At 68.7% G+C, this 115,343-nt stretch carries 100 protein-coding genes (2 of these 100 cut by a window edge); 31 read left to right on the top strand and 69 right to left on the bottom strand.

Going from position 1 to position 115,343, the window contains the following annotated elements:
* The 5 genes from pks2 to mutA all read right to left on the bottom strand — a co-directional run.
* Positions 1 to 6,134, bottom strand: partial view of a sulfolipid-1 biosynthesis phthioceranic/hydroxyphthioceranic acid synthase gene (gene pks2 / locus A7U43_RS17285; RefSeq protein WP_231963696.1) — the 5' portion only. It extends 112 nt beyond the left edge of the window; the window shows 6,134 of its 6,246 coding nt (coding positions 1–6,134); it begins with the start codon at positions 6,132 to 6,134; the stop codon falls past the left edge of the window.
* Positions 6,135 to 6,946: 812 nt separating this feature from the next.
* On the bottom strand, positions 6,947 to 8,260 hold the full coding sequence (gene lipL / locus A7U43_RS17290; RefSeq protein ID WP_411289530.1) for an esterase/beta-lactamase LipL: 1,314 nt from the start codon (positions 8,258 to 8,260) through the stop codon (positions 6,947 to 6,949).
* Positions 8,261 to 8,356: 96 nt separating this feature from the next.
* Positions 8,357 to 9,334 carry a methylmalonyl Co-A mutase-associated GTPase MeaB gene (gene meaB, locus A7U43_RS17295; protein WP_067997716.1) on the bottom strand — a complete coding sequence of 326 codons (978 nt, stop codon included), beginning with the start codon at positions 9,332 to 9,334 and terminating at the stop codon, positions 8,357 to 8,359.
* Positions 9,335 to 11,602, bottom strand: coding sequence for a methylmalonyl-CoA mutase (gene scpA, locus A7U43_RS17300; protein WP_067997719.1), 2,268 nt, complete (start codon positions 11,600 to 11,602; stop codon positions 9,335 to 9,337).
* Positions 11,603 to 11,604: 2 nt separating this feature from the next.
* Positions 11,605 to 13,425 (bottom strand): methylmalonyl-CoA mutase small subunit, encoded by a 1,821-nt coding sequence (gene mutA / locus A7U43_RS17305; RefSeq protein ID WP_067997722.1) that lies wholly within the window; start codon positions 13,423 to 13,425, stop codon positions 11,605 to 11,607.
* A 173-nt stretch (positions 13,426 to 13,598) separates the two neighbouring features.
* On the opposite strand from mutA, the gene A7U43_RS17310 reads away from it, so the two are divergent.
* Positions 13,599 to 14,330 (top strand): TVP38/TMEM64 family protein, encoded by a 732-nt coding sequence (locus A7U43_RS17310; protein WP_067997725.1) that lies wholly within the window; start codon positions 13,599 to 13,601, stop codon positions 14,328 to 14,330.
* A 4-nt stretch (positions 14,331 to 14,334) separates the two neighbouring features.
* On the opposite strand, the gene A7U43_RS17315 is transcribed toward A7U43_RS17310, so the two are convergent.
* From A7U43_RS17315 to A7U43_RS17325, 3 genes are all read right to left on the bottom strand, one after another.
* The gene (locus A7U43_RS17315) at positions 14,335 to 15,522 is read right to left on the bottom strand and encodes a hypothetical protein (protein ID WP_156525947.1); all 1,188 of its coding nucleotides are present in this window, start codon (positions 15,520 to 15,522) and stop codon (positions 14,335 to 14,337) included.
* A gap of 201 nt (positions 15,523 to 15,723) precedes the next feature.
* Positions 15,724 to 16,935, bottom strand: a complete 1,212-nt coding sequence (locus tag A7U43_RS17320; protein WP_067997730.1) for an SPFH domain-containing protein — start codon at positions 16,933 to 16,935, stop codon at positions 15,724 to 15,726.
* A gap of 37 nt (positions 16,936 to 16,972) precedes the next feature.
* A complete protein-coding gene (locus tag A7U43_RS17325) occupies positions 16,973 to 17,404 on the bottom strand; it encodes an NfeD family protein (RefSeq protein WP_067997732.1) in 432 nt (143 codons plus the stop codon).
* A 58-nt stretch (positions 17,405 to 17,462) separates the two neighbouring features.
* On the opposite strand from A7U43_RS17325, the gene A7U43_RS17330 reads away from it, so the two are divergent.
* Positions 17,463 to 18,311 carry a hypothetical protein gene (locus tag A7U43_RS17330; protein WP_067997735.1) on the top strand — a complete coding sequence of 283 codons (849 nt, stop codon included), beginning with the start codon at positions 17,463 to 17,465 and terminating at the stop codon, positions 18,309 to 18,311.
* On the opposite strand, the gene A7U43_RS17335 is transcribed toward A7U43_RS17330, so the two are convergent.
* From A7U43_RS17335 to A7U43_RS17350, 4 genes are all read right to left on the bottom strand, one after another.
* Positions 18,286 to 19,272, bottom strand: a complete 987-nt coding sequence (locus tag A7U43_RS17335) for a ferrochelatase (RefSeq protein WP_418287696.1) — start codon at positions 19,270 to 19,272, stop codon at positions 18,286 to 18,288. The genes A7U43_RS17330 and A7U43_RS17335 overlap by 26 nt on opposite strands.
* 73 nt (positions 19,273 to 19,345) lie before the next feature.
* Positions 19,346 to 20,155 (bottom strand): NADH-dependent enoyl-ACP reductase InhA, encoded by an 810-nt coding sequence (gene inhA / locus A7U43_RS17340; protein WP_067997741.1) that lies wholly within the window; start codon positions 20,153 to 20,155, stop codon positions 19,346 to 19,348.
* A 19-nt stretch (positions 20,156 to 20,174) separates the two neighbouring features.
* Entirely contained in the window at positions 20,175 to 20,939 is a 765-nt protein-coding gene (fabG1, locus tag A7U43_RS17345) for a 3-oxoacyl-ACP reductase FabG1 (protein ID WP_067997744.1), read from the bottom strand.
* A gap of 65 nt (positions 20,940 to 21,004) precedes the next feature.
* Complete coding sequence (locus A7U43_RS17350) at positions 21,005 to 21,907, bottom strand: AraC family transcriptional regulator (protein WP_231963343.1); 903 nt, start codon at positions 21,905 to 21,907, stop codon at positions 21,005 to 21,007.
* A 120-nt stretch (positions 21,908 to 22,027) separates the two neighbouring features.
* On the opposite strand from A7U43_RS17350, the gene A7U43_RS17355 reads away from it, so the two are divergent.
* Positions 22,028 to 23,110, top strand: a complete 1,083-nt coding sequence (locus A7U43_RS17355) for an aldo/keto reductase (protein WP_067997747.1) — start codon at positions 22,028 to 22,030, stop codon at positions 23,108 to 23,110.
* Here A7U43_RS17355 and A7U43_RS17360 read toward each other — a convergent pair.
* The 6 genes from A7U43_RS17360 to A7U43_RS17385 all read right to left on the bottom strand — a co-directional run bounded on the left by A7U43_RS17360 (position 23,107) and on the right by A7U43_RS17385 (position 29,275).
* Complete coding sequence (locus tag A7U43_RS17360; protein WP_067997750.1) at positions 23,107 to 24,114, bottom strand: VWA domain-containing protein; 1,008 nt, start codon at positions 24,112 to 24,114, stop codon at positions 23,107 to 23,109. The genes A7U43_RS17355 and A7U43_RS17360 overlap by 4 nt on opposite strands.
* 42 nt (positions 24,115 to 24,156) lie before the next feature.
* Positions 24,157 to 25,107: a DUF58 domain-containing protein gene (locus A7U43_RS17365; RefSeq protein ID WP_067997753.1), complete on the bottom strand. Its 951-nt coding sequence runs from the start codon at positions 25,105 to 25,107 to the stop codon at positions 24,157 to 24,159.
* Entirely contained in the window at positions 25,104 to 26,240 is a 1,137-nt protein-coding gene (gene moxR1, locus A7U43_RS17370; protein WP_067997756.1) for a chaperone MoxR1, read from the bottom strand. The genes A7U43_RS17365 and moxR1 overlap by 4 nt, the downstream gene beginning before the upstream one ends.
* Before the next feature lie 136 nt (positions 26,241 to 26,376).
* Positions 26,377 to 27,015: an NlpC/P60 family peptidoglycan endopeptidase RipB gene (gene ripB, locus A7U43_RS17375; protein ID WP_068002988.1), complete on the bottom strand. Its 639-nt coding sequence runs from the start codon at positions 27,013 to 27,015 to the stop codon at positions 26,377 to 26,379.
* A 93-nt stretch (positions 27,016 to 27,108) separates the two neighbouring features.
* The gene (gene ripA / locus A7U43_RS17380) at positions 27,109 to 28,530 is read right to left on the bottom strand and encodes an NlpC/P60 family peptidoglycan endopeptidase RipA (protein WP_067997759.1); all 1,422 of its coding nucleotides are present in this window, start codon (positions 28,528 to 28,530) and stop codon (positions 27,109 to 27,111) included.
* A gap of 211 nt (positions 28,531 to 28,741) precedes the next feature.
* Positions 28,742 to 29,275 carry an Rv1476 family membrane protein gene (locus A7U43_RS17385; protein ID WP_068002991.1) on the bottom strand — a complete coding sequence of 178 codons (534 nt, stop codon included), beginning with the start codon at positions 29,273 to 29,275 and terminating at the stop codon, positions 28,742 to 28,744.
* Positions 29,276 to 29,511: 236 nt separating this feature from the next.
* Here A7U43_RS17385 and acnA point away from each other — a divergent pair, with 236 nt between their 5' ends.
* Both acnA and A7U43_RS17395 read left to right on the top strand, forming a co-directional pair.
* Positions 29,512 to 32,322 carry an aconitate hydratase AcnA gene (gene acnA / locus A7U43_RS17390; protein ID WP_067997764.1) on the top strand — a complete coding sequence of 937 codons (2,811 nt, stop codon included), beginning with the start codon at positions 29,512 to 29,514 and terminating at the stop codon, positions 32,320 to 32,322.
* Positions 32,323 to 32,362: 40 nt separating this feature from the next.
* A complete protein-coding gene (locus A7U43_RS17395) occupies positions 32,363 to 32,935 on the top strand; it encodes a TetR/AcrR family transcriptional regulator (RefSeq protein WP_067997766.1) in 573 nt (190 codons plus the stop codon).
* An 8-nt stretch (positions 32,936 to 32,943) separates the two neighbouring features.
* Here the strand turns inward: A7U43_RS17395 and A7U43_RS17400 are convergent, their stop codons facing one another.
* From A7U43_RS17400 to A7U43_RS17450, 11 genes are all read right to left on the bottom strand, one after another.
* Positions 32,944 to 33,132 carry a helix-turn-helix domain-containing protein gene (locus A7U43_RS17400; RefSeq protein ID WP_068002994.1) on the bottom strand — a complete coding sequence of 63 codons (189 nt, stop codon included), beginning with the start codon at positions 33,130 to 33,132 and terminating at the stop codon, positions 32,944 to 32,946.
* Positions 33,133 to 33,231: 99 nt separating this feature from the next.
* The gene (locus tag A7U43_RS17405) at positions 33,232 to 34,869 is read right to left on the bottom strand and encodes an ABC-F family ATP-binding cassette domain-containing protein (protein ID WP_067997770.1); all 1,638 of its coding nucleotides are present in this window, start codon (positions 34,867 to 34,869) and stop codon (positions 33,232 to 33,234) included.
* Positions 34,870 to 34,894: 25 nt separating this feature from the next.
* Positions 34,895 to 35,758, bottom strand: coding sequence for an enoyl-CoA hydratase (locus A7U43_RS17410; protein WP_067997774.1), 864 nt, complete (start codon positions 35,756 to 35,758; stop codon positions 34,895 to 34,897).
* A 13-nt stretch (positions 35,759 to 35,771) separates the two neighbouring features.
* A complete protein-coding gene (trxA, locus tag A7U43_RS17415; protein ID WP_067997779.1) occupies positions 35,772 to 36,125 on the bottom strand; it encodes a thioredoxin in 354 nt (117 codons plus the stop codon).
* Between the two features lie 64 nt (positions 36,126 to 36,189).
* On the bottom strand, positions 36,190 to 36,537 hold the full coding sequence (locus A7U43_RS17420; RefSeq protein ID WP_067997781.1) for a metal-sulfur cluster assembly factor: 348 nt from the start codon (positions 36,535 to 36,537) through the stop codon (positions 36,190 to 36,192).
* Entirely contained in the window at positions 36,534 to 36,989 is a 456-nt protein-coding gene (gene sufU / locus A7U43_RS17425) for a Fe-S cluster assembly sulfur transfer protein SufU (RefSeq protein ID WP_197500073.1), read from the bottom strand. Before sufU ends, A7U43_RS17420 begins: the two co-directional genes overlap by 4 nt.
* Positions 36,990 to 36,991: 2 nt before the next feature.
* A complete protein-coding gene (locus A7U43_RS17430) occupies positions 36,992 to 38,254 on the bottom strand; it encodes a cysteine desulfurase (RefSeq protein WP_067997786.1) in 1,263 nt (420 codons plus the stop codon).
* Positions 38,255 to 38,265: 11 nt separating this feature from the next.
* Positions 38,266 to 39,036: a Fe-S cluster assembly ATPase SufC gene (gene sufC / locus A7U43_RS17435; RefSeq protein WP_067997790.1), complete on the bottom strand. Its 771-nt coding sequence runs from the start codon at positions 39,034 to 39,036 to the stop codon at positions 38,266 to 38,268.
* Entirely contained in the window at positions 39,033 to 40,253 is a 1,221-nt protein-coding gene (gene sufD, locus A7U43_RS17440; protein ID WP_067997793.1) for a Fe-S cluster assembly protein SufD, read from the bottom strand. The genes sufC and sufD overlap by 4 nt, the downstream gene beginning before the upstream one ends.
* Positions 40,253 to 41,683 (bottom strand): Fe-S cluster assembly protein SufB, encoded by a 1,431-nt coding sequence (gene sufB / locus A7U43_RS17445; RefSeq protein WP_067997796.1) that lies wholly within the window; start codon positions 41,681 to 41,683, stop codon positions 40,253 to 40,255. The genes sufD and sufB overlap by 1 nt, the downstream gene beginning before the upstream one ends.
* The gene (locus A7U43_RS17450) at positions 41,680 to 42,501 is read right to left on the bottom strand and encodes a helix-turn-helix transcriptional regulator (protein ID WP_082902185.1); all 822 of its coding nucleotides are present in this window, start codon (positions 42,499 to 42,501) and stop codon (positions 41,680 to 41,682) included. The genes sufB and A7U43_RS17450 overlap by 4 nt, the downstream gene beginning before the upstream one ends.
* 48 nt (positions 42,502 to 42,549) lie before the next feature.
* Between A7U43_RS17450 and mptB the strand changes: the two genes are divergently transcribed.
* The 6 genes from mptB (at position 42,550) to A7U43_RS17480 (ending at position 48,457) form a co-directional block, all read left to right on the top strand.
* A complete protein-coding gene (gene mptB, locus A7U43_RS17455) occupies positions 42,550 to 44,211 on the top strand; it encodes a polyprenol phosphomannose-dependent alpha 1,6 mannosyltransferase MptB (protein WP_067997798.1) in 1,662 nt (553 codons plus the stop codon).
* Positions 44,208 to 45,140 (top strand): ABC transporter ATP-binding protein, encoded by a 933-nt coding sequence (locus A7U43_RS17460; protein WP_067997801.1) that lies wholly within the window; start codon positions 44,208 to 44,210, stop codon positions 45,138 to 45,140. Before mptB ends, A7U43_RS17460 begins: the two co-directional genes overlap by 4 nt.
* Positions 45,134 to 45,910 carry an ABC transporter permease gene (locus A7U43_RS17465; protein ID WP_197500074.1) on the top strand — a complete coding sequence of 259 codons (777 nt, stop codon included), beginning with the start codon at positions 45,134 to 45,136 and terminating at the stop codon, positions 45,908 to 45,910. The genes A7U43_RS17460 and A7U43_RS17465 overlap by 7 nt, the downstream gene beginning before the upstream one ends.
* Entirely contained in the window at positions 45,907 to 46,587 is a 681-nt protein-coding gene (locus A7U43_RS17470) for a DUF429 domain-containing protein (protein WP_067997808.1), read from the top strand. Before A7U43_RS17465 ends, A7U43_RS17470 begins: the two co-directional genes overlap by 4 nt.
* Positions 46,588 to 46,665: 78 nt before the next feature.
* A complete protein-coding gene (locus tag A7U43_RS17475; protein ID WP_067997811.1) occupies positions 46,666 to 47,613 on the top strand; it encodes a COX15/CtaA family protein in 948 nt (315 codons plus the stop codon).
* A gap of 40 nt (positions 47,614 to 47,653) precedes the next feature.
* Positions 47,654 to 48,457 carry a DeoR/GlpR family DNA-binding transcription regulator gene (locus A7U43_RS17480; RefSeq protein WP_067997814.1) on the top strand — a complete coding sequence of 268 codons (804 nt, stop codon included), beginning with the start codon at positions 47,654 to 47,656 and terminating at the stop codon, positions 48,455 to 48,457.
* Here the strand turns inward: A7U43_RS17480 and A7U43_RS17485 are convergent.
* Both A7U43_RS17485 and A7U43_RS17490 read right to left on the bottom strand, forming a co-directional pair.
* A complete protein-coding gene (locus A7U43_RS17485; RefSeq protein WP_067997816.1) occupies positions 48,440 to 49,171 on the bottom strand; it encodes an inositol monophosphatase family protein in 732 nt (243 codons plus the stop codon). The two genes, A7U43_RS17480 and A7U43_RS17485, sit on opposite strands and share 18 nt — an antisense overlap.
* Positions 49,168 to 49,983: a BtpA/SgcQ family protein gene (locus tag A7U43_RS17490; protein WP_067997820.1), complete on the bottom strand. Its 816-nt coding sequence runs from the start codon at positions 49,981 to 49,983 to the stop codon at positions 49,168 to 49,170. The genes A7U43_RS17485 and A7U43_RS17490 overlap by 4 nt, the downstream gene beginning before the upstream one ends.
* Positions 49,984 to 50,177: 194 nt before the next feature.
* On the opposite strand from A7U43_RS17490, the gene A7U43_RS17495 reads away from it, so the two are divergent.
* From A7U43_RS17495 to A7U43_RS17520, 6 genes are read left to right on the top strand one after another with little or no spacing between them, the layout of a single operon-like run.
* The gene (locus A7U43_RS17495; protein WP_067997824.1) at positions 50,178 to 51,665 is read left to right on the top strand and encodes an FGGY-family carbohydrate kinase; all 1,488 of its coding nucleotides are present in this window, start codon (positions 50,178 to 50,180) and stop codon (positions 51,663 to 51,665) included.
* Positions 51,662 to 52,450, top strand: a complete 789-nt coding sequence (locus A7U43_RS17500) for an SDR family NAD(P)-dependent oxidoreductase (RefSeq protein ID WP_067997827.1) — start codon at positions 51,662 to 51,664, stop codon at positions 52,448 to 52,450. The genes A7U43_RS17495 and A7U43_RS17500 overlap by 4 nt, the downstream gene beginning before the upstream one ends.
* 52 nt (positions 52,451 to 52,502) lie before the next feature.
* Positions 52,503 to 53,801: an ABC transporter substrate-binding protein gene (locus A7U43_RS17505; RefSeq protein WP_067997830.1), complete on the top strand. Its 1,299-nt coding sequence runs from the start codon at positions 52,503 to 52,505 to the stop codon at positions 53,799 to 53,801.
* Positions 53,802 to 53,853: 52 nt separating this feature from the next.
* Positions 53,854 to 54,723: a carbohydrate ABC transporter permease gene (locus A7U43_RS17510; protein WP_068002999.1), complete on the top strand. Its 870-nt coding sequence runs from the start codon at positions 53,854 to 53,856 to the stop codon at positions 54,721 to 54,723.
* A complete protein-coding gene (locus A7U43_RS17515; protein WP_067997833.1) occupies positions 54,720 to 55,538 on the top strand; it encodes a carbohydrate ABC transporter permease in 819 nt (272 codons plus the stop codon). Before A7U43_RS17510 ends, A7U43_RS17515 begins: the two co-directional genes overlap by 4 nt.
* Positions 55,539 to 55,554: 16 nt before the next feature.
* Entirely contained in the window at positions 55,555 to 56,604 is a 1,050-nt protein-coding gene (locus A7U43_RS17520; protein ID WP_067997836.1) for an ABC transporter ATP-binding protein, read from the top strand.
* 6 nt (positions 56,605 to 56,610) lie between these two features.
* On the opposite strand, the gene A7U43_RS17525 is transcribed toward A7U43_RS17520, so the two are convergent.
* Both A7U43_RS17525 and A7U43_RS17530 read right to left on the bottom strand, forming a co-directional pair.
* Positions 56,611 to 56,949: an MmcQ/YjbR family DNA-binding protein gene (locus tag A7U43_RS17525; protein ID WP_068003002.1), complete on the bottom strand. Its 339-nt coding sequence runs from the start codon at positions 56,947 to 56,949 to the stop codon at positions 56,611 to 56,613.
* Between the two features lie 5 nt (positions 56,950 to 56,954).
* Positions 56,955 to 57,893, bottom strand: a complete 939-nt coding sequence (locus A7U43_RS17530) for an ATP-grasp domain-containing protein (RefSeq protein WP_067997839.1) — start codon at positions 57,891 to 57,893, stop codon at positions 56,955 to 56,957.
* A gap of 17 nt (positions 57,894 to 57,910) precedes the next feature.
* Here A7U43_RS17530 and A7U43_RS17535 point away from each other — a divergent pair, with 17 nt between their 5' ends.
* The gene (locus A7U43_RS17535) at positions 57,911 to 58,882 is read left to right on the top strand and encodes a quinone oxidoreductase family protein (protein ID WP_067997842.1); all 972 of its coding nucleotides are present in this window, start codon (positions 57,911 to 57,913) and stop codon (positions 58,880 to 58,882) included.
* Here A7U43_RS17535 and A7U43_RS17540 read toward each other — a convergent pair.
* Both A7U43_RS17540 and A7U43_RS17545 read right to left on the bottom strand, forming a co-directional pair.
* Positions 58,879 to 59,742: a DUF4349 domain-containing protein gene (locus tag A7U43_RS17540; protein ID WP_082902186.1), complete on the bottom strand. Its 864-nt coding sequence runs from the start codon at positions 59,740 to 59,742 to the stop codon at positions 58,879 to 58,881. The genes A7U43_RS17535 and A7U43_RS17540 overlap by 4 nt on opposite strands.
* A 51-nt stretch (positions 59,743 to 59,793) precedes the next feature.
* Positions 59,794 to 60,720: a heme o synthase gene (locus tag A7U43_RS17545; protein WP_067997845.1), complete on the bottom strand. Its 927-nt coding sequence runs from the start codon at positions 60,718 to 60,720 to the stop codon at positions 59,794 to 59,796.
* A gap of 218 nt (positions 60,721 to 60,938) precedes the next feature.
* Between A7U43_RS17545 and tkt the strand changes: the two genes are divergently transcribed.
* The 5 genes from tkt to pgl are packed head-to-tail and all read left to right on the top strand — an operon-like array spanning position 60,939 to position 67,318.
* Positions 60,939 to 63,029 (top strand): transketolase, encoded by a 2,091-nt coding sequence (tkt, locus tag A7U43_RS17550; protein ID WP_068003008.1) that lies wholly within the window; start codon positions 60,939 to 60,941, stop codon positions 63,027 to 63,029.
* 18 nt (positions 63,030 to 63,047) lie between these two features.
* Positions 63,048 to 64,163, top strand: coding sequence for a transaldolase (tal, locus tag A7U43_RS17555; protein ID WP_067997848.1), 1,116 nt, complete (start codon positions 63,048 to 63,050; stop codon positions 64,161 to 64,163).
* On the top strand, positions 64,160 to 65,698 hold the full coding sequence (zwf, locus tag A7U43_RS17560; protein ID WP_067997851.1) for a glucose-6-phosphate dehydrogenase: 1,539 nt from the start codon (positions 64,160 to 64,162) through the stop codon (positions 65,696 to 65,698). The genes tal and zwf overlap by 4 nt, the downstream gene beginning before the upstream one ends.
* A complete protein-coding gene (gene opcA, locus A7U43_RS17565) occupies positions 65,695 to 66,606 on the top strand; it encodes a glucose-6-phosphate dehydrogenase assembly protein OpcA (protein WP_068003011.1) in 912 nt (303 codons plus the stop codon). Before zwf ends, opcA begins: the two co-directional genes overlap by 4 nt.
* On the top strand, positions 66,599 to 67,318 hold the full coding sequence (pgl, locus tag A7U43_RS17570; RefSeq protein ID WP_067997856.1) for a 6-phosphogluconolactonase: 720 nt from the start codon (positions 66,599 to 66,601) through the stop codon (positions 67,316 to 67,318). The genes opcA and pgl overlap by 8 nt, the downstream gene beginning before the upstream one ends.
* 4 nt (positions 67,319 to 67,322) lie before the next feature.
* On the opposite strand, the gene A7U43_RS30555 is transcribed toward pgl, so the two are convergent.
* On the bottom strand, positions 67,323 to 67,454 hold the full coding sequence (locus A7U43_RS30555; RefSeq protein ID WP_257747505.1) for a hypothetical protein: 132 nt from the start codon (positions 67,452 to 67,454) through the stop codon (positions 67,323 to 67,325).
* A gap of 57 nt (positions 67,455 to 67,511) precedes the next feature.
* On the opposite strand from A7U43_RS30555, the gene A7U43_RS17575 reads away from it, so the two are divergent.
* On the top strand, positions 67,512 to 67,883 hold the full coding sequence (locus A7U43_RS17575; protein WP_067997859.1) for an ATPase: 372 nt from the start codon (positions 67,512 to 67,514) through the stop codon (positions 67,881 to 67,883).
* A 56-nt stretch (positions 67,884 to 67,939) separates the two neighbouring features.
* Here A7U43_RS17575 and A7U43_RS17580 read toward each other — a convergent pair whose 3' ends face one another.
* Entirely contained in the window at positions 67,940 to 69,247 is a 1,308-nt protein-coding gene (locus A7U43_RS17580) for an HNH endonuclease signature motif containing protein (protein ID WP_067997862.1), read from the bottom strand.
* A 319-nt stretch (positions 69,248 to 69,566) separates the two neighbouring features.
* Between A7U43_RS17580 and A7U43_RS17585 the strand changes: the two genes are divergently transcribed.
* Positions 69,567 to 70,790 carry an ISL3 family transposase gene (locus A7U43_RS17585; RefSeq protein WP_197499869.1) on the top strand — a complete coding sequence of 408 codons (1,224 nt, stop codon included), beginning with the start codon at positions 69,567 to 69,569 and terminating at the stop codon, positions 70,788 to 70,790.
* Positions 70,791 to 70,845: 55 nt separating this feature from the next.
* On the opposite strand, the gene ppc is transcribed toward A7U43_RS17585, so the two are convergent.
* From ppc to A7U43_RS17650, 13 genes are all read right to left on the bottom strand, one after another.
* Positions 70,846 to 73,641 (bottom strand): phosphoenolpyruvate carboxylase, encoded by a 2,796-nt coding sequence (gene ppc, locus A7U43_RS17590; RefSeq protein ID WP_067997867.1) that lies wholly within the window; start codon positions 73,639 to 73,641, stop codon positions 70,846 to 70,848.
* A gap of 47 nt (positions 73,642 to 73,688) precedes the next feature.
* Positions 73,689 to 74,102, bottom strand: a complete 414-nt coding sequence (locus A7U43_RS17595; protein WP_156525950.1) for a hypothetical protein — start codon at positions 74,100 to 74,102, stop codon at positions 73,689 to 73,691.
* On the bottom strand, positions 74,099 to 74,335 hold the full coding sequence (secG, locus tag A7U43_RS17600; protein WP_057165086.1) for a preprotein translocase subunit SecG: 237 nt from the start codon (positions 74,333 to 74,335) through the stop codon (positions 74,099 to 74,101). The genes A7U43_RS17595 and secG overlap by 4 nt, the downstream gene beginning before the upstream one ends.
* A gap of 30 nt (positions 74,336 to 74,365) precedes the next feature.
* Positions 74,366 to 75,151 (bottom strand): triose-phosphate isomerase, encoded by a 786-nt coding sequence (gene tpiA, locus A7U43_RS30345; RefSeq protein ID WP_067997869.1) that lies wholly within the window; start codon positions 75,149 to 75,151, stop codon positions 74,366 to 74,368.
* 3 nt (positions 75,152 to 75,154) lie between these two features.
* Positions 75,155 to 76,381 (bottom strand): phosphoglycerate kinase, encoded by a 1,227-nt coding sequence (locus A7U43_RS30350; RefSeq protein ID WP_067997872.1) that lies wholly within the window; start codon positions 76,379 to 76,381, stop codon positions 75,155 to 75,157.
* Positions 76,382 to 76,390: 9 nt separating this feature from the next.
* On the bottom strand, positions 76,391 to 77,413 hold the full coding sequence (gene gap, locus A7U43_RS17615) for a type I glyceraldehyde-3-phosphate dehydrogenase (protein WP_067997875.1): 1,023 nt from the start codon (positions 77,411 to 77,413) through the stop codon (positions 76,391 to 76,393).
* 84 nt (positions 77,414 to 77,497) lie between these two features.
* Entirely contained in the window at positions 77,498 to 78,475 is a 978-nt protein-coding gene (gene whiA / locus A7U43_RS17620; protein WP_082902436.1) for a DNA-binding protein WhiA, read from the bottom strand.
* Complete coding sequence (yvcK, locus tag A7U43_RS17625) at positions 78,472 to 79,503, bottom strand: uridine diphosphate-N-acetylglucosamine-binding protein YvcK (RefSeq protein WP_067997880.1); 1,032 nt, start codon at positions 79,501 to 79,503, stop codon at positions 78,472 to 78,474. The genes whiA and yvcK overlap by 4 nt, the downstream gene beginning before the upstream one ends.
* Complete coding sequence (rapZ, locus tag A7U43_RS17630) at positions 79,500 to 80,375, bottom strand: RNase adapter RapZ (protein WP_067997883.1); 876 nt, start codon at positions 80,373 to 80,375, stop codon at positions 79,500 to 79,502. The genes yvcK and rapZ overlap by 4 nt, the downstream gene beginning before the upstream one ends.
* A complete protein-coding gene (gene uvrC / locus A7U43_RS17635) occupies positions 80,372 to 82,465 on the bottom strand; it encodes an excinuclease ABC subunit UvrC (protein ID WP_082902188.1) in 2,094 nt (697 codons plus the stop codon). The genes rapZ and uvrC overlap by 4 nt, the downstream gene beginning before the upstream one ends.
* 9 nt (positions 82,466 to 82,474) lie before the next feature.
* A complete protein-coding gene (locus A7U43_RS17640) occupies positions 82,475 to 83,761 on the bottom strand; it encodes a Mur ligase family protein (RefSeq protein WP_067997886.1) in 1,287 nt (428 codons plus the stop codon).
* Complete coding sequence (locus tag A7U43_RS17645; RefSeq protein WP_067997890.1) at positions 83,754 to 85,085, bottom strand: MurL-like N-terminal domain-containing; 1,332 nt, start codon at positions 85,083 to 85,085, stop codon at positions 83,754 to 83,756. The genes A7U43_RS17640 and A7U43_RS17645 overlap by 8 nt, the downstream gene beginning before the upstream one ends.
* Entirely contained in the window at positions 85,082 to 85,837 is a 756-nt protein-coding gene (locus A7U43_RS17650; RefSeq protein WP_067997893.1) for a hypothetical protein, read from the bottom strand. Before A7U43_RS17650 ends, A7U43_RS17645 begins: the two co-directional genes overlap by 4 nt.
* A gap of 51 nt (positions 85,838 to 85,888) precedes the next feature.
* Between A7U43_RS17650 and A7U43_RS17655 the strand changes: the two genes are divergently transcribed.
* On the top strand, positions 85,889 to 86,359 hold the full coding sequence (locus A7U43_RS17655) for a GNAT family N-acetyltransferase (protein WP_068003017.1): 471 nt from the start codon (positions 85,889 to 85,891) through the stop codon (positions 86,357 to 86,359).
* Here the strand turns inward: A7U43_RS17655 and A7U43_RS17660 are convergent.
* The 7 genes from A7U43_RS17660 to A7U43_RS17690 all read right to left on the bottom strand — a co-directional run bounded on the left by A7U43_RS17660 (position 86,334) and on the right by A7U43_RS17690 (position 96,936).
* The gene (locus A7U43_RS17660; protein WP_067997897.1) at positions 86,334 to 86,804 is read right to left on the bottom strand and encodes a PH domain-containing protein; all 471 of its coding nucleotides are present in this window, start codon (positions 86,802 to 86,804) and stop codon (positions 86,334 to 86,336) included. The two genes, A7U43_RS17655 and A7U43_RS17660, sit on opposite strands and share 26 nt — an antisense overlap.
* The gene (gene ribH, locus A7U43_RS17665; RefSeq protein ID WP_067997902.1) at positions 86,801 to 87,280 is read right to left on the bottom strand and encodes a 6,7-dimethyl-8-ribityllumazine synthase; all 480 of its coding nucleotides are present in this window, start codon (positions 87,278 to 87,280) and stop codon (positions 86,801 to 86,803) included. The genes A7U43_RS17660 and ribH overlap by 4 nt, the downstream gene beginning before the upstream one ends.
* The gene (locus A7U43_RS17670) at positions 87,277 to 88,539 is read right to left on the bottom strand and encodes a bifunctional 3,4-dihydroxy-2-butanone-4-phosphate synthase/GTP cyclohydrolase II (RefSeq protein ID WP_067997905.1); all 1,263 of its coding nucleotides are present in this window, start codon (positions 88,537 to 88,539) and stop codon (positions 87,277 to 87,279) included. The genes ribH and A7U43_RS17670 overlap by 4 nt, the downstream gene beginning before the upstream one ends.
* Positions 88,540 to 88,691: 152 nt before the next feature.
* Complete coding sequence (locus A7U43_RS17675) at positions 88,692 to 90,326, bottom strand: hypothetical protein (RefSeq protein ID WP_067997908.1); 1,635 nt, start codon at positions 90,324 to 90,326, stop codon at positions 88,692 to 88,694.
* 75 nt (positions 90,327 to 90,401) lie between these two features.
* Positions 90,402 to 91,061 carry a hypothetical protein gene (locus tag A7U43_RS17680; RefSeq protein WP_067997910.1) on the bottom strand — a complete coding sequence of 220 codons (660 nt, stop codon included), beginning with the start codon at positions 91,059 to 91,061 and terminating at the stop codon, positions 90,402 to 90,404.
* A gap of 43 nt (positions 91,062 to 91,104) precedes the next feature.
* Positions 91,105 to 95,709 (bottom strand): beta strand repeat-containing protein, encoded by a 4,605-nt coding sequence (locus tag A7U43_RS17685; RefSeq protein ID WP_067997912.1) that lies wholly within the window; start codon positions 95,707 to 95,709, stop codon positions 91,105 to 91,107.
* A gap of 627 nt (positions 95,710 to 96,336) precedes the next feature.
* Positions 96,337 to 96,936, bottom strand: a complete 600-nt coding sequence (locus A7U43_RS17690; protein ID WP_068003020.1) for a riboflavin synthase — start codon at positions 96,934 to 96,936, stop codon at positions 96,337 to 96,339.
* A gap of 66 nt (positions 96,937 to 97,002) precedes the next feature.
* Here A7U43_RS17690 and A7U43_RS17695 point away from each other — a divergent pair, with 66 nt between their 5' ends.
* Both A7U43_RS17695 and A7U43_RS17700 read left to right on the top strand, forming a co-directional pair.
* Complete coding sequence (locus A7U43_RS17695; RefSeq protein ID WP_068003023.1) at positions 97,003 to 97,713, top strand: LppX_LprAFG lipoprotein; 711 nt, start codon at positions 97,003 to 97,005, stop codon at positions 97,711 to 97,713.
* The gene (locus A7U43_RS17700; protein ID WP_067997916.1) at positions 97,713 to 99,281 is read left to right on the top strand and encodes an MFS transporter; all 1,569 of its coding nucleotides are present in this window, start codon (positions 97,713 to 97,715) and stop codon (positions 99,279 to 99,281) included. Before A7U43_RS17695 ends, A7U43_RS17700 begins: the two co-directional genes overlap by 1 nt.
* On the opposite strand, the gene A7U43_RS17705 is transcribed toward A7U43_RS17700, so the two are convergent.
* The 10 genes from A7U43_RS17705 to A7U43_RS17745 form a co-directional block, all read right to left on the bottom strand.
* Positions 99,258 to 100,148, bottom strand: a complete 891-nt coding sequence (locus A7U43_RS17705; RefSeq protein WP_067997919.1) for a sugar phosphate isomerase/epimerase family protein — start codon at positions 100,146 to 100,148, stop codon at positions 99,258 to 99,260. The two genes, A7U43_RS17700 and A7U43_RS17705, sit on opposite strands and share 24 nt — an antisense overlap.
* A gap of 102 nt (positions 100,149 to 100,250) precedes the next feature.
* Positions 100,251 to 100,400 carry a hypothetical protein gene (locus A7U43_RS29760; RefSeq protein WP_156525952.1) on the bottom strand — a complete coding sequence of 50 codons (150 nt, stop codon included), beginning with the start codon at positions 100,398 to 100,400 and terminating at the stop codon, positions 100,251 to 100,253.
* Between the two features lie 168 nt (positions 100,401 to 100,568).
* Positions 100,569 to 101,570 carry a bifunctional diaminohydroxyphosphoribosylaminopyrimidine deaminase/5-amino-6-(5-phosphoribosylamino)uracil reductase RibD gene (gene ribD / locus A7U43_RS17710; RefSeq protein ID WP_082902437.1) on the bottom strand — a complete coding sequence of 334 codons (1,002 nt, stop codon included), beginning with the start codon at positions 101,568 to 101,570 and terminating at the stop codon, positions 100,569 to 100,571.
* Between the two features lie 23 nt (positions 101,571 to 101,593).
* Complete coding sequence (rpe, locus tag A7U43_RS17715) at positions 101,594 to 102,301, bottom strand: ribulose-phosphate 3-epimerase (RefSeq protein WP_067997925.1); 708 nt, start codon at positions 102,299 to 102,301, stop codon at positions 101,594 to 101,596.
* A 5-nt stretch (positions 102,302 to 102,306) separates the two neighbouring features.
* Complete coding sequence (locus A7U43_RS17720) at positions 102,307 to 103,635, bottom strand: RsmB/NOP family class I SAM-dependent RNA methyltransferase (RefSeq protein ID WP_068003027.1); 1,329 nt, start codon at positions 103,633 to 103,635, stop codon at positions 102,307 to 102,309.
* 89 nt (positions 103,636 to 103,724) lie between these two features.
* Positions 103,725 to 104,651, bottom strand: a complete 927-nt coding sequence (gene fmt / locus A7U43_RS17725; RefSeq protein WP_067997928.1) for a methionyl-tRNA formyltransferase — start codon at positions 104,649 to 104,651, stop codon at positions 103,725 to 103,727.
* 9 nt (positions 104,652 to 104,660) lie between these two features.
* Positions 104,661 to 105,203 (bottom strand): LemA family protein, encoded by a 543-nt coding sequence (locus tag A7U43_RS17730; RefSeq protein WP_067997930.1) that lies wholly within the window; start codon positions 105,201 to 105,203, stop codon positions 104,661 to 104,663.
* The gene (locus A7U43_RS17735) at positions 105,197 to 107,005 is read right to left on the bottom strand and encodes a DUF2207 domain-containing protein (protein WP_068003030.1); all 1,809 of its coding nucleotides are present in this window, start codon (positions 107,003 to 107,005) and stop codon (positions 105,197 to 105,199) included. Before A7U43_RS17735 ends, A7U43_RS17730 begins: the two co-directional genes overlap by 7 nt.
* A gap of 26 nt (positions 107,006 to 107,031) precedes the next feature.
* Positions 107,032 to 108,978, bottom strand: coding sequence for a primosomal protein N' (locus A7U43_RS17740; protein WP_082902438.1), 1,947 nt, complete (start codon positions 108,976 to 108,978; stop codon positions 107,032 to 107,034).
* Between the two features lie 64 nt (positions 108,979 to 109,042).
* The gene (locus tag A7U43_RS17745) at positions 109,043 to 109,747 is read right to left on the bottom strand and encodes a lysoplasmalogenase (protein WP_156525953.1); all 705 of its coding nucleotides are present in this window, start codon (positions 109,745 to 109,747) and stop codon (positions 109,043 to 109,045) included.
* Between A7U43_RS17745 and A7U43_RS17750 the strand changes: the two genes are divergently transcribed.
* From A7U43_RS17750 to A7U43_RS17760, 3 genes are all read left to right on the top strand, one after another.
* Complete coding sequence (locus A7U43_RS17750) at positions 109,746 to 110,675, top strand: alpha/beta hydrolase (RefSeq protein ID WP_067997937.1); 930 nt, start codon at positions 109,746 to 109,748, stop codon at positions 110,673 to 110,675. The genes A7U43_RS17745 and A7U43_RS17750 overlap by 2 nt on opposite strands.
* A 3-nt stretch (positions 110,676 to 110,678) precedes the next feature.
* Entirely contained in the window at positions 110,679 to 111,656 is a 978-nt protein-coding gene (locus A7U43_RS17755; protein ID WP_067997940.1) for an alpha/beta hydrolase, read from the top strand.
* 163 nt (positions 111,657 to 111,819) lie between these two features.
* Positions 111,820 to 113,682 (top strand): pyruvate kinase, encoded by a 1,863-nt coding sequence (locus A7U43_RS17760; RefSeq protein ID WP_067997943.1) that lies wholly within the window; start codon positions 111,820 to 111,822, stop codon positions 113,680 to 113,682.
* Here A7U43_RS17760 and metK read toward each other — a convergent pair.
* On the bottom strand, positions 113,679 to 114,878 hold the full coding sequence (gene metK, locus A7U43_RS17765; RefSeq protein ID WP_067997944.1) for a methionine adenosyltransferase: 1,200 nt from the start codon (positions 114,876 to 114,878) through the stop codon (positions 113,679 to 113,681). The two genes, A7U43_RS17760 and metK, sit on opposite strands and share 4 nt — an antisense overlap.
* 99 nt (positions 114,879 to 114,977) lie before the next feature.
* Positions 114,978 to 115,343, bottom strand: partial view of a bifunctional phosphopantothenoylcysteine decarboxylase/phosphopantothenate--cysteine ligase CoaBC gene (gene coaBC, locus A7U43_RS17770; RefSeq protein ID WP_067997947.1) — the end only. 873 nt of this gene lie beyond the right edge of the window; only the last 366 of its 1,239 coding nucleotides appear in the window; its start codon lies beyond the right edge, outside the window — the gene reads right to left on this strand; it ends in the stop codon at positions 114,978 to 114,980.

Genomic DNA, 115,343 nt, shown 5'->3' on the forward strand with positions numbered 1-115,343 from the left:
ATGCGGGTGCGTACCTCCAACGTGCCGAGCGAATCGAGTCCGTACTCGGCGAGCGGGCGATCCGGGTCGACCGACCGGCGCAGGATCATGCTGATCTGCTCGGCGATCATCCGGCGCATCCGCGCCGGCCACTCGTCGCGCGGCAGCTCATGCAACTCGGCGAGGAACGCGCTGCCGGTGTTGCGCTGCCCGGTGGACTGGAACGCCTCGGCGAACTTGCTCGTCTGGGCGAAGGCGGCCAGCCACGGTGTGCCGACCACGGGGGCGTAACCGCTGTAGGCACGATCGTGCCGCAGCAGCGTCTCGAACGCAAAAGCGCCCTCCTCCGGCGCGATCGCGGCCTCGCTGCTCTCGGCCAGTGCGGCACCGGCACCGATCTCCGCCCACGGGCCCCAGGCGATCGACGTGCTGGGCAGGCCCTGGCTGCGGCGCCAGTGCGTGAACGCGTCCAGCCAGCTGTTGGCCGCGGCGTAGGCACCCTGTCCCGGTGAGCCGACCAGCGCGGCCGCCGAGGAGAACACGCAGAACCAGTCCAGGCTCTGCTTGGCGGTCGCCTGGTGCAGGTTCAGCGCACCGTAGACCTTGGGCGCCCAATCCCGCTCGACCAGTTCGTCGGTGATGTTCGGGATCGCGGCATCCTCGATGACCGCGGCGCCGTGCAGCACCCCGCGCAGCGGCAGGCCGGTGGCGCAGGCCGCCACCACCAGCCGGTCCGCGGTATCGGGCTCGGCGATATCGCCGAGTTCGACCTCGACCTCGGTGCCGGTGCGGCGGATCCGCTCGACGACCTCCTTGGCGGCGCCCGACGGCGCGGAGCGGCCGTTGAGGATGATGCGGCCGGCGCCGGCGCCGGCCAGCTTCTCGGCCAGGAACAGACCGAGACCGCCCAGTCCGCCGGTGACGACATAGGCGCCGTCGCCGCGGACCGCTTGGGCCTCCTCCGGCGGGACGACCGCGCTGATCTGGCCCCCGTGCGGGATGTCGAGGACCAACTTGCCGGTGTGCTCGGCGGCACCCATCACGCGGATCGCGGTGGCACCGTCCTCCAGCGGGTAGTGCGTGGTCTCCGGCAGCGGCAGCACGCCGTCGGCGATCTGCTGGTAGCAGACCTCCAGCAGGCGCCGCAGGGTGTCGGAATCGGTCAGCGACAGCAGCGCCAGGTCGACCGCGTAGAACGACAGGTTGCGCCGGAACGGGAACAGCCCCATCCGGGTGTCGCCGTAGATGTCGCGCTTGCCGATCTCGACGAACCTGCCGCCGAAGGACAGCAGCTCCAGCCCCGCCTTCTGGGCCGCACCGGTCAGCGAGTTGAGCACGATGTCCACGCCGTAGCCGTCGGTGTCCCGGCGGATCTCGTCGGCGAACGCGGTGCTACGCGAATCGTAGACGTGTTCGATTCCCATGCCGCGCAACAGTTCTCGTCGCGCCTCGCTGCCCGCGGTGGCGTAGATCTCGGCGCCGGCGGCGCGCGCGATCGCGATCGCCGCCTGTCCGACACCACCGGTGGCCGAGTGGATGAGCACCTTGTCCCCGGCGCTGATGCGGGCCAGGTCGTGCAGGCTGTACCAGGCGGTGGCATGGGCGCTGGGCACCGCGGCGGCCCGGTTGGTCGGCAACCCCGGCGGCAGCGTGACCGCCAGGTTGGCATCGCAGGTCACAAACGTCGCCCAGGCCCCGTCGGCGGAGATGCCGCCGACCCGGTCGCCGACCTTGTGGCCGGTGACACCCGGCCCGACCGCGGTGACGACGCCGGCGAAGTCCGCACCCAGCTTGGGCATCCGACCCTCGAAGCTCGGGTACTTGCCGAACGCCACCAGCACATCGGCGAAGTTCAGGTTCGACGCGGTGACCGAGACCTCGATCTGACCGGGGCCGGGTGCGATGCGCTCGAAGGCGGCCAGCTCCAGCGACTGGATGTCACCGGGCGTGCGGATCTGCAGGCGCATCCCCTCCCGCGCCGGGTTGACCACGGTGGTGCGCCGCTCCTCCGGACGCAGCGGCCCGGGAACCAGACGCGCCACATACCACTTGGAACCGCGCCAGGCGGTCTCGTCCTCGTCGGTGCCCGACACCAGCTGCGCGGCGATCTGCGCGGCGTCGGTGTAGTCGTCGACGTCGACCTGGGTGGTCCTCAACTGCGGGAACTCGGTGCCGATCACGCGCACCAGGCCGCGCAGCCCCGCCTCGTCGAGGTTCGCGGAATCCTCGGCCAGCACGGTCTGCGCGTTGCGGGTCAGCACGTGCAGCCGCGGCGCCTCCCCCGGCGTCTCCGGCAGCTCGCGCACGATCTTGACGAGGTGGCGCACGTTGTCGCCGCCGCGCACACCGGACTGCTCATCGGTGACACCGTGCCGTGGCGGGGTGACCACCAGGACATCGCCGAACTGCTGGGCGGCCAGTTGCTCACGCAACCGGGCGGCGTGCGCATCGTGATCGGAATGCTGCGGCCACACCATCGTGGTGACGTCGACGTCGTGGCTCTTGAGCGCGTCGGCGAGCTTGGTGGCCAGCAGATCGGCCGCATCCGAGGTGCTGATCAGCAGCCAGCGCCCGGCGTCGTGGTAGTCCACCTCGGGCAGGTCCTGCGGACGCCATTCGATGGCCAGCAGCCGGTCGCTGAAGGTGCGGTCCCGCTGGCCGCTGTCGGAGACCCCGGTGCCGACGCGCAGCCCGCCGACGGCCAGCAGCACGGTCCCGTTCTCGTCGAGTAGGTCGAGGTCCACCTCGACGGCCGCCGCGCTGACGCTGACGATGCGGGCGTAGCAGTAATGCGCGTTACGGGTCGAACCGTAGGCCCGCAACCGCCGCACCCCGAGCGGCAGCATCAGCGTGCCGGTGGTGTCGCTGTGCAGCACCGGGTGGGCGCCGACGGCCTGGAAGCAGGCGTCCAGGAGTGCCGGATGGACCCCGTAGGCACCCTGTTGGGAGCGGATCGATCCGGGCAGCGCGACCTCGGCGAGCACCGAATCCGAGGCGCCGCCGGACGCCACCGGCCCGTCGGCGGCGGCGACATTGACCGCGACCAGGCCGGCGAACGCCGGGCCGTACTGCACGCCGCGCTGGTTGTACCAGCCGCGCATCTCGGCGCCGTCGACGCGCACCGGGTGCGCCGCGAACACGGCGTCGATGTCGATGGCGGCGGGTGCGGTCTCGTCCGCACCGGCGCGCAGCGTGGCCGTGGCCCGCTTGACCTGTTCGCCCTGCAGGTAGGTCTCCACCGCGAAGTCGGCGGCGCCGGCCCCGGTGACGGTGGCGGCCGCGGAGACCTCGGTGCTCTCCTCCAGCAGCAGCAGCTGATCGAAGGTGATGTCGTGCACCTCGCCGGCGTCACCGAGCACGGTGCGCGCGGCGGCCAGTGCCATCTCCACGTACGCGGCGCCGGGCAGCGCCGCGACGTTGTGCACCTGATGGTCGCCCAGCCAGGGCTGGGTCTCGGTGCCGACGTCGGCCTGCCAGGCGTGGCGTTCGGGTTCTTCGGGCAACCGGACGTGGGCACCCAGCAGCGGGTGCACGGCGATGGTGGCACCGCCGGGGGCGAGTTCGTGCGGGTCGCGCACCAGCAGCAGTTCGCGGTGCGTCCAGGTCGGCAGCGGGGCGTCGACCAGATTGCCGGACGGGTAGAGCACCGAGAAATCGATCCGGGCTCCGGCGTTGTGCAGGTCGGCGAGCACCCCGAGCAGGCCGTAGGGCAGCTCCTGTTCGCGTCGCACGCTGGCCAGCGCGGCGTGGCTGATGTCGAGGCTGCTCGCCGTCTGGTCGACGGCGTGGGTCAGCAGCGGGTGCGGGGACAGCTCGGTGAACACCCGGTAGCCGTCCTCCAGGGCGGCCTGCACGGCGGCGGCGAAGCGCACCGCGTGGCGCAGGTTGTCGACCCAGTAGTCGGCGTCCCAGTCAGCGATATCGCGCGGGTCGTACAGCGTCGCCGAGTAGTAGTCGACGTTCGGCTCGGACGGATCCAGATCCGCCAGCGCGTCGGCCAGATCGTCGAGGATCGGGTCCACCTGCGGCGAGTGCGAGGCCACGTCCACGGCCACCTCGCGCGCCATCACATCGCGGCTCTCCCAATCCGCCACCAACTCGCGGATCGACTCCTTGGCACCGCCGACGACGGTCGAGCGGGGGGACGCGACCACCGAAAGCACCACGTCGTTGATCCCGCGGGCGGCGAGCTCGGAGAGCACCTGCTGGGCGGGCAGTTCCACCGAGGCCATGGCGCCGGAACCGGCGATGGTGGCCATCAGCTTGGAGCGCCGGCAGATCACCTTGACGCCGTCTTCGAGGCTGAGCACGCCGGACACCACGGCCGCGGCGACCTCACCCATCGAGTGGCCGATCACCGCGCCGGGCAGCACGCCATAGGACTTCAGCGTGGCGGCCAGCGCCACCTGCATGGTGAAGACGGTCGGCTGCACCTTGTTGATGCCGGTCACGGTGACCGAGGAACGCAGCTCTTCGGTGACCGAGAAGCCGGACTCGGCGGCGATCAGCGGTTCGATCTCGGCGACGGCCGCCGCGAAGGCCGGTTCCGCGGCGAGCAGGCCGGCGCCCATGCCCGCCCATTGCGAGCCCTGACCGGAGAACACCATCACCGGGCCGCGATCGTCCTTGGCCACCGCGGCCTGATACGGCGTCTCGCCGTCGGCAACCTCACGCAGCGCCGCGATCAGGGACGCGTGGTCGTGGGCCAGCACCGTGGTGCGCACCGGGCGGTGGGCGCGGCGCCGGGCCAGGGTGTAGGCGAGGTCGTGCAGGTTCAGGGTGTCGGTGCGTGCGGCGACCCAGTCCGCGAGCCGGCCAGCGGTGCTGCGCAGCCCCTCGGCCGAGGTCGACGACAGCGCGAAGATCTGCGGCCCCGCCGGCTCCGTGCCGTCGGCGGGTGCCACCGCCGGGGCTTCCTCCAGTACCGCATGCACATTGGTGCCGGACAGGCCGTAGGCCGAGACCGCGGCGCGGCGCGGCGTCTCGCCGACCGGCCATGGCGAGGCGGCCGTGGGCACGTACAGGTCGGTCTTGATGTTGGCCAGCTCGTCGGGCAGCCGATTGAAGTGGATGTTCGGCGGCACCGTGGCATGCCGCAACGCGAGCACGCTCTTGATCAGCCCGATGGCACCCGAGGCGGACTGGGAGTGGCCGAAGTTGGTCTTGCACGACCCCAGTGCGACCGGGCCGCCACCGCCGTAGACCGCGGCCAGGCTGGAGTACTCGATCGGGTCACCGACCGGGGTGCCGGTGCCGTGTGCCTCGACCATGCCGACGGTCTTCGCGTCGACCGCGCCGACCGCCAGCGCCTCTTGGTAGACGGCCACCTGGGCATCGCGCGACGGGGTGGCGATGTTGACGGTGTGGCCGTCCTGGTTGGCGGCGGTGCCGCGCACGACCGCGAGGATCCGGTCGCCGTCGCGCTCGGCGTCGGCGAGCCGTTTGAGCAGCAGGACACCGACCGCCTCGCCGGGGACGAAGCCGTCCGCGGCGGCGTCGAACGCGTGGCAGTGCCCGGTGGGCGAGAGCATCCCCTGCGCCGAGCCCGAGGACAGTTTGCGGGGCTCCAGCACGATGGTCACGCCACCGGCGAGCACCAGGTCGCTCTCCCCCTCGTGCAGGCTTCTGGCGCCCATGTGCAGTGCCAGCAGGCTCGACGAGCACGCCGAGTCCACCGAGGAGGCCGGGCCACGCAGACCGAGGTGATAGGAGATGCGCCCGGACGCCAGGCTGAAGTTGTTACCGGTGAAGCCGTAGGGCCCCTCGATGGCATGGGCGTCGGCCGCGACCAGTTGGTAGTCGCCATGGGTCAAGCCCATGAACACACCGGTGCGCGAACCCTCCAGGGATGCCGGATCCAGGCCGGCGTGTTCGATCGCCTCCCAGGCCGTCTCCAGCAGCAGCCGGTGCTGCGGGTCGACCGCGGTCGCCTCACGATCGCTGATGCCGAAGAAGTCGGCGTCGAAACCCGCTACATCGTCGAGGAAGGCTCCCCACTTGGACACCGAGCGGCCGGGCACGCCGGGCTCGGGGTCGTAGTACTCGTCGGCATCCCAGCGGCTCTCCGGGATCGTGGTGACGAGGTCCTGCCCGTCGAGCAGCGCCTGCCACATCTGGTCAGGTGAGTCGATTCCGCCAGGCAATCGGCACGCCATCCCGATGACGGCGACCGCTGTGACAGGTGTATCAACCACGTAGTTCAAACCTCTTCCAGGCGGGGTACTGCCAGACCGAGTGAGCCGGGCGGCGGCGTGCGGACTACCGTGGGCGCCTTTGCGGGCGGGCCCCGTTTTCCTTTCCACACCGTGCCGGGACTCGTCCGTGAGTCGGTAGCGTAGTCGTCTCCGTTGACGATGGCGTTAAAAACTGAGCAAATCCACTGAGGACTCTACAGCTTCAAGTGCCGCGACGCGCAGGCTACACCAGCTACATCCTCGACATCCAGCAACTTTCCGATAGTGCCGCAACCTGCGGATCCATTGTCTTATTGACGTTTAAGTAAATGTGATGCGGCTCACCTTGTCAAGTCTGGTATTAGCCAGCACTCAGAACAGCAAACAAGTTCGGCAAACTTATCAACCGGTCCGGCGGCGACCGGTACGGCCTCTCCCTTCCCGGGTCACGCCGCCGTTTCAGGAAGCGTCATGCCAGCTAGCACTGTAAACAGCTGTCACAACTACCCCACAGTAGGTTGCCCCGGAGTGATTGTGAGCGTTTCAGACAACTCCGCCGCCCGCCGGTACCCACCGATTGGCAATCGATAGACGTGTAACGGAAACCGCACGCCGCGGTACGGCCGCCATTGTTCCCGGGGCCGGCCCGAGTTCGGCTCGACAGGCACATCCACAGCATTGCCACAGCCAACGATCCGGGCCCCTAGCAATATGGTGCGACCGGCGGTATCACCTGCATATTTGCGGGGGCAAGCAAAACTTCGGGCAACCGAAATCGGCCTCCGGAAGCGGGTTCAGACGGCGGCCGCGGAGGGCCCGGCGAAGCCCGTTCCCAACCGCGGAACGGCCTGGAAACCGCGGTCGCGCGCCCGCGCCGCACCGCGCCGGATCAGCGCCGCCGTCGCCACGAACCCGGCCTGATCGGCCAGCACGAGCGGTGTGAGCAGCCGGTTGTGCACGTAGCCGAACGCCAGTCCGGTGGCCGGGTCCGCCCAGCCCAGCGAGCCACCGAGACCGACATGCCCGAAGCCCGGCAGAACGCCCGGGAAGGGCAGCGAGTGATAACCCAGGTGGAACGCCATCGGCAGCACGAGGGAGCCGTCCGGGTGCAGACTGCGCGGCCCGCTCAGGCCGGCCACCAGATCGCGGGACAGGAATCGGGTGCCGTCGAGGTCGCCCCCGTTGGCGATCGCGCCGTACATCCGGGCCAGCGCACGCGCGGTGGCCACCCCGTTGGCCGACGCCATCTCGCTGTCCAGCAGGGGCGTGTCCCCCTGCACCATCGATTTCATCCCGGGGAAGTACAGCGCCCCGAGCCCGCCGGACAGCGGCAGCGCGGCCAGGTGCGGGGCCACCGCGTTGAAGAGCGGGTTCTGCAGGTGGCGCTGCGGCCCGATGATCTGCGCCGGCTGGGTGGGGGTGGCCGCCGGCGGTCGGCCCAGGTGCACGCCGTCGACGCCCAGCGGCGCCGCCAGCTCCCTGCGGAACAGCTCGCGCATCCCGAGTCCGGTGACCGAGCGGGCCAGCCCGGAGACCAGCCAGCCGTAGGTCACCGCGTGATAGGCGGGGCGTCCGCGCAGCAGCCCGGCGGGTGCCGCGGCGATGCGTTCCTCCATCTTGACGTGGTCGAGCAGATCCGTGCGGCTGACACCGTTGAGTTGGGACAGCCCGGCCCGATGGCGCAGCACGTCGCGAACCGTGATCCCGGCCTTACCGTTGGCGCCGAACTCCGGCCAGTACTCGGCCATCGGTGCGTCGTAGTCGATGAGCCCACGGTCGACCAGCCGATGGATGACGGTCGAGGCCATACCCTTGGTCGCGGAGAACACCATCGCCCCGGTGTCGGCGTTCCAGCGCTGCCGACCGGCCCGGTCGGCCCATCCGGTCCAGACGTCGACGACCGGCACCCCGTCCAGGTACACCGACAGGGCGCCGCCACCCAACCGCCGGTGCCCGAACAGCCTGGCGAACGCCGCCACCGCGCACGCGAAGCTGGGGTCTGCCGCGCCCTGGACTCCGAGCGGCAACGGGGCTGCATCGGAGATGTCCGCGCTATTGCCGATCACGGTGGGCGCCGCGCTGCGCTCACCATCTATTGCGTAGGTCACAGTCAATCCAATTTACCTCGCGGTTTGGCTAACTAGCGAGGGGCGTTACCTATCCGTAAGACCTGGGCGGTTCCCGAAACGGTAACCAGGCTCAGCTCATCGGTCGGCGGCCTCGAGGATCCGCTGGGCCGCCAGTGCCGGCGTCAGTTCCCCGGCGCGGACCTGCCGTTCCAGCTCGGTACGGATCTGTTTGACCTCGGGATTGCCGAGCACCCGGTCCAGCACGGTGTCGCGGACCATCGCCCACATCCAGTTCACCTGCTGCCTGCGGCGGCGCCCGTCGAACTCACCGGCATCGGTCAACACCTTACGATGCTTCTCGACGGTCTCCCACAGCTGCGCCAAACCGTCTCCGGTCAGCGCGCTCATGGTGAGAACCGGTGGCCGCCAAAGTGTTTCGCGCGGATAAATGAGACGCAGCGCACCGGTCAGTTCGCGCGCGGCGGCGTGCGCCTCGACGGCGTGCTCGCCGTCGGCCTTGTTGACCACCACCACATCGGCGAGTTCGAGCACACCCTTCTTGATGCCCTGCAACTGATCGCCGGTGCGGGCCAGGGTCAGGAAGACGAACGTGTCCACCATGTCGGAGACGGTCACCTCGGACTGCCCCACCCCCACCGTCTCGACGAGGATGACATCGAAGCCGGCCGCCTCCAGCAGCACGATCGTCTCGCGGGTGGCACGGGCCACCCCGCCGAGGGTGCCCGAGGTCGGCGACGGCCGGATATAGGCATCCGGGTGCACGGCCAGCTTCGCCATCCGGGTCTTGTCCCCGAGGATCGACCCGCCGGTGCGGGTCGAGGACGGGTCGACGGCCAGGACGGCGACCCGGTGCCCCGCCTCGATCAGGTGCATACCGAGCGCCTCGATGGTGGTCGACTTGCCGACACCGGGCACGCCGGTGATGCCCACATGGATGGCACCGCCCGCGTCCGGCATGAGCTCCAGCAGCAGTTCCTGGGCCTTCTGCCGGTGATCGGGGCGCGTCGACTCGATGAGGGTGATGGCGCGCGCCAGACCCGAGCGGTCACCGCCGCGGACTGCCGTCGCCAACTCGGCGACCGTGGGGCTCATCTAGCTCAGGGTGTATCCGAGTCGTTCGGCGAGCTTGTGCAGCAGGCCGATGGCGGCATCGGCGATCACGGTGCCCGGCGGGAAGATCGCCGTCGCCCCGGCGGCGTAGAGCTCGTCGAAGTCACCCGGCGGGATGACCCCACCGACGACGACCATGATGTCGGGGCGACCCACCTCGGCGAGCGCATCGCGCAGCGCGGGCACCAGGGTCAGGTGCCCGGCGGCCAGGCTGGAGACACCCACGACATGTACGTCGTTGTCGGCGGCCTGGCGGGCCACCTCGTCCGGGGTGGAGAACAGCGAGCCGACGTCCACGTCGAAGCCGATGTCGGCGAATGCCGTCGCGATGACCTTCTGGCCGCGGTCGTGCCCGTCCTGGCCCATCTTGGCGACCAGGATCCGTGGCCGACGGCCGTCGGCCTCGGCGAACTTCTCGACCAGCTCCGTTGCGGTGGTCACGTTCCCAGCCTTTCCGACCTCGTCGCGGTACACCCCGGCGATGGTGCGGATCTCGGCCTGGTGCCGGCCGTAGACCTTCTCCAGAGCATCGGAGATCTCGCCGAGGGTGGCCATGTGGCGGGCAGCGTCGATGGCCAGCGCCAGCAGATTGTTACCCAGCCCGTCCTCGCCGGCGGGTCCGGAAGCCTGTGCGGCACGGGTCAATTCGGCCAAAGCCGCCTGGGTGGCCGCCTCGTCGCGCTCGGCGCGCAGACGTTCCAGCTTGGCCAGCTGCTCGGCACGGACCCGACTGTTCTCGACCTTGAGGACCTCGATCTCCTGGTCCTCGGCCACCTGATATTTGTTGACGCCGATCAGCGGCTGGGCACCGGAATCGATGCGCGCCTGCGTCCGGGCAGCGGCCTCTTCGATGCGCAGCTTCGGGATGCCCTCCCCGATGGCCTGGGCCATCCCGCCGTACTCGGAGACCTCCTTGATGTGCGCGCGCGCCTTCTCGGCCAACTGATGGGTCAGCCACTCCACGTAGTACGAGCCGCCCCACGGGTCGATCGGCCGGGTGGTGCCGGACTCCTGCTGCAGCAGCAGCTGGGTGTTCCGCGCGATGCGGGCGGAGAAATCCGTCGGCAACGCCAACGCCTCGTCGAGGGCGTTGGTGTGCAGCGACTGGGTGTGCCCCTGGGTGGCGGCCATCGCCTCGATGCAGGTGCGCGCGACGTTGTTGAACGGGTCCTGCGCGGTCAGCGACCAGCCCGAGGTCTGCGAATGGGTGCGCAGGGACAACGATTTGGAGCTCTTCGGATCGAACTGTGCCACCAGCTCGCTCCACAGCAGTCGTCCCGCGCGCAGCTTGGCGACCTCCATGAAGAAGTTCATCCCGATGCCCCAGAAGAAGGACAGCCGGGGCGCGAACTTGTCGATGTCCAGCCCGGCGTCGAGGCCGGCCTTGATGTACTCGACCCCGTCGGCCAGCGTGTAGGCCAGCTCCAGATCGGCGGTCGCACCCGCCTCCTGGATGTGGTACCCCGAAATCGAGATGCTGTTGTACTTCGGCATTTTCGCGCTGGTGTAGGCGAAGATGTCGGAGATGATCCGCATCGAGGGCTTGGGCGGATAAATGTAGGTGTTGCGGACCATGAACTCTTTGAGGATGTCGTTCTGGATGGTGCCGGCCAGCTTCTCCGGTGCCACCCCCTGCTCCTCGGCCGCCGCGACGTAGAGCGCCAGGATCGGCAGCACCGCACCGTTCATCGTCATCGATACTGACACGCTGCCCAGGTCGATCCCGTCGAACAGCTGGCGCATGTCCAGGATCGAATCGATGGCCACCCCGGCCATCCCGACATCCCCGGCCACCCGCGGGTGGTCGGAGTCGTAGCCGCGGTGGGTTGCCAGGTCGAAGGCCACCGACAGACCCTTCTGGCCGGCGGCCAGGTTGCGCCGATAGAACGCATTGGACTCGGCCGCGGTGGAGAAGCCGGCGTACTGCCGGATGGTCCACGGCTGGTTCACATACATCGTCGGGTAGGGCCCGCGGATGAACGGCGCGTCGCCCGGGAAGCTGTCCACCGGGTAGCCGGCGGCGGCCGCGTCATCGCGGTCGGCCTCGATGAACACCGGTTTGACGTCGATCCCTTCCGGCGTCGACCACACCAGCTGTTCGGGGGTGTACCCGTGTGCGGTGGCGGCGGCGGCGACCTGTTCGGTCACCGCCTGCGGGGTGGGTGCCGGGCCGTCGTGCGGGCCGTGCAGCGGAACCTCTGCGAAACTGCCGATCGCGGCGGACGTCTCGGTGATATCGGATGCGGTCATGATCAGGCCCCCAAACGGGTCAGCAGGGTCGCCAGCGCCTCGACGGCGTTGATCTTCGCGGTCAGGTATTCGTCGGGTCGCGCCACCGCGGCACCGACGGCCTTCTCGGGCCCGGCGAGATAGATGTGCGGCACGCCGGCATCGCGCGCGGCGGCGACGACGGCTTCGGCCTCGGTGCCGTACCGCGCGTCGGTACCGCAGATCACCACGGCGCGGTGCCCCTCGACGGCCGCCGCGACCGCGGCCGCATCGACCGTGCCCGGATTGACGGTCTCGATGCCGCCGGAGGCAAGCAGGTTGGCGGCGAACGTGGTTCGGATGTTGTGTTCGGCGAGCGGCCCCAGCGGCAGCAGCACCACCGCGGGCCGCGTCCCGTGCTCGGCCAGGTAGGCATCGGAGCGGTCGCGCAGCGCCTCGAAGCCGGCGCCGTAGCGATACACCCCCGGCTCCTCGGCGGCCCCGGCGAGCGGCTTCTCCGCCAGGTTCGGGAACTCGTTCACCCCGGTCAGCGCGGTCCGGCGATGCGCGATGTCATCGGCGCGCGCCTCGCGGACCGCCGCGATCTGCTCGCTGAGATGTTCGCGGGCCGCCACGAAGCCGCCGCGGGACTCCAGGTCCTGGAAATGCGCCCACGCCTGGTCCGCCAGCTGCGCCGTCAGATCCTCGACGAACCAGGACCCGGCCGACGGGTCGAGCACCCGGCCCAGATGGGACTCCTCGAGCAGCAGCAGCTGCGTGTTACGCGCCATGCGGCGGGTGAAAGTGGTTGCGGTGCCGGGCAAGCCACCGGGGATCGCGGCGTCGAAGGGTGCCACCAGGACGGTGTCGGCGCCGCCGACGCCGGCGGCGAACGCGGCCAGAGTGGTGCGCAGCATGTTCACCCAGGGGTCACGCCGGCTCATCATCGGTGCCGACGAGACCGCATGCACGACGGCGGCGCCGGCGGCGCCGTCACCGGCGACCTCGGCCACCCTGGCCCACAGCCGGCGCGCGGCGCGCAGTTTGGCGATCGTCATGAACTGGTCGTCATCAGCGGCGAACCGGAAGCTGATGTGGCGCAGCGCATCGGAGACCGACAGTCCGGCCTCGGTCAGCAGCCGCAGGTAACTCACTCCGGCGGCGACGGCCCCGGCCAGCTCCCAGGACGCACTGGCGCCCAGGTTGTGCAGCGCCGGACCGTCGACGGTGATGGCCCGCACCCCGGTCTGGCCGGCGGTGCGCCGCGCGATGGCGATGACCTCATCGGTGCCGACCGTCGGCCGCCCGCTCAGCGGCGCGGTGAACGGGTCGGCACCCAGATCCAGCGACAGCCGGCCACGCTGCTCGTCGTCGAGATCGGCGACCAGGGCCAGGACCGCGTCGGCGGCGGCGACGTACTGATCACCCGCGTCCAGCAGCACCGGCACCAGGTCCAGGTACACGCCGTCGAGCATCCGGTCCAGCTCGGCGGCGGCCGATCCGACCCGCAGCACCAGCGCGCTGGTGCCCTCGGTCAGTGCCAGCAGCAGCGCGCCGTTGGTCTCCGAGGTACCGCTGGAGGCCGCCAGCGGGAACTGCTCGGCGACCTTCCACCCGCTCAGCACGTCCCGGCGGGCATCGGCGCCGCGGGTGTAGGGCCACTGCCCGGGTAACGGCGACTCGGGCCGTTCGTCGAGAGCGGTGTAGAGCGGGCGTACCGGGAATCCCTCGTACGTCGGCGAGTCGAGCAGCCGTTCGGGTTCGGCCGGCAGATCCGCGGCATCGCGCCGCAAGCTCTTGGCCAGCACGCCGGCCACGCCGGAGCGCCAGCGCTCGCGATCCGATTCAATGACGCTCGAGGACACTGGCGGCTCCTGGGTTAAAAAGCGTTGTCTGACTAAGTGAGATTAGCCAGCGGTGATTGGCCTGTTGCACCTGAGGCTAAATGATCGGTATCACGGCAGCGTACGGCGGGCAAAAGCTACTGAGCAGTAGCGTTGTCGGCGACACCGCGCCGCGCCACGTAGGGTGGGCAGACGTGAAACCCGTCGTCACCACGTTGCGCACGGTCTGGACCGCGGTGACGTCGACGGCCACCCAACTGCCCCGCCGCCGCGCGGTGGGTATCGCGGCCACAATTGTGATCCTCGTCGCAGTGGCGATTCTGGTGCCGTTGCCGAGCGCGATCCAGCTGCGTGACTGGGCCACGGCGGCCGGCGCCTGGTTCCCGCTGGTGTTCTTCACCGCCCACGTCGTGATGACGGTGTTCCCGTTCCCCCGGACCGCGTTCACCCTCGCGGCGGGTCTGCTGTTCGGCCCCCTGGTCGGGGTCAGCATCGCGGTGGCCGCCAGCACCCTGAGCGCGGTGCTGGCCGTGCTGCTGGTGCGCGCCGCCGGCTGGCAACTCAGCCGGCTCACCCTGCACCCCAGGGTCGAGTCGCTGGATGCCCGGCTCCGCGAACGGGGATGGGTGACGGTGCTGTCGATGCGGATGATTCCGGCCGTGCCGTTCGCGGTCCTCAACTACGCGGCGGGCGCCTCGGCGGTGCGACTGCTGCCCTACACGGTGGCCACGTTGGTCGGCGTGTTCCCGGGAACGGCGGCGGTGGTCATCCTGGGCGACGCGCTCACCGGCAATATCAGTCCGCTGCTGTTCCTGGTGTCCGCGTGCACCGCGGGCGTCGGTCTGGTCGGGCTGGTCTACGAGCTCCGCGCGCACCGCCGCGCGCACGCCCGACCGGCGGGCGGGGAACCCACCGTCAGCACGTAGCCGCTCAGGCGGCTTTCTCGAGCGAGCGGTCCACCAGCGCAAGCCGACCGGGCGCGCGGTCCGCGCTGGGACGTCTGGTGTGCAGCGTGATCATCGACCCCGAGCGGACCACACCCATCGGGCCGGAACCGGCGAACCGGGCGATGCCCGCGACGCGGATGGCCCAGCCGGCCTTGGCCTGGCGGTAGCCGATCCTGATCCCGAGGGCGCAGATGACCAGCAGTCCGCCCACACCCGGCAACGCCACCGCCGCCAGCGCCGCGATCGAGATCGGCACCAGCAGCGTGCTGACCGCGCGGTCGAGGAAGGACTGCGGCGCACCCGAGGCGGTCAGACCGCTGACACCCAGCGACGCGGTGGCGGCCGGAGCCGCCCACTCCACACTGACGGGGGTGGCCGGGGCCGGCACCGGGGCAGCCGGGACGGGGGCCGGCGCACCGAGCGTGAGGGCCTCAGCGGACGGGAGGAGCAGCCCGGGCAGGTCCACCGGCGCGGCCAGCGCCGTGGTCGGCCGGGCCTGTGGTGCGACGCCGGTGACCGCCGGCGGCGGGGCCGTGACGTCCATCAGGGCGCCGAGCTCACCGGGCAGCGCGGCGACGGTACCCACCGAGGTGCCCACCGTGGTGAGCATGAACTCGATCGTGGTAATGACATCGGTGACCGGGGTGGTCGAGCCGGGCAGGCCGACCAGCAGGGCGGGAACAGCGGACACCGTCTGCTGGGTCGAACCGAGCACCGAGGCCACGGTGTCGCCCACCGTGTTCACCACCTCGGGCAGCTTGTCGTAGGTCAGCGGAGCCTTGACCGACACCGTCCTGGCAGGCGGCGGCCCGGCCGGCGCGGTGGCGGGCGCACTGAGCTCGAGCTCGGATTCGGTGCCCGACGACGGGTCCGGGGCGGTGGTGCGCGGGCGGCTACCGAAGCCGGGTTCGGGTCGCTGCGCCGTCCACGGACGGATCACCGAGCGCACGCCGGTGAGCGACTTGCGTAACGTCGGACGGGTGTCGATGCCGGCACCGCTGCCGGGTTTCGGGGTGTCGGTGCCCGAACTCGGGCCCTGCGACGTGCCGGATTGGCTGCTGCCGGAATCGGTATCGGGGTCGGCCACCGAAACGGCCATCGGTGCACCGATGGCCAGCATGGTCGACAACGCGCCGGCACCCAGCGCGGTGCGCACGCCCACCCTGCTCATAGCGTCCCCGTCATCACGTCGCCATTTCGTCCTCGCACCGGCAAAAAAGCCAGTGCACGGCCAGCAAATCACCAATATGCCATTAGACCACGGGACCTGGTCCGCCCCACAGGAAAAATGTTCGACCGCGTCAATCATTCAGGAAAATCTCAGCCTGCGACCGCGCAATCGCGTGGTTTATCGCCGTCGGGGCAGCCGGCGTTACGGGGCGCGATGGGTGCCGCCCGGCGGCGGCACCGGAGCACCCCCCAGCGCCGGGGACTGGGTCGGTGCGTCCAGCGGCGCCGCGGACTCGGCTCCCAGCGGCGGGACCGACTTGCGGGCCTCGGCCTCGGCTCGCGCCACCGCCCGCGCGATCTCCGGGTCGGTTTCGGTGTTGAACCACTCGGCGACCTCGTCGGAGTCGTCCTCCGGCTTGGGCAGGTCCCCTTCCACCGGCGACGGGGTGTAGCGGAAGACGCCGTCGGAACCCGGGGCGCCCAGCATCTTGGTGAACCCCTCCAGCGCGGACCCGAAGTCGCTGGGAACCAGCCACACCTTGTTGGCCTCGCCCTTAGCCATCTCCGGCAGGGTCTGCAGGTACTGGTAGGCCAGCATCTCCGGGGTCGGGCGGCCGGCCTTGATGGCGGCGAAGGTCTTCTCGATGGCCTTCGCCTCACCCTGGGCCTTGAGGTACTGGGCGGCCCGCTCACCCTGAGCACGCAGCATGCGGGACTGCCGGTCGGCCTCGGCCGCCAGGATCGCCGCCTGCTTGGCACCCTCGGCGGCGAGGATCTGGGACTGCTTCTGCCCCTCGGCCTGTTTGATCGATGACTCCCGGACGCCCTCGGCGGTGAGGATCATGGCGCGCTTGTCGCGGTCGGCCTTCATCTGCTTCTCCATCGATTCCTGGATCGACGGCGGCGGGTCGATGCTGCGCAACTCGACGCGGGCGACGCGCAACCCCCACCGGCCGGTCGCCTCGTCGAGCACCCCGCGCAACTGGGCGTTGATCGAATCGCGCGATGTCAGGGTCTGCTCAAGGGTCATACCGCCGACCACGTTGCGCAGCGTCGTGGTGGTCAACTGCTCGACACCGACGATGTAGTTGCTGATCTGGTACACCGCCGCCTGCGGGTTGGTGACCTGGAAGTAGACGACGGTGTCGATGTTCAGCGTCAGGTTGTCCTCGGTGATCACCGGCTGGGGCGGGAAGGACACCACCCGCTCGCGCAGATCGACCCGCGCGCGGATCCGGTCGATGAACGGGACCAGCAGTGTCAACTGGCCACTCACCGTCCGGCTGTAGCGACCCAGCCGTTCGATCACCGCGGCCTCGGCCTGCGGGATGAGCGCCACCGATTTGGCCACCACCACGACGGCGAAGATCACCAGGACCACGAACAGCACGAGGCCTACGACGGCACCATCCATGACGATTCCTCCCACATTCCTGTTCGGCTGTTACTGCTCAGAGCGCTCGGTAGACGACCGCGGTGGCCCCGTCGATGTGCATGACGGTGACCTGGTCACCCGGTTCGAATACATCGTGGTCGTTGAGGGGCCGTGCCGTCCACACTTCACCGTCGAGTTTGACCTGACCCTCGTGCTGGGCCACCCGGGAGAGCACCAGCGCGCCCTTGCCTTCCAGCGCCTTCGCCGGCTCCGGCAGGCCCTGACCCGCCTCCATCCGGCGCCGCAAAGCGGGGCGCACCCCGACCAGCAACAGCAGCGAGACGACGAGGAACACCGCACCGTCGGCCCAGATCGGCCAGTCGAACACCACCGCCGCACCGGCGGCCGCCAGCGCACCACCGCTGAGCATCAGCAGGAAGAGGTCACCGGTCAGCGCCTCGGCGCCGGCCAGTCCCAGCGCTGCGACCAGCCATATCCATGCGGGCATGGGTGTCAGCGTAGCGAATCAGGCCGTACCCGCGACCGACAACTACACTGCGGAAACTATGTGGTGTCCGAGCGCTTCGCTGACGATCTGGGTCAACGCCTGGCTTGCGGGAGTTGCCGCGCCCGATGATGTGCTCGACGCGCTATCCCAGTGGGCGCCAAAGCATTCCGTGACCGCCTACGATTCGGTGGCGGCCGGTTCCACCGGGCTGCCGTGGCCGGACCTGTTTCACAGCGGAACCATGTCGTTGTTGCAGACCATGCGCACCGCCGCCGGCGCGCCGCTGGACGGCCCGCCGCTGACGCTGGTGCTGCCGGTCCCAGGCGATGTGCGCGGCCTGCCGCCGGACACCCAGTTCCAGCGGGACGCGATCGCCATGGGCGAGGCGATCATCGTCGGCCAGGACGCCCGCCGCTCGGTCGGCATGGTGCCCGAATACAACTACGAGGACGTCGACGACCCGGATTTCGAGCCGGATCCGGTCTCGCTGGCGTGGACGGTGTATTCGACCGGGAGCGCAGCGGTCGTCGAACACAGCGATCTCGGCGACGCCGAGTACACCCTGCGCTCCGCCGTGCGCTCGGCCGCCGACGCGCTCGGCGCGTTGAGTGCCGGCATCGGCGCCGCCGACATCGACGACCCGCGCGGGATGGTCGAACAACTATTGGAGGCGACGCGCCTGCACCGGCTGCCCGATCACGCGCCGGAACGGGCGCTGCGGGTGCTGGAGAACGCCGCGCACGTGGACGCGATCATCACCGCGAGCTCCGGTCTGATGCCGATCGGGCTTCAGACCAGCTCGGAGATCCGCATCGCCTCGGACACCCTGCGGCCGCTGGCCTCGGTGGTGCGCACCGCCAGGCTCGCCGCGGTCAGCGCCATCATGTACTCGGCCTGGCAGCGCTGAGCGGTTCGCAGGCCGGGGTGCAGAACGCGCCGTTGACACTGCACCCCTGATTCGGAACCGGTTGCGCGCCGGGAACTCTGGCAGGTGCGTCACCGAGGCGCAGCTCGTCGACAAGTCCGATGACGAGTTCGGCGAAGCGGCGCTGCGCGTTCGGGGTGCTGGCTCGGGCCAACGCGACCCCGGCCGCCTCGGCCTGTTCGGCGAGTTCGTTGTCGAGATCCCACACCACCTCGATGTGGTCGGCGACGAAGCCGATCGGGCAGGCGATGACGGCACGGACGCCCTGCCCGATGAGGGCATCGAGGTGATCGCCGACATCGGGTTCCAGCCAGGGCACCTGCGGCGGCCCGGACCGGGACTGCCAGACCAGGTCGAAATCCGGGTAGCCGGCCGCCGCGGCGACCAGGCGTGCGGCATGACCGACCTGACGTTGGTAGAGGTCGGTGCCGCACCGCGATGCGGCGCGCAGCGGTATCGAGTGCGCGGTGAACACCAGCCGGGCCCCGGCGCGCAGGTCCTGCGGAAGTGTCGCGGCGGCATCGTTGACGGCGTCGGCGAACATCTCGACGAACAGCGGGTGGTCGAAATACTGGCGCAGTTTCACCAGCTCGGGCGCGGACTCCCCGACCGCCTGACGCGCCCGGGTGATGTCCTCCTGATACTGCGCGCATCCGGAGTATCCGCCCCACGCCGAGGTGGCGAACACCGCAGCGCGCCGAACGCCGTTGTCGCGCATGGCCGCAACGGTGTCCTCGACGTAGGGCTCCCAGTTGCGATTGCCGAAGTACACCGGCAGGTCGCGCCCCTGATCGGCCAGTACCGTCTCGATCTGCCGTATCAGTGCGCGGTTGATCCCGTTGATGGGTGAGACACCACCGAAGTGCTGATAGTGCTCGGCCACCGCAACGAGTCGCTCGGGCGGGATCCCGCGGCCCCGGGTGACGTTCTCCAGGAACGGCATCACCTGCTCGGGGCCTTCGGGCCCGCCGAACGACAACAGCAGCAGGGCGTCGAAGTGCACGGGATTCCCGTTTCTACAACAGCTGGGTGCTGGCGCCGCCGTCGGCGTAGATGACGGTGCCGGTGGTGGCGGGCAGCCAGTCCGACAGCACGGCGCAGACCGTCTTGGCGACCGGGGTCGGGTCCTTCATGTTCCAGCCGACCGGGGCGCGCTGATCCCAGCCCTCCTCCAGCAGCCGCATCTGGTCACCGGCCTCGGCGCCCAGCGCCCCACCGACGATGGCGCTCATGGCCAGGGTCCGGATCGGACCGGCGGCAACCAGATTGGAGCGCACACCGAACGGGCCGGCCTCGCGGGCGACGAAGCGGTTCACCGACTCCAGTGCGCTCTTGGCCACCGTCATCCAGTTGTAGGCGGGCATCGCCCGGGTGGGGTCGAAGTCCATGCCCACGATGCTGCCGCCACGGTTGAGCACCGGCAGGGTGGCCTTGGCCAGTGCGGCGTAGGAGTACGCCGAGATGTGGATGCCCTTGGCGACGTCCTCGTAGGGCGCGTCGAAGAACGGGTTCACCCCCATCCCGGTCTGCGGCATGAAACCGATGGAGTGCACCACGCCGTCGAGCTTGTTGCCCTCGCCGATCACCTCGGTGATGCGCCCGGCCAGCGAGTCCAGATGCTCGGAGTTCTGCACGTCCAGCTCCAGCAGCGGAGCCGGATTGGGCAGCCGGTCGGCGATGCGCTGGATGAGCTTGAGCCGGTCGAACCCGGTCAGCACCAGCTCTGCGCCGGCCTCCTGGGCCTGCTTGGCGATGTGGAACGCGATCGAGCTGTCGGTGATGATCCCGGTGACCAGGATGCGCTTACCTTCGAGAAAGCCGGTCATATGAAAGTCCCTATCTCTTCTAGTGGCCCATGCCCATGCCGCCGTCGACGGGGATGACCGCGCCGGCGATGTAGCTTGCATCTTCGGAAGCCAGGAAGCTGACCGCCCCGGCCACTTCGGCGGCGGTGCCGACCCGCTTGGCGGGGATGAACTCCAGCGCACCCTCCTGGATGCGCTCGTCGAGTGCGCGGGTCATCTCGGTGTCGATATAGCCGGGGGCGACGACGTTGGCGGTGACGCCGGCCTTGGACAGCTCACGCGAGATCGACCGTGCCATCCCGATCAGACCGGCCTTGGCGGCCGCGTAGTTGGCCTGGTTCCCGATGCCCCACATACCCGAGACCGAGCCGATGAAGATGATGCGGCCGAAACGCTTGCGCTGCATGCTGCGCGAGGCGCGCTGAGCCACCCGGAAGGCACCGGTGAGGTTGGCGTTGATGACCTCTTCGAACCGTTCCTCGGTCATCCGCATCAGGAACGCGTCCTTGGAGATGCCGGCGTTGGACACCAGCACCTCGACCGGGCCCTGGTGTTCCTCGACCTCTTTGAAGGCCCGGTCCACGGCGTCGTTGTCGGTGACGTCACACTGCACGCCGAACAGTCCCTCGGGGGCGCCGGAGCCGCGGTGGGTCACCGCGACCTTGTGACCGTCGGCGGCCAGGCGCTGCGCGATGGCCAGGCCGATCCCCCGGTTTCCACCGGTGACCAGCACCGAACGGGACACGAAGGGCGGGCGGCCCACGGGTGCCGCGGCGGCACTCTCCGTGGCGGCGGTATCACTCATGACCGCCAACTTATCGTCTGACCGGCACGGTCCCGAAATCGCATCGCCGACATGTGCGGGCGAGCTCACGGGAGATGGACGGCGCCCACCGCGCGGTCCGCGGTCAGCCGGGCCACATCACGTCCGGGTGGCGCGCCGAACATGCGGCGGTACTCCCGGCTGAACTGGGTGGGGCTGTCGTACCCGACGAGGTGGCCGACTCCGGCGATGTCACCGGCCTCGGCGACGAGCAGCGCACGGGCCTCCTGCAGCCGGATGCGTTTCTGGAACTGCAGCGGGCTCAACTCGGTGATGCTGCGGAAGTGCCGGTGATACGCCGAGCTGCTCATCCCGGCCATGGCCGCCAGGTCACCGATGCGCAGCGGCTCGGCGTAGTTCTCCCTGATCCACCGGATGGTCCGATTGATATGCGTCACAGAGCTTCCCGCCGAACCGATCTGGGCCACCAGCTCGGCGTGCGGACCGCGCAGCAGCCGCCACAGGATCTCCTGTTCGATCAAGGGTGCCAACACCGCGGCGTGGGCGGGGCTGTCCAGCAGCCGCACCATCCGCAGCAGCGCGTCGAGCAGGTCCGGATCGGCGGGGCCGGTCGCCATCGCGGTCCGCACATCGCCGCGGCGCGGCGCCGGACCACCGCGCAACAGCAGCTCCGCGATCGCCGGTGGGCGCAACACCAACCCGGCGGCCAGCGCAGGCGAGCGGGCGTCGCAGTCGATGAAGTGCCCGCTGACCGGCAGCTGGGCCGTGACCACCAACACCTCCCCGGCCCGGTATTCGAACACCCGATCGCCCAGCAGCAGGCGTTTGCCGCCCTGCGCCATCACCACCAACAGCGGGTCGGTCAACGAGTACTCCGGCGACGTGTCCGCGACGCTGGCGACCAGCAGTCCGTCGATGGCCGTCGTCATCTCCGGCCGGGCATGCGCCGCGATGCGGTGGGCGAGCTCGGCCAGCGGGGTTTGCGTCACCTACCGATAGTTTCAGAATGAGCAGTATCAGGCAATAGATCAAGCGGATCGATCTACCGGCCGGGCCGCGCATCGAGTTGTCTGAAGGGGTCAGTCACACCGCCATGAAGGAGCAACACCATGACCCTCGACAGCTATCTCACCCTGGGCCGATCCGGCTTGCGAGTGAGCCCATTCTCACTGGGCGCCATGACTTTCGGTGAGGACGCCGGCGGCGCCGGCTGCAGCGTCGCCGAATCCGAAGCCATCCTGGACGACTACCTCGACCGCGGCGGGAATTTCGTCGACACCGCCAACTTCTACACCAACGGGCATTCCGAGACGATCCTCGGGGACTACTTCCATGCCCGGCCGCAGAGGCGGGATCGTGTGGTCCTGGCCACCAAGTTCTTCACCAATATGGTGCCCGGCGATCCCAACGGCGGCGGCGCCGGTCGGCGATCAATCCTCACCCAGCTGGAGCAGAGTCTGCGCCGGCTGCGCACCGACCACATCGACCTGTACTGGCTGCACAACTGGGATCGGCACACACCGATCGAGGAGACCATGCGCACCCTCGACGACCTGGTCCGGGCCGGCAAGATCCGCTATATCGGCTTCTCCAACATCCCGGCCTGGGTCACCGCGCAGGCCCAGACCATGGCGATGCTGCGCTCCTGGACGCCGCTGATCGCCCTGCAACTCGAATACTCGCTGCTGGCTCGCGATGTCGAGGGTGAGCAGGTGCCGCTGGCGATCGACCAGGACCTCGCCCTGGTGACCTGGAGTCCACTGCGCAACGGCTTCCTGTCCGGCAAGTACCGGCGCGGCGGGGCCGTCGGCGACTCCGCGCGGGCCGCCTACGTCGGAGCTCCGAGCGAGGCCGAATACGACGTCATCGATACCGTTACCGCGGTCGCCGAGGAACTCGGCAGCACGGCCGCGGCGGTCGCGCTGGCCTGGCTGCGGTCGCGGCCGGGCACGGTGGTGCCGATCGTGGGCGCCCGGCGGCGCGCCCACCTGGAGAGCAACCTGGCTGGCCTGGACGTCCAGCTGAGCGCCGACCAGCTGCGCCGGCTCGACGAGGTGTCCCGGTTCGCGATGACCCACCACCCGGCAATCGAGGACACGCTGCGGATGTCGCTGCAGTTCGCCGGCACCACGATCGACGGGACGGGCACCGGCGAGTACCCACCGTTGCAGGCCGGGACGGCGCGGTACTAGCCCGGCAGACGACGGTTGATCAGCAGCGCCGCCAGCGCGGCCAGGGCCAGCACCAGCGCGCCGAGCCGCAACCAGCCGACGCTGGCGTCACCCTTGATGGTCTCGTAGCCGATCTGCTGCTGCAGCGAGCTGAAGACCTCCTTGAGTTGCTCCAGGCTGGACGCGGTGAAGGCCTCGCCGCCGGACAGATCGGCGATCTTCTTGAGCATCTCGTCGTCGACGGGCACCGGCTGGCGCTGATCGTTGATCTCCACGTAGCCGTACGGGGTGCCGAAGGACACCGTCGAGATCGGCACGCCCTGATCCTTGGCGGTGCGCGCGGCGGTGTAGGCGCCCTTCGGGTTGTCCGGGTTTGACGGCACGGTTTCCTTACCGTCGGACATCAGCACGATCCGCGCCGGCGGCGGTTCGTCACCGCCGCCGATCACCGCGCCGACGGTGGCGATCGCCTGCAGCGCGGTGAAGATGCCCTCACCGGTGGCGGTGCGATCGGCCAACTGCAGCTTGTCGATGCCGTTCTTGGTGGCCTCGCGGTTGGTGGTCGGTGAGACCAGCACGGTGGCGGTGCCGGCGTAGGCGATCAGTCCGAGGTTGATACCCGGGGTGAGCTGATCGGCGAACTGTTTGGCGGCCTCTTGGGCGGCGACCAGCCGGCTGGGCGCGACATCGGTGGCCCGCATGGACTGCGAGACGTCGATGACGAGCATCACCACGGCCCGGTTGCGCGGGATCCGCACATCGTGGGTGGGGCCGGCCATCGCCACCGTCAACAGCACCAGTGCGGAGACCAACAGGATCGCCGGCAGGTGCCGCCACCGGGTGGGCTGTTGGGGGGCGACCGTCTCCAGCAGTTCCATGTTGGCGAAACGCAGGATCCGCTTCTGCCGGGCCCGCTGAACCACGATGTAGAGGGCGACCAGCCCCGCCACCGCCAGCAGGAACAGGAAGAACCACTTGTGTTCGAAGCCCGACAGGCTCATCGGTCCGAGCAACGGCAAAGTCATCTGCAGCGTGTCATTTCAGTGTCGTAGTCATCCGGGGACGTGTCATCGGCCGCCGGCCAGGGCACCGCGGCGGCGGTTCGCCACGAAGCGGACCACATCGGCGATCCAGTCCCGGTCGGTGCGCAGGGTCAGCAGTGGCGCGCCGCAACGTCGCAGGGTGCGGGCCACCTCGGCGCGGTGCGCCGCGGAGGCGCGGGCGAAATCGTCACGCAACTTCTCGTCGATGGTGAACTCGCGGGTGACCCCGGTCTCGGTGTCCTGCAGGATCACATCGCCGATATCGGGCAGTTCGACATCGCGCGGATCGATGATCTCGATACCGAGCACCTCGTGCCGCCCGGCGATGGCACGCAGCGGCCGCATCCAATCGATCGGACCGAGGAAGTCGCTGATGATGACGGCCATGCCCCGACGGCGCTCGGGCCGCCGCAACGCGTCGATGGTGGCGGCCAGGTCCCCGCGCACCCCGGGCGGCGCCTGGGGGGTGGTGGCGATGGCGCGCAGGAGTTCCTGTTCGTGCAGCCGCCCGGACAGCGCGGGCACCCGGCGCAGCGTGTCACCGTTGGAGATCAGCGCACCGATCCGATTGCCGCCGCCGCTGTTGAGGAAGGTGATGGCCGCGGCCGCGGCCACCGCCAGATCGCGCTTCTCGCATCCTGCGGTGCCGAAATCCAGGCTGGCCGACACGTCGACCACCAACCAGGTCTCCAGCTCCCGGTCGGCGATCATCTGCCGGACATGCGGATGGGTGGTGCGCGCGGTCACCGACCAGTCCATCCGCCGGACATCGTCGCCGGGTTGGTACATCCGCGACTCCCCCGGCTCCGACCCGGGACCGGGGATCAGGCCGAGATGGTCGCCGTGCAGCACCCCGTCGAGCTTGCGGCGCACCGTCAGCTCCAGTTTGCGCAGCGCCGCGGTCAGGGCGGGGTCGCGGATCTCACCACGCTTGAGCGAGGGCAGGTCGACCGCGGGCCCGCCTGTGGCGGTCACCGACCGCCGGCCGCCGCCGCGGCAGGCACCCCGACAGGCGCCGAATGACCCTGCTGCGGAATCGCATTCACCTGCGGCAGACCCACGGTCTGCATGATCCGGGTGATCACCGTCTCGGCGGACACCTCGTCGGCCAGCGCATCGTAGGTCAGCACCAGGCGGTGCCGCAGCACGTCCGGAATGACCTCGACGACATCCTGGGGCACCACGTAGTCACGCCCGCGCACCAGCGCCAGCGCGCGGGAGGCGGCGATGATGCCCAGCGAGGCACGCGGTGACGCGCCGTAGGCGATCCACGCCTTGGCGTCGGGCATCCCGAACTTCTCCGGCTCGCGGGTCGCGGTGACGATGCGCACCACGTAATCCACCAGGGCGTGGTGCACGAAGTTGTTCGCGGCGACCTCCTGCAGCCGCAGCAGGTCCCCGGTGTTGAGGATCTGCTTGGGCTCGGGCGGTTTGACGCCCATCCGGTAGATGATCTCGCGCTCTTCTTCCGGCGAGGGATAGTCGACGTTGAGCTTGAACAGGAAGCGGTCCCGCTGCGCCTCGGGCAGCTGGTAGACGCCCTCCTGCTCGATGGGGTTCTGGGTGGCCATCACCAGGAACGGCGACGGCAGCGGGAAGGTCTTGCCGCCGATGGAGATCTTGCGCTCGGCCATCACCTCGAGCAGGGCGGACTGCACCTTGGCCGGCGCCCGGTTGATCTCGTCGGCGAGCAGGAAGTTGACCACCACGGGGCCGAGTTCGATGTCGAACTCCTCCTGGCCCTGCCGGTAGATGCGGGTGCCGACGATGTCGGTGGGCACCAGGTCGGGGGTGAACTGGATGCGGGCGAAGGTACCGCCGACGACCTTGGCGAAGGTCTCCACGGCCAGCGTCTTGGCGACACCGGGCACACCTTCGAGCAGGACGTGCCCCTTGGCGAGCAGACCGACCAACATGCGCTCCAGCAGCTGGTCCTGGCCGACGATGATGCGTTTGACCTCGAACAGCGCCCGCTCCAGGGTGTGCACCTCGTTCTGCAGATTCGCGTTCGGGGACGGAGCGCTCTGCGTGCCGGGCGGGTAACCCTGCGTCGGGGCCGGGCCTGCGTAGCCTCCGGCGCCCTGCGGCGGCCCACTCGGTGACGTCATCTAGCTTCCTCCCACGATCGTTGTCGTACAAACTCGCTGGCATTCGCCGACGTCCACCGGGGCGGCAGGGCGTCCGCCGTCAACTATTCCAGGCACTTCGGAATCCGTCGACGTCGCCCGCCCGCGCGCCGGGGCGTCAGGACTCGATGATACGAACCAGATGCGGTGACATCCCGGCGGTCCGCAACGGGCTCACGGTCACCTTCTCGGCGCTGCCCGAGGCCTCCAGCATCTTCCCGCCGCCCAGATAGATGGCCACGTGCTGACTGCCGCCCGGGCCCCAGAAGATGAGGTCACCGCGCTTGGCCTGCGACGGCGGGATGGGCCGGCCGGTGTTGTACTGGTCGCCGGAGTACTTCGGGATCTGCACGCCGACGCCGGCGAAGGCGTACCGGGTGAAGCCCGAGCAGTCGTAGCCCATCTTCCCGGCGTCGTAGTCCACGCCGGGTCCGGGGCCGGTCAGGGTGCCGCCACCCCACGAGTAGGGCACCCCGATCTGGGAACCGCCGCGGCGGATGACGTATTCGATGGCGGCGGGTCCGCGCACCCGGGCACCGGTGGGCAGGCCGCCCGCGGCCGGGGTGGGCGCCAGCCCGATGCTCTGCAGGAACTTCGAACCCAGGCTCTGGGTGGTCTCCAGGGCGATCTTGCTGACCTGGAACGACGCGTTCGCGATGGCCACCGGGTCGCCGGGCGCACCGGAACTGGGGACGGCGGGCAGTGTCGGATCCCACTCCGGCGCCGCGGCCGCCGGGGACGCCGCGCCGAGCGCCATCGCACCGGCCACCGCCAGTGCGGCCAGCACCCGGTTGAGGCTTCTGAATCGTGTGGAGGTCAAGGAGTTCCCAACGTTTTAGTACTCGGTGTCTTAGTACTCGATGTATCGGACGGCAAACGGGGTCATACCGCTGGTGCGCACCGGCGAGATCTTCACGGTCGACCCGGTGTAGGGCGCCTCGATCATCTGGTTGTTGCCGAGATAGATGGCCACGTGCTGGCTGCCGCCGGGGCCCCAGAACAGCACATCGCCGCGGCGCATCTGCGAGGTCGGGATCTTGCGCCCCATGTCGTACTGCGATCCCGAGTAGTGCGGCAGCTTGATGCCCACCCCGGCGAAGGCGTAGAGCACCAGCCCGGAGCAGTCGAAACCGACTGTGCCGGAGCCGGAATCGATGCCGTTGCTCTTACCCGCGGCGTTTCCGCCACCCCACGAGTAGGGCACACCGATCTGCGACATGGCGCGTTTGATGACGAACTCCGAGGCCGCCTGACCGTTCACCCGCGGGATCGCACCGTTGGTGAATCCGGTTGGCGTGGGGAGGATGCCGAGCTTCTGCAGGAAGCTGCGTCCCATGTTCGCGGTGAGCTGGGCCGACGTCTGCATGATGCCGAGGATCGCGTTGATGATCGCGATCGGGTCGCCGCTGACGAAGGCGCTCGGGATGGCGGGCAGGGTGAGGTCCCACTGGCTGGACTGCGCGCCCGGGGCCTTCGCGCCCGGTGTGCGGTCCCAGTCGGCGGCGACCGGGGTTGCCCCGGGTGCGGCCGCGGGCGCCGCCGGAGCAGGGGCGGCGGGGCGGGCGGCGGCGAGTTTGGCCTGGGCCGCGCTGCGTTGCGCACTGAGGCGGTCCAGTTCGGCCTGTTGGGAGCCGAACACGCGCTGCGCCTCGGTCAGGCTGGCCACCGCGGCGTCCTGGCTCGACTGCGCATCGGCGGCGGCCTTGTCGGCGTTCGCCTTCGCCAGCCGGGCCGCGGATTCCCGGTTGACCTGCTCGGTGCGGGCCCGCTGCAGATCGGCCATCACCTGCTGGGAGCTGATGGCCATCGCCTGGCCGGCCGCGGCGGTCCGCAGGGCGTCGGCCGGGTCGGCGGCGGTGAGATAGGACGCGGCGGGCCCGTTGACGTAGGCGGCGACGGCGTAGGTGTCGAACCGCTTCTGCGCGTCGGCGATGGCCGCGTTGGCATCGGCCACACCGCGCTGGCTGTCCAGTACCTGCTGTTGCGCCGCGAGCGCGGCGTCGCGGGCATCCTGCACACCGACGAGCGCCTTGTTGACGCTCTCCTGCTGGGTCTGCACGGCGGCGCCGAGATCCTGGAGTTTCTGGTTGGCATCGGCGACAGCGGCCACGAGGGCGGCCACGCCTTCCGGGGCCAGTGGCTCGGCGATGGCGCGCGGCCCGGTGATCGGGCCGTCCGGGAAAGCGCCGGCGAACAGGATGCCCAGCGACAGCGGGATCACGCAGACGCGCCCGTAGTTGCGGGAGGCGGAGGCGCCAGGGGTGCGTCTCATTCGACTCAGGTCTCCTAGGGCTCAACGCGACGGTGTTGGCACATCACTTTCGTGTCATGAGTCACAGGAATCACACCCGCAACAGCAAGCACTGTTTGCACCGTACGTCACATCACGCGCTAAAGAAACTTTAGTCACAAATTACATGAATGTAATTGAATCGAGCGTTATCGAATGGTGATATTCGAATTCGCCGCCATTGGAAAAGCGATTAGTCGAATGCCGCCGCGGGTGGCTCGTCAGCAACGGCCCGCTTGGCGCGAACCTGCAGGATACGGGTGAATACGGCCGCCACCGCAACACCGGCGACGAGCAGGATGGTAAACGGCATCCACGGAAAGTCCGGGGTTTGCAACTCCGCGACGAAATTCTTCGACGATTGCACCGGATCGCCGGTTTTCGCCAGATCCTGACCGGCCTCCAGCGTCACCCGGTCATATACCGGACTGTAGGTACCGGCATAGAACGGACTGACCGCCAGCACCGTGGACCCCGGGTAGGCCGAGCCCACCTCGGTGGCGATATCGCGCAGCGGCGTGTCGATCGGCGGGTTGGTCTCGATGACGACGATCTTCAGGTCGATGCCGTCCTGGCCGGCCTCGGCGACGACCTGGCGCAGGGCGGCGATATCGGCCCCCGGGGGCGCACTCACGCCGCCGTCGCCGACCTGCTCTTTGACCTGCACCATGTCGACATCGGGCGGGATGTAACCCGGGAGGTGCGGGAGTACGTGCGGTCCGGTCACACAGGCACCGTACCGTCGCCCCAACCGCAGGGCCGCATCCGGCGCACGGGTCGTCACCGCAGTGTGACGACGGCGTGATCGCGACCATCCCACGATCTGGCCATCCGGGTCGCATCGGGCGGTCAACTGGACAAGACTGAACCCCGACCCGCAGCACATTGCAGGACAAGCGTACTGTTAGGATCAGCAACGCCGCCGACACAGCCCGTCGCGGCGAGATCTAGCCGGGAGTTGATGTGAGCAGCACAGATTCGGTCAATTCGTTTGGAGCCCGCGACACACTGACCGTCGGGGACAACAGTTACGAGATCTACCGCCTCGACGCGGTACCCGGAACCGAGAAACTCCCCTACAGCCTCAAGGTGCTGGCCGAGAACCTGCTGCGCACCGAGGACGGCGCCAACATCACCAAGGAGCACATCGAGGCCATCGCCAACTGGGATCCGTCGGCCGAGCCGAGCATCGAGATCCAGTTCACCCCGGCCCGTGTGCTCATGCAGGACTTCACCGGCGTGCCCTGCATCGTCGACCTGACCACCATGCGCGAGGCCGTCGCGACGCTCGGCGGCGACCCGAACAAGGTCAATCCACTCTCCCCCGCCGAGATGGTGATCGACCACTCCGTCATCCTCGACGTCTTCGGCAACGCCGGCGCCTTCGAGCGCAACGTCGAGCTGGAGTACGAACGCAACGGCGAGCGCTACCAGTTCCTGCGCTGGGGCCAGGGCGCCTTCGACGACTTCAAGGTCGTCCCCCCGGGCACCGGCATCGTGCACCAGGTCAACATCGAGTACCTGGCGCGCGTCGTGATGACCCGTAACGGGGTGGCCTACCCCGACACCTGTGTGGGCACCGACAGCCACACCACCATGGAGAACGGCCTGGGCGTGCTGGGTTGGGGCGTCGGCGGTATCGAGGCCGAGGCGGCCATGCTGGGCCAGCCCGTCTCGATGCTCATCCCCCGCGTCGTCGGCTTCAAGCTGACCGGTGAGATCAAGCCCGGCGTCACCGCCACCGACGTGGTGCTGACCGTCACCGACATGCTGCGCAAGCACGGCGTGGTCGGCAAGTTCGTCGAGTTCTACGGCAAGGGTGTGGCCGAGGTGCCGCTGGCCAACCGCGCCACCCTGGGCAACATGAGCCCCGAATTCGGTTCCACCGCAGCGATGTTCCCGATCGACGAGGAGACCATCAACTACCTGCGGCTGACCGGGCGCAGCGAGGAGCAGCTGGCGCTGGTCGAGGCGTACGCCAAGCAACAGGGCATGTGGCACAACCCGGACAAAGAGCCGGTCTTCTCCGAGTACATGGAGCTCGACCTGTCCACCGTGGTGCCGTCCATCTCCGGCCCGAAGCGTCCGCAGGACCGCATCGAGCTCACCGATGCCAAGAATGCGTTCCGCAAGGACATCCACAACTACGTGGAGGAAAACCACCCCACGCCGGAGACCAAGCTCGACGAGGCGATCGAAGAGTCCTTCCCCGCAAGCGATTCGGCGACGCTGTCGTTCGCCGACGACGGTGCGGTCATCCCGAACGCGTCCAACGGCGCCGAGGGCCGCCCGTCCAAGCCGGTCACCGTGCGCTCCGAGGAGCGCGGTGAGTTCGTGCTCGACCACGGTGCCGTGGTGGTCGCGGGCATCACCTCCTGCACCAACACCTCCAATCCGTCGGTGATGATCGGCGCGGCCCTGCTGGCCAAGAAGGCCGTCGAGAAGGGCCTGACCTCCAAGCCGTGGGTCAAGACCAACATGGCGCCGGGCAGCCAGGTCGTCACCGACTACTACAACAAGGCCGGCCTGTGGCCGTATCTGGAGAAGCTGGGCTACTACCTGGGCGGCTACGGCTGCACCACCTGCATCGGCAACACCGGCCCGCTGCCCGACGAGATCTCGGCGGCGATCAACGAGAACGATCTGTCGGTGACCGCGGTGCTCTCCGGTAACCGCAACTTCGAAGGCCGCATCTCCCCCGACGTCAAGATGAACTACCTGGCGTCCCCGCCGTTGGTCATCGCCTACGGCATCGCGGGCACCATGGACTTCGATTTCGAGGCCGATCCGCTGGGCCAGGACACCGACGGCAACGACGTGTTCCTCAAAGACATCTGGCCGACGTCGCAGGAGATCCAGGAGACCATCGCCTCCTCGATCAACCGGGACATGTTCACCGAGTCCTACGCCGATGTCTTCGCCGGTGACGAGCGGTGGCGTTCGCTGCCCACCCCGGAGGGCAACACCTTCGCCTGGGACGAGAACTCCACCTACGTGCGCAAGGCGCCGTACTTCGACGGCATGCCCGCCGATCCGGAGCCGGTCAGCGATATCTCCGGCGCCAGAGTGCTTGCCCTGCTGGGTGATTCGGTGACCACCGACCACATCAGCCCGGCCGGTGCGATCAAGCCGGGCACCCCGGCGGCGCAGTACCTCGACGCCAACGGGGTGGCCCGCAAGGACTACAACTCGCTGGGCAGCCGCCGCGGCAACCACGAGGTGATGATCCGCGGCACCTTCGCCAACATCCGCCTCAAGAACCAGTTGCTCGACGACGTCTCGGGCGGCTACACCCGTGACTTCACCCAGGATGGCGGCCCGCAGGCGTTCATCTACGACGCCTCGGAGAACTACAAGAAGGCCGGTATCCCGCTGGTCGTGCTGGGCGGCAAGGAGTACGGGTCGGGCAGCTCGCGTGACTGGGCGGCCAAGGGCACCGCACTGCTCGGCGTGAAGGCCGTCATCACCGAGTCCTTCGAGCGCATCCACCGCTCCAACCTGATCGGCATGGGCGTCATCCCGCTGCAGTTCCCCGCCGGCGAGTCGGCCGCCAGCCTCAAGCTGGACGGCACCGAGACCTACGACATCGCCGGGATCACCGAGCTGAACAACGGTAAGACCCCCAAAACCGTCAAGGTGACTGCCACCAAGGACGACGGTTCCACGGTCGAGTTCGACGCCGTGGTGCGCATCGACACCCCCGGTGAGGCGGACTACTACCGCAACGGCGGCATCCTGCAGTACGTGCTGCGCAACATGCTCAAGGCGAAGTAGGCGCGGCGGGAGCTCTGAACAGACAGGCGACGGGTCCACCGTGCCACGGGTAACCGAGGATCATCTGGCCGCGCGCCGACGCCAGATCCTCGACGGGGCCAGACGTTGCTTCGCCGAGTACGGCTATGAGAAGGCGACCGTGCGGCGGCTCGAACACACCATCGGGCTGTCGCGCGGCGCCATCTTCCACCATTTCCGCGACAAGGACACCCTGTTCTTCGAGCTGGCCCGCGAGGATGCCGAACGGATGGCCGATGTGGCCGCCCGTGAGGGTTTGATCCAAGTGATGCGCGACCTGCTGGCCGCGCCGGACCAGTTCGACTGGCTGGTGACCCGTCTGGAGATCGCGCGCAAACTGCGCAACGACCCGGCCTTTCACCGGGGCTGGGCGGAACGCTCCGCCGAGCTGTCGGCGGCCACCTCCGAGCGGCTGCGCAAGCAGAAACAGGCGGGACGGCTCCGCGATGACGTTCCGGGGGCGGTGCTGCAGACCTATCTGGATCTCGTCCTCGACGGTTTGGTGGCACGGCTGGCATCGGGCGAGGACACCGAAAACCTCAGCGCGGTACTGGACCTCGTCGAGGCTTCGGTGCGCCAGCCCGGCAGCGACTGAACCGGCGGTCAGCCGGCGCGTCGGTGATTCGGTCCGCCGCGACTGCGCATCCGGGTTCCGGACTCGCGCAGCATGCTGTGTACGGACCCGTACGAGCGGCCGGTCTCGGCCACCAACGACCGGATGCTGGCACCCTTTTCATACGCGCTGCGCAGCTCGGTCAGGATCTGCTCGCGGGACCTATTGATTTCACTCATCGACATCTCCCCACTTCCCGGTGCAACGGCGCGGATACCCAGACTAGGAAGTGCGTAAACACGGCGTGGTGAAATGCGTGAATTGTCTTGCAGCCAGGCCTATGCCAGCTCGATGAGATCCCGGTACTCGGTGGACCAGAAGTCCTCGGTGCCATCCGGCAGCAACACCACCCGTTGCGGGTCGAGCGCCTCGGCAGCACCCGGATCGTGAGTCACCAGCACCACCGCGCCCTGGTAGCTGCGCAGCGCGTCGAGAACCTGCTCGCGCGAGGCCGGGTCGAGGTTGTTGGTGGGCTCGTCGAGCAGCAACACATTGGCGGTGGAGGCCACCAGACCCGCCAGCGCCAACCGGGTCTTCTCACCACCGGATAGGGTGCCCGCCGGCTGGTCCAGCTGGGGACCGGTGAACATGAAGGCGCCCAACAGACCTCGCAGATCCTGCTCCCCGGTGTCGGGTGCCGCGTGGCGGATGTTCTCCCAGACCGTGGCGTCGTTCTCCAGGGTGTCGTGCTCCTGGGCGAAGTACCCGATCTTGAGGCCATGCCCGGGCTCCAGCGCCCCAGCATCGGCGGCCTCGGTGCCGGCCAGCAAACGCAGCAGGGTGGTCTTGCCGGCACCGTTGAGGCCCAGCACCACGACGCGTGATCCGCGATCGATGGCGAGGTCGACGCCGGTGAAGATCTCCAGCGAACCGTAGGTCTTGGTCAGCCCCTTGGCGACCAGCGGTGTCTTACCGCAGGGAGCGGGTGTGGGAAATTTGATGCGGGCCACCTTGTCGGCCACCCGTTCGGCGTCCAACTCGGCGATCATGCGCTCGGCGCGGCGCAACATATTCTGGGCGGCAACGGCTTTGGTGGCCTTGGCGCCCATCTTGGCGGCCTGCGCACGCAGCGCACCGGCCTTCTTCTCGGCGTTCGCGCGTTCGCGGCGGCGCCGTTGTTCGTCGGTCGCCCGCGCGTCCAGGTATTTCTGCCAGCCCATGTTGTAGACGTCGGCCTCACCGCGCACCGCGTCCAGGAACCAGACGCGGTTGACGACGTCGGCGAGCAGATCGACATCGTGGCTGATCACCACGAGGCCGCCGGTGTGGTTCTGCAGGAAGGTCCGCAGCCATCCGATGGAGTCGGCGTCGAGATGGTTGGTGGGCTCGTCGAGCAGCAGCGTCATCGATGAATTGGTGCCGGCGGCGCCCCCTTCGGAGGCGGCGAACAGGATGCGGGCCAACTCGACACGGCGCCGCTGGCCGCCGGACAGGGTGCGCAGCTGCTGGGTCAGTACCCGCTCGGGCAGTCCCAGGCTGGCGCAGATGCGACCGGCTTCGCTCTCGGCGGCGTAGCCGCCCAGCGCGGAGAAACGCTCCTCCAGCTGTCCGTAGCGGCGCACCGCCCGATCCCTGGCGTCATCGTCGGCGACCTCGGCCATCAGGGTCTGCTGCTTCTCCAGGTCCGACAGCAGGGTGTCCAGGCCGCGCGCCGAGAGCACCCGGTCGCGGGCCAGCACGTCGAGGTCGCCCTCACGTGGGTCCTGGGGCAGGTAACCGACCTCACCGGTGGTGTCCACCGAGCCGGCGTAGGGCTCGCCCTCACCGGCCAGGATGCGCATGGTGGTGGTCTTTCCGGCGCCGTTGCGGCCGACCAGGCCGATCCGGTCCCCGGGCTGGATCCGCAGCGCGGAACCCTCGATGGACAGCAGTGTGCGCGCCCCGGCGCGGACCTCCAGGTCCGTTGCGGTGATCACGCAACTACCTCCTCAAATGAACGAACTATCTGTCGTCGGTGCTCGTCGGCTCTTCGCGCAAGCGCTCATCGGTGAACACCGGATCCCGCTTATCTTTGCGCGCGGCGACCGCTTCTTCAAAGTTGGCGGTAAGCAGACGCACATACAGTTGGCCGAGTCCTTCGGCCTGCATATGGCCTTCCAGGCTACCGGCGTCCAGTCCACTCCACAGTGTGCGCTTCGTCAATTCGATTCCCGGCCGGGAGAACGCCGCGATCCCGCGGGCCATCTCCAGGCACCGCGACAACAGCTCGTCCTCGCCGACGACACTGGAGACCAGCCCGATCCGTTCGGCCTCGGCGGCTGCGACATCACGACCGGTCAGCATGATCTCGAATGCCCGAGAGGCACCGATCGCGCGGGGCAGCAGATAGGACAGGCCCAGCTCGCTGGCGGTCAGCCCGTTGTTGATACCGGCCGCCCGGAAATAGGCCCCAGCTGCGGCAACCCGGATGTCGCAGGCCAGGGCCAGGCACAGCCCGCCGCCGATCGCGGCGCCGTTGACCGCGGCGATCACCGGTTGATGCAGCCGCCGCAGGCCCAGGATCACGTCATCGAGGACCTCCATCGAGCGCAACGCGAACGACGGCCGGGTCAGGCCCTGCACGTGCGGGACCGAACCCGCCGACTTGTGGTCGGCTCCGGAGGAGAACCCCCGCCCGGCACCGGTGAGCACCACGACCCGAACGTCATTGTCATGGTGCAGGTCGGCGATCACCGACCGCAGCGGGACCATGACGTCGAAGGCCATCGAGTTCATCCGCTCGGGGCGGTTGAGGGTGACCAAGGCCACGCCCGGCTCGGGACGGTCGACGAGAACGAACTCACTGTGCTCAGCCACGCCGAGCACGTTAGCGTGCGGCTCAGTTCCCCTGCGAGGCCACGGCCGCGTCGATGTCGAATTCCTTGATCTTGGTGATCAGGTCTTCGAGCTGGGCGGGACCCAGTGCTCCGGACTGCCGGAACACCTGATGCCCCTTCTTGAACGCCATCAGGGTCGGGATCGCCTGGATCTCGGCGGCCTGCGCCAGCTCGGGTTCGGCCTCGGTGTCGACCTTGGCGTGCACGATATCGGGATGCTTGTCCGCGGAGGCACCGAAGGTCGGTGCGAAGGCGCGACACGGACCGCACCACGAGGCCCAGAAGTCGACGAGCACGATGTCGTTGTCATCGACGATCGCCTTGAACTCTGCTGCGGTGATATCCCTTGTAGTCACGTTGTTCCTAACGTCTCGGCTCGTCCTGGGATTCCCACTATGCCGCCGGGCCAACCGGCGCCGGTCAGACGGTGAAGCCGAGGGCGCGCAGCTGCTCGCGGCCGTCGTCGGTGATCTTGTCCGGACCCCACGGCGGATTCCAGACCCAGTTCAGCTTGATCTCGGTGACCAGGCCGGCACCCACCAACGCGGTGCGGGTCTGATCCTCGATGACGTCGGTCAACGGGCAGGCCGCCGAGGTCAGCGTCATATCGATCAGCGCGACTGTGCCGGCCTCGCCCTGCTCCAGGTTCATGCCGTACACCAGACCGAGGTCGACGACGTTGATCCCGAGCTCGGGGTCCACGACATCGCGCATCGCCTCTTCGACATCGGCCAGCAGCTCTTCGTTCACGGCTTCGGTGTCACTCATCGTTTGTCCTCCAGGTCTTCATCGCTGGCCTGCGCCAGTGCAGCCTTGAACGCCGTCCAGCCCAGCAGCGCGCATTTCACCCGCGCCGGATACCTGGCGACACCGGCGAAGGCGATTCCGTCGCCGATCACATCCTCATCCCCCTCGACGTTGCCGCGCGAGGAGATCATCTCGGTGAACGCGGCGACCGTCTTGAGCGCGTCGCCGACGCTCTGCCCGATGACCTGGTCGGTGAGCACCGAGGTCGCGGCCTGGCTGATCGAACAACCCTGTCCGTCATAGGAGACGTCCGCGACCGTTTCGCCGTCCGCGGACAGCGCCACCCGCAGGGTGACCTCGTCACCGCAGGTCGGGTTCACGTGGTGCACCTCGGCGCCGTAGGGCTCACGCAGCCCCCGGTGGTGCGGGTGCTTGTAGTGGTCCAGGATCACCTCCTGGTACATCTGTTCCATTCTCACGAGAAGAACTCCACCGCCCGGCGGACGCCGGCCACCAGCCGGTCCACCTCGTCGAGGGTGTTGTACACCGCGAACGAGGCCCGCGCGGTGGCGCTGATGCCGAACCTGCGGTGCAGCGGGGCCGCGCAGTGGTGCCCGACCCGCACCGCGACACCCTCGTCGTCGAGCACCTGGCCCACATCGTGGGCGTGCACACCGTCGAGCACGAAGCTGACCGGGGAGGCGCGCCGCTGCGTGGTGAGCGGACCGATGATGCGCACCTGCGGCACCTCGGCGAGCCCGGCCAGCGCGGCGGCCACCAGCGTCTGCTCGTGGGCCTGCACCGCGGGCATGCCGATCGCACCCAGATAGCGGGCGGCGGCGGCCAATCCGACCACCTGCGAGGTCATCGGTGTGCCCGCCTCGAACCGCTGCGGCGCGGGCGCGAAGGTGGTCTCCGCCATGGTGACCGTCTCGATCATCGAGCCGCCGGTGATGAACGGCGGCAACGCGTTCAGCAGCGACCGCCGCCCGTAGAGCGCGCCGATACCGGTCGGGCCGAGCATCTTGTGCCCGGAGAACGCCGCGAAATCGACACCGAGAGCATGGAAGTCGATGGGCTGGTGGGGCACCGACTGGCAGGCGTCCAGCAGGGTGAGCGCCCCGACCGCCTTGGCCCGGGCCACCAGTTCGTCCACCGGCGCCAGCGCACCGGTGACATTTGAGTGGTGGGTGAAGGCGACGATCTTGACCCGCTCGTCGAGTTGCAACGAGTCCAGGTCGATGCGTCCGTCGTCGGTCACCCCGTACCACTGCAGGGTGGCGCCGGTCCGCCGGGCCAGCTCCTGCCACGGCACCAGGTTGGCGTGATGCTCCAACTCGGTGATGACGATGACGTCACCGGGACCGACGGCGCGCTCGAACCGGTTGTCGCCCAACGCATAGGCCACCAGGTTGATGGCCTCGGTCGCGTTCTTGGTGAACACCAGCTCGTCGCCATCGGCACCCACGAACGCCGCGATATCCGCGCGGCCCTGCTCGTAGGCGTCGGTGGCTTCCTCCATCAACTGGTGCGCGCCGCGGTGTACTGCACCGTTGGAGGTGGTCAAGAACGCCCGTTCGGCGTCCAGCACCGCCAGCGGTTTCTGCGAGGTCGCACCGGAATCCAGATAGGCCAGCTGACACCCGCCGCGCATCACCCGGTTCAGGATGGGGAAGTCGGCCCGGATGCGGGCGATCCCCTCCAGATCCAGTGCGCGGGCAACGGATGTCGTGGTCACGATCGGAGCTCCTAGGAGGTCGATGCTGCCTGGGTGAATCGCTCGTAGCCGTTCTCTTCGAGCTCGTCGGCCAGTTCCGGACCGCCGGATTCGATGATGCGGCCGTCGAAGAACACATGCACGAACTGCGGGCGGATGTAGCGCAGGATCCGGGTGTAGTGCGTGATCAGCAGCAGTCCGCCGTTTTCTGCCTCGGCATAGCGGTTGACGCCCTCGCTGACGATGCGCAGCGCGTCGACGTCCAGACCGGAGTCGGTCTCGTCGAGGATGGCGATCTTCGGCTTGAGCAGCGACAGCTGCAGGATCTCGTGGCGCTTCTTCTCCCCGCCGGAGAACCCCTCATTGACGCTTCGCTCACTGAAGGCCGGATCGATGTCCAGCTCGGTCATGGCACCCTTGACCTCTTTGACCCAGTGCCGCAGCTTCGGCGCCTCGCCGCGCACCGCGGTGGCCGCGGTCCGCAGGAAGTTCGACATGGAGACACCGGGAACCTCGACCGGGTACTGCATGGCCAGGAAGAGTCCGGCGCGCGCCCGCTCGTCGACACTCATCTCGAGCACATCGGCACCGTCGAGGGTGATCGACCCGGAGGTGACCTTGTACTTCGGATGGCCGGCGATGGCATAGGACAGGGTGGACTTGCCGGATCCGTTGGGACCCATCACCGCGTGGGTCTCCCCCGACTTCACGGTCAGGTTGACGCCCTTGAGGATCGGGATGTCGTCCCCGCCCTCCGGATTGGCGACGCTGACGTGCAGGTCTTTGACTTCGAGCGTGGTCATTCGTGGGCTGCTTTCTCGTCTGTAGAACTGGCTTGAGCCGTGATGGCTAGTTCTCGTTCGATGGCTTCGGTCAGGCGCTCCCGCACGGCCGGCACGGCGATCTTGGCGATGATCTCGCCGAAGAAACCGCGCACCACCAGGCGGCGGGCCTGCTCCTCGGGGATGCCCCGGGCGCGCAGGTAGAACAGCTGCTCGTCATCGAAACGGCCGGTGGCGCTGGCATGTCCGGCACCGGCGATCTCACCGGTCTCGATCTCCAGGTTGGGCACCGAGTCGGCGCGGGCGCCGTCGGTGAGCACCAGGTTGCGGTTCGCCTCATAGGTGTCGGTGCCGGTGGCCGCCGCGCGGATCAGCACATCGCCGATCCACACGGTGTGCGCGTCGGGCTTGTCAGAAGTCGGATCACCTTGCAGCGCACCCTTGTACAGCACGTCGGATGTGCAGTTGGGCACCGCGTGGTCGACGAGCAGCCGGGACTCGAAGTGCTGGCCGTCATCGGCGAAATAGGTTCCGAGCAACTGGGCCTTGCCGCCCTGGGCGGTGAACCGCACGGTGGCGGTGGTGCGCACCACGTCACCGCCGAGGGTGACGTTCACATGTCCCAATGTGGCGTCCTTGCCGAGGCGGGCATGATGCGAACTCACGTGCACCATGTCATCGGCCCAGTCGGCGATCCAGATCACCCCGACCGAGGCCGCGTCACCGACGATGATCTCGACGTTGTCGGCGTAGGTGCCGCTGCCACGCAGGTCGACCACCACGATCGCCCGGGACAGCTCCTCCATCCGGATCTGCAGGTGCCCGTAGGCGACGTTGCCCGCGCCGGGGCCGGTGATCACGATCTCGATGGGCTCGGCGACCTCGGTGCCCCGTGCGACGGTGACCACGGTGGCGTTACCGAACGACGAATACGCTTGGGCGGCAACACGATCCGTCGGTGCGCCGGCTTCTCCGAGTCGCTTGTCGTCGCGCTGGACGGTCTCGATCGTCACGCCGGGGCGCTCGGTCACCTCGATCAGCGCGGAGCCCGTCGCGGGCGCCGACCCGTCGTGCAGGCCGCGAAGCCGTTTCAGCGGCGTGAACCGCCACAACTCATCGCGACCGCCGGGCACCTCGAATGCGTCGACGTCGAACGAGGCGAACTGCTCGCCCTTGTTGGCATTGAGCGCCGAGCCGGACTTGCGGCCACCCTCGACCGCGGTAGTCAGTTCACTCACTAGCCGACCGCGCCTTCCATCTGGAGTTCGATCAGCCGGTTGAGTTCCAGCGCGTACTCCATCGGCAGTTCCTTGGCGATCGGCTCGACGAACCCACGCACCACCATCGCCATCGCCTCGTCCTCGGTCATCCCGCGGCTCATCAGATAGAACATCTGATCCTCGCTGACCTTGGACACGGTGGCCTCGTGACCCATCGTGACGTCGTCCTCGCGGATGTCGACATAGGGGTAGGTGTCGCTGCGGCTGATCGTATCGACCAGCAGCGCATCGCATTTCACGCTGGACTTCGAACCGTGGGCGCCCTTGTTGACCTGCACCAGTCCGCGGTAGGAGGCACGGCCGCCGCCACGCGCGACGGACTTGGACACGATGTTGCTCGACGTGTTCGGCGCCAGGTGCAGCATCTTGGCGCCGGTGTCCTGGTGCTGGCCCTCGCCGGCGAACGCCACCGAGAGCACCTCACCCTTGGCGTACTCACCGGTCATCCAGACCGCCGGGTACTTCATCGTCACCTTGGAACCGATATTGCCGTCGACCCATTCCATGGTGGCGCCGGCTTCGGCGCGGGCACGCTTGGTGACCAGGTTGTAGACGTTGTTCGACCAGTTCTGGATGGTCGTGTAACGCACCCGGGCACCGGGTTTCACCACGATCTCGACGACGGCCGAGTGCAGCGAATCGGACTTGTAGATCGGCGCGGTGCAGCCCTCGACGTAGTGCACGTAGGAACCCTCGTCGGCGATGATCAGGGTGCGCTCGAACTGGCCCATGTTCTCGGTGTTGATCCGGAAGTAGGCCTGCAGCGGGATGTCGACGTGCACGCCCGGCGGCACATAGATGAAGGAACCGCCCGACCACACCGCGGTGTTCAGCGCCGAGAACTTGTTGTCCCCGGCCGGGATCACGGTGCCGAAGTACTTCTTGAACAGCTCGGGGTGCTCACGCAGTCCCGAGTCGGTGTCCAGGAAGATGACCCCCTGGGCCTCCAGGTCCTCACGGATCGAGTGGTACACCACCTCGGATTCGTACTGGGCGGCCACACCGGAGACCAGGCGCTGCTTCTCGGCCTCCGGGATGCCCAGCTTGTCGTAGGTGTTCTTGATGTCGGCGGGCAGGTCGTCCCAGGTGGCGGCCTGCTTCTCGCTGGAGCGCACGAAGTACTTGATGTTGTCGAAGAAGATGCCGTCCAGGTCGGAACCCCAGTTGGGCATCGGCTTCTTGTCGAAGGTGCGCAACGCCCGCAGGCGGATGTCGAGCATCCACTCGGGCTCGTTCTTCTTCGCCGAGATGTCGCGCACGACAGCCTCGTTCAGGCCGCGCTGGGCACTGGCGCCGGCGACGTCGGAGTCCGACCAGCCGTAACCGTACTTACCCAGGGACGCGATGGTCTCTTCCTGGGTCAGCGGGGTCTCCGGGGTGAGGGTCATTGCGACACTCCTTGTGTGGTGGTGGATTCGGCACGGGCTGCGGGCCGATCGGGGGTGTCCTTGTCGAGGACCAGTGGAACATGGGTGGTGCAGGCGAAATCACCGTTGACGATGGTGGCCAACCGCTGGACGTGAGTTCCCAGGATCTGGGCGAACGCCTCTTGTTCAGCGTCACACAGCTCGGGAAATTCCTCGGCCACGTGTGACACCGGGCAATGATGCTGGCAGATCTGCACACCGGAGAGCGGACCGGCCACCGGGGTGGTGGTGGTCGCATATCCGGCGCCGGTCAGCGCGGCGGCCACCCGATCTGCGGTCTGTGCGACCGAATCGCGGTCGCTCACCTCGGGCACGCCGGCCAGGATGGTGTCGATACGGCGGCGGGCGAACGTGCGCACGGCATCGTCGCCGCCGATCTCGCGCAGCTGGCGCATCGCGGCGGCCGCCAGATCGTCGTAGGCGTGCGAGAGCTTCGCCCGGCCCGCGGCGGTCAGCCGGTACCGCTTGGCCGGCCGGCCCCGCCCGTGGTGCTGCCAGGCCGCTGCCGCGCTGGCCTCGGCGTCGCCGGCCTCGATCAGCGCGTCGAGGTGCCGGCGGATACCGGCCGCCGAGATGCCGAGGCGCTGGCCGATGTCACCGGCGGTGACCGGGCCCTCCAGGAGCAACCCGACGATCGCGGTGCGGGTATGGCCTTCGGAAGACACCGCAGGCACCACCGATGGCGCGGACTCGACCGCGCCCGGTGCCTCCGGGGTTATTTTCACAACACCATTGTGTCGGAATTCGGGGCGCGGTTCCACCAAGGCAACCCTAACCATCCGCCCGACGGTGGCGGGCCGCCCGAGCCCGGCCGCTACGCTGCTCGCATGACCGCCCTCGGGTCCTTCAGCTCGGCGGTCGCCCGTTGGCACGCCGACGAACGATCGGTGGGCTCACCGCTGAACGGCGCCGAGGTCGTCTCCCTGCGCCGCACCAGGGTATTCGGTGCGACCGGAACCGTCCTCATGGCGATCGGCGCGCTCGGCGCCGGTGCCCGGCCAGTCGTGCAGGACCCGACGTTCGGCGTCCGCCTGCTCAACCTGCCCTCACGTATCCAGACCGTGTCGCTGACCATGACCACCACCGGCGCGGTGATGATGGCGCTGGCCTGGCTGATGCTGGGCCGGTTCGCGCTGGGCCCGCACCGGATGTCGCGCAGCCAGCTCGACCGCACGCTGTTGCTGTGGCTGTTACCGCTGCTGATCGCCCCGCCGATGTACAGCAAGGATGTCTACTCCTATCTGGCGCAGAGTCAGATCGCCCACCTCGGCCTCGACCCCTACCGGGTCGGGCCCGCGCCGGGGCTGGGCCTCGATCACGTGTTCACCCTGTCGGTGCCCAGCCTGTGGCGGGAGACCCCGGCGCCCTACGGCCCGTTGTTCCTCTGGATCGGCGAGGGCATCTCGGTCATCACCGGGGACAACATCGTCGCCGCGGTGCTCTGCCACCGGCTCGTCGTACTCGTCGGGGTCGGCCTCATCGTCTGGGCCACGCCGCGGCTGGCCCAGCGTTGCGGTGTGCACGAGGTGAGCGCGTTGTGGCTGGGACCGTGCAATCCGCTGCTGTTCATGCACCTGGTGGCCGGCATCCACAACGAGGCGCTGATGCTCGGGCTGATGCTCGCGGGCACCGAGTTCGCGTTGCGCGGTATCGACGGCGTCCGGGCCGGGCGGTGGCGGATACCGCCGCAGGCGACCGGGATGCTGATCGCCGGCACCGTCTTGATCACGATGTCCTCCCAGGTCAAGTTGCCCTCGCTGCTGGCGATGGGCTTCGTCGTGATGGCGCTGGCCTGGCGCTGGGGCGGCACCGTCAAGGCGCTGCTGGCCGCCGGATTCTCCCTCGGCGCCCTGTCGCTGGCGGTGATGGCGGTGATCGGCTGGGCCAGCGGACTGGGCTTCGGCTGGCTGTTCACCCTCGGCACCGCCAATGTCGTGCGGTCCTGGATGTCGCCACCCACGCTGATCGCCCTGGGCACCGGACAGGTCGGCATCCTGCTGGGTCTCGGCGACCACACCACCTCGGTGTTGGGCCTGACCCGCGGCATCGGTGTGATCATCATCGCAATCCTGGTGACCTGGCTGCTGCTGGCGGTGTTCCGCGGCCGCCTGCATCCGGTCGGCGGCCTCGGCGTCGCGCTCGGCGCGACGGTGCTGCTCTTCCCGGTGGTCCAGCCCTGGTACCTGCTGTGGGCCATCATCCCGCTGGCGACCTGGGCCACCCGCCCCGGCTTCCGCGGCTCCGCCATCGCGATGACGCTGGTGGTGGGCATATTCGGGCCGACCGCCAACGGTGACCGGTTCGCGCTCTTCCAGATCGTGGACGCCACCCTGGCCAGTGCCGTGATCGTGCTGGCGCTGATCGCGATCACCTACCGCCGGCTGCCGTGGCGCGGGCTGCCCGCCCCCGGGCCCGACGACACGGCGGGCCCCCGACCCGGACCGGAGCCACCGGCCGCCAGACCCGACGCTTACGCTGAATCTCCGTGACCACCGGTTCTGAGACTGTCGTACGCCTTCGCGGGGTGACGAAGCGGTACGGCGCGACGACCGCGGTGGACAACCTGGACCTCGAGGTGCACCGCGCCGAGGTGTTCGCGTTGCTCGGGCCCAACGGGGCGGGCAAGACCACCACGGTCGAGATGTGCGAGGGATTCGTGCGCCCCGACGCGGGCAGCCTGGAAATCCTCGGCCTGGACCCGGGTACCGACAACGCCAAGCTGCGTGAGCGGGTGGGCGTGATGCTGCAGGGCGGCGGCGGGTATCCCGCGGCGCGCGCCGGCGAGATGCTCGACCTGGTCGCCGCCTACGCCGCCAATCCGCTGGACCCGCAGTGGCTCCTGGACACCCTCGGCCTGACGGAGGCGGCGCGCACCACCTACCGCCGGCTGTCCGGGGGCCAGCAGCAGCGCCTGGCCCTGGCCTGCGCGGTGGTCGGGCGCCCGGAGCTGGTGTTCCTGGACGAGCCGACCGCGGGCATGGACGCCCACGCCCGGATCGTGGTGTGGGAACTGATCGATGCGTTGCGCCGCGACGGCGTGACCGTGGTGCTGACCACCCATCAGCTCAGCGAGGCCGAGGAACTCGCCGACCGCATCGTCATCATCGACCACGGGTCCACGGTGGCCGCGGGCACGCCCGCCGAGCTGATGCGCAGCGGCGCGGAGAACCAGCTGCGTTTCACCGCCCCGCCGAAACTCGATCTCGCCCTGCTGGTCTCGGCGCTGCCGGAGAACTACCGGGCCACCGAGGCCACCTCCGGCGAATATCTGGTGGAGGGACATATCGACCCGCAGGTACTGGCCACGGTGACGGCCTGGTGCGCGCGGGTGAACGTGCTCGCCACCGACATGCGGGTCGAACAACGCAGCCTGGAACAGGTGTTCCTGGATCTGACCGGCCGGGAGTTGAGATCGTGAGCAATCGTTTCGCCGCGGGCACGTTCTCCCCCGACCCGCGCCCGGCCGCGGTGCGCCAGATGCTGACCGCGCAGTTCGGCCTGGAGCTGCGCCTGCTGCTGCGCAACGGTGAGCAGCTGCTGCTCACCATGTTCATTCCGATCACTCTGCTGATCGGGCTCACCCTGTTGCCGCTCGGGGCGTTCGGCGCCAACCGGGCGGCGACCTTCACCCCCGCGATCATGGCGCTGGCGGTCATCTCCACCGCCTTCACCGGGCAGGCCATCGCGGTGGCCTTCGACCGCCGCTACGGCGCACTGAAACGACTCGGCGCCACCGCACTTCCGGTCTGGGGCATCATCGCCGGTAAGTCGCTGGCCGTGGTGGCCGTGGTGTTCCTGCAGTCGATCCTGCTGGGCGCCATCGGGTTCGCCCTGGGATGGCGGCCCGCGGTGGGCGCCCTGGCGTTGGGTGCGGTCGTCATCGCGCTCGGCACCGCGACCTTCGCCGCGCTGGGACTGCTGCTCGGCGGGACACTGCGCTCGGAGATCGTGCTGGCCCTGGCCAACCTGCTGTGGTTCGTCTTCGCGGCCCTGGGTGCGTTGACGCTCGAGGGCGGGCCGGTGCCCGCGGCGTTGCGCTGGGTGGCGCGGCTGACACCGTCGGGCGCGCTGACCGAATCGCTGACGCAGGCGATGACACTGTCGGTGGACTGGTTCGGGATCGCCGTGCTGGCGGTCTGGGGCGCGCTCTCGGCGCTGGCCGCGCTGCGCTGGTTCCGCTTCACGTGAGCGTGGTGCTCGGAGTCGACGGCTGGCGCAACGGCTGGGTCGGCATCGAGCTCCGGGACGGGCGCTACGGCGGCGCCCATGTGGACGAGACGCTGCGCGCGCTGCTCGCCGCCGCACCCGACGCGGTCGCCATCGGCGTGGACATTCCGCTGGGCCTGCTGGACTCCGGGGTGCGCGCCTGCGACCGGGCCGCGCAACGCCGTCTCGGTGCGCGGTCGTCGAGCCTGTTCGTGATGCCGCCGCGGGCGGTGTTCGACGCGCCCGACCATGCGGCGGCCACCGCCGCGGCCAAAGCCCTGACCGGCACCGGCATCAGCATCCAGACCTGGGGGCTGCGGCGGAAGTTCCTGGAGGCCGAGGCGGTGGCCGACGGGTCGCGGCTCCCGCTGTACGAGGTGCACCCCGAGTTGTCGTTCCAGGAGATGGGCCTGCGGGCCGGTGACGGCAGGAAGAAGAGCTGGCGCGGTCAGCGGGCCCGGTTACGGGTGCTGGGCGCGCACGGCATCGACCTGCCGGAGGACCTCGGCCCGGCCGTGGCCGCGGTACCCGCCGACGACGTGCTCGATGCCGCGGCCGCGGCGTGGAGCGCGCACCGCATCGCCATCGGGGCGGCGTTCAGCCTGCCGGACCCGCCGCAGGTCGACGGGCGCGGCCGCCGGCTGGCGATCTGGTGCTGAGGCCGCCGAGCCAGCCCTACTACAGCCCTACTACAGCCCTACTACAGCCCGTAGTTAGCACTGCTCTACGATCGGGCCGTGGCTGTCGGACGACTTTTCCTGCGACTCGTCGACACGCTGCCCGTGCCCAGCCTGCGCGTGCAGCGCATCGTCGCGGCGCTGGTAATCCTGACCCAGGGCGGTATCGCCGTCACCGGGGCCATCGTCAGGGTCACGGCTTCCGGACTGGGCTGCCCCACCTGGCCGCAGTGTTTCCCGGGCAGTTTCACCCCGGTGCCGCACGCCGAGGTCGCCGGCATCCATCAGGCCGTCGAATTCGGCAATCGGATGCTCACCTTCCTGGTCGTGCTCACCGCGGCCGCCGCGGTCATCGTCGTCACCCGGGCCCGGCGCCGCCGCGAGGTGCTGGGCTACGCCTGGCTGATGCCGGCCTCGACCGTCGCCCAGGCGATCATCGGCGGAATCACCGTGCTCACCGGCCTGCTCTGGTGGACGGTGGCCATCCACCTGCTGGTGTCGATGGCGATGGTGTGGCTGGCGGTGCTGCTCTACGCCAAGATCGGCGAACCCGATGAGGGCACGCCGGTGGCTGTGGCGCCGAAACCGTTGCGCCAGCTGACCGCCCTCGGCGGTGTCGCCCTGTCCGCGGTGCTGGTGACCGGCACCATGGTGACCGGCGCGGGCCCGCACGCGGGTGACAAGAGCGTCGCGCGCCCGGTACCGCGCCTGGAGGTCGAGATCACCACCCTGGTGCACATGCATTCGACGCTGCTGATCGCCTACCTGTCGCTGCTGGTGTCGCTGGGCTTCGCGCTGGTGGCCGTGCGGGTGCCGCGCCCGGTGCTGACCCGCCTCGGGGTCCTGGTGGCGTTGGTGATCGCCCAGGGTGGGCTCGGTGCGGTGCAGTTCTTCACCGGTGTGCCGGAGGCGCTGGTCGCCCTGCACGTCGCGGGTGCCGGCGCGTGTACCGCGGCGACGGCGGCGCTCTGGGCCTCGATGTGGGAGCGCCGCGTCAACACGGTGTGATTGTTGTGATTTATTCACATCTGTCGTTTACGCTGTCGGCATGACCGCCGGCTTGAACGCACACGCTCGCCGCGCAGCGATCGCCGCCCGGATCCACACCGACCGCGAGGTCGACTTCGCCACGCTGGCCGACGAATTCGACGTCTCGGAGATGACCATCCGCCGCGATATCGAGCGCCTCGAGGAACAGGGCATCGCGCGCCGGGTGCTCGGCGGCGCCATCGCCTTCGGCGGTAAGTCGACCGAGCCGTCCTTCGATGCGCGGGCCGCCGACTCCGCCGACGAGAAGTTGCACATCGCGCACGCGGTCGCCGACCTGTTGACCCCACGCGAGACCGTCATCCTGGACAGCGGCAGCACGGTGCTGGCCGTGGCCAGGGCGGTGAAGGGACGCGATCTGGGCCTGACCGTGATCACCCCCAGCGTGCTGGTCGCCATCGAACTGGCCGACGAGCCGGACACCACGATCCTGCTGACCGGCGGCAAGGTGCGCCCGGGCGAGCTGAGTCTGATCGGTGCCGAGGCCGAGGATTTCTACCTGCGGTACAACTGCGACACCTACGTGATGGGTATCGCCGGGGTCGACGGTAAGCGCGGCGCCTCCGAGTACCACCGCGAGGAGGGCAACGTGAAACAGGCGGCCATGCGCTCGGCCGACCGGGTCATCGTGGCCGCCGACGCCTCCAAACTCGGCCGCGTGCAGTTGATCAACGTCGCACCGGTATCGGCGATTTCGATCCTGGTCACCGACGGCCCGCCGACCCATCCGACGGTGGACGCGTTGCGGTCGACGGGCGTCTCGGTGGTCTGCGTGAACGCCGAGCGGTCAAGCCCAGCGCGCTGAGACCCCGCCGGTGTCCGAGCGCAGCACCACGGCGCCGGCCTCCTCGGCGATCAGCGCGCCGGCCGCCCAGTCGTGCACCGCGAGATCGTCCTCGACGAAGGCGTCGAGGCTGCGCTGGGCCACCAGGCAGAGATCCAGTGCGGCCGCCCCGAATCGGCGCATATCGGTGTATTCGGCCATCACCGCACCGAGTTCACGCAGCTGCCTGCGCCGGTGACCGGGATCGTAGGACAGCCCGGTGCCCATCAGTCGCACCGAGGACGCCATCAGCGCCAGCGGCAGCCGCACCTCCCCCGACCCCGAGTCGAGATGGGCGCCAAGACCTTTGGCGGCACTCCAGGTCATTCCCAGCACCGGCGCGCACACCGCGCCGGCCAGCCAGCTGCCGTCGGTCGTGGACCGGGCCGCCACCGAGGTACCGAAATGCGGCAGCCGCCGGGTGTAGTTGGTGGTGCCGTCGAGTGGGTCGACGACCCACTGCACCGACCCGGACCCGACGTGCTCGGACAACTCCTCCCCGAGTACACCGTCGCCCGGCCGGGCCGCCAGCAGCGCCGCGCGCACGGCCTGCTCGGCGGCGCGATCCACCGCGGTCACCACGTCGCCGGCCGCTCCCTTGGTCGCGATCTGCACGGGTTCGCCCCAGTGCTGCCGGCACACCGCCGCTCCGCGGCGGGCGGCGTCGATCGCCAGCAGGCGTAAGTGCTCGGTCATAGCGTCTTGCGGAATTCCTTCACCGCGTCCATCAGCTCCGAGGCTCGCGACGCCACGGCACGGTTCTCAAACACCCCGTCCTGTTTGAAGTAGGTACCGACGACCGCGCCGTCGGCGATGGACAGTTGTTCGGCCGCGTTGTGCGCCCGCACACCGGTGTTCACGAACACCGGCACCGCGCCGGCGTTGTCCTTGACCACCCGCAGCGCCTGGGTGTCGGTGGACGCGCCCGCGGTCAGGCCGGACACGCAGATGGCATCGGGTTTGGTGGCGAAGACCGTGGTGGCGGTGACCGAGGCCAGATCACGGTCGGCCAGGTAGACCGCCGACTCCGGGACGATGTTGAACAGCAGCTTCACACCGGCCCCGCCGACGCGGTGGCGGTGCCGGGCGACCTCGCCGACGTTGGTGTCCCACAGTCCGAAATCGCTGGCATAGACGCCGGTGAAGATCTCACGCACCCATTGGGCGCCGGTGGCCACCGCCAGATCGATCGACGCGCGACCGTCCCACAGCACGTTCACGCCGTAGGGCACGGTGAACTCGGACAGCAGCTCGCCGATCACCCGGGCCATGGTGATGGCGGTGATCGGCTCGGTCTTGGTCAGGTACGGGAGGCTGAACTCGTTGGAGACCATGACCCCGTCGACGCCGCCTTCCTGTAGCGCGGCCAGTTCCTCCTTGGCGCGGTCGACGACCGCCCGGACACCCGCGGCGGTATCGAAGCCAGGGTCACCGGGCAGTGCCGCCAGGTGCAGCATCGCGATCACGGGCTTCTGCACGGCAAATACGTCATCGAGCCAACTGGTCATGGGGGCGCCTCTCCGCTGTGTTCTCGAAGGTCATGGAGTGAGTCTCGGGTTAAACATATGTTACTAAATCACAGTAATCCAGGGGCTTTTCGTGAGTTTTCGTGACTGTGCCACATGTCTTGTGAGAATATAACAGAGTAAGTATTGTGGTCCCACTGCTCCATTACGGCGCGGACACCGACCGAAGGGATGGCATGCCGGAGTTCACCATCGGCATCGATATCGGCACCACCGGTACCAAGACCGTGCTCGTCGACGTCGCTCGAGCCCGCATCGTCGCCCAGGCCACCCACGAAGCCCAGCTGTTCTCCGATGCCCCCGGCCACGCCGAGGCCGATCCGGCGCAGTGGCTGAGCAATGTGCACGCCGGTATCCGCGACGTGCTCGCCGCGTCCGGGACCGCCCCCGCGCAGATCGCCGCGCTGGCCACCACCGGCATGGTCCCGGCCGTGCTGGCCCTCGACGTCACCGGCACCCCGGTGCGGCGCGCGCTGTTGCAGAACGACGCCAGGGCGACCGCCGAGATCGCCCAACTCGACGACGCGCTCGACGCCGAGACCGTGCTGCGGACCACAGGTTCGGCCATCACCCAACAGTCCGTCGCGCCGACCGCCATGTGGCTGCAACGCCATGAGCCCGCAGCCTGGGGCCGCACCACACGCCTGGTCGGTTCCTATGACTGGGTGTTGATGGCGCTGGGCGCCCCGGCCCACGTCGAACTGAACTGGGCGCTGGAATCCGGGCTGGGCACCGTCGATGGTGGACGCTTCGACGCGGTGTTCGACGCGGCACATCTGCGCGCGGACCTGGTCCCTACCGTGCTACCCCCGGGCGCCCAGGCAGGCGAGCTGAGTGCCGAGGCGGCCGCTGCCACCGGCCTGATCGCCGGACTGCCGTTGATCGTCGGCGGCGCCGACCATGTGCTGTCGGCCTACGCCGCCGGCATCAACAACGAGGGTGACTGGCTGGTGAAACTCGGTGGCGCCGGGGACATCCTGGCCGCGGCCGACCACCCCGTCATCGACGCCCGGCTCTATCTCGACGCGCACCCGGTGCCCGGGCGGTGGCTGCCCAACGGCTGCATGGCCACCAGCGGGAGTCTGATCCGTTGGTTCCAGACCCTGTCCGGCGGTGTCGACCTGGTCGCCCTCGACGACGAGGCCGACACCCGCAATCCGGGCGAAATCCTCTGTCTGCCGTACTTTCTCGGCGAGAAGAGCCCGCTGCATGATCCCGATCTGCGCGGCGCGTTCGTCGGTCTGGACCTCGCCCACAATCGTGCCGACATGTACCGCTCGGTGCTGGAGGCCATCGCCTACGGCTTCAAGCACCACACCGACGTGTTCGCGTCGATGGGCGTGCCGCTGCACCGGGCACTGGTCACCAACGGGGGCAGCCGATCGGTGCTGTGGAAACAGATTCTCGCCGACGTGCTCGACACCCCGCTCTCACCCATCGTGGGACACCCCGGGGCGTCACTGGGCGCCGCGGTGATCGCCGCCGTCGGCACCGGGCTGCTCGACGGCTGGGACAGCACCGCGGCCTTCCAGACCGTGGGCGAACCCGTCATCCCCAACCCCCGCAACGTCGACCGCTACGCCGAGGCCTACGCGCAGTGGCGCGAACTCGGTGACGTGCTGACCCCCATATCCCACCGCATCGCCCGAAAGGCCCGGTCATGACCACCCCCGAAACCTCCACCCGCCCGCAGACCGCCGTCCTCACCGGCGCGGGGTCGGGGATCGGCCGGGCCATCGCCACCACCCTGGCCGAACGCGGCTGGCGGGTCGTCGTCACCGATATCGACGAAGAGGCCGCCCGGCAGACCCGCGACGGCCTGGCCGGGACCGGGCACGAGGCGGCCGGCCTCGACGTCACCGACGCCGCCGGATCCGCGGACCTGGCCGACGACGTCGCGGACCGGTTGGGCCTGTCCGCCTGGGTGAGCAACGCCGGGATCTCGGCGATGGCCCGCTTCGTCGACGTGTCCACCGACCAGCTCGACCGCAGCCTGGACATCAACCTCAAGGGCGTCTTCCTGTGCGGGCAGGCCGCCGCGCGGGCCATGATCCGCACCGGCGTGCGCGGCACCATCGTGAACACCGCATCCATGGCCGCCAAACAGGGCCGGGTGCCGTTCCTGGCCGACTATGTGGCCTCCAAGTTCGGCGTGCTGGGCCTCACCCAGGCGATGGCCTTCGAGCTTGCCCCACACGGCATCACGGTCAACAGCGTGTGCCCCGGTTTCGTCGCCACCCCGATGCAGACCCGCGAGCTGGAGTGGGAAGCCCTGCTCACCGGGTCGACCCCCGAGGGTGTGCGGCAGTCCTGGATCGATGCCACTCCCCTGGGTCGCTTGCAGACCCCCGACGACGTCGCCCGCGCGGTGGCGTTCCTGGTCTCCGAGGATGCCCGGTTCATCACCGGAGAAGCACTGTCCGTCAACGGCGGTGCCTATATGGATTGAGTTTTCCCGTTCCCGTACCCACTCGATCCACGCGGACAAAGAGAAGAGGACCATGAAAATTCCAACCTTGCGCTGGTTGCCAGCGATCATCGCCGCCACCAGCCTGACCCTGGCCGGCTGCGCGGGCAGCGGCGGATCCGACCAGCAGAGCTCATCGGGACTCGGTGAGATCCCCACCGACACCAACGCCACCGTGCGGGTGCTGATGGAGAACGTGCCCGACACCGACATCGTCAAAGGCCTTGTCGGACAGTTCAACCAGAAGTACCCCGATATCAAGGTCGAGATCGAGACCATGACGTTCGACCAGATGCGGGACCGCCTGGTGTCCTCGTTCCAGGCCGCGCAACCCGCCTATGACCTCATCGTGGTGGACAACCCGTGGATGGACGATTTCGCCGACGCCGGCTTCCTGGAGCCGCTGGGCGACCGGATCGCCGCGACCCCGGACTACCAGCCGGAAGACTTCTTCGCCTCGCTCACCGCGATCACCGATGTCGAGGGCACCACCTACGGCGTGCCGTTCTACAACTACGCGCTGGGCTACATCTACAACACCGGCGATCTCACCGCCGCCGGGCAGAGCGTGCCCACCGACCTGGACGCGCTGGTATCCACCTCGCAGCGTCTCAAGACCGCCGACCGGGCCGGCATCGCCATGCAGCCGCAGCGCGGGTACAAGATCTTCGAGGAATGGGCCAACTGGCTCTTCGCCGCCGGCGGCTCCATCTACGGCGAGGACGGCAAGCCGACACTGGACACCCCGCAGGCCGCCCGCGCCCTGGACGCCTATATCGAGACGTACCGGACCGCGGCACCGGCCAACAGCCTGTCCTGGGGCTTCGATGAGGCGTTCCGCTCGGTCTCGGGCGGACTGGCCGCCTCGATGATCGGCTACAACTGGAACCTGCCCGCGCTCAACGACCCCGAGGGCGCCTCCGGACAGCGCGCCGGGCAGTTCGCCCTGGCGCCCATCCCCGGCGGCAAATCCGCACTGGGCCTGTGGAGCTGGGCCATCCCGGCCAACTCCGGCGCGGCCGACGCCGCCTGGGCGTTCGCCTCGTGGGTGACCTCCCCCGAGGTCGACGCACAGCGGGTCGCCGACGGCGGCGCGGTGATCCGGCAGAGCTCACTGACCAACCCCAAGGTGTTGGCCGCCGGTTACGGCGCCGACTACTACAAGACGGTCGGCGAGATCCTGGCCGACGCGGCGCCGCTCACCCAGGGTAAAGGCGGCGAGGAGATGATCCAGGCCGTCGGCACCGAGCTCAACGATGCCGCCGCGGGCAACAAGAGCGTCGCCGACGCACTGCGTGATGCCCAGGCAGCCGCGGAGCGGATCCAGAAGTGACCGTAGGGAATCCGGCGGCCACGTGGCCTACAGGACGCATGGGGTGTTCGCGATGAAGTTCAAGTACGGCATGCTCACACCGCTGCTCGCCCTGTTCGTCGTGGCCGTCGGATTCCCGCTCTGCTACGCGGCGTATCTGTCGGTGACCGACTACAAGCTGACCGACCGCACGCCACCGGATTTCGTGGGCACCGCCAATTTCGCGAGCGCGCTGACCAATCCGGCGTTCTGGGAGGCCTTCGCGACGACCGCCACCTACGTGGTGATCGCGGTGAGCGCCGAACTGGTGCTGGGCTTCGCCCTGGCGCTGGCGCTGCATCAGCAGCGTTGGGCCAAGGATCTGTCCCGGGCGATCGTGTTGGCGCCCATGTTCATCACCCCGATCGCGGTCGGCCTGATCTTCCGGTTCCTGCTCAACGACCAGATCGGCGCGGTGCCCGCGCTGCTGCACGCAGTGGGGGCCGACTACGACTTCTTCGGCGCCGGGAAGGCGCTGCTGACGCTCGCGTTCATCGATGTCTGGCAGTGGACACCGTTCATGGTGCTGCTGATCCTGGCCGGTCTGGAATCGATGCCCAAACAGCCCATGGAGGCGGCCCGGGTCGACGGCGCCGGTCCGGTCTACCGGTTGCGCCGCATGCTGATCCCCATGCTCGCCCCGGTGCTGACCGTCGCGGTGCTGTTGCGCGGCCTGGACGCTCTGCGCGTCTTCGAGTACATCTACGCCACCACCCGTGGCGGCCCGGGCACCGAGACCCAGACCCTGCAGTACTTCATGTATCTCGAAGGCATCCAGTTCTTCCGGCTCGCCCAGGCCAGCGCCATGGCCTTCATCGTGTTGGCCCTCGTGCTGGTGGTGATCGTGGCGGCCTTCCGCGCCATGGAACGCAATCGCGTCGCCGAGCGGAGCGCGGCCCGATGACCCGCCGGTTCACCTGGCTGGAGACCCTGCGCCTGGCGGTACTCGCCGCGGCGTTCGTCTTCGTGCTGTTCCCCATCGTCTGGGTGGCGCTGGCGAGCTTCAAGACACCGGAACAGATGTCGGAGCCGTTCCTGTTCGCCTTCGCTCCCAGCCTGGCGAACTGGCAGGCCGTGTTCGCGTCCGGGGTGTTCGCCGCCGCCGGCCGCAGCGCACTGGTCGGTGTCATCACGGTGGCGATCAGCCTGGTCGTCGGCAGCATGGGCGCCTATGTCATCGCCAAGTACCGTGCCGGTGGCTCCCTGACCCGATTCGGGATGCTGGCCGCGCAGGTCGTTCCACCGGCGGTGATGGTGTTTCCGTTCCTGACCATGGCACAGGCATTACGGATGACCGACACCTTGGCGCCGGTGATCTTCGCGCACCTGTCGTTCGTGCTGCCGCTGGTCACCTGGTTTCTCATCGGCTTCTTCGAGGCGGTCCCCGCTTCGCTGGAGGAGCAGGCCCGCGTCGACGGATTCACCCGCTGGCAGGCCTTCCGGTTGGTGGTGCTGCCGCAGGTCTATCCCGGGATCGGGTCCGCCGGCATCTTCGGGTTCACGCTGTCCTGGAACGACCTGTTCTACGGGCTGATCCTGGCGCCGGGCAATGCGGCGATCCTGCCGGTGGCGATCGCGAACTTCAACACGTTCCGCGGTGTGCAGATCGGCACCATGAGCGCGGCGATCATGATCGCGATCATCCCGGTCGTCATCGCCAGTTTCTTCATCCAGCGACGCCTGGTCCAAGGGATCAGCGGCGGCGCGGTCAAGTACTAGACAAGCGAGGTTGCACATGGCATCGGTCACCTTCTCCAAGGTGGGCAAGGCATTCGGGTCGACGAGCGTGGTGTCGGATCTGGACCTGGAACTGACGGACGGCAGCATGACGGTGCTGGTGGGCCCGTCCGGCTGCGGTAAGACCACCTCGCTGCGCATGCTGGCCGGTCTCGAGCAGGTCAGCGCCGGCACGATCCACATCGGCGACCGGGATGTCACCGCGCTGGAACCCAAGGACCGCGATATCGCGATGGTGTTCCAGAACTACGCGCTCTACCCGCATCTGACGGTGCGCGAGAATATCGCGTTCCCGTTGCGGGCCAAGAAGACTGCGCGCGCCGAGGCGCTGCGTCGGGCCGATGAGATCGCCGAGTCGCTGGGCCTGGGCGCGCTGGTCGAGCGCAAACCCAAGGACCTGTCCGGCGGCCAGCAGCAGCGGGTGGCGATCGGGCGGGCCATCATCCGCGAGCCCGCGGTGTTCCTGTTCGACGAGCCGCTGAGCAACCTGGACGCCAAGCTGCGGGTGGAGACCCGCACCGAACTCCTGCGGCTGCAACGCCAATTGGGCATCACCTCGCTCTACGTCACGCACGACCAGGAGGAGGCGATGACACTCTCGGACCGGATCGTCGTGATGCGCGAGGGGCGCATCGCCCAGGCCGGCCCGCCCGGGGAGGTCTATCGGCGCCCGGCAGACACCTTCGTGGCCACCTTCGTCGGAAGCCCGAAGATGAATCTGGTCGACGGCACCGTCACCGGCGGCGAGCTGCGCACCGAATCCGGTGTCCGGATCAGCGTGGGCGGCCCGCAGGCGTCGTCGGTGACCATCGGCGTGCGCGCCGATGACCTGATCCTGACCCCGGACGCCGACGGCGCCGCCGTCGTGGAACTCGTCGAACTGCTCGGACCGCGGGCCATCATAACGGTCCGCTCCGCGGATCAGCAGCTGACCAGCGTGGTGGAGGCGGCGGCCCTGACCGAGATCACCGTCGGCGCGACGGTGGGACTGTCCGCGCGTGACGTGCACCGCTTCGACGCCGCGACCGGGCGGCGTCTCGACGCGTGACCCCGGTCAGGGGTCCTCGGTATCGGTGAGCCTGCTCGGGGCGGCCTGCCGCCAGGAGTCGAGCAGGATGTCGTGCAACTCCCCCGCGTCTTCCAGCGCGTCGAGCCGAACCCGCACCCACGCCGATGCCGCCTCGTGCGCGGGCACCCAGAACTTGTGCGGCTCGGCGGCAATCAGCTCCTCGCGGTCAAATCGCGGGCAGCGCACCGCAAACGAGCTCTGATCGTCGGGCACGGTGACGAACATCTTGCCCGCCACATCGAATGTCGGATGCCCCCAGCGCTCCTTCTCCCTGGTCTCGGGTAGCGACAGCGCGACGCGCTGGACATCGTCAGCGTCGAGCACGGCAATCACATCCCGCGGTGCGACAGCGGACCGAGCCCGAGCCGGATCAGGGCCGCCTCCACGCCGAGCGCGTAATCCCGCTCAGCGCGGCGCTTCTCGGCCGCGCCGAGCTGGCGGAAGCCCAGCGACGGTTCGACGAGTTCGAGTTCCAGCAGTCGCGGATCGTCGGCTCCGCCGATGACGTCGACCCGCGCGTACAGCAGGTCACGCGACGCAATGGCGAACCGATTCGTCACCGCGGCGATCGCGGCGTGGCCCACCTCCCACACTTCCTCGGCGGGATCGGCGGCCCCGAGCTTCTCCGCGGCGAACGTGCCGGTCGGCTCGAACTGCGGACCGCGCCCGGCCGGCGGCAGGATCGGACCCTTGGTGAACGCGTGGGAGGGCTCCCCGTTGAGGAACACCAGCGCCGTCTCGCCGCGCGCGATCCGCGGGTCATAGGGCTGCACGAGGACGGCGCGGCCCGCCGACTGCAGCGCACCGGCGTGACGCAGCGCCGCGGCCGGGTCGACGAACCGTTGCGCACCCACCGAACCGGCGCCGACGGCGGGTTTGACCACCACTTCACCGGTTGGTGGCGGCACCGTCTCGTCGGCGCCGTAATACCGGGTGGGGACGATCGGCAGGCCGTCACGCTGCAGGTCCAGCAGATAGTGCTTGTCGATATTCCAGGCCACCAGCGCCGGCGGGTTGAGCAGGTTGCGCACCGCCCGCGTCCAGGCCACGAACTCCTCGACCCGCTCGCTGTAGTCCCAGGTGGCGCGCAGCACCACCAGGTCGGCCTGCAGCGTGACCGGGTCGTCCCATGGCTTCCAGCTGACATGCAGCCCGCGGGCCCGCAGGGCGGCCACCAGACCGGCGTCATCGCTGTCACCTTCGGGAAGTGCCGCGCAGCTGGCGAACACGATGCGCGGATGGAACACCTCGGGACGGGCCAGCTTCACACATGGATGATAGAGATATGCATGCCATCGAAGTCGCTCAGACCGGCGGACCCGAGGTCCTGAACTACGTCGAGAAGGACACACCCACCCCGGGGCCCGGGCAGGTGCTCATCAAGGCCGAGGCGATCGGCGTCAACTTCATCGACACCTATTTCCGGTCCGGCCTGTATCCCCGGGAGACACCGTTCGTAGTGGGCAGCGAGGTGTGCGGGACGGTGGCCGCGGTCGGTGCGGACGTCGCGGCACTGGCGCTCGGTGACCGGGTGGTGACCGCCAACGCGGTCGGCGCTTACGCCGACTTCTCGCTCGCACCAGCCGATTACGTGGCCTATGTGCCCGACGAGGTGGCACCCGACGCGGTGGCCTCCGCCCTGTTGAAGGGGATGACGGCGCACTACCTGCTCAAATCCGTGTACGCCGTGCAGTCCAACGACACGATCCTGGTGCATGCCGGCGCGGGCGGGGTCGGACTGATCTTGACCCAGTGGGCGACCAGTCTGGGCACCAAGGTGATCACCACCGCCTCGACCCCGGAGAAGGCCGAGCTCTCCCGCCGGGCCGGTGCGGTCGAGGTTTTGGAGTACCCCGAGGACCCCGAGGAGTTCGGAGCGACGGTGAAGCGGCTCTCCGGCGGCGGCGTCGCGGCGGTCTACGACGGGGTGGGCGCCTCGACGTTCGAGGCCAGCCTGGCCAGCCTGGCGGTGCGCGGCACACTCGCACTGTTCGGCGCCGCGAGTGGCCCGGTGCCCGCCTTCGACCCGCAGCGCCTCAACACCGCGGGTTCGGTGTTCCTGACCCGCCCGAGCCTGGGCGCCTACACCCGCACCGCGGACGAGTTCGCCTGGCGGGCCGGGGAATTGATCAACGCCATCGCCGACGGTTCGATCAGCATCACGGTCAGTGAGCGTTACCCGCTGGCCGAGGCCGCCCGGGCGCACACCGATCTGCAGGGCCGAAAGACCGTCGGCTCGGTGGTGCTGGTGCCTTAGCGGCGCAGCCGCACCAACCGGTAGACACCGAACAGCAGCGCCAGCGCGACGACCCCCGCCCCGACCCAGGGCAGCAGCAGACCGACGAGCAGCAACAGGTTGGCCCCGGTGTCGACCAGGGCGTCCCAGCCCCGTTCCACCTGGCCGAGGAATCCCCGGTACTGCTCGGGTGCCGGGCCTCCGGTGACGCCGGCGACCAGCTCCACGGTGACGGTGCTGTAGCTGATCTGCTCACCCAGCGCGGCGCGCTGCGCACGCAGGCTGTCCAGGTCGGCCTGACGTTGCGACAGCGCGTTCTCCGCCTCGATCAGCGCCGACGGGTCGCGGGCGTCGCGCATGATCGCCAGCAGGCGGTCCACCGAGGTCTGCAGCGCCTTGATGCGGGCGTCCAGGTCGACGCGCTGGCTGGTGACGTCCTCGGCCTGCATGTCCAGCGAGTCGACGGTGCCGAGGCCCTTCAGCCCGTCGATGACGCCGTCGAGTTTGTCGGCGGGGACCCGCAACGTGAGGGTGACGCGGGCCCGGTCCAGCGGTGACCCGCCGTACTCGGTGCGGCTGTCCACCCGCCCGCCGGCATCGGTGGCCAGCGCCGACGCGCGGTCGGCCGCACCCAGCGGGTTGTCCGCGGTGAGCGAGATGGTGGCCGTCTTGACGACATCGCGCGCCACCTCCGGTGGCGCCTTCGGCGCGTCCTGGGGGGCCGGACCGGTCAGCGGCATGGTCTCCGAGGCGGAGCCGCCGCCGGCCTTGAAATCCTCGGCCGTTCCCGGGGAGCCGGGCGGGGATCCCGCCGAACAGGCGGCGAGGGCGAGCAACACGACGAGGCCGGCCACGGCCCGGAACAGCCACCCGATGATCATGAAATCCCATAGTAGGGAGTCGGGGCCGCATTCGACCCGAACCTGGACCGGTCAGAACAGTTGCGGCAGGGCCAACGCGGAATCCACGGCCAGCGCGCAGAACACCACGGCGAGGTAGTTGTTGGACTGCAGGAACAGTCGCAGCGGCTTCACCGGTTCCCCGCGTTTGACGCCGGAGTACAGCTGATGGGCCATCACCAGGAACCACACCCCGGCCAGGGCGGCCACCGACGCGTACAGCCAGCCGGTGGCCAGCGCGAGCGTCAGCGTGGTCAGCACCGTCAACCAGGTGTAGATCAGGATCTGGCGGGTGACCTGGCGCTCGGTGGCCACGACGGGCAGCATCGGCACACCGGCGGCTTTGTAGTCTTCCTTGTAGCGCATCGCCAGCGCCCAGGTGTGCGGCGGCGTCCAGAAGAAGATGATGAGGAACATCACCAGCGCGGGCCAGCCGATGGTCCCGGTCACCGCCGACCAACCGATCATCACCGGCATGCAACCGGCCGCCCCGCCCCACACCACGTTCTGCGACGTGCGGCGTTTGAGCAGCAAGGTGTAGACGAAGACGTAGAACGCGATGGTCGCCAGCGCCAGCAGGCCCGAGAGCAGGTTGGTGGTCCGCCACAGCCACGCGAACGATCCCACGGTCAGCACCAGCCCGAAGATCAGCGCGTGCCGGGTCGGCACCGACGCCCGCGCCAGCGGCCGCAGGGCGGTGCGTTTCATCACCTTGTCGATATCGGCGTCGGCGACGCAGTTCAGGGTATTGGCACCGGCGGCGGCCATCATGCCGCCGATCAGGGTGTTCAGGATGAGCAGCGGGTCCACGGTGCCGCGGTCGGCCAGCAGCATCGCCGGGATCGTCGTCACCAGCAACAGCTCGATCACACGGGGCTTGGTCAACGCCAGGTACGACAGAACCGTGGTTCGTATCCGATTCGGTGCGCCACTGACCGGCCGGCGCTCGCGAATGCTCACGCTAATAACTCCTCGGGCGACGGTCACGCGGGCTTCTACTACAGACGATGGTAGACCGCGCCGGAGTCGGCCCCGCACCGCAGGGTGTGTATCGGAGTTTGTTGCGGGGTTAACGGAGGCAAAAGCTGCACCAACCGGTCTGCGGTGGATGACTCGCCCGCACTAGGGTGTTTGACGTAGCGACGTCCGCAGCGCAGAGAAATTTAGGAGTGAAGGTAGTGACCACCGCCGAAGAGATAACTGCCCTCACGCAACCGAACCACCCCGACGACTGGTCCGACCTCGACACGGTCGCGGTGGACACCGTGCGGGTGCTGGCCGCCGACGCGGTGCAGAAGGTCGGCAACGGCCACCCCGGTACCGCGATGAGCCTCGCCCCGCTGGCGTACACGCTGTTCCAGCGCCAGCTGCGCCACGACCCGTCCGACACCCACTGGCTCGGCCGCGACCGCTTCATCCTCTCCTGTGGCCACTCCAGCCTCACCATCTACCTGCAGCTGTACTTGGGCGGGTTCGGGTTGGAGCTCGAGGACATCGAGGCGCTGCGCACCTGGAAGTCCAAGACCCCCGGCCACCCGGAGTTCCGGCACACCAAGGGCGTGGAGATCACCACCGGACCGCTGGGCCAGGGACTCGCCTCGGCGGTGGGTATGGCCATGGCCGCCCGCTACGAGCGCGGCCTGTTCGACCCCGAGGCCCCCGCCGGTGAGAGCCCGTTCGACCACTACATCTACGTGATCGCCTCCGACGGCGACATCGAGGAGGGCGTCACCAGCGAGGCGTCCTCGCTGGCGGGCACCCAGCAGCTGGGCAACTTGATCGTCTTCTACGACAAGAACCACATCTCCATCGAGCACGACACCGATATCGCGTTGAGCGAGAACGTCGCCGACCGCTACCGCGCCTACGGCTGGCATGTCCAGGAGATCGTCGGCGGCGAGAATGTGGTCGGTATCGAGGAGGCCATCGCCGAGGCCAAGAAGGTGACCGACAAGCCGTCCTTCATCTCGGTGCGCACCATCATCGGCTACCCCGCGCCGACGAAGATGAACACCGGTGGCGTGCACGGTTCGGCGCTGGGCGCCGACGAGGTCGCCGCCACCAAGAAGATCCTGGGCTTCGACCCGGAGAAGACCTTCGAGGTGCGCGACGAGGTCATCGCGCACACCCGCAAGCTGGTGGACCGTGGCCGCGAGGCGCACGAGAAGTGGCAGACCGATTTCGACGCCTGGGCACAGCGCGAGCCCGAGCGCAAGAAACTGCTGGACCGGCTGACGGCCGGGGAACTGCCCGAGGGCTGGGATGCGGACATCACCTACTGGGAGCCCGGCTCCAAGTCCGTTGCCACCCGCGCCGCATTCGGCCAGGTGCTCAACGACGTTGCCCCGAAGCTGCCCGAATTGTGGGGTGGCTCAGCTGATCTCGCCGGTAGCAACAACACCACCATCAAAGGCGTGAAATCGTTCGGCCCGCCCAGCATCTCCACCGAGGACTTCACCGCCGACTGGTACGGCCGGGTGCTGCACTTCGGTATCCGCGAACACGCCATGGGCTCGATCCTGTCCGGCATCGTGCTGCACGGTCCGACCCGCGCGTTCGGCGGCACGTTCCTGCAGTTCTCCGATTACATGCGCCCGGCAGTGCGACTGGCCTCGCTGATGGACATCGACACCATCTACATCTGGACGCACGACTCGATCGGCCTCGGTGAGGACGGCCCCACCCACCAGCCGATCGAGCATCTGTCCGCGCTGCGTGCCATCCCGAACCTGTCGGTGGTGCGCCCCGGTGATCCGAACGAGACGGCCTACGCCTGGAAGAGCATCATCGCGCGCGGTAACGGCAGCGGCCCGGTTGGTTTCATCCTGACCCGACAGGGCATCCCGGTATTGGAGGGCACCGATGCCGACGGTGTCGCCAAGGGCGGCTACGTCCTCGGCGGCGACGACGCGGCCGATGCCGAGGTGATCATCATCGCGACCGGATCCGAACTGCAGCTGGCGGTCGAGGCGAAGAAGCTGCTGGCCGAGAAGGACATCGCGGCCGCGGTGGTCTCCATGCCGTGCGTCGAGTGGTTCGAGTCCCAGCCCAAGGAGTACCGCGATTCGGTGCTGCCGCCCGACGTGTCGGCCCGTGTCGCGGTCGAGGCCGGTATCGCGCAGTCCTGGCACAAGCTCGTCGGAGATACCGGCGAGATCATCTCGATCGAGCACTACGGCGAGTCTGCCGATGACAAGACGTTGTTCCGTGAGTTCGGTTTCACCGCTGAAGCCGTCGTCGCTGCTGCCGAACGCACCCTCGATAACTAGAAGGTAAGGCGAATAACCATGTCTCAGAACGAAAACCTGGCCGCACTGTCGGCCGCCGGCGTATCCGTGTGGCTCGACGACCTGTCCCGCGACCGCCTGCAGACCGGCAACCTGGCCGACCTGATCGCCACCAAGAGCGTGGTGGGCGTCACCACCAACCCGTCGATCTTTCAGGCCGCGCTGTCGGCGGGCAACGCCTACGACGACCAGGTCAACGAGCTTGCCGCCCAGGGTGCCGACGTGGATGCCACCATCCGCACCGTCACCACCGACGATGTCCGCAACGCCTGCGACCTGCTGGCCAAGACCTACGAGGTGTCCGACGGTGTCGACGGCCGGGTGTCCATCGAGGTCGACCCGCGGCTGGCGCACGACACCGACAAGACCATCCTGCAGGCCATCGAGTTGTGGAAGATCGTCGATCGCCCCAACCTGCTGATCAAGATCCCCGCGACGATGGCCGGCCTGCCCGCCATCACCGCGGTGATCGCCGAGGGCATCTCGGTCAACGTGACGCTGATCTTCTCGGTGGAGCGCCACCGCCTGGTGATCGACGCCTACCTTGCCGGGCTGGAGAAGGCCAAGGAGGCCGGCCACGACCTGTCCAAGATCCATTCCGTCGCGTCGTTCTTCGTGTCCCGGGTGGACACCGAGATCGACGCCCGGCTGGAGAAGCTCGGCTCGCAGGAGGCCCTGGATCTGCGGGGACAGGCGGGTGTCGCCAATGCCCGCCTGGCCTACGCCGCCTATGAGGAGATGTTCGGCTCGTCGCGTTTCGCCGCGCTCAAGGAGGCCGGCGCCCGGGTGCAGCGCCCGCTGTGGGCGTCCACCGGGGTGAAGAACCCCGATTATTCGGACACCCTCTATGTGACCGAACTGGTGGCGCCCAACACGGTGAACACCATGCCGGAGAAGACGCTGGACGCCGTCGCCGACCACGGCGTGGTCACCGGCGACACCGTCAGCGGTACCGCGGCCGCCGCCCAGGGCGTGTTCGACGCGCTGTCCGAGGTGGGCATCGATCTCGACGACGTGTTCAGGGTCCTCGAAGCCGAAGGCGTCGAGAAGTTCGAGAAGTCCTGGGCCGAGCTGCTCGAGGCCACCCAGGGACAGCTGGACGCCGCGAACAAATGACGGACACCGCCGCCGCATGGCACAACCCGCTGCGAGACAAACGCGATAAGCGCATGCCCCGCATCGCGGGGCCGTGCGCGGTGGTGATCTTCGGGGTCACCGGTGATCTGGCCCGCAAGAAGCTGATGCCGGCGATCTACGACCTCGCCAATCGCGGGCTGCTGCCGCCCAGCTTTGCGCTCGTCGGGTTCGCCCGGCGCGACTGGGCGGACGAGGACTTCTCCAAGGTCGTCTACGACGCGGTCAAGCAGCACGCCCGGACCCCGTTCCGGCAGGAGGTCTGGGACCGCCTTGCGGAGGGATTCCGGTTCGTCCAGGGTGCCTTCGACGACGACGAGGCCTTCGCACGGCTCACCGAGACACTGCACGCGTTGGACACCGAGCGCGGCACCGGCGGCAATCACGCGTTCTACCTGTCGATCCCGCCGAAGGCGTTCCCACAGGTGCTCGAACAGCTGTCCCGGTCGGGGCTGGCCGAGAAGCCCGGTGACACCTGGAGCCGGGTCGTCATCGAGAAACCGTTCGGGCATGACCTGTCCAGCGCCGAGGAGCTCAACGCCCTGGTCAACAGTGTCTTTCCGGAGTCCTCGGTGTTCCGCATCGACCACTATCTCGGCAAGGAGACGGTGCAGAACATCCTGGCGCTGCGTTTCGCCAACGAGATGTTCGAACCGATCTGGAATGCCCACTACGTCGACCACGTCCAGATCACCATGGCCGAGGACATCGGCCTCGGCGGCCGCGGCGGCTATTACGACGGTGTCGGTGCCGCACGAGATGTCATCCAGAACCACTTGATCCAGCTGCTCGCGCTGACCGCGATGGAGGAGCCGGTCAACTTCTCCCCCGCCGAGCTGCAGGCCGAGAAGATCAAGGTGCTCGGCGCCAGCCGGCTCGCCGAACCCCTGGACGAGACGACCTCGCGCGGGCAGTACGCCGCGGGCTGGCAGGGTGGGGAGAAGGTGGTGGGACTGCTCGATGAGGAGGGCTTTTCGAAGACCTCCATCACCGAGACGTTCGCGGCCATCACCGTCGACGTGGACACCCGGCGGTGGGCGGGCGTGCCGTTCTACCTGCGCACCGGAAAGCGATTGGGCCGCAGGGTGACCGAGATCGCGTTGGTGTTCAAGCGGGCGCCGCATCTGCCGTTCGACGCCACCATGACCGAGGAGCTGGGCAAGAACGCCCTGGTGATCCGCGTGCAGCCCGATGAGGGCATCACGCTGCGGTTCGGCTCGAAGGTGCCCGGCAACGCCATGGAGGTGCGCGATGTCAGCATGGACTTCTCCTATGGCTCGGCGTTCGCCGAGGAGTCGCCCGAGGCCTACGAACGGCTGATCCTCGACGTGCTGCTGGGCGAGCCGTCACTCTTCCCGGTCAACGCCGAAGTCGAATTGTCCTGGAAGATCCTGGATCCCGCGCTGGAGCACTGGGCATCGCACGGCAAGCCGGATACCTATGAGTCGGGCACCTGGGGTCCGGAGTCGGCGTTCGAGATGCTGCACCGGACCGGACGCGAATGGAGGCGCCCGTGATCATCGACCTGCCCGACACCAACACCGGTGCCATCAACAAGAAGATCGTCGCCCTGCGCGAGGAGGGCGGCGCGATCACGCTCGGTCGGGTACTGACGCTCGTGATCGCACCGGATACCGAAGCGGTGCTGGAGGATTCGATCGAGGCCGCGAATGCTGCCAGCCGTGAGCACCCCTGCCGGGTGATCGTGGTGATCCCCGGGGACCGATTGAGCCTCGACGCCCGCCTCGACGCCCAGCTGCGGGTGGGCAGCGACGCGGGCGCCAACGAGGTGGTGGTGCTGCGGTTGTCCGGCCCACTGGCCAACCACGCCAGCAGCGTGGTCACCCCCTTCCTGTTGCCCGACACCCCGGTGGTGACCTGGTGGCCCGATCTCGCCCCCGCGATACCCGCCCAGGACCCGCTGGGCCGCTTGGCGATCCGCCGGATCACCGATGCCACCAACGGTGAGAACCCGCTGGCCTGTATCAAGAGCAGACTCGCCGGGTACAACGCCGGGGACACCGATCTGGCCTGGAGCCGCATCACCTACTGGCGTGCGCTGCTGACCGCCGCGGTGGACCAGGCACCGCACGAGCCGATCACCGCGGCCGTGGTGTCCGGGCTGAAGGACGAGCCGGCCCTCGACATCCTGGCCGGCTGGTTGGTCGGCCGGTTGAACTGCCCGGTCACCCGCGCGGTCGGCGAGCTCAAGGTGGAGCTGACCCGGCCGAGCGAGACCATCACCCTGAGCCGCCCGCAGGACGGTGTCACGGCAACACTCACCCGCACCGGCAAGCCCGATGCTCAGATCCCGTTGGCGCGCCGGGAAACCCGCGATTGCCTCGCCGAGGACATGCGGCGCCTCGATGCCGACGAGATCTATCTGGAAGCGTTGCACGGAATCGACAAGGTGACCTATGTCTGAGCAGAAGATCGAAACCTACGTCGATGCCGGCGAACTGGCCGCCGCCGCCGGTGCGCGACTGGTGGGCGCCATCACCTCGGCGATCGCCAACCGCGGTGCGGCGGCGATCGTGCTCACCGGCGGCACGGTGGGGATCGCGCTGCTGCGGCACGTCGCGGCGTACGCACAGGATGTCGACTGGTCCAAGGTGCAGCTGTTCTGGGGCGATGAACGCTTCCTGCCCGCCGAGGACGCCGACCGCAACTACCGTCAGGCGCGCGAGGCGCTCTTGGAGACCATCTCCATCCCGTCGGGGAACGTGCACGAGATGGCGTCCAGTGACGGCGAATTCGGCGACGATATCGAGCGGGCGGCCCAGGCGTACGAGAAGCTGCTCCCCGAGGAGTTCGACGTGCACCTGCTCGGGATGGGCGGCGAAGGCCACATCAACTCGCTGTTCCCCGACACCGACGCGGTGCGCGAAGAGACCCGGCTGGTCGTCGCCGTCACCGATTCACCCAAACCGCCGCCGCGGCGCATCACGCTCACACTGCCCGCCGTGCGGCGGGCCCGCGAGGTGTGGCTGGTGGTGGCCGGAGCCGAGAAGGCCGAGGCGGCCGCCGCCGCGATCGGCGGTGCCGATCCGGTCGACATCCCCGCTGCGGGTGCGCTCGGCCGGGAGGCCACCGTGTGGCTGTTGGACAAGGCCGCCGCCGCGTCACTCGCCGGTTAGACCCTTACTCGTCGGGCCGGCATTCGGGACATTGGTCGGCCAGCGCCTCCCCGTATCCGGCCAGATAGTCGGCGACCGCCCGGGCCGAACCGGCCTCGGAGCGAAGCCGCACGCTCCCGTAACAGAATTTCGCCATACATGTTCAGACGCAGCTTGGCCCGTTTCGGTTCCCGAAGCGGCCATACTGGCTGATATGGCAGACAAGGGCGACGGCCGAACCCGCCCGGCGGGGCGGCGCATCAGAACGCTCACGCAGGCGGCGCTGAACGCCGACGCCACCGTGGTCCAGGTCGAAACCCTGCTCACCGACCTCGACCGGACGGTCGTGACCCTGAACAACTCGATCGGCGACCTCGACGTCACGCTGGATCGGTTCAACAAGACCATCACCAGCATCGACGAGCTGGCCCCCCGGCTGATCGCGATGGTGGAGCGCCTGGAGCTCATCGTGGCCCGCGTGGAGGCCATCGTGGAGATCGGTGAGGCCATCGCGTCGCCGCTGGCCGCCGTCGAGGGCGCCGTGCGCGGCGCACTCTCACAGGTGCGCCGCGCCGCCCGGATCTAGCACCAGCCGCCGGGTATCTCTTCGCTGTTTAGTTTTCAAGGTGCGTGAAGACTGAGTCAGGCAGCGGTGGGCAGGTCGGTCATGGTGCGTCGGGCGTGGGAGCGCAGATGCGCCGGTTCAGGCCCGGTCGGGTCATGCGGTGGGATGAACCAGGGATGGCGGTCGGGGCCGATGTAAACCTGCCAGCCGCCGTGGTGGATGGCGGTGTGGTGCAGTCGACACAGCAGGACCCCGTTGTCGAGGCTGGTGGGGCCGCCATGCTCCCAGGGGATGATGTGGTGGGCGTCGCACCAGGAAACCGGCCGCCCGCAGCCGGGGTGTGCGCAGCCCCCGTCGCGGACGGCCAACCCTTTGCGGATCGCGGGTGTGAAGAGCCGCTCGGCGCGCCCCACATCCAGGGGTGCGCCCGAGTGGTCGACGAGCACCGAAGTCAAAGTGCTGTCACAGGCGATGAGCTCGGCCGTGGCGGTGCTGACGGGCCCACCGAAGCCGAGACTGTCCACCCCGTGTTCGGCGGGTCGGATGAGGGTGACGTGCGGGAGCACCCCACCGCTCATCGGGCGCCCGGAGCTGGAGAGGTAGGTGCGCAGTATCTGCCCGAAGGCGTCGGCGCGGCGCCGCCCGACCGGGCGGGGATCGGGTGAGCCGTCGGGCAGCGGGATGGGCCGGCACAGCGGGTCCAGGGCGGCGAGCAGTTCTTCTCCGGTGAGCACGTCGAGGTCCAGGGTGGCGCTGAGGCGCCCGTCACCGGTCGGCACCACGCTCATGTCGTTAAGGTCGGTGTTCTCCGCCACTGGCACCGCTGTGTCGTCGACCGATTGAGTTTTGACCTTCTCGATGGCGATCCCGCGGGCCTTCTTATCCACCCCCGACGGAGTGGCCTGAATCATCAGGGTGGTGACGACCTCGGCGCGCTCGTCATCGGACAACGCGACACGGGATTCGATGTGACTGACGCCCTTGCCGACGGCGTCGGCGAACTCGATCCCGACCCCACCGAGGCGCTGCTGCGCCGTCAGCGCCGGCAAGGCCTCTGCCGCCCGCCCCACCCGAGCCGCCCGATACGCCGCACCCGGAGCGACCCCGATACTGGTGAGCAGATCGGCCCCCGTGCGCAGATGCCGCCGCGCCGGGATACCGGCGCGTTCCGCGGCGGCGACTGCCTGGGCGATCACATGGTCGAACACGTTGCGCGCCGTGACAGCGGCAGCCAGTACCGCGAGCAAGGCCGGTTCATCCACGATGCGCCGAGGAGAATCCAGCAGGTGACACAGCCTCCGGTCGGCCTCGTCCTCCGGGACGGGTGCCGGGGTGAGATCGTCGATCAACGCGTCGATGAAGGTGTCGAGATGGGTGGCGTCCATAGGGATACCGGCTTCCACAGAAGGTGCGCACATCGCACGATCAGTCAATACGGTCCGACTGGCTCCCGAAGGGGCAGCCGAACCTCGCGGCGACCGAAGTCGCGGTCTGCAGCTCACCGAGTCGTAATGGGAGCCACGTCGCATTCGAACTTGTGTGGCGCTCCTAGTGTTCTAGTGGGCGCTTTTCTGCTGTTCAGGGTCGGTTCATACTGCAGCACAAGCGCTCTCGGCGTGTCAGCGTAGAGATGAAGGACGCGCACGCGGTGTGCCTCTAGGTTTCGGGGTTACCACACCAACCTCAACCAGAGGATCCATCCGCGTGCGCGTCAGTACTGCATTTAACCGTCTTCTTCAGATCCCCGGCGCATCGGTGGTCGACGTGTCGATCGGGGACCACGTTGTAGAGGTCACCGTACGGCCCAAAACGCGGCTGCTGACCTGCCCCTGCAGCAAACGCGTGAGGGCCGTCTATGACCGTCGCCGGCGGCGATGGCGCCACCTCGACCTGGGCACGAAACGACTATGGCTGATTTACCGCATCCGCCGGTTGCACTGCCCGGATTGCGGGGTCATCACCGAAGACGTGCCCTGGGCCCGACCGGGAGCCAGGTTCAGCCGAGACTTCGAAGACATGGTGTTGTGGCTTGCTCAGCGCACCGACCGCACGACGGTCTCGACCCTGATGCGGTGCAGTTGGGAATCGGTCACCTCGATCATCACCCGCGGAGTCGATGAGCTGCTTGATCAACGCCGACTCGACACCCTCTACCGCATCGGTGTCGACGAGATCTGCTACCGCCACCCGCACCACTATCTGACCATCATCGGCGATCATGACACCGGAACCGTCATCGATGTCCAGACCGGACGCAGCGAAGACTCATTCGCAGCATTCTTTGAATCCCAACCAGATTCGGCGTTGGAGACCATCGAAGCGGTCAGCATGGATGTCAGCAAGGCCTACCAAGCTGCCGCCCGAGAACACGTGCCCAAGGCGACCATCTGCTTTGACCCGTTCCACATCATGCTGTGGGTCAACCGAGCTCTGGACCGCGTCTTCGCCGACGCCGCCAGCGGCCCGAACAAAGTCGTCATGACCTCAGCACAATGGCGTCAAACCCGATGGGCCCTGCGTACCGGTGAGAACAAACTCAACGACACCAAACGGGCACTGGTCAACCAGATCGCGCGCGCCAGCCGACGCGTCGGACGAGCATGGACCCTCAAAGAACAACTACGCGACCTCTACCGACTCGATCACGAACCCGGCGCCGCTCGCGCACTCCTCAAGGCCTGGATCACTGCGGCCAAACGCAGCCGCATCCCCTCATTCGTCGAACTCGGCAAACGCCTCCAAGAACACTTCGACGCCGTCATCGCCGCCGTCGAACTCGGAATATCCAACGCCCTCATTGAGGGCATCAACGCCAAGATTCGCCTCATCAACGCCCGCGGCTACGGCCACCACTCCGCCCGAGCGCTGACCGCAATGATCTACCTCTGCCTCGGCGGATTACGCCCAAAACTACCCACGAAAACATGAGGAGTCGCACTTGTGTTCGATGCTACGCCGAATCACGTCCCCGTGCAAGGGCGAATCAGCCGGAGTTGCGCAGCGCGCTGGCCAGCCCGCTCATGGTGAGCAGGATGCCGCGCTGCACCAATTCGTCCTGCTCCCCCGACCGGAACCGGCGCAGGAGTTCGACCTGCAGGTGATTCAGCGGTTCCAGGTACGGGAACCGGTTGAACACCGAGCGGGCCAGCGCCGGGTTGTCGGCCAATAGATCGTCCTGCCCGGTGACCAGCCCGTGCATCCGCACCGTCCGCTCGTGCTCGGCGGCGATCTTGTCGAAGACCCGGGCCCGCAGGTCCTCGTCGGCCACCAGTTCGGAATACCGCGCGGCCAGACCGAGATCCGATTTCGCCAGCACCTGGGCCATGTTCGACAGCACGGTCCGGAAGAACGGCCAGCGCCGGTAAAGGTCACGCAGCACCTCGAGTTTGGCGTCGTCGCCGCCGACGTACTGCTCGAACGCGGCGCCCGTGCCGTACCACCCGGGCAGCATCACCCGCGACTGGCTCCAGGCCAGCACCCAGGGGATCGCCCGCAGATCCGAGATGGCGGTGGTCGGTTTACGCGATGTCGGACGGCTGCCGATATTGAGTGCCCCGATCTCACTCACCGGCGTCGATTCCTTGAAGTACTCCACGAAACCCGGTGTCTCGTGCACCAGTTCGGCGTAGGCCCGCTGGGCTCGGGCGGCCAGATCATCCAGTACGGCGTAGGCACTGTCCGCGAGATCCCCGAGCCCCTCGGTATCAAGCAGGGTGGATTCCAGCGTCGCCGCCAGCAGCGTCTCCAGGTTGCGGTGCGCGATCCTCGGCTCGGCATACTTGGCGGCGATCACCTCACCCTGCTCGGTGATGCGTAGCGAGCCCTTCACCGCACCGGGCGGCTGCGCGAGAATCGCGTCGTAGCTCGGGCCACCGCCGCGGCCGACCGTGCCGCCGCGACCATGGAAGAGCCGCAACCGGATTCCGGTCTTACGCGCGGACTCGACGAGTTCCAGTTCGGCCCGGTACAACGCCCAGTTCGCCGCCAGGTAACCGCCGTCCTTGTTGGAGTCCGAGTAACCCAGCATCACCTCCTGATGACCGTTACGCGCGGCGACCGCGGCCGCGTACACCGGAACATCCAGAGCCGCTTCCAGGATCGAGGAGCCGCGCTGCAGATCGTCGATGGTCTCGAACAGCGGCACGATGCCCACGGGGGCATACGGTTGCGCCCCGGAAACATCGAGCAGACCGGCCTCCTTGAGCAGCACCGCCGCCTCGAGCATGTCCGACACCGACTGGCACATCGAGATGATGTAGTTCGGCACGGCTTCCCGCCCGAACACCTGCACCGCGCGGGCCGCCGCCGCCACGATCCCGAGTTCCTTCGCGGCCAGCTCCGACAGGTCGGCGCCGGGCCCGATCAGTGGGCGCCGCGTGCCGATCTCCTTGGCCAGCAGCGTGACCCGCTCATCTTCGGGCAGCGAAGCGTAGTCGGGATGCACGCCGGCCCACGCCAGCAGCTCCGCGATGACCTGCTCGTGCACCTCGGAGTTCTGCCGCATATCGAGTCCGGAAAGGTGAAAACCGAACACCCGCACCGCTTCCCGCAGCCGGGCCAGCCGATCGTCGGCGAGCACGGCGGAACCGTTGGCACGCAATGATTCATCCACGACATCGAGATCTTCGAGCAGTTGCGCGGGCGTGTCGTAAGCGGGAAGGCCCAGATCCAGTTCATGCTCGGGCTGACGGTCCAGCACCCGTGCTGCGGTGGCGGTGAGACGGGCGTGGACGACCCGCAATGCGCGCCGGTACGGCTCGTCGCTGCGGGCGGGTTCGGCACAGGCATCCGCCAACGCCTCCAGGCCGGCGCTGACCCGCACCAGCCGCGCCGACATCGACAATTCCTCCTCCAGCGCCGTGATCTCGCCGAAGTAATGGGCGAAGGCGGTGAACGCGGCACGACCGGTCGCCAAGCGCACCACGTCGGCGGTGACGTTAGGGTTGCCGTCCCGGTCGCCGCCGATCCAGGATCCGGGCCGCAGGATCGGCTCGGCCAGCAGTGCCGTGCCCGGGAAGCGTTCCTGCAGGGCGGTGCGGACTTCGGCGTTCACCCGTGGGATGACGTCGAGGAACGCGGCCGGGTAGTACCGCAGGCCGGTCTCGATCTCATCGGAGATCTTCAGCCGCGACAGCCGCACCAGAGCGGTCTGCCACAGCGTCAGGATGTGCCTGCGCAATTCGGTCTCGATATCGCGTCCGTTGTCGGTGCGGGTCTGCCCGTGCAGCCGCAGCCGCATCAGCTCGGTGATGTGGTGCTGGGTGTCGAACACCGTGCGGCGCCGGGTCTCGGTGGGGTGCGCGGTGATCACCGGTGACACCAGGGCGCCGGTCAACGCGTCGGCGACCGCGCCGGCGTCGAGCTGCGCGTGATCGAGTTTGCGGTAGGTGGCCGCCAGGCTGCTGTCCTGCGGTGGCTCACCGGCCGCCTCGTGCACCGCCCGGCGTCGCTCCCGGTGGATGTCCTCGGCCACGTTGGCCAGCAGGGCGAAGTGGGTGAACGCCCGGATCACCGGAATCGCTTGGTGCACATCGATATCTCGGAAAAGTCCGGCCAGCTCGGCGCGGTCGATCTCCGAGCGCCGGACCCGGAAGGACTCGACCCGTGCGCGTTCCACGAGATCGAAGACGCCGTCACCGTTCTGGTCCCGGACGGTGTCACCGAGGATGGCACCGAGCAACCGGATGTCCTCGCGCATCGGTTCGGTGGCCTCGCGGCCGACCTGCGTGCGATATACCGATCCCATAGGGGCGAGCGCAGTGTCAGGACCGTCAGCCATCCCCCGATTATCGACGCCGTCGGGCCGGAGCGCAGAGCGAGGGTCGCTCAGAGCATGATCAGCAGCATCGACACACCCACGATCACGCTGGCGGCCAACAACAGCAGAATCGGGACCATCCCGTTGTAGCGCTGCGGCGGCGGGCCCAGCGAGCCCTTGCCGAGCGTCCACAGCGGCGGTTTGTATTCGACCTCGGTCCACTGACCCGCGGTGACGTCCGCGTCATAATCGGCGGGGCCCATTCTGCGGGGTGCCAGATAGCGCAGGTGCACGTGGATCCGGTAGTGGCCGGGCGGCGCGGGGACGACATTTCGACCCTTGGTCGGCGCGGGCACCGGCCAGCCGTTGATACTGATGTCGGCCGGAGCGAGCCGCGCCCAGGACACCGGCAGCGGCGGGGTCCGCAGGGTGATGATCAAGCCCTCACCCGGTGGCCGAGGATACCGCCGCGGATCGGTCAAGCGTTGTACTTGATGCGCAACGCCATGCCGACGATCGACACCAGCCAGATGCCGATGACGAACAGCGTCAGCCGGTCCAGGTTCTTCTCCACGACGGTGGAGCCGGAAAGACTGGATTGCACGCCACCGCCGAACAGTGTCGACAGACCGCCACCCTTGGCCCGGTGCAGCAGCACGAGCAGCACCACCAGAAGACTGGTGATGATCAGCACGATCTGCAGCGCGAGTTCCATGCGGGTGAGTTTACCGAACGCGGCGCGGCGTCACGGGAGTGGCCCGCCGGCGGCGATCGCCGACAGTGTGGCGAACTGCTCACCGTCCAGCGAGGCTCCGCCGACCAGTGCACCGTCCACATCGGTCTGACCGACGATCTCGCCCACGTTCTTGGCGTTGACGGATCCGCCGTAGAGCACCCGCACGCCGGCGGCGATCTCCTTGGATGCCAGCTCGGCCAGTTCGGCCCGGATGGCCGCACACACCTCCTGGGCGTCCGCCGCGCTGGCGACCCGCCCGGTGCCGATCGCCCACACCGGTTCGTAGGCGATGACCACCTGGCTGATCTGCTCGGCCGACAGCCCGGCCAGCGAGCCGCGCAGCGAGTTCACGTTGAACTCGACGTGGTTGCCCGCCTCACGCACCTCGAGTTGCTCACCGATACACACGATCGGGGTGAGCCCGTGCTTGAGCGCGGCGGCCGCCTTGGCGGCCACCAGCGCATCGTCCTCGTGGTGGTAGGTGCGGCGCTCGGAGTGCCCGACGACGGCGAACGTGACGCCCAGCTTGGCCAGGAAGGCCCCGCTGATCTCGCCGGTGTAGGCACCCGAATCGTGCTGGGACACGTCCTGGGCCCCGTAGGTCAGGCGCAGCTTGTCCCCGTCGACCAGGGTCTGCACGCTGCGCAGATCGGTGAACGGCGGGATGACGGTGACATCGACCTTGTCGAAGTACTTGTCCGGCAACGCGAATGCGATCTTCTGCACCAGCGCGATGGCCTCGAAGTGATTGAGGTTCATCTTCCAGTTGCCGGCGATCAGCGGCTTACGGGCCATGTCTCACGCCTCCAGAACGTCTATACCGGGAAGGGTCTTGCCCTCCAGATACTCCAGCGACGCCCCGCCGCCGGTCGAAATGTGCGAGAAGCCGTCCTCGGGAAGGCCCAGCAGACGGACCGCGGCCGCGGAGTCACCGCCGCCGACCACGCTGAATGCGCCCTTGCCGGTGGCCCCGATGATCGCCTCGGCGACGCCCTTGGTGCCCGCGCTGAACGCCTCGAACTCGAACACACCCATCGGCCCGTTCCAGAACACCGTCTTGGCGTTGGACAGCAGTGCGGTGAACCGCTTCACCGACTCCGGACCGATGTCCAGGCCCATCTTCCCGTCGGGGATCTGATCGGCCGGCACCGTCTCGTGTGGCGAATCCGCGGCGAAACCGTCGGCCACCTCGATGTCCACCGGCAGGTGGATCACGTCACCGTAGGTCTCCAGCAGCTTCTTGCACGTGTCGATCATCTCCTCCTGCAACAGCGAGGAACCGACCGAAAGACCCTGTGCGGCAAGGAAGGTGAAGCACATGCCACCACCGATGACAATGCTGTCGGCCTTGGTGGCCAGGTTCTCGATCACCGCGAGCTTGTCGGAGACCTTGGATCCGCCCAGCACGACCGCGTACGGCCGCTCGGTCGAGCTCGTCAGTTGCTCGAGCACCTTGACCTCGGTGTCGACCAGCGTGCCCGCGTAGTGCGGCAGCAGGGTGGCGACGTCGTACACCGAGGCCTGCTTGCGGTGCACCACACCGAAACCGTCGGAGACGAAGGCCCCCGGCGAGCCGTCGGCACCCTCGACCAGGCCGGCCAGCGCCTTCCCCAGCGCCAAGCGCTCGGCGTCGTCCTTGCTGGTCTCGCGCGCGTCGAAGCGGATGTTCTCCAGCAGCAGCACATCACCGTCGGTGAGGCCCTCGGCGCGGGCCAGCGCGTCGGTGCCGACGACATCGCCGGCCAGCTGCACGTGGCGGCCCAGCCGCTCCCCCAGCGCCGCCGCGACGGGTGCGAGGGAGAACTTCGGATCGGGCTCGCCCTTCGGCCGGCCCAGGTGCGCCGTCACGACGACCTTGGCGCCGGCCTCGGCGAGTGCCGCCAATGTCGGGACCGAGGCGATGATGCGCCCCGGATCGGTGATGTTCCCGCTGTCGTCGAGGGGGACGTTGAGGTCGGAGCGCACCAGCACGCCCCGACCTTCAACTCCTTCGGCGAGCAGGTCAGACAGTGATTTGATCGCCATGATCGCGAACTACAGCGACTTACCGACCAGGGCAACCAGATCCACGAGGCGGTTGGAGTAGCCCCACTCGTTGTCGTACCAGGAGACGACCTTGGCCTGGTTGTCGATGACCTTGGTCAGGCCCGAGTCGAACAGCGAGCTGTGCGGGTCGGTGACGATATCGCTGGAGACGATGGGAGCGTCGTAGTACTTCAGGATGCCCTTGAGCTTGCCTTCGGCTGCGGCCTTCATCGCGGCGTTGATCTCGTCGGCGGTGGCCGACTTCTTCAACTCGGCGGTCAGATCGGTCACCGAGCCCGTGGGGATCGGCACCCGCAGCGCGTAACCGTCCAGCTTGCCCTTCAGTTCCGGGAGCACCAGGCCGATGGCCTTGGCCGCACCGGTGGAGGTCGGGACGATGTTGATGGCGGCGGCGCGGGCGCGACGCAGGTCGCTGTGCGGGCCGTCCTGCAGGTTCTGGTCCTGGGTGTAGGCGTGGATGGTGGTCATCAGGCCCTTGACGATGCCGAACTCGTCGTTGAGCACCTTGGCCAGCGGGCCGAGGCAGTTCGTGGTGCACGAGGCGTTGGAGATGATGTTCTGGCTGCCGTCGTACTTGTCCTCGTTCACGCCGAGCACGATGGTGATGTCCTCGTCGCTGGCGGGCGCGGAGATGATGACCTTCTTGGCGCCGGCATCCAGGTGGCCCTGGGCCTTGTCGCGCTTGGTGAAGATGCCGGTCGATTCGACCACCACGTCGACACCCAAGTCGCCCCACGGAAGAGCCGCCGGGCCTTCCTTGACCTCGAGGGCCTTGATCTTGGTGTCGCCGACGACGATGGTGTCTTCACCCTCCAGGGTGACGTCGTAGGGCAGCCGACCCAGGATCGAGTCGAACTTCAGCAGGTGCGCCAGGCTCGCGTTGGAGGTCAGGTCGTTGACCGCGATGATCTCGATGTCGGTGTTCTTGCCTGCCGACTTCTGCGCATCGAGGGCGCGGAAGAAGTTACGGCCGATACGACCGAAGCCGTTGACGCCTACCCGAATGGTCACGTGTCTCTCCTAGATCGTCGAGGGAAATCGCGGAACTGCTCGCAGGCCAGCCTAGTGGTGCCGGTTTCCCGGCGTGCACGCTGGTCAGGCGTCCTCGAGCAGATCCGGGGTGACCGCGGATTCGGTGTCGGGGATGCCGTCCTGCTTGGCCTTGCGGTCGGCCATCGACAGCAGCCGCCGAATCCGGCCTGCCACCGCATCTTTTGTCATCGGCGGATCGGCCAGTCGGCCCAGCTCTTCCAGCGAGGCCTGCCGGTGCTCGACCCGCAACCGCCCGGCCTGCGCCAGGTGGTCCGGGACGGTGTCGCCGAGAATGTTCAGCGCACGCTCCACCCGGGCCGCCGCGGCCACCGCCGCGCGCGCCGAGCGCCGCAGGTTGGCGTCGTCGAAATTGGCCAGCCGGTTGGCGGTCGCACGCACCTCGCGGCGCATCCGGCGTTCCTCCCAGGTGAGCCGGGTGTCCTGAGCGCCCATCCGGGTCAGCAGTGCCCCGATCGCCTCACCGTCGCGCACCACCACCCGGTCGCTGCCGCGCACCTCGCGCGCCTTGGCGCTGATACCGAGTCGTCGTGCCGCACCGACCAGCGCCAGCGCCGCCTCCGGCCCCGGGCAGCTGACCTCCAGCGCCGAGGAACGGCCCGGTTCGGTGAGCGAACCGTGCGCCAAAAACGCACCCCGCCAAGCGGCTTCGGCATCGTTGACGCTGCCGCCGACCACTTGGGCGGGCAGGCCGCGCACCGGCCGGCCACGCAGGTCGAGCAGCCCGGTCTGCCGTGCCAGCGCTTCGCCGTCCTTGGCCACCCGCACCACGTACCGGGTGCTCTTACGGATGCCGCTGGCCGACAGCACGTGCACCACGGCGTTGTAGCCGTAGAGGTCGTGGATGTCCTTGCGCAGCCGGCGCGCGATGATGCCGAGGTCGACCTCGGCCTCGACCACCACCCGGCCGGCGACGATGTGCAGACCGCCGGCGAACCGCAGCAAAGCGGACACCTCGGCACGCCGCGCACTCACCGAGTTCACGACCAGGCGACTCAGCTCGTCCTTGACCTCGGCCGTCATCGCCACGACTCGTCCCCCCTTGGTCCATTGGTTGATCCCTGCACATGTTCTGCCGCAGCCCCGGGCGGCCCGGGCTCGCGGCCCCGCAGGCGCACCCCTTCCAGCGCTGCTGCCAGCATCGACGGGTCATGTAACTGTGTACCAGGTCGGGATACCGCGGCAAACTCGACATTCGCGCCCAGCAGAGTGGCCGTCCGTGCCAGTTGTTCGCGCTCCCGATCACTGGGAACCCGCGATGCGTCGATGATGATGTCGTCCACCTGAAATCCGGGAGCGTGTTGGGCCAGGACGTGGATGTGGCGCTCGGCCGAGAACCCGGCGGTCTCGCCCGGCTCGGCCGCCAGGTTGAGCACCAGCGCCCGGCGGGCGGAGGTCGCGTTGAGCGCCGACGCCAACCCGGGCACCAGCACGTGCGGGATCACGCTGGTGAACCACGACCCGGGCCCGAGCACCACCAGATCGGCGGCCATGATCGCGTCGACCGCCTGCCGGGTCGCGGGCGGATCACCGGGCAACAGCCGGACCCGGCGCACCTGACCAACCGTGGTGGCCACCGCGACCTGGCCCCGGATCACCCGGAACATCCGCGGATCGGATTCCAGACCGGCCACGTCGGCTTCGATCTGCAGGGCCAGCGGGCACATCGGCAGCACCCGACCCTTGAGGTCGAGGATGCGGCCCAGTTCGTCGAGCGCGGCCACCGGATCGGCGAGCACCTCGCTGATGCCTGCCAGCAGCAGGTTGCCGATCGGGTGCCCCGCCAGCGCGCCGCTCCCGCCGAAGCGGTGCTGGATGATGGTGGCCCACAGTCGCCCGTGCGGAGAATCAGAGGCCAATGCGGCCAAGGCCATCCGCAGATCGCCGGGCGGGACGACATCGAGTTCGCTGCGCAGCCGCCCCGAGGAGCCGCCGTCGTCGGCGACGGTCACCACGGCGGTGACGTGCGGGGTGAGTCGGCGGGCCGCCGACAGCGTCGCGTACAGCCCGTGGCCGCCGCCGAGCGCGACGACGCGTGGTGGTGCCGTCATTCGCGACCCAGGTCCCGGTGCAGCGCCCGCACCGTCAGATGATCGTCGGACCGTAACCGGCCGGCCAGCGCCTCGGCGATGGCGACACTACGGTGCTTTCCGCCGGTGCAGCCGATGGCGACCGTCATGTACCGCTTGCCTTCCCGGCGGTATCCCTCGATCACCACCCCCAGCAGCCGATGATAGGTGTCCAGGAACTCCGCAGCGCCTTCCTGACCCAGCACGAAATCGCGCACCGCCGGGTGCTGCCCGGTGTGCGGGCGCAGCTCGTCGACCCAGTGCGGGTTGGGCAGGAACCGGACATCCATGACGGTGTCGGCGTCCATCGGCAACCCGTACTTGTAGCCGAAGGACTCGACCGTCACGTTGGTGTGCGCGACCGCCTCACTGCCGAAGGCCCGTTCGATGCTCTCCCGCAACGCGGGCACCGCGAGCGTGGTGGTGTCGATGACCAGGTCCGCCACGGCGCGCACCGGGGCGAGCATGGCCCGTTCGGCGGTAATGCCCTCGGCCAGAGTCTGATTGCCCTGCAATGGGTGGCTGCGGCGGTTCTGCTCGTAGCGGCGCACCAGGATCTCGTCGGCCGCCTCCATGAACAGCACCCGGGGCCTGATACCGCGGGTCGCCAGCTCGTTGCGCACGGAGTCCAGATCGCCGGTGAAGCCGCGGGACCGGACGTCCATCACCAACGCCAACTGGGTGATCCGCGAGCCCGCGTCCAGACCCAGGTCGACCATCCGCGCGATCAGTTCGGGCGGCAGGTTGTCGGCGACGTACCAGCCGAGGTCTTCGAGCACTTTGGCGGCGGTGCCGCGGCCCGCGCCCGACAATCCGGTGACCAGGACGACTTCGATGCCTGATTCCTCGCTCATTCGCTGGTCTGCCACTCCGATATCTGTTCTGGGGTGTTCTCGGCTGGTCGGTCGGTCTCGTCGTCTTCGGTCCGATCATCGTGCAAAATCGGCTCCGGCGTGTCGGAATCGGTCGGCGTGTCCATCTCAGCGCCCGGGGGCTCAGGGAGCGACACCCCCAACGCTTCCAGCACCGCCTTCGCCGTCGCCACGCCGATCCCCGGAACCGCGGTGATCTCCTCCACGCTGGCGGCGCTCAGCCGCGACACCGATCCGAAGTGCGTCACCAACGCCTTGCGCCGGTGCTCCCCCAATCCTCGCACCGAATCCAGCGCCGAGGCGGTCATCCGTTTGGACCGCTTGCTGCGGTGGAACGTGATCGCGAAGCGGTGGGCCTCGTCACGGATGCGCTGCAACAGGTACAGCCCCTCGCTGGTGCGCGGGAAGATCACCGGGTCCACCGGCCCGGGCACCCAGACTTCCTCGAGGCGCTTGGCCAACCCGACGACCGCGACATCGGTCACCCCGAGATCCCGCAGTACCGCGGCCGCGGCGTTCACCTGCGGGGCGCCGCCGTCGACGACGTAGAGGTTGGGGGGATAGGCGAATCTGCGTGACTTGCCTTCGGCCACCATCGGCTGCTCGGCATCGGCGACGTGCCGGGCGAACCGGCGCCGGGTGACCTCGGCGATGGACGCGACATCATCGGAGCGGCCCCCACCCGCGGCCTCCCGGATGGCGTAATGGCGGTAGTCCGACTTGCGCGGCAACCCGTCCTCGAAGACCACCAGCGATGCCACCACATCGGTGCCCTGCACGTGGCTGATGTCGACGCACTCGATGCGCAGCGGCGCCTCGGCGAGATCCAATGTCTCCTGGATGTTCTGCAGCGCTTCCGATCTGGCGTTGAAGTCACCGGCACGCTTGAGCTTGTGCTGGGCCAGCGATTCCTTGGCGTTGCGCTGAACCGTCTCGGCGAGCGCCTTCTTGTCCCCGCGCACCGGCACCCTAAGCGAGACCCGCGAACCCCGCAGCCCGGACAGCCAGTCGGCCAGCTCCTCGGCATTGCCCGGAAGTACCGGCACCAGAACCTCTTTGGGGACGGGGTTGGTGGCCTCGTCCGCGCTGCCGCCGAGTTCGGCCTGGTCACCGTAGAACTGGGTGAGGAACTGCTCGACCAGACGCTCCTGGTCCGACGCCCCAGGTGCCGGGACATCGGTCGCCTCCGGCTCCGTCGCCTTCTCGACCACCCAGCCACGCTGCCCGCGCACCCGCCCGCCGCGCACGTGGAACACCTGGACCGCCGCCTCCAGGTCGTCATCGGCGAAGGCCACCACATCGGCGTCGGTGCCGTCGCCGAACACCACGGTCTGCTTCTCCAGCGCGCGCTTGAGCGCGCCGATATCGTCGCGCAGCCGGGCCGCCCGCTCGAAGTCGAGTTCGGCGGCCGCCGCGTTCATCTGCCGCTCCATATCGCGGACCAGCCGGTCGGTCTTACCGGCCAGGAAGTCGCAGAAGTCCAGCACGATCTGGCGGTGCTGTTCGGCGCTCACCCGACCGATGCACGGCGCCGAGCACTTGTCGATGTAGCCGAGCAGGCAGGGCCGGTCGATCTGCTTGTGCCGCTTGAACACTCCGGCCGAACAGGTGCGCGCCGGGAAGACCCGGGTCAGCAGATCCAGCGTCTCGCGGATGGCCCACGCATGGGAGTACGGCCCGAAGTAGCGCACCCCTTTGCGCCGTGGCCCGCGATAGACGAACAGCCGCGGATACTCCTCGTTCAGCGTCACCGCCAGCACCGGATAGGACTTGTCATCGCGGTAGCGGATGTTGAACCGCGGGTCGAACTCCTTGATCCAGTTGTATTCCAGCTGCAACGCCTCGACCTCGGTGGACACCACGGTCCACTCGACACTGCCGGCCGTCATGACCATCTGTCGGGTGCGCGGGGCCAGCCCGGAGATATCGGCGAAATAGGAGTTCAGCCGGCTGCGCAGGCTCTTGGCCTTGCCGACGTAGATCACCCGGCCGTGCGGATCGCGGAACCGATAGACGCCGGGTTCGACAGGAATCGAACCCGGCACGGGCCGGTAGGTCGCTGGATCGGGCACGGGTCCAGGTTAGAGCGTGTCTACGACGTCGATATAACCGCAGTACACGGCGGCTTTCTCTTCGTAATTCCGGAAGATGTCGTAACTCGCCGCCCCCGGTGACAGCAACACCACGTCGACCGCCGGCAGTGCCGCGGCCACCCGGACCGCGTCCTGCAGGCTCTCGACCAGATGGGTGCGGTCCGGATGGGCGGCGGCGAACTCGACGCCGATCCGCGCGCCATTGGTCGGCCCCTGGATCAGGGTGACCCGGCGCCGCCCACTGCACAGATAGGTGTCCAGCTGCCGATAGTCCAGCGCACGATCCATGCCGCCGACGATCAGGGCGATCTCCTCGTCGGGCCGCATCGCGGTCAACGCGGCCACCACGGCTTCCCCGGTGGTGGCCAGGGTGTCGTCGATCCAGCGGATGCCACCGGTGCGCCGGACCGTCTGCAGCCGGTGCGCCAACCCGTCGAACGACGCCGCCGCGGCGTCCACCTCGTCGGCAGTCACCGGACGCCCGAGTACCTGCTCGGCGGCCAGCGCCGCGAGCGCGGCGTTGACGGTGTTGTGCGCGTATGACAGCACCGAGTCCCCGGCCGGCGTCCGGACCGTCGCCGGATCCAGTTCACGCACCGCGGGAAAGTCCGAGATACCGATCCCCCGAAGGGTTTCCACGACACCGGAGGTCGCGATCAGACAGCGGGTCGTGGCCCCGAACACATGGGATTTCGCTTCGTGGTAGGCGGTGATGTCACCGTGGAAGTCGAGGTGGTCCTGGAACAGGTTGGTGATCACCGCCACCGCCGGAGGGGTGCGCAGCAGCGCACACTGCTGACTCGACAACTCGGCGACCACCCATTGATCGCCGGCCGGGTCCAGGTCCGACAGCGGTGTGCCGATATTGCCCGCGGCCACCGCGGGCACCCCCAGCCCGGTCAGCAGGTGCGCCAGGAACGCGGCGGTCGTGCTCTTGCCCTTGGTGCCGGTGATTCCCACCGTGCGGGCGCCGTGGTGTGCCATGAACCAGTCGGCGGCGTTGGACACCACCGGACCGTCGGCGCGCATCTGCGCGAACACCGGATGCCGCCATGGCACGCCGGGACTGACGAAAACGATATCGGTGTCGCGCAACCGTTCCGGGGCATCCGGGCCCTGGTGCACCGTCAGGCCCGGGATTTCCGGTGCTGTCACCTGCCGATCGTCCACCGCGATGATGCGTGCGGCGCCCTGCGCGGCGGCGGTGCGGGCCATCGACAGCCCTTCCTTACCGAGCCCCCAGATGCCGACGACCCGACCGGTCAGCTCACCCATCGATCGGCTTCGTATCGAGCAGGTTGGCGTAACGCTCGGGCACATGATGCGCGGCCGGCGACGGGTCCGGATTGACCGCCACTGCCGCCAGTTGCACGCGCCGGCCGGCGAATTCGTCGACCAGCGGCAGGCCTTGCCACTGCGGGTCGTCGATCACCGCGAGCATCGACTCGGCGGCCTCGTAGTACTCCCCCACGCACTCGAACGGCTTGTGCACCCCGAGACCGAGGATATCGGCCATGCCGTCCCGGTTACCGGTGTCGGCGAACAGATTGCCCCCGAAGATCTTCTCGCAGGTGGCCCGGCCCAGCCGCGGCGCCAGCAGCACGAAGACGAACTGGCATTTCGGGCAGTGTCCGCACCAGGAACTGGCGCGCCGGCTCGGGTCCAATGCGAACAGCCGGTTACAGCTGGTGAAGACGCCGAAGTACTCGGGGCTGGTGGCGAACCGGTCGGCGATCTGCGATTCCGACAGCCCGCGCAACAGGGAGAAATAGCGGTCCGGGTTGAATCCGAGCTGCGCCAGGGTGTCTCGTAGCAGCGTCTCGTACGCCAGGCTCTTGGACCACTGGTGGTTGATATCGCGGCCGAGCCACTCGATATTGCCGACATTGGAGGATCGCTCGTTGGACAACACCACCGGCCCGAATCCGCGGGCGTCGGCGACCATCAACCCGATCACGCTGTTGATGGCGGTCACCGGCACGTGCCCGTTGTAGGCACCCTCGGCGTTGGCCTGGATGAGCCTGCGGTCGATGCTCCGCCGGACGTGCACACTGTCCAGTCCGCTGACCTCGATGCACCGGTCGATGGGGTCATACCGGTTGACGCTGAACAACATCGGTGCCACGCCGTGATGGCGGAAGGCCTCGATGGTGACCACCGAGTCCTTGCCGCCGCCGACGGGTACCAGCGGGGTCGCCGCCGGATCCCAGTCGTCGCGCGGGTCGGGTGTCGCGGTTGCCGCCGGACCGTCGATCTCGGGTGTCAGGGCGCCCGGCAGCTGGTTGGTGTAGGCGAACTCGCCGAGCCCACCCTCGATCAACGCGCTCAAGTACGTCTTCTCGAAATCATGAGTGGGGAAGGCGATCTCGACCTTCGGCGGCGCGGCCGCCTTGTAGTAGCTCAGCGAGCAGGTGAGCGCGAGCAGCCGGGTCAACCGCGGATCCGGCTCGGTGTCGGTGTCACCGAAATCGATCACCTCGGTGAAGCTGACGGGATCCGGCCCGCGCAGCGTGTAGTTCAGTTCGAGCCGGCCGCCGGCCCAGTCGTGGCCGTCGATCACCAGCGCGTCGAAGGTTCGCGGCTGGAAGGGTGTACTCATGCCGGCACCATCTCGAAACGACGGTCGCCGATGGCGTTCACGGGGTGGGTCTCGAAACGCGGTGACACCCACCACGCCCGGGTCGCGACGGAGATCGGGACCGGCGCATCCGAATACGTCACCGCGGGCAGTAGGCCGGCCTCGCGCGCCAGCTCCAGCCGGTCGGCCCCGGCGCCCACCATGCCGTCTGCGGTGTCGACGAGCAGTGCCCCCAGGCGTGGTGGATACACCAGGTCGCCGTCGACGCGGACCTCGTCGGCATGACCGCCGGCGCGCAGTTCGCGTTCGGTGAGATCGGACTCGGCATGGCTGCTGGTACGGGCGGCCATCCGGCGCCAGTGCGGCACCGTGGCGGTCTGCGGGTCCGGTGTCACGGTCAGCGCCACGGGTTCGGGCCGGACGGGCTCGATCACCGACGCCGATACCAGGAATTCGGACCGGCCGTCGAGTTCGACGACCGAGATGCGCGCCGCCAGGGTGATCGGTCCGTGCCGCCGCTGCGCCTCGGTCACGAGGTTCTGCAAAGTCTCATGCAGCACGCTGACCGGCGGGATGGCGACACCGAAGAAGCGCGCGGCCTCTTCCAGTCGCCGCCAGATCAGTCCGGCACCTGGGGCTCGGCCGCTGACCAGCGGTGCGGTGAGCGTCGGATGGGTGCCCAGAGCCGCGACCAGGGCGGGTGCTGTGACGAGTGGCGCGTCGCCTTCGGTGATGCCACCGGCCGACGTCGACACGAATTCCAAGGTACTCATCGACTCGCCGATCCTACCGCAGTCAGCAGCGGCGATACTGATGCGATGGGGATGGCGCAGGCGCGGATCGCGCGGCTGACCGAGACGGACTGGCGGGCCTTCGCCGGGGTGCGGCTGCGTGCACTCACCGACTCGCTGGGCGCCGAGGACCCCCAGTACCGGTACGAGTCCACGTTCACCGCGGCGCAGTGGCGGCGCAGGCTGCGGGCGCACGCCCAGTTCGCTGCGGTGGTCGGCAACCGGCCGGTCGGCCTGATCGCCGCGCAACGCCAGAGCTCGGAATCGGTGTATCTGTACTCGCTGTGGCTGGATCCCGAGGCGCGTGGGCGCGGGCTGGGCCGCACCCTGGTCGCGGAGGCGGTGGGCTGGGCCCGCAGTCAGCGGGTGCGGCGGGTGACGCTGCGTGTGCACGTCGGCAACGAGGCGGCGCGCGCGGTCTATGACAGTCTCGGGTTCACCGTCAGTGCCGGCGAAAGCGGCGACACCGGCGATGAGATCACGATGACGCTGAATGTGAATTGAGGTCGGGCCGGTAGCGGTCCATGAGCGCGCGCAGCCGATCCATCGCCTGCACGGCGCGGTCCTTGTCGACCGCCTGGATCGCCATGATGGCCGTGTACTCGTCGTCGGGCAGGTCCACTCTGGCCCATCGCGCCCCCACCGGGAATGACACGTCCACCACCTCGGACCACGGGATCAGCTTGTAGGCCAGCGCATTTCGTACCGCGATGCCCGCGGCGCCGGCGCGTAACCGGGGACGGGCCAGCAGCAGGGTGACCGCGGCGATGGTGATCCCGACCAGGGCGATGCCGACCTGGTCAGCGGTGCGGAACACCACCCCGCTGGAACCGACCTTCAGCAGAAACCCGACACCGATATGGGCCGCCGCAATCAGGAAGGCCGTCGCGTAGACGAAGTACGGCGTCAGGTGTGGCCGGACCTCCAGCTCCCACTCGTCGGAGCTCATGACGCCAGGTCGCGCAGGACCAATGCCGTCGACAGGGCCGCGGCGGCGGCCTGGGCACCCTTGTCCTCGCTGGAGTTCGGCAGTCCCGCCCTGGCCAGCGCCTGTTGCTCGGTGTTGGTGGTGAGCACCCCGTTGGCCACCGGTGTCCCAAGATCCAGCGACACCCGGGTCAGCCCCTGGGTGACCGCATCACAGACGTAGTCGAAATGCGGTGTCTCACCGCGGATCACCACACCGAGTGCCACCACCGCGTCGCATTTGCGCGCCAGTGCCTGCGCGACCACCGGGATCTCGATCGCGCCGTGCACACGCACCACCACCGGTTCGGTCACCCCGAGTTGCCCGGCCGCGCGCAGCGCCCCCTCGAGCAGGGCGTCACAGATGGTGGCGTGCCAGGTGCTCACCACGATGCCCAGCGACACCGAGGAGGCGTCCACATCGGGCAGCTCGGGAATCGCGCCGGTGTGTCCGCTCACAGCACACCGCCCGGATGCGCCTCGTCATAGTCGTCGAGACCGACCAGATCGTGGCCCATCCGGTCCCGCTTGGTCATCAGGTAGCGGATATTCTCGGCATTGGCCCGCACGGGCAGGGGAACCCGCTCGGTGATGTGCAGACCGTAGCCGTCCAGCCCGACCCGCTTGGCCGGATTGTTGGTCAGCAGCCGCATCGAGCGCACCCCGAGGTCGACCAGGATCTGCGCGCCGATCCCGTAATCGCGCGAATCGGCGGGTAAACCGAGTTCGAGATTGGCGTCCACGGTGTCCGCACCCGCATCCTGCAGCTGATAGGCCTGCAGTTTGTGCAGCAGACCGATCCCCCGGCCCTCGTGCCCGCGCATGTACAGCACGATGCCGCGGCCCTCCTGGGCCACCATGGCCATGGCGGCGTCCAGCTGCGGACCGCAGTCACAGCGGCGGGAGCCGAACACATCGCCGGTGAGGCATTCGGAGTGCACCCGGACCAGCACATCGTGGCCGTCGAACTCCGGGCCGGAGATATCCCCGCGCACCAGGGCCACGTGTTCGACGTCCTCATAGATCGAGGTGTAGCCGACCGCCCGGAACTCGCCGTGCCGGGTCGGGATGCGGGCCTCGGCGATCCGCTCGATGTGCTTCTCGTGCTTACGGCGCCACTCGATGAGATCGGCGATGGAAATGAGGGCGAGGTCATGGTCATCGGCGAAGACCCGCAGCTCATCGGTCTGCGCCATGGCGCCTTCGTCCTTCTGGCTGACGATCTCGCAGATGGCGCCCGCCGGCTGCAGGCCGGCCAGGCGGGCCAGGTCCACGGCGGCCTCGGTGTGCCCGGGGCGGCGCAGCACGCCGCCGTCCTTGGCGCGCAGCGGCACCACGTGGCCGGGTTTGGTGAAGTCGTCGGCGACGGCGGCCGGGTCGGCGAGCGCCCGCATGGTGGTGGCGCGGTCCGAGGCCGAGATGCCGGTGCCGACACCCTTCTTGGCGTCGACGGTCACCGTGTAGGCGGTGCCGTGTTTGTCCTGGTTGACCGCATACATCGGGAGCAGACCGAGCCGGTCACAGACGGCGCCGTCCAGCGGCACACACAGATAGCCGGAGGTGTAGCGGACCATGAAGGCGACCAGCTCGGGGGTGGCCTTTTCGGCCGCGAAGATCAGATCGCCCTCGTTCTCGCGGTCCTCATCGTCGATGACCACGACGGCCTTGCCCGCCGCGATGTCGGCCACCGCCCGTTCGACGGAATCCAGCCTTGTCATCTTGTGCCACCTTCATCAGATTCGTGAGCGTCGGCCGGCACGCACGCGCGGGTGGACCGACTTACATCAGTATGAACCACGGGCCCTGAACAGTTATTGCCCGCCGGTCCCGGACGGGACCAGCGGGCAATCTGCCCGGTGTGCCGTGCGATCTAGAACACGTACTCCGCGGTGACGCAGGCCGGGGTCCCGTCGGGCTTGCGGTGGCCGTCGTAGAAGGTGATCGTGAACGCCTCGGTGGGGTACCAGGTTCCCGTCCGCGCCGCGGTCGATTCGTAGTGCACGGTGAACGCGCCGACCCGGTTGCGGCCCACCGACACCACCCCGGTCGGGTTGCGTTGGGTGATGCAGAACGTGATGTCGTCACCGTCGACGTCCACGACGCTGGTGGTCCAGTCGCCGGTCGCGAGGCCACGGGTGCGGCCGCTGCCGCCAGTGGTGCCCTGGGTGGGAGTGTTGTTGTACGGGTGCAGAGTCACCGTCACGAGCACGGGGACGGAAACACCGTCGGCGCCCTGCCCGAGGACGCAGAAGGTGTCCATCTTGTCCGCGGCCAGCGCGTCCACCGCGGCGGCGCGGTGACCCACCCCCAGGTTCTGCGCGCTGGAGTAGGTGAACGTGCCGTCCTCGGCGATCGTGGCCGAACTGCCCTTCGTGGTCAGCACGGTGCCGCAGGTGAAGCGTTCGACACCGGCCGCGGCGATCATGCCTCGGGTGCTCTGATCGCCCATTCCGTTGATCCCCGACTCGAACACCACCACCGTGGCCTGCACCGGGGACGTGGTGGCCAGCGGCGGCGACACCCGCACGTCGGCGGCGGTGATCGACCGGCCGTACCCGTCGGTGCCGATGATCGTGAAGCTGTCGGCGGCGGTGATGCCGTGGCCGAGCCCGGGTGTGCGGGTGTAGACGTAGTTGCCGTTGCGGTCCACCGTGACGGTGCCCTTGCGGGGCGCGGTGCCCACGCTGAACGACAACGGACCGTCCTCGCTGACCGCCAGCCTGCCGCACTGCACATTCGGCGCCGTGCGCACGGTCTGCACCCCGATCGTCAGATTCGCCAGCGGGTTGACGGTGACGTCGGCCGAACCGCCCCGCGAGTTGGTGACCGTCACCACGAAGGTGTCGGTGTCCAGACCCGGGATGGTGGCCTGCGACACCGTGGGGATGAAGACGAACTGGCCGCTCGCCGTGTCGAGTTGGACCAGCCCGCCCTTGCGTGTGTACGCGGATTCCTCGGTGGAGCCGGCCGGGTTCGCGGCGTTGGCCAGGCTGTACTTCAGGGTGCCGCCGTCGCGGGCGGTGCCCTCGATGTACCCGGTGACGACACCGTCGGCGTCCGGCAACCGCAGGATCGGCGTCCCGACCGGCGGCAGGTCGACGGCGAGGATCTGCACCGCCACCGGCACATCGGTCGAACCGCCGTACAGGTCGGTGACGGTGACCGTGAAGGTGTCGACCCGGTCGTCAGGATCGGCACTCGCCGCGGCCAGCCGCCGGGCCTGATCCGACGGGGTGTAGCTGAACCGACCCGACAGCGCCCCCACCGACACCAGACCACCCTTGACCGTGGTGAACAGCACCGGCCCGTAACTGAGCGCGCCGGTGTTGCGGCTGATCACCGCACCGGACACGGTCCCGTTGGGCCGCTTCGGATCACCGACCTCGGCGGCCGCGGTGGGCGGGGTGTCCGCGTGCACCACCATGTCCACCGCGTGCGAACTCGTGGAGAACGTGGTCGGGCTGGTGACGTGGACACCGGCTTCGGACCCAAGGCTCACCGCCATCGACGAGTCGAAGCTGCGGCGGTGAAGATCATCGATGGTGATGTGCGGATCTCCTTCTGGTGAACGGGATTCGGGTCAGTACGTGTAGGTGCGGTCGGTGTGCGACCCGCTGGAATCGGTCACCCGCAGCACCACGGACCCGGCCGGGCCCTTGTTGAAGAAGCTGCCGCCCGAGGACGTGAAGGTCAACGTGTGCTCACCGAGCGGTCCGACCGCGAGCGAGGAGGTGCCACCCGATGTCGACTGGATGCGCACCGTGGATCCGCCCTCGACGTGGATCGGGTGCCACTGCACCTCCTTGGCCCCACCGAGAAGGGTGTTGGATTTCACACCCTCCGACGGCGGGACGACCCGGTCGGCCGATACCGGTTCGGCGGCAGCACTATCGGCGATGACGTCGACGACGACATGCACCTCGACCCGGGTGCCGTGGGCGGCGGCGTGCAGCGTGAAGGCGTCGACCGTGTCGGGGTGATGCGAACGCGCACGCGCCACCTGCCGGGCCGCCGGCGACGGGGTGTAGGTGAAGTCCCCGGTCCGGGGGTCCACCACGACAAGGCCACCCGTGGCGGTGCCGATGCGCTCCGGCCCGAACCGCACCGTGCGGTCGCCGCGGTCCACGATCCGCACCGTCCCGCGCACCACACCCGTGCGCGGATCCGGGGCGCCGATTTCGACCCACGGCTGCACGGCGGTCCGGATCTCGTCGGCACGCGCCAGATCATCGATCGTCACGGTGCGAATCCTTCTGCGTACGTGGCCGTCTCGCTCGCTCGTGTTACCAGGTCTTCGTGACGGACGCCGGCGTGCTGGTGACCACACCGTTGTTCGTCACGTAGTAGCCGTCGGTGACGGTGAGCCGGCTTCCGCTCCACAGCGTGCTGGTGTACAGGCCCCGCCCGCCGAAGGTGAAGCTGGACCCGTTGTGGCTGAAGGTCAGCGAGTCGCCGTCGTCGTCGTCGACGTTGATCGCGCTTACCGTGCCCAAGAACATGTTGCCGCCGGAGATGGTGGGCGTCTTGTTGATCGCGTAGATCGCCACCGACACCGAGTAGCTGGTGCTGCCACCGAACCCGTCCACCGCGGTGGCCGTGAAGGAATCGGCGACCGCGCTACCGCTTGCGCCGATCTTGGCCGCCCCGTGGTAGTACGAGTAGCCCTCGTTGATGGTGTAGGTGAAGGTGCCGTCGGCGTTGACCGCGACCGTGCCGCCGTTGGCGGTGGAGAACGACCCCGCCGTGAAGCTCACGGCGTCCCCGTCGGCGTCGGTGGCCTTCAACTTCCCGGTGGTGGTCTGCTTCAGGGTGCCGATGCCCAGGATTCGGTTGTCCTCGATCGACGACCCGGTGAAGTTCGTGCTGCCGGCCACCGGTGCGACGTTGGTCACCGTCGGGGTGACGTTCACTGTCGCGATGATCACCGAATTGCCGTTGGCGTCGGTGGCCCGGATGGTGAAGCTGTCCCCCGGCGTCTGGGTATGCCCCAGTGCCCCGTTGCGGGTGTAGGTGAACCCGCCGGTGGACGTCACCGTGACCGTGCCCTTGGTGCCCTGGCTGCCGACGGTGTAGGTCAGCCCGGTGTTGCCGGCCGTATTGAGCTGTCCGGTAACCACATTCGGCGTCGAGGTGTTCACATTGGTGGTCGGGGACGGTGTGCTGAGCCCGGTCAGGCTGACCGTGGCCGTCGAGACGCCGCCGTGGCCGTCGTTGACCTGGACCTGGAACGAGTCGGTGCTCTGGCCCGCGGTCGGGATATAGGTGAAGGAGTTGCCGCTGAACCGGATGATGCCGCCGTTGGCGGTGGAGGCCGTCCCGTTGGTCCCGCCGATCAGGGTGTAGGTCAGCGAGTCGTCGTCATCGTCGGAACCGGTGATGGTGCCGCGCACCACGCCCAGGGCGTCGGTGGTCTTACCGCCGACCGACACGCTCGACGACGGTGCGTCGTTGAGCTTCTCGATCGGAATCGAGACCACGATGGTGGAACTGGCGCCGAAGGAGTCGGTGACCGTGATGCTGAAGGTGTCGTTGACGGCGTTGCCGGTGGCCCCGGTGGCCGCCGCGTCGTGGTAATAGGACCGGAACTTGCCGATCCGGTAGGTGAACGATCCGTCCTCGGACACGTACACCAGGCCGCCGTTGGTGGTCGACTTGCCCAACGGTGTCGTCTGGTAGCTCAGCGCGTCGCCGTCGGCGTCGACGGCGTTGATGTTGCCCTTGGATTCCTGCCAGTACACGCCCAGCACATTGGTCACGTCGGACTCGGTGATGGCGGTGCTTCCCGGCGCCGGCGCGGCATTGGAGATGACCGGTGTGACCGTGACGGTGGCGACCGTGATGGTCAGGCCGTAGGCCGTGCCGATGATGTCGAAGGTGTCACTGGTGCCGCCCACATGCCCGGTGGAGGTCCGGGTGTAGGTGTAGTTCACGCCGTCGAACGTCACGGTGCCATGGCCCGCGCCGGTCCCGGTGAACGAGCTGAACAGCCCGTTGTTGCCCGACGAGCCCAGGCTGACCGAACCGGTCACCACGCCGGGTGCCCCGTTGTTGGTCGTCACGGTGACGTTGTCCAGCGACGGGGTCGGCGCGATGACCGCGCCCAGGCCGACGAGGACGTTCGTGGTCCCGCCGCGGCCGTCGTCGACCGTGACGCTGAACGAGTCGTAGTAGCCGAGTGCACCGCCCAGGCGCGGGATGTAGACGTAGCTGCCGTCCGCATTGACGTGCGCGATACCGCCGCCGTCGGTGTAGGCCGTGCTGGCGCCGTTGGAGCCGGTGATCGAGTAGCTCAGCGGATCGCTGTCGAGGTTGATCACACCGGTGATGTGGCCGCGCACCACACCGTTGCTGTCGGCGATGATGTTGGACGCCACACCGCCGGCCGGCGGCAGGTTCCACTGCGGGATGGTCACGGAGACCAGCACGTCGACGCTGGCGCCGGCGGGATCGGTGACCGTGATGGTGAAGGTGTCGATCTTGTCGGCGGCCGACGCCCCGCTGGCACTGGCGGCGTTGCGGGCCTCGATCGAGGCGGTGTAGACGTAGTCGCCGGTCAGGGCGCTCACCACGACAGAACCCTTGTCGGTGGTGATGATGAGCGGCGTGTAGGTGTGGATGAGGTCGTCATCGGTGGTGACGATCGAGCCGGTCACCGTGCCGAGAAGGCTGCTGCCCCCGGTGTTCTGGTAGGTCGCCGACGGGGTCTGGTTGACCTGGGTCGACAAGTTGACCAGGAAGGTTGCACTGTCGCCGGAGAGCAGCCCGCCGTCCCATGCGGTGATGGTGACCAGATCGGTGGTGATGGCCAGCGGCAGCGACGCGGCATGTGGGTTGTACGGCGTGTAGGTGAAGGTGTAGGTCACCCCGTCCGCCGCGGGTGTCGGGTCCACCGCGATGGTGCCCAGCAGGCCGGCGCTGGTGAAGGTCAGGGTGTCACCGTTGTCGTCACGGACCTTGAACGTACCGGTCAGCACCCCGGTGGTGTGGTCGGTGTGGGTGATGGTCGGGGTCGACTCGAACACCGGCGCCACGTTGATCTGGGCGATGGTGACCGTGATGGTGACCTCGGTGGTACTGCCGTGCAGGTCGTTCACGGACAGGGTGAACGTGTCGGTACCGCCCTGTGCCCGGATCGACAGTGACGGCACGTAGGTGTAGGTGTGGCCGATGACCGTCACCAGACCACCGCGGGTGCTGAGACCGGTCGGCGCGACCACCACCAGGTCGCCGTCCGGGTCGTCGACGTCCAGCGAGCCGGTGATGGAACCCAGGATCGGCTCGGTGACCGTGTCCGAATTGACGGTGACGGTGGGCGCCCCGTTGGCGCCGACGATGTCGACGGTGACGACGGTCGGCAGCAGCGTGATGCCCCCGCGACCGTCGTTGGCCCAGATGCTGACGATGTCGGTCTTCGCCCCGAGCAGGGTGGTCGCCAGGTGCCGGGCGGTGTCGCTGGGGGTGTAGGTGAACGTGCCGTCCTCGTTGCGGGTGACGGTGCCGAACAGCGCGGTGCCGGTGTAGGTCAGCGGATCGCCGTCAGGGTCGGTGGCCTCGGCCACGATGGTGACCTTGCCGGAGTTACCGTCGGTGCCCGTCACGGTGGCCTGGCCGGGCCCGTTGAAGACCGGCAGATTGTTGATGCCCAGGCCCGGGTAGTGGAACGACACGGTGTAGAACGCGTCGTTGCCTTCCGGGTTGATCGGGTGCTCCAGCATGCCCAGACTGTCGTTCACCCGGACGGTGAAGGTGACGTCGGTGCCGTTGTTCAGATCGTCCAGCGATGTCGGGATGAAGCTGAAGGTGCCATCCGGGCTCATGGTGACCAGGCCGTTGCTGGGCTGGCCGTTCAGGTCGACGGAGTAGATGAGCGGATCGCCGTCCGGGTCGGTGCTCTTGAGCTTCCAGGTCAGCGGCAGCGGGCCGGCCGAGACGGTGGGTTCACCCGGCAGGTGGTTGGTGGCCAGCCGCTCGTAGCGGGCGTAGGCGGCCGTCACGAGCACCAGGGCTCCGAAGGTGAACGGCGTCGGTTGCCCGTTCCAGTAGGTGCCCTGCAGACCTGCATAGAGGGTCATCACCCAACCGGCGGCGACCTGGGTCGGGTTGAGGATCGGGTCGGACTCGTACGCCGGGAACACCTGATCGACCCACTTGGCGAGGCCGGTGATGATGCCCATGAAGGGCGCGAACGCCGGAATGGTCGGCGGTTCGGGGACGATATCGAGGTCGATGTCGAGCAGCGCGGAGGCCAGGGCGGTCGGGGTGGGGGCGGGATCGGAACCCTGAAGCGACAGCATCGAGGCGGACTGGTCCGAGGACGGGATCTCGATCACCTCGACGACCGCGAGCGGCTCGGAAGGCTCTGGGGTCTCGACGACCTCGGGATCGGTGACCACCGGCTCGGTCACCGCGGGCTCGGTCACCACGGGCTCGGCCGGCGGCTCGACGACGTCGGTTCCGGTGGCCCCGTCTACGCCGCCGGCGTCGGTGACCGGCGGGGTCTCCTCCTCGGTCCCGGTGTCGGTCCCGGTCTCAGTCTCGGTCTCGGTCTCGGTCTCGGTGCCGGGGTCGGTCTCGGTACCGGCGTCGTCCACCGGGAGGTCGTCGCCCTCGGCTTCCTCGGCGAGGAGGGCATCATCCTCGTCTTCTTCTCCGGCGGCCGCCTGGAGCCGCAGTGTGCTGCCATCGGCGGCAGTCTTGGCGGACTTGACGGTCTTGGGTCCGGCCTTCACACCGGACGTGTTCGAGCCGGAGTCGGTCGACGTGCCATCGGGAGTGTCGGCGGTCGCGATCGCGGGCGCGGCGGTGACCGCCAAGCCGAGGAACGCGGCGACGGCGAATTCACCGGTACGGATCCGCTTCTTCGCCGACTTCTTCCGGTGCGTTGCCATATTGCTCCTCGTTCGCCCGCTGTGCCTGGCCTCTGACGCGCGTGACCGAGCACACAGTCGTATTGACTGCGCCGTAAGTTAACACGTTCGTCAATAACTGGAAAGCGCAACCTGAGGAAATTTTGAGGCGGTTGTTCCGGGTGTCCACCGATCAACTGACACCCGTTGAACGGGCACCGCCGGGGCACGTTCGGCGACCGCCGCTACACCCGCCCGAAGCGTCCTCCGCCAGCAACGACCCCGTGCCGCAAAGCGGCCGAATCACGCGCCACCACTTCGGTTTCCGTGGCGACACACGACCACCCGATGGCACCACCGCGATACCCCCTGCAGAGCATGTAGCTGCATCGATGACGCATCGGGCCAGGTGCGTAGCGCGATCTGGGACCCCGGTGGCCGGCGCCCTCGACACCGCCGACGCTGGTGGCCTACGGAACGCGCATCTCGTTCCGCAATCAAGTGACTGTCACCGACATTTCCGGCCGCTTGCGCTACTGCGCCGCACCGCCGGATCCCGGCCCGGACGGCCGAGCCGACACCACGGTCGACACGACGGCCGAGGCGACACGCCGGTGCCCCGTGCGTTGCTGACTACCCGGGCGGCAAAGATCAAACGCCCACGCCGACTCAGCGGTCGCGGTCGGCCATCAGCCGTTCGACATATTTGGCGATCACATCGACCTCCAGATTGACCGGAGTGCCGACCGCGGCACCGCCGAGCGTGGTCATCGATAGCGTCGTCGGGATCAGCGACACCTCGAACCAGTCATCACCCAGTCCCGAGACCGTCAGCGAGATCCCGTCGACGGTGATCGAGCCCTTCTCCACGACATAACGGGCCAACTCCGGCGGCAGCGCGATGCGCACGACTTCCCAGTTCTGCGACGGGGTCCGGGCCACCACCGCGCCGGTACCGTCCACATGGCCCTGGACGATATGGCCGCCGAGCCGGCTGTTGACCGCCGCCGCCCGCTCCAGGTTGACCTGACTGCCGACATCGACGGCACGCAGGCTCGACCTGTCGAGCGTCTCGGCCATCACATCGGCGGTGAACGCGCCGTCCGGGCGCACCTCCACGACCGTCAGGCAGACACCGTTGACCGCGATCGAGTCGCCGTGACCAGCGTCGGAGGTCACCACCGGCCCGCGGATCACGAAACGCGCGGCGTCCGGGAGGTCCTCTTTGCCGATGATCTCGCCGAGTTCTTCAACGATTCCGGTGAACATGGCCACCAGGCTAGTGGCGGATGGGAAGCTCAGGTCCACTCAGGGCGACCCACTACGATGCAGATCATGCAGACGCGCCCCCGTGCAGTCCGGATCCTTCTTCCCTTCTTCGCCATCCTGATGGCGGCCGCCGCCCTCGTCGGCTGCGGATCGAAGACCAACGACGCCCCCCTCCCCGACGCGGCCACCCTGATCACCGAATCGGCCGCGACCACCCGCAGCCAGCAGAGCGTGCACCTGGAACTCGCTGTCGACGGCGAGATCAAGGAATTGCCCATCGCCACCCTCAGCGGCGACCTGACCAACGCCCCCGCCGTGGCGGCCCAGGGCAAGGCCGACATCATCTTCCTCGGGCAGAAGCTCACCGACGTCGCCTTCGTCGTCGCCGACGGTGACCTCTACGGCGCGATCACCAAGGGCGGCAACATGCAGAACTTCGGTCCCGCCACCGACATCTACGACGTGTCCGCGATCCTGAACCCGGACACCGGCCTGGCGAACATCCTGGCCAGTTTCTCCGATCCCCAGGCCGTGGGCCGGGAGTCCATCGGCGGTTCCGACGCCGTGAAGATCACCGGAACCGTCAGCGCCGAGGCGGTCAACAAGATCGCCCCGCAGCTCAAGGCCAGTGCTCCTGCCCCGGCCACCGCGTGGATCCGCGAGGACGGCGACCATCAGCTGGCCCAGGTCCAGATCGAGCCGTCGGCGGGTAAGACCATCACCATGACGCTCACCGACTGGGGCAAGGCCGTCACCGTCACGAAGCCCGGCAGCTGATGACGGCGGCGCCCAGCCACCGGGCCGCGGGTTCGGCGGGCACCAACCGCCGCCTGGCGATCAGTGCCGGTGGCCTCGCGGTCACCCTGGGTGCCCTCGACACCTACGTCGTCATCACGATCATGACCGACATCATGCGTGATGTCGGCATCCCGATTAACCAGATCCAGCAGGTCACGCCGATCGTCACGAGCTACCTGCTGGGTTATATCGCGGCCATGCCGCTGCTGGGCAAGGCATCGGACCGGTTCGGCCGCAAGCTGATCCTGCAGGGCGGTCTGCTCGGATTCATGCTCGGATCGGTGGTCACCGCCCTGGCCGGCGACCTGACCACCCTGGTCATCGGCCGCACCATCCTGGGCGTCGCGAGCGGTGCCCTGCTGCCCGTCACCCTCGCACTGGCCGCCGACCTCTGGTCGGCGCGCGGACGCGCCACCGTGCTGGGCGGTATCGGCGCGGCACAGGAACTCGGCAGCGTGCTGGGCCCGCTGTACGGCATTGCCGTGGTGTGGGCGCTGAACACCTGGCGGGACATCTTCTGGATCAACATTCCGATGGCCGCCGTCGCGATGGTGATGATCCATTTCAGCGTGCCGTCGCGTGATCGCGATCAACCTCGGCACAAGGTGGACGTCATCGGCGGCGTGCTGCTCGCCATCGCACTGGGCGCCGCGGTCGTCGGCCTGTACAACCCGGCACCGGACGGTAAGAACCTGCTGCCCAGCTACGGCATCCCGCTGATCGTCGTGGCGGTGCTGACCATGGTCGGGTTCTTCGTCTGGGAGAAGAAGGCCACCACCCGACTGCTGGAACCCGCCGGGGTTCAGTTCCGGCCCTTCCTGGCCGCGCTGGCCGCCTCGCTGACCGCCGGCGCCGCGCTGATGGTGACGCTGGTCAACGTCGAGCTGTTCGGCCAGGGTGTGCTCGGCATGGACAAGAACGAAGCGGTCGTCCTGCTGCTGCGCTTCCTCATCGCCCTGCCGATCGGTGCGTTGCTCGGCGGCTGGCTGGCCACCCGCATCGGTGACCGGCCGATCGCGGTGACCGGTCTGCTCATCGCCGCATTCGGGTACTGGTTGATCTCACACTGGGATGTCAATGTGTTGTCCGCGCGGCACGATCTGGGACTGTTCACCCTGCCGGCCTTCGATACCGACCTGGCGCTGGCCGGTTTCGGCCTCGGTCTGGTCATCGGCCCGCTCACCTCGGCGGCGCTGCGCGTCGTGCCCGCCGCCGAGCACGGGATCGCTTCGGCCGCTGTGGTCGTCGCCCGGATGATCGGCATGCTCATCGGGATGGCCGCGCTGTCGGCGTGGGGGCTGTACCGCTTCAACCAGATCCTGCAGTCGCTACCGGTCGTCGACACCGGCAATCTGCTCGACGCCGGCAGACAACTGCTGGACAACACCCGGCTCGCCTACACCATGCAGTACGGCGAGATCTTCGGCATCACCGCGGTGGTGTGTGTCGTCGGCGCCCTGGCCGCGCTGCTGATCAGCGACAGCAGCCGCCGCGACGAGCTCGACACCCCGCCGGCAGCGCGATCAGGCGGTGCGCTCAAGCGGTGACCACGGCGCGTCGTCGGCCTGCGCGAGGACCGCGCGGGCGGCGCGCGCGGCCGCGCGGGCGGCGCGCGCGGCCGCAGCCGCCCGCAGCGTCGCCGGCGCGGCGCTGCGCAGCGGGGCCTCGACACTGATCGGGATGCCCGTGGGCAGGGCGCGCAACATCGCGATCAGATCGATGGCGCCGGCGCCGGGAAGCAACCGCGCACTGCGGCCCTGGCGCATCATCTCGGCCACCGTGCCCGGCCGCTGCGCGGGTGCGTCGCAGATCTGCGCGTAACGGATCCAGTGCCGCGGCAGCCCGGCCAGCTCGGCGGGCGTGTTCATGGCGCGGTCATAGTGAATGGCGTCCACCAGCAGGCCCACGTCCGCCTGGCATGCCGACAGGATCGCCGCGCCCTCGCGGAGGTCCTTCACCTCGGTCCACGGCATGGGTTCGAGATTCGGAGTCAACCCGAAATCTGCAGCCAGCAAAGCCAACTCGGCGAGATTGTCCGCCGTCCGGCCGTGGTCGGGGTCGTTGCCGGTGACCAGGATCTCCGAGGCGCCGAGATACGCGCCGGTCTCCAGGACGGCCTCGAAATCGGCGCGCACCCTGGTCTGGGCGCGCAGTCGGAGCACCTCGATGTCCACCACGCGCAACCCGGAATCATCAAGGCGCCGCTTGGTTTCCAGAATCAACGGGGTGCGGCCGACGGTGGGCCACACCGGTTCCTGGGCGGTGGCCGGGATCAGCCGCAACCCGACGGCGTCATATCCGGCCGACGCCGCACACGCCACCAGCTCCGCCGGGTCGAGTTCGAGCACCGTCAGCGGCGCCAGCGAAAGAAGCCGTCCCCCACCGAGACCGGCCAACCCTGTCGACGTGCTCATCACCAACTCCTCGCCACCGGCACGGACACCGCTCTGCCGACGATCATCGCCGACCGCGGGCTGGAATTGGCGGCTACGTCACCGCGTCCGGATGACCCGGCGTCAGCAACGCTCCAGCCCGGGCTGCATGATCTTGGGGGCGCGCCGATACTCCACCGGGGCGGGCCCCATCCGCAGCACACCGAAGACCAGCGATCTGACGTTCTGCGGGTTGACCGGCCCGCTGTTGAGCCAGTCCTGCAAGGCAGTCATGCTCGTCATCCTTTGTTAGGCGATCCCCGAGCGACTCGTCGGTGAAGGCGCTTTGCCGCAAGTCTACCGGCGCACCGCACCCAACACCGGGCTACGACACCGGCAAAGCCCACTGGGGCAACGAGATTGGACATCACAATGCCGCGGCACTGTGTCAGTGATCACAACTCAGTTCGGCACCAGGCTCAGCCGGACATCCGGTCCGATGGCCTCGATCCCGTCGAAGCGCCAGCGCTGTGCGCCGGCGATGCTGAGCACCCCGACATCATCGACGGCCGTGATCGGGCCGCCGAGCAGCATGGGCGCCACGTAGGCGATGATCCGGTCGATCATGCCGGCCCGCAGAAACGCCCCGGCCAACGTCGGCCCGCCCTCGAGCAGAACCGCCGTCCGGTCGGACAGCGCCTTGATCACCTCGTGCGGGTCGTGGGTGCGGATCACCATGGTGCGCGAATCGTCGTTGAGCACGTTGGATTCCGGCGAGATCTCCCGCTCCCCGACCACCACCCGCAGGGGCTGTCGGTCGGCCAGGCTGCCGTCGGGCAACCGCGCTGTCAGGGTCGGGTCGTCGAAGAAGACCGTGCCGGTGCCGACCACGATCGCTTCGACCACGCTGCGCCGCCGGTGCACGTCGGCGCGGGCGGCCTCACTGGTGATCCACTGACTGCTGCCGTCGGCGGCAGCGCTGCGGCCGTCCACACTGGTGGCGAACTTCCAGGTGACGTGCGGGAGTCCGGTCCGCTGCTTGTGCAACCATTCGCGCAGCGGCCCGCCGGCGACCTCGGTGCCGAGCACCCCGGCCTGCACCTGCACGCCGGCGGCACCCAGGCGCGACGCCCCGCCGGCGGCCACCGGGTTGGGATCGGGCACCGCGTACACCACCCGCGACAGCCCGGCCGCGAGCAGGCTGTCCACACACGGGGGCGTGCGGCCGTGGTGATTGCACGGTTCCAGGGTGACGACGGCGGTCCCCTGGCGGGCCAGCTCACCCGCCCGGCGCAACGCGACCACTTCGGCGTGTGCGCCCCCGGTCGGCTCGGTGGCGCCGACGCCGACCACCTGACCGGCGGCATCCAGAATGACCGCCCCGACCGGCGGATTCGGATAGGTGGCGCCCTTGACCCGCTCGGCCTGCTCGACGGCCAGCCGCATCGCGGCCTCCGTCGTCACCGGCCGCTTTCCGGCGGCAGAGCTCATAGCGTCAGGTGCGGAGAGGCCGCGCCGGCCTGCCTGCGCAGCCGTCGCACCGCCTCGGCCGGGTCATCGGCGCTGTACACCGCCGATCCCGCGACGAAACAGTCGACTCCGGCCTCCGCCGCGGCCTCGATGGTGTCGGCGTTGATGCCGCCGTCGATCTCGACCAGGATGGTCAGGGCACCCGCGTCCACCAGTCGGCGCACGGTGCTCACCTTGGCGAGGACCTCCGGGATGAACTTCTGGCCGCCGAAGCCCGGCTCCACCGACATCACCAACAGCGTGTCGAACTCCGGCAGGATCTCCAGGTAGGGCTCCAATGCGGTGCCCGGCTTCACCGCGAGCCCCGCCTTCGCCCCGGCGGCACGGATATCACGCGCGACACCGACCGGGTTGTCGGTCGCCTCGGCGTGGAAGGTGACGTTGTGCGCGCCGGCCTCCGCGTACGGCGGCGCCCAGCGCTCGGGCGCATCGATCATCAGATGGCAGTCCATCGGGATGTCGGTCACCTTGAGCAGGCTCTCCACCACCGGCAACCCCAGGGTCAGGTTGGGGACGAAGTGGTTGTCCATCACGTCCACGTGCAACCAGTCCGCACCCGCAACCGCGGCAACTTCGTCGGACAGCCGAGCGAAATCGGCGGCCAGGATGGACGGCGCGATGAGCGGCGCATGGGCGAGCGGGGCGACGGGAGATTGACCAGCCATGGCGGTCAGCCTACTTTCAGCGCCGCGGCGAACATCGCGTCGGTGCCGTGCAGGTGCGGCCACAGCTGCACGTACGGCCCGGCACCGAGCTGATCCACACCGGGGAAGAACTCCCGGGTGTCCAGCGCCGTCACCGGTTGCCTGCGCAACGCGTCGGCCACCACACCCACGGTCTCGGCCAGGTGCGGCGAGCATGTCGCGTACAGCACCACACCACCCGGACGGGTCAGCGCGATGGCCGCGGCCAGCAGCTCGCGCTGCAGCTTGACCAGCGTCGGCACGTCACCGGGCTGACGACGCCAGCGCGCTTCCGGCCTGCGCCGCAGGGCGCCCAAACCGGTGCACGGCGCGTCGACGAGTACCCGGTCGAAACCGGGCTCCAGGCCGGACGCCCGCCCGTCCACCCGCACCACATCCACGGGCAGACCCACGGTGTTCTGCACCACGAAATCGGCCCGGTGCTCGGCCGGCTCCACCGCCGTGACACGGGCATCCCCGGCCAGCGCCGCGATCAGGGCGGTCTTACCGCCCGGCCCCGAGCACAGGTCCAGCCAGCGGCCGTGGTCGGGGCCGTCCACGGTTGCCAGGGTCACGGCGCGGGCCACCAGCTGCGACCCTTCGTCCTGCACCAGTGCGGTCCCCTCGCGCACCGCGGCCAGATCACCGGGATCCCCGCCGGGCAGATACACCGCGTACGGCGAGTACCGGCCGACGGTGCCCGCAACCTGGGCAGCCAGATCGGTGGCCGTCAGCACCCCGGGCCGGGCCGCCAGATGAACCACCGGACGGGCATCATCGCTGGCGAGCAGCGCACCCAGCTCACCGGCGCGGGCACCGAGCGCATCGACGAACGCCTGAGCGATCCAGCGTGGATGAGCGTGCACGAACGCGGCGTGCCCGACCGGATCGGTCGCCTGCGCCGGTGCGAGCTCGGCGACCCAGGCCTGCTCGTCCTGGCCGGCAATCTTGCGCAGCACCCCGTTGACGAAACCGGCTCGTACCGAGTCGAATTCGATTCCGGCCTGTTCCACCGTGGTGTCCACGGCGGCGTGCGCATCCACCCTGGTGCGCAGCAACTGGTAGGCCCCGAGGCGCAGCAGGTCCAGCAGCACCGAATCGATCTGGTCGACCGGTCGACCGGCGGCCGAACTGATCACCGCGTCCAGCAGACCCCGGGTGCGGCAGGTGCCGTAGGCGAGTTCGGTGGCGAAGGCGGCGTCCAGACCCGTGATGCCCCGTTCGCGCAGCAACACCGGCAGCGTGAGGTTGGCGTAGGCATCGCGCTCACTCACCGCGCGCAGCACATCGAAGGCGGCGCGCCGCGCCGGGTCCAGCGGCTTGCGTGCCGGCCCCTTGCGCTGGGGTGCCCGATTGGCGTGTTGTCGCGGCGGACGACCACCACGCCCCGATGACGCCGGCCGATTCACAGCGCCCGCACCGATGCGTCCAGACGTGCGCCGCGGGCCCAGTCGGCGGCGTTCATCGGCTTCTTCCCCGGGGGTTGCACCCAACCCAACGCCACCGCATGCGAACCGGTGCCCACCCACACGTCGCGGCGGCCCACCTCGAGTGCACCGGCGGCCAGGACCACCGAGTCATCCGGGCGCACCGGTCCGACCTTGACCCGCACATCGCCGATCGTCGTCCAGGCACCGGGGTTCGGGGTGACCGCCCGGATCCGGCGGTCGACCGCGTGGGCCGGGAGTTCCCAGCGCACCCGCGCCTCCTCGACGGTGATCTTGGGCGCGAAGGTGATCCCCTCGCTCGGTTGGCGCACCGGGGTCACCGATCCGTCGGCGATACCGTCCATGGTGGCCTCCAGCAGTTCGGCACCCGAAACAGAAAGGCGCTCAAGCAAATCCCCCGCGGTGTCGGTGGGCCGCACGGTTTCGGTGACGACACCGTAGACGGGTCCGGAGTCCAGATCCAGTTCTATCCGGAACGTGGTGGCACCGGTCACCTCGTCGCCGGCGGCGATGGCGGCCTGCACCGGCGCGGCCCCGCGCCAGGCGGGTAACAGCGAGAAATGCAGGTTCACCCAGCCGTGGCTGGGAACGGCCAGCAGGTCCGCACGCAGCAGCGCGCCGTAGGCGACCACGGCACAGGCGTCGGGCGCCAGGGCGGCCAACTCGGCCACGAACTCCGCGGTGTTCGGCCGCTGCGGTTTGAGCACCGGGATGCCGTGCTCGGCGGCCAGCTGGGCGACCGGGGACGGTGCGGGTGTGCCGCGCCGGCCGGCCGCGGCGTCCGGCCGGGTCAGCACCGCGATGACGTCATGGTTCTCGGATGCGATCAGCCTGCGCAGCGAGGGCAGCGCAGGCTCTGGGGTACCGGCAAAGACGAGACGCACCGAGACAGTCTAGGGAAGGCGCGGGGTCTGATAGAACTCGCGCTCGGTCACCCCGGCGATCGGGGCCACGAACATCCACGGCATCGTGGTGATCAACCGGTTCACCCCGGCCACCGCGTCGTTGTAGTACTGCCGGGCGAAGGCCAGCTTGTTCTCGGTGTCGGTGAGGTTCTGCTGCAGGTTCAAGAAATTGTTCGACGAGTTGAGCTGCGGGTAACTCTGGCCGAGGGCCAGCAGCCGGCCGAGCGCGCTGTCCAGTTCGCCCTCGGCGGCGCTGCGGCGGGCCACCGATTGGCCTCCGGTGGCCGCATCGAGCGCCGCCCGGGCATCGGTGACGTGATCGAGGATCGCCTTTTCATGGGTGGCGAACGAGCCGACCGTGTGCACCAGGCTCGGGATCAGCGCCGCCCGGCGGGTGAGTTCCACGTCGATACCGGAGAGCGCCTCGGCCACCCGCACGTCGGCCGTCTTGAGCTTGTTGTAGCCGACCACCAGCCCGATCAGCACCGCCACCGCGATCGCCAACACCACAATCAGCAAGAACCTCACCATGATCCGCCTCCACCTCCTCCGCCGCCACCACCGCCACCGCCGCCGCTGCTGCTACTGCCGCCACCGCTGGAGGACGAGGCCTGCGAGGCGGTGTAGGCACCGATCGACGAGGACAGTGCCGAGTCGAAACTGTCGAACGCCGACCCGCCGGACCCCCCGGACAGGCCCCACGAGCTACTCGACGACGAGTGGTACCAGTCGGGTTGCGGTGCCACGGCCCCGGTGACCTCGCGGTATTTCTGCGCCCACAGCGCCGCGCTGCCCGCGGCCACCGCGAACGGCACATAAGCCGCGTAGAGGTCCTTGCGGGCCCCGAAATCAAAGCGGGCCTCGGCCGAGTCGGTGGCCAGCACGCGGTGGAATCCACCGGCCCGCGACCACAATTCGCGCCCGGACGCGGTGCGCCGGGACCCGACTCCGTCGCGCCAGGACACGGTGGACAACAAGAAGAACACCGCGAACGGCAGCGCCCACAGGGTGATCGGGAATCCCCACCGGAAGAACCCGCACACCATCAGGATCGCCGCGACGGCATTGGCCGCGCGCAACCACAGCTCCTTGCGGCGTTTGACCATCAGTCCCTCGTCGAGGGCCCACTTCTGCACGGCGGCAGCCATATCGCTCTTGGCCTTGGTCAGCTTCTTGCCCGAGGTGGCGGATTTGCGGGCCTTGAACTCGGCACCGGGGCCGATCACCTTCAGCGCCGAACCGACCGCGACGCCGACCGGGTCGATATCGGCCCAAGCGCCGGGCGCCGCGGTGCCGGTGACGTTCCAGCTGTCCTTGCTGACCTGGCGCAGGTCCACGAGGTTGCGTTCGGCCAAGTGGAAGAGCGTCGCCGTCAGGCCGCTCTTGGGCACCGATTCGGTGCGGATGTACTCGGTCTGCACCGGCCCCAGGCCCGTCGGCGGCGCGTACTGGATCGGGAATCCCGGTGACGTCTCGACGGTGCTGCGCGACCACAAGACGGCGCCCAGGCCGGCGAGCAGGGCCAGCCCGGCAAGCACCGCCACCCGGGTGGTGGACTGCCCCAGCACCCGGTCCCAGTGGTAGGTCCACGGCAGTTCGGCGCGCGCCGGGGTGGGCATGTCCACACCGGCACGCAGGGTGACCGGGGTGTGCGGCGCCAGTCCGTGTGCACCGAGGCGCACCGTGTTGCCGTCGACGGTGAGGTCATCGCAGGCGGTGCCGCGGCCCGAGCCGACCGAGCACTGGGCGCCGGTGACAGGTTTCGGCAGCGTCACGGTGATGTCGACGTTGTCGATCTCGTTGTTCCACGCCGGTGCGATCACGTTCCAGAAGAACACCGTCGGCGTGTCCATATCACCGGTGGCGTCCGCGAATTGCTTTCCGGCGCCGGCCGTCGCCGGGTCGAGGACCCCGGCGATGGTGTAGCGGATCTCGTAGACGTGCGGGCCGGGGTCCAGGGTGTAGTCGGGGCTGCCGATCTTGGCCACCCGGAACCGTTCCCGACCCTCCCACAGCAGTTGGTAGGGCACGGGTGCGCCGTCGAGCAGGATCGAGTCGATCTCGGGCACCTGCCGCACCTTGGCGTTGTTCTGGTTGGTCACGTCCCAGTATCGGAAGATGCCGTGCCGACCCGACGGGAACTGCCCGGTGATCGTTTCGACGGCGGCCAGCTCGCCGCCGGCGTCGACCGTGTAGTGGGCCGCGTAGTCGGTGATGGTCACCGGATCGGCGACATCCCCGCCGCCGCTGGGGGTCGCGCTGAACACCACCGGCCACAGCAGACCAAACGCGATGAGCACCAACGGGATCAACAGCTTGAACAGCCGTCCCATACCCACCTCCACGCCCGAGTCGCTGCTTACCCTATGTGCAACGGGTCCATTTGCACACGAACCGGTTGCTGATCGTGGCGGGCGCTCAGCCCGTTGACCGCGCGGCGCAACGCCGCGGCGAGGTCCAGTCCACCGGCGCGCGGCACCCGCACCAGCATCCGGGCCAGCGGGCTGTCCACCGCGATACCGGGCGGTCGACGGGCGCCGGGCGGCAGATCCACCGGCCCCAGCGATTCGGCCTCGGGGGGCAACTCGGCGAAGTCCAGCAGCGCGTTGACCGCCTCGGGCACCCCGTCGAGCACCGCGAGATGGACCGCCGGTGGCAGCGCCACCTCGGCGCGGGCGTTGAGTTCGGATTCGGCGTGGCCGACCGGGTCCCAGCGGATCAACGACTGCACGGTCGGAATCGCCGACTCGGCGATCACCGCCACCGAGCCGCCGTCGGCGCGGCTGCGCACCAGGGCCGCCGCAGCCATCCACCGGCGCAACGTGTCCTCGGCCGCCCGGAGATCCTGGCGCCCCAGCAGCGCCCAGCTGTCCAGCAGCAGCGCGGCGCCGTAGCCGCCCTCGGCCACCGGTTCGGCGCCCGGGGTGGCGACCACGACGGCGGGTTTCGGGCCCACCCTTGCGAGCACCGACTCCCCGCCGGAGGTGACGACACTGGCACCCGGCAGCGCCCGACCGAGTTCCTCGGCGGTCCGCCGCGCGCCGACCACCACGGCGCGCACCGCATCCGATCCGCAACTCACACAACGCAACGACAGCTCGGCGCGGGCGCACCAGCGGCACACCGCGCCCTGGGTGTCCCGGTCCGGCAACGACAGCGGCCCGGTGCAGTGTCGACACCGCGCCACGGTGCGGCAGCGGGCGCAGGCAAGTGCCGGCACGTAGCCGCGCCGCGGCACCTGCACCAGCACCGGGTGCCCGGCCGCCAGCGCAGCGCGGGCGGTGCGCAGCGCCATCGACGGCAGTCGGGCGGTGTGGGCCGCCGGGTCGCGTTCCTGGTCGAAAGCGTTGTCGTCCAAGGCCACCACCCGTGGTGCGTGGGTACGCACCACCGGCCGGGCCGCGACGAGATCGTGGGCCCACCGACTGCGCACCAGGGCGTGCGCCTCGGCGGTCCTGGCGTACCCGCCGATGATTGCGGCACAACGCAGTTGGTGCGCCCGCAGCATGGCCACCTCACGGGCGTGCGGGTAGGGCGCCCGCGGTTCGGCCAGGTTGTCGTCGCCGTCGTCCCAGACGACGACCAGCCCGAGGTCGGCAATGGGCGCGAACACCGCGCTGCGGGTGCCGATGACCAGCCGGGCCTGGCCGCGCAGCACCGCCAGCCAGCGCCGGTAACGCTGCGAGGGACCCAGCCCGGCCGACAGTGCCACCACACGTGATTCGTCCACACAACCCACCGCCGCCGCGTGCACGGCGTCGACGTCCCGCTGGTCCGGCACCACGATCAGGGCGCCGCGCCCGGCGTGCACGGTGGCCGCGGCGGCCTCGGCGAGCCGCAGCGCCCAGTGTTCCCCCGGTAGGGCCTGCCACACGGCGCGCGCGGCCCGGCCCTCCCGGATCGCGGCCAGGAACTGTTCACCGCGCCCGTACCGTGCCCAGCCGGACTCGTCGACCGGCTGGGGCGTCAGCGGCGCCAGCTCGGGCTGCGGTTTCTTCTCGACACCGGCGTGCCGCGGCGGGATGGCCAGCCGCAGCACGTCGGGTCGCGTACCGACATAGCGTGCGGCGACCGCGTCGGCGAGCCTGCGGATATCCGGGGTCAGCACCGGCTCGGCGGAGATCACCCGGTCCAGCCAGCCGAGCTTTCCCGAATGGTCGGTGTCCGAACGTCTTTCCAGGACGAAGGCGTCCACCAGCCGGCCGTGGAAACGCACCCGCACCCGCACTCCCGGCTGGGCGTCGTCGGACTGATCGGCCGCGACGAGGTAGTCGAACTCGCGGTCCAGGTGCGGCACCGACAACATCGGCAGCACCCGGGCGATCGGCTCGTGTTCGGCGGCGCGGCGGGTCTGGGTCACCACTGGGCCACTAGTCGCGCGCCGCGCGGCCGAAGAAGAATCCGGCGGTGATCAGGAACAGCGATGCCGCATAGGCCCACCAGATGGGCACCGCCAGAGCCTCCGACCCGAGCACGAACTTGCTGATGCCGATCATCGAATCCGAGACCGCGAAACACACCGCGCCCAGCGCCGTCCAGGGCGTCGGCAGCGCGGCCAACAGCGCCGCACACACCATCGCGGCGAGCACCGCCATGTAGACGGTGACCGGCACCACCATGCCCTGCTCCAGCAGCGCCGGCCAGAACCACACCAGCATCGCCACGCAGGCCAGCACCACGACGGCCGCCGCGACCAGCCGCGGGGTGCGCCGGACGACCAGCGGGACCAGCGCGGCCAGGAAGCACAGGTGCGCGATCAGAAACGATGCCAGGCCCAGCACGAAGGACGGCTCCCACCAGGGCATCGCCAGCAGGTAGTCGCCGGCCGCGGACCCGAGCAGCGCGGCGATCAGCCAGCGGCGCTCGCGGACCACCGGGTGCCGCAGCGCGGCCACCGCCAGCAGCACCGCCGCCGCCGCCTTCACCGCGGGCTGCAGGGCGAACTGCCCGGTGAGCTCGGCGCCGGCGGGCACGCGCAGCGCGACGGTGATCAGGAAGATGCCGTACCCGGCGCCGGTGACGACCGCCAGCACCCAGCACAGCCGCGTCCACCGCGCTGCGTACGGTGAACCCATGCCTGATTCCGGTACCGACAGACCCGCCTTGGACGCCATCCTGGAGAAGGTACTGGAAGCGGTGCCGTTCCAACTCACGATGGACGGCGGCCCCGATGCCGCGCGGGAACGGTTCCGCGCACTACCGCGCCGCGAGGTGCACCCCGAGCTGCGCGCCGAGGACCGCATCGTCGAGGGCGTGCCGGTGCGGATCTACTGGCCCCCGGAATCGTCGCAGACACCGCCGGTGCTGCTGTTCTTCCACGGCGGCGGGTGGGTCGTCGGCGACCTGGACAGCTATGACGGCACCGCCCGTGCGCACGCGGCCGGCGTGGGTGCGGTCGTGGTGTCGGTGGACTACCGGCTGGCCCCCGAGCACCCCTACCCGGCCGCCGTCGAGGACGTCTGGGCGGTGACCCGGTGGGTGGCCGCGCACGCCGCCGAGTTGGGCGCCGACCCCGCCCGCATCGCGGTGGCCGGGGACTCCGCCGGCGGCAACCTGGCCGCCGTGGTGGCGCTGCTGGCCCGCGATGCCGGAGTCCGGTTGCGAGCGCAGCTGCTGTGGTATCCGGCGACCACCTGGGACACCAGCCTGGCGTCGTTCACCGAGAACGCCGACGCACCCATCCTGGGGCGACGCGCGGTCGGCAGCTTCTCCACGTTGTACGCCGCAGACATCGATCTGAGCGATCCGCCCGCCACGTTGGTGCCGGCGCGCGCCGCCACGCTGGCCGGTGTGGCGCCGGCCTATATCGCGGTGGCCGGTTATGACCCGCTGCGGGACGACGGCATCCGCTACGCCGAGCTGCTGGCCGCCGACGGGGTGCCCGCACAGGTCCACAATGCCGACACGCTGGTGCACGGCTATCTGGGCTACTACGGTGTGGTGCCGGCCGCCACCGAGGCTGCCGATCTCGCCCTTGCCGCGTTGCGGGGCGCGTTAGCCTGAGCCATGGCTGCTTCCCCACCGCCCTCGGATGACACCCGCCGCGGCGTCGATCCCAACCTCAAGGCACTGCTGGATGCCGTGCCGCTGGAGTTCACCATCGCCGACGGCGTCGAGGTGGCCCGCGAGAAGCTGCGCGCGGTGAAGCCGCCGGCGGACATGCTGCCGCAGCTGCGGATCGAGGAACGCACCGTCGGGTACGGCGACCTCACCGATATCCCGGTGCGCATCTACTGGCCGCCGATCGAGCAGCACGACAACCTCCCGGTGCTCGTGTACTACCACGGCGGCGGCTGGGCGATCGGCGATCTGGACACCCATGACCATGTGGCGCGCGCACATTCGGTGGGCGCCGAGGCCATCGTGGTGTCGGTGGACTACCGGCTCGCCCCCGAACACCCTTACCCCGCCGGCGTCGAAGATGCGTGGGCGGCGCTGCGCTGGGTGGCAGAGCACGCCGCCGAACTGGGCGGTGACCCGACACGCCTTGCGGTGGCCGGCGATTCGGCCGGCGGCAATCTGTCGGCGGTGATGGCGCTGCGCGCCCGCGACGCCGGCGGACCTGCGCTGGTGTTCCAGTTGCTGTGGTATCCGGTGGCGGTCGGGGACATGACCGCGCCGTCCTTCATCGAAAACGCCGACGCCTACATTCTCAACCAGGACGTCACCGCGGCCTTCTTGACCTGGTATCTGCCCGGGGTGGACCTCAGCGATCCGGCATCGCTGCCCACCGATGTGGCACCGGCCAACGCCGAATCCCTGCGCGGTCTGCCGCCGGCGTTCATCGGCACCGCCGAGCACGACCCCCTGCGCGACGACGGTGGCAAGTACGCCGAGCTGCTCACCGCGGCCGGAGTTGCGGTGCAGCACAGCAACGAACCGACCATGGTGCACGGCTACGTCAGCCTCGCGCTGGTCTCCCCCGCGGCGACCGAGGCCACCGCGCGCGGGATCGCCGCCCTGCGAGCCGCACTGCACGGGTAGCCATCCCACGCCTTGATGAACTCATGGTGAACAGTAAACCAACTGTCCCAGAGGACAATTCGGAAGGATGTGGCTCAGCACACGCAAACTGCAGGACTTTGGACCCTAGCTTCGGCCGGCCCTCGCGGAGCACGATTGCACCGCCGCCGACGAAGGAGACCCCGTGCTGCCGCAGACCCAGAGCCACAGCGAGACCGCCCGGCAGCGGTTGCGGGAGATCCGCGACGATGTGGACGCCTTGCTGACACGATTACCCGAGGCCGAGTCGACTTGGTCGAACTGGCTCGCGGATGTGGCGCCCCGCTATCAATCCAGCGCTCGAAACATGGTGCACTACTGGGCAATACGGCAGCATGATCTGCGCGATCTACAGGCCGGGCTGTCAGCGTTCGGGCTGTCGTCATTGGGTCGCAGCGAACCACACGTCGAGGCCACCCTGCACGCGGTCAGGGCGGCGATCGGCGCCATGCTCGACGACGGATGGCGTCAGCCGATCGCGGGTGGAGTGGCGATCAACCAGGGCCCGGACCTGTTGGCGCAGCGAACACGGGAGTTGTTCGGACCCGACCCTGCCGATCGCGCGACGCGGATCATGGTCACGTTGCCGTCGGCGGCGGCGACCGATGCCCGTCTGGTGCGCGGACTGGTCGAGCAGGGTATGAATGTGGCTCGCATCAATTGCGCGCACGACGATGCCACGGCGTGGCGCGCCATGGCACGGCACGTCGCTGACGCGGCGGCGCGCACCGGCCGACCATGCGCGATCGCCATGGACTTGGGTGGTCCCAAGTTGCGGACCGGGCCACTCGAGCCGGGACCACGCGTGGTGAAACTGAAGCCTCCCAAGAACGCCGTCGGCCAGGTCGTCGGCGCTGCAAAGGCATGGTTGACCGCAGCCGAACACCCCACCGCCCCACCGGAACGCGGCATGGTGTCACTACCGGTGGGTGAACAGTGGCTCACCCACCGCCGCGACGGGGACATCGTGCACCTGCATGACACCCGCGGCGCCAAGCGCCGGATGGTGCTCAGCGCTGTCGATGAATCCGCAAGCGCACCTGGCGGATTCGTCGCCGCCGTCGAGCGCACCACCTACCTGGGCACCGCAACGACGCTGCACGTCGCGGATGACCAGGACGCAACGCCGCTGGGTGACATCCCCCCTGTCGAGCAGAGCTTGATCCTGCACCGCGGTGACATCCTCGAACTGACCAGGGATTGCTCGCCCGCGCCCGTCCTGGACGGCGGAACTCCGCGGATCGGCTGCACACTGCCCGAACTGTTCGACCACGCTTGCGTCGGACACACGGTGCATCTCGACGACGGCCGGATACGGGGCAGGATCGTCGGCACCGGGCCTGCGGTCCTGCGCCTGCAGATCGAGCACGCCGCCGATGGCGGATCCCGCTTGCGCGCCGGCAAGGGCGTGAACGTACCGGGTATCGAACTACCCGTCTCGGCGCTGACCGATAAGGACGTCGAGGACCTCGCGGTCGTGGTGGAGCTCGCCGATCTGGTCGAGATGTCCTTCGTGCGTCGACCGCCCGATGTCGCACGGCTCCTCGAGGAGCTGGGGCGCCTCGGCGGCCGATCACTGGCAGTGGTGCTCAAGGTGGAGACGCGCCAGGCGTTCGAGCACCTTCCGCAACTACTGCTCACCCTCATGCGGCACCCACGCGTCGGGGTGATGATCGCGCGTGGCGATCTGGCCGTCGAGTGTGGCTACGAACGCCTCGCCGAACTGCAGGAGGAAATCCTGTGGTTGTGCGAAGCAGCGCACCTGCCAGTGATCTGGGCGACCCAGGTCCTCGATCAACTCGCCAGGACCGGCAATCCGTCACGAGCCGAGATCAGCGATGCCGCGATGAGCGAACGCGCTGAATGCGTGATGCTGAACAAGGGGCCGCACGTCGAGGAGGCCGTCGGTGTCCTCGACGACATCCTCAAACGTATGGCGGACCACCATTACAAGAAGACGGCCCTGTTGCCGTCCCTGCACTCGTGGCGGCCCGAGCGCGAAAGCTAGACGGACGCCAACAGGTCGTCGACCTTGTTGGTCTGCTCCCACGGCAGCTCGATATCGGTCCGGCCGAAGTGGCCGTAGGCCGCGGTCTGCGCGTAGATCGGGCGCAGCAGGTTCAGGTCGCGCACGATGGCACCGGGGCGCAGATCGAACACGCTGCTGATGGCCTTCTCGATACGGGCCGGATCCACCGTCTCGGTGCCGAACGTCTCCACGAACAGCCCGACCGGGGCAGCCTTGCCGATGGCGTAGGCGACCTGGACCTCGACGCGCTCGGCCAGCCCGGCGGCGACCACGTTCTTGGCCACCCAGCGCATGGCGTACGCCGCGGAGCGGTCCACCTTCGACGGATCCTTGCCCGAGAAGGCGCCGCCACCGTGGCGGGCCCAGCCGCCGTAGGTGTCGACGATGATCTTGCGGCCGGTCAGGCCGGCATCACCCATCGGGCCACCGAGGACGAACTTGCCGGTCGGGTTGACCAGCAGCCGGTAGTCGGAGGTGTCCAGCGACTCGTGACCCAGATCCGCCAGAACGGTGTTGACGACCTTCTCGCGGATGTCGGGGGCCAGCGTGTCGTCGAGGTCGATGCCCTCGGCGTGCTGGGTGGAGAGCACCACGGTGTCCAGGCGCACCGGTGTCTTGCCGTCGTACTGGATGGTGACCTGGGTCTTGCCGTCCGGGCGCAGGTAGTCCAGGATGCCGCCCTTGCGGACCTCGGTGAGGCGACGGGCCAGCCGGTGCGCGAGCGCGATGGGCAGCGGCATCAGCTCCGGGGTGTCGCCGATGGCGTAGCCGAACATCAGGCCCTGGTCACCGGCGCCCTGGGAGTCCAACGGATCGCCGGCACCCTCGACGCGTGCCTCGTGCGCCTTGTCGACGCCCTGGGCGATATCCGGGGACTGGGCGCCGATGGCGATGTTGACGCCGCAGGACGCGCCGTCGAAGCCCTTGGTCGACGAGTCGTAGCCGATGTCCAGGATGCGCTCGCGGACGATCTTGGGGATATCGGCGTAGGCCGATGTGGTGACCTCACCGGCGACGTGGACCTGGCCGGTGGTGACGAGTGTCTCCACCGCCACCCGGGAGGCGGGATCCTGCTCCAGCAGCGCATCGAGCACCGAGTCGCTGATCGCATCACAGATCTTGTCGGGGTGACCTTCGGTGACCGACTCACTGGTAAACAGCCGACCTGCGCTCACGTGGCATCCTCCGTTAGTTAGATAGACAAATCTTGGTTGTGCTCATTGGCAGCCAACCGTGTCGCCGTCGTTGACGCAACAGTTACCCGCACGTGGGATTCAGCTCCGCAGGAGCGCCCCGATCGCGTCCACGATACGGCTGGCCATCAAAGTCTTCGAACCGTGCTCCAGTGCGGTCTCGGTGCCATCGGCGGACAGCATCCAGCCGTCGTTGTGGTCGACCTCGAACGCCCTGCCCTCACCGACCGCGTTGACCACCAGCATCTCGCAGCCCTTGCGCTTCAGCTTGGCCCTGGCGTGGAACAACACGTCGCCGTTGGCATCGCCGGTCTCGGCGGCGAAACCCACGATCGCCCGCATGTTGGGCAGCTGCCCGTCGGCACGGGCTCGCACGGCACCGGCGAGCACATCGTCATTGCGCACCAGCTCCACCGACGGGGCGTCGGCATCGTCGGCACTCTTCTT

This window comes from Mycobacterium adipatum (assembly GCF_001644575.1).
GTDB lineage: Bacteria > Actinomycetota > Actinomycetes > Mycobacteriales > Mycobacteriaceae > Mycobacterium > Mycobacterium adipatum.

What these genes read in the sequence shown, in the direction of transcription:
- A7U43_RS17535 (WP_067997842.1), top strand. Translation starts at nt 57,911, where the DNA reads ATGCATGCCATCGAAGTCGCTCAGACCGGCGGACCCGAGGTCCTGAAC.
- A7U43_RS17580 (WP_067997862.1), bottom strand. Translation starts at nt 69,247, where the DNA reads ATGGACGCCACCCATCTCGACACCTTCATCGACGCGTTGATCGACGAT.
- A7U43_RS29760 (WP_156525952.1), bottom strand. Translation starts at nt 100,400, where the DNA reads ATGACTGCCTTGCAGGACTGGCTCAACAGCGGGCCGGTCAACCCGCAG.
- A7U43_RS17490 (WP_067997820.1), bottom strand. Translation starts at nt 49,983, where the DNA reads ATGACCAGTTGGCTCGATGACGTATTTGCCGTGCAGAAGCCCGTGATC.
- fabG1 (WP_067997744.1), bottom strand. Translation starts at nt 20,939, where the DNA reads ATGAGTGATACCGCCGCCACGGAGAGTGCCGCCGCGGCACCCGTGGGC.
- A7U43_RS17660 (WP_067997897.1), bottom strand. Translation starts at nt 86,804, where the DNA reads ATGAGCTCCGACGAGTGGGAGCTGGAGGTCCGGCCACACCTGACGCCG.
- A7U43_RS17495 (WP_067997824.1), top strand. Translation starts at nt 50,178, where the DNA reads ATGCCGGAGTTCACCATCGGCATCGATATCGGCACCACCGGTACCAAG.
- A7U43_RS17735 (WP_068003030.1), bottom strand. Translation starts at nt 107,005, where the DNA reads ATGGGACGGCTGTTCAAGCTGTTGATCCCGTTGGTGCTCATCGCGTTT.
- meaB (WP_067997716.1), bottom strand. Translation starts at nt 9,334, where the DNA reads ATGAGCCCCACGGTCGCCGAGTTGGCGACGGCAGTCCGCGGCGGTGAC.
- A7U43_RS17480 (WP_067997814.1), top strand. Translation starts at nt 47,654, where the DNA reads ATGACCGCCGGCTTGAACGCACACGCTCGCCGCGCAGCGATCGCCGCC.
- A7U43_RS17355 (WP_067997747.1), top strand. Translation starts at nt 22,028, where the DNA reads ATGACCCTCGACAGCTATCTCACCCTGGGCCGATCCGGCTTGCGAGTG.
- A7U43_RS17655 (WP_068003017.1), top strand. Translation starts at nt 85,889, where the DNA reads ATGGCGCAGGCGCGGATCGCGCGGCTGACCGAGACGGACTGGCGGGCC.
- A7U43_RS17645 (WP_067997890.1), bottom strand. Translation starts at nt 85,085, where the DNA reads ATGAGTACACCCTTCCAGCCGCGAACCTTCGACGCGCTGGTGATCGAC.
- inhA (WP_067997741.1), bottom strand. Translation starts at nt 20,155, where the DNA reads ATGACCGGCTTTCTCGAAGGTAAGCGCATCCTGGTCACCGGGATCATC.
- moxR1 (WP_067997756.1), bottom strand. Translation starts at nt 26,240, where the DNA reads ATGACGTCACCGAGTGGGCCGCCGCAGGGCGCCGGAGGCTACGCAGGC.
- A7U43_RS17485 (WP_067997816.1), bottom strand. Translation starts at nt 49,171, where the DNA reads ATGACCGAGCACTTACGCCTGCTGGCGATCGACGCCGCCCGCCGCGGA.
- A7U43_RS17750 (WP_067997937.1), top strand. Translation starts at nt 109,746, where the DNA reads ATGCCTGATTCCGGTACCGACAGACCCGCCTTGGACGCCATCCTGGAG.
- sufU (WP_197500073.1), bottom strand. Translation starts at nt 36,989, where the DNA reads ATGGAACAGATGTACCAGGAGGTGATCCTGGACCACTACAAGCACCCG.
- A7U43_RS17505 (WP_067997830.1), top strand. Translation starts at nt 52,503, where the DNA reads ATGAAAATTCCAACCTTGCGCTGGTTGCCAGCGATCATCGCCGCCACC.
- A7U43_RS17335 (WP_418287696.1), bottom strand. Translation starts at nt 19,272, where the DNA reads ATGCCGTTCCTGGAGAACGTCACCCGGGGCCGCGGGATCCCGCCCGAG.
- A7U43_RS17515 (WP_067997833.1), top strand. Translation starts at nt 54,720, where the DNA reads ATGACCCGCCGGTTCACCTGGCTGGAGACCCTGCGCCTGGCGGTACTC.
- ripA (WP_067997759.1), bottom strand. Translation starts at nt 28,530, where the DNA reads ATGAGACGCACCCCTGGCGCCTCCGCCTCCCGCAACTACGGGCGCGTC.
- A7U43_RS17675 (WP_067997908.1), bottom strand. Translation starts at nt 90,326, where the DNA reads ATGGCGGTGAGCCTTGGGTCCGAAGCCGGTGTCCACGTCACCAGCCCG.
- A7U43_RS17500 (WP_067997827.1), top strand. Translation starts at nt 51,662, where the DNA reads ATGACCACCCCCGAAACCTCCACCCGCCCGCAGACCGCCGTCCTCACC.
- zwf (WP_067997851.1), top strand. Translation starts at nt 64,160, where the DNA reads ATGACGGACACCGCCGCCGCATGGCACAACCCGCTGCGAGACAAACGC.
- A7U43_RS17510 (WP_068002999.1), top strand. Translation starts at nt 53,854, where the DNA reads ATGAAGTTCAAGTACGGCATGCTCACACCGCTGCTCGCCCTGTTCGTC.
- A7U43_RS17400 (WP_068002994.1), bottom strand. Translation starts at nt 33,132, where the DNA reads ATGAGTGAAATCAATAGGTCCCGCGAGCAGATCCTGACCGAGCTGCGC.
- A7U43_RS17520 (WP_067997836.1), top strand. Translation starts at nt 55,555, where the DNA reads ATGGCATCGGTCACCTTCTCCAAGGTGGGCAAGGCATTCGGGTCGACG.
- A7U43_RS17700 (WP_067997916.1), top strand. Translation starts at nt 97,713, where the DNA reads ATGACGGCGGCGCCCAGCCACCGGGCCGCGGGTTCGGCGGGCACCAAC.
- pgl (WP_067997856.1), top strand. Translation starts at nt 66,599, where the DNA reads ATGTCTGAGCAGAAGATCGAAACCTACGTCGATGCCGGCGAACTGGCC.
- A7U43_RS17315 (WP_156525947.1), bottom strand. Translation starts at nt 15,522, where the DNA reads ATGAGCAGGGTGGGCGTGCGCACCGCGCTGGGTGCCGGCGCGTTGTCG.
- A7U43_RS17755 (WP_067997940.1), top strand. Translation starts at nt 110,679, where the DNA reads ATGGCTGCTTCCCCACCGCCCTCGGATGACACCCGCCGCGGCGTCGAT.
- A7U43_RS17705 (WP_067997919.1), bottom strand. Translation starts at nt 100,148, where the DNA reads ATGAGCACGTCGACAGGGTTGGCCGGTCTCGGTGGGGGACGGCTTCTT.
- rpe (WP_067997925.1), bottom strand. Translation starts at nt 102,301, where the DNA reads ATGGCTGGTCAATCTCCCGTCGCCCCGCTCGCCCATGCGCCGCTCATC.
- A7U43_RS17650 (WP_067997893.1), bottom strand. Translation starts at nt 85,837, where the DNA reads ATGAGTACCTTGGAATTCGTGTCGACGTCGGCCGGTGGCATCACCGAA.
- A7U43_RS17540 (WP_082902186.1), bottom strand. Translation starts at nt 59,742, where the DNA reads ATGATCATCGGGTGGCTGTTCCGGGCCGTGGCCGGCCTCGTCGTGTTG.
- whiA (WP_082902436.1), bottom strand. Translation starts at nt 78,475, where the DNA reads ATGACGGCCGAGGTCAAGGACGAGCTGAGTCGCCTGGTCGTGAACTCG.
- A7U43_RS17575 (WP_067997859.1), top strand. Translation starts at nt 67,512, where the DNA reads ATGGCAGACAAGGGCGACGGCCGAACCCGCCCGGCGGGGCGGCGCATC.
- A7U43_RS17420 (WP_067997781.1), bottom strand. Translation starts at nt 36,537, where the DNA reads ATGAGTGACACCGAAGCCGTGAACGAAGAGCTGCTGGCCGATGTCGAA.
- A7U43_RS17670 (WP_067997905.1), bottom strand. Translation starts at nt 88,539, where the DNA reads ATGACAAGGCTGGATTCCGTCGAACGGGCGGTGGCCGACATCGCGGCG.
- ppc (WP_067997867.1), bottom strand. Translation starts at nt 73,641, where the DNA reads ATGGCTGACGGTCCTGACACTGCGCTCGCCCCTATGGGATCGGTATAT.
- tpiA (WP_067997869.1), bottom strand. Translation starts at nt 75,151, where the DNA reads ATGGCCCGTAAGCCGCTGATCGCCGGCAACTGGAAGATGAACCTCAAT.
- A7U43_RS17730 (WP_067997930.1), bottom strand. Translation starts at nt 105,203, where the DNA reads ATGGTGAGGTTCTTGCTGATTGTGGTGTTGGCGATCGCGGTGGCGGTG.
- scpA (WP_067997719.1), bottom strand. Translation starts at nt 11,602, where the DNA reads ATGACCGCATCCGATATCACCGAGACGTCCGCCGCGATCGGCAGTTTC.
- A7U43_RS17695 (WP_068003023.1), top strand. Translation starts at nt 97,003, where the DNA reads ATGCAGACGCGCCCCCGTGCAGTCCGGATCCTTCTTCCCTTCTTCGCC.
- A7U43_RS17685 (WP_067997912.1), bottom strand. Translation starts at nt 95,709, where the DNA reads ATGGCAACGCACCGGAAGAAGTCGGCGAAGAAGCGGATCCGTACCGGT.
- A7U43_RS17360 (WP_067997750.1), bottom strand. Translation starts at nt 24,114, where the DNA reads ATGACTTTGCCGTTGCTCGGACCGATGAGCCTGTCGGGCTTCGAACAC.
- A7U43_RS17320 (WP_067997730.1), bottom strand. Translation starts at nt 16,935, where the DNA reads ATGGATGGTGCCGTCGTAGGCCTCGTGCTGTTCGTGGTCCTGGTGATC.
- A7U43_RS17450 (WP_082902185.1), bottom strand. Translation starts at nt 42,501, where the DNA reads ATGGTTAGGGTTGCCTTGGTGGAACCGCGCCCCGAATTCCGACACAAT.
- A7U43_RS17690 (WP_068003020.1), bottom strand. Translation starts at nt 96,936, where the DNA reads ATGTTCACCGGAATCGTTGAAGAACTCGGCGAGATCATCGGCAAAGAG.
- tal (WP_067997848.1), top strand. Translation starts at nt 63,048, where the DNA reads ATGTCTCAGAACGAAAACCTGGCCGCACTGTCGGCCGCCGGCGTATCC.
- A7U43_RS17640 (WP_067997886.1), bottom strand. Translation starts at nt 83,761, where the DNA reads ATGGGTGAGCTGACCGGTCGGGTCGTCGGCATCTGGGGGCTCGGTAAG.
- A7U43_RS30350 (WP_067997872.1), bottom strand. Translation starts at nt 76,381, where the DNA reads ATGGCGATCAAATCACTGTCTGACCTGCTCGCCGAAGGAGTTGAAGGT.
- sufB (WP_067997796.1), bottom strand. Translation starts at nt 41,683, where the DNA reads ATGACCCTCACCCCGGAGACCCCGCTGACCCAGGAAGAGACCATCGCG.
- A7U43_RS17325 (WP_067997732.1), bottom strand. Translation starts at nt 17,404, where the DNA reads ATGCCCGCATGGATATGGCTGGTCGCAGCGCTGGGACTGGCCGGCGCC.
- rapZ (WP_067997883.1), bottom strand. Translation starts at nt 80,375, where the DNA reads ATGAGCGAGGAATCAGGCATCGAAGTCGTCCTGGTCACCGGATTGTCG.
- sufC (WP_067997790.1), bottom strand. Translation starts at nt 39,036, where the DNA reads ATGACCACGCTCGAAGTCAAAGACCTGCACGTCAGCGTCGCCAATCCG.
- A7U43_RS17330 (WP_067997735.1), top strand. Translation starts at nt 17,463, where the DNA reads ATGTGGTGTCCGAGCGCTTCGCTGACGATCTGGGTCAACGCCTGGCTT.
- A7U43_RS17745 (WP_156525953.1), bottom strand. Translation starts at nt 109,747, where the DNA reads ATGGGTTCACCGTACGCAGCGCGGTGGACGCGGCTGTGCTGGGTGCTG.
- ripB (WP_068002988.1), bottom strand. Translation starts at nt 27,015, where the DNA reads ATGGCGCTCGGCGCGGCGTCCCCGGCGGCCGCGGCGCCGGAGTGGGAT.
- secG (WP_057165086.1), bottom strand. Translation starts at nt 74,335, where the DNA reads ATGGAACTCGCGCTGCAGATCGTGCTGATCATCACCAGTCTTCTGGTG.
- A7U43_RS30555 (WP_257747505.1), bottom strand. Translation starts at nt 67,454, where the DNA reads ATGGCGAAATTCTGTTACGGGAGCGTGCGGCTTCGCTCCGAGGCCGGT.
- mptB (WP_067997798.1), top strand. Translation starts at nt 42,550, where the DNA reads ATGACCGCCCTCGGGTCCTTCAGCTCGGCGGTCGCCCGTTGGCACGCC.
- A7U43_RS17740 (WP_082902438.1), bottom strand. Translation starts at nt 108,978, where the DNA reads ATGTTGTCGGTGCCGCACCTGGACCGCGAGTTCGACTACCTCGTCGCG.
- yvcK (WP_067997880.1), bottom strand. Translation starts at nt 79,503, where the DNA reads ATGACGGCACCACCACGCGTCGTCGCGCTCGGCGGCGGCCACGGGCTG.